Raw genomic sequence first — 115343 nt, forward strand, 5'->3', positions numbered from 1 at the left:
CGAAGTGTTTCGCCCTCCGCCGTGAAGTGAAGCTTTTCGATGCTCGGCGTCTCTATGCCGTACCAGGTGTAGTTCATCGTCCACCTATTCTCTGATTCTTTTTGCCGGTTCCCGAAGTCAGGGTCCGGCCAGCCAGCGCATGTGTGTGATCAAGCAGACGGGGAATGGATACCGTTGCCCTGTTGGCGGAGGGCCGGCCTGTGCTCATCGCAGGCCCGGGTTGCTGCGTTAGCCCTACCGCCAGGTGGGCCATAGGTTCAGCGGCGCCGTCGCACCAACGGTGGGGCGCGGGACACTTGGCCAGTCAAAAGCCACAGGTCCAGGTCCAGCGGCATATTGCTTTATCGGGATCATGAATATACGGGTCCTCCCGAGCCCGCGCCGCACGTTTCAGCCCGACGGTCCGCCGCCGCACGAAACAGCAGCACGATCCTGGCTCGGGCGACGTAGTCCACTGATTCGGAATCGCAAGCAGCCCCGGGGGAGCAGGAAGGGCGCGCCACATGCACAGAGCGCGCCCTTCACTCTTCCCATACCCCATGCCGATTCCCCTTCGGCTGGGATTATCATAAGACCGCCCAGCGGAGAACGGGCAAGCTTTTGGCATCTTCTTTGGCGGAAGCGACACCAAATCGCTGTGACTTCCGCTGCACCTTCGATAAGTGGGAGCCCTGATCACAGCCTGGGCCGCACCTCTTCCAGCCTGATCCACGAGGAAGCCTGCTCCCTGCACTGATCGTTGGATCCCGTCTTCGCGGGGGCCTGACGACTGGCGGGGTGTCCTTCACGTCTAACCGGCATGGTTCTGCGTCGGCGCCGACTGCCAGTCCTGGGGAAGCGAACAGAAGTCAGCCGAAAACTGAAGAAGGTGCCTCCGCACGTGTATCGAAAGAGTCGCCGTGATACTCGGGGGTATGGAGGGGACAGCCTGGTGGCCAGGTAAGGGGTCGTACGTTGGGGGGGCGGGCTACAGTCTGCGGTCAAGGAGCCAGGACGTGTCCATGTCGACGTCGGGGCGCCCTCGAAGCTTTCTGACCAGGAAGACGAAGGGCATCAGTAACAACTGCAGCAGGCCGCCTGCGATCAGCAGGGCTACGAGCAGGACGATTTCGGGGAGATAGAGCAGGAATATCGCCGTCAGGGTGGCCAGGTAGGCTGCGGCGTAACCAATGATCGTCCCGGGATCCATGATTGCTTCCTATAGTGGGGCCGTCGGATTCTCTGATGCCTTGTTCTGCGCCGGGGTATGGGGCTGTGGCCTGTTAGGGACGGAGCCCTTCGCCATGGCTTGTGTGGCCGGGTGCTGGTGGGATCCGGGGGTGGTGGAGCCGAAGCAACGACTGATGAGCCTTTTCTGCGGCGGCGCAGCGTCAGGAGAACGAGCAGGGTCAGGCCGATCCACGCGGAGGCAGCAACGAAAATCAGTGCCACCGTCTGGGCGGTACTCATGACTGGGATGCTTGGCGTGAGCCGGGAAGGCGTCCCCGGAATCCCGTGGGCACGCATGTACCCCCGTGGGGGGTCAGAACCACAGGTCCCACGGTGGGTGGCGAACTGGAAGTCCACGGTGGCCGCCTGCGTAGGAAGCCCGTGAGGGGAAGGCCGGAAAATCGAATCTGGTCGGTGGGGGTGGACATGATGTCCCGGCTTTCCGTGAAACTGCTGCGGCTGACTGCACAGCCTGATGAGTCAAGTTTCCGCCCAACAAAGCCGGGTAGCAAGACCGGGTACCTTGGGTCTTTCCCCCGGCAGCACCCCGGGGCACCTTCTGCAGCCGTATAACCGTTCCAGTCTGCTCGCCAGAATCGCGGGCTACATCTCCCTGCCCGGCATCGGCACAGCAGCAGAACCCGGCACTACCCGTGTAGACCCGAGGTTTACAAAACCCGTACCTAATACGGGCGATTTTGTTGCCCACTATTATGGGTGCCATGTGCGTCATACGTGGTTCCGTCGGTTGCCGTGCGGCAGGAGTTTCGCACTAAGCTCCCTTTGGGGTCCAGACCGGTCGGGAGCCTATCGGGTCAGCACATAGGAGTTGTTTGGGTTTGACGGGGCAAAGCCCGTGGCGGGGGAGGGGCGCCGCCGCTTCGCTGGCGGTGGTGGCCTGGTTATGCGCCGCCGTGCTCTTGTGCACCGGCGACGGAGTGTTCGCCTCTCCTGACTTCAGGGGCCGGCCGCAACCCGCCGCGACGATTAGCCGGCCCACTGCCTCGCTGGTGCTCCCGCCAGCCTTTCCACATGCGCATCAACCTGTCACAGTTCCAGGCAGCCAGCCGATGACCGTGACCGCTGTTGTCGGGGGACGGCAGATCAGGGCGTCCTGGACCTATATGGAAGGGCACCCAGGATTGAACGCGCATCTGGATGCTTGGCTGCTTGCCGCCCTGGACACAGCGGCTGCAGCGGCCGCCCCTTCCGCTGGCCGGTACCGTCCGGCGATGGCCTTGAATGCTGACCCGTCTCAGGTCCCTTCCCTCACCCTCTCGGCCGAGCCAGTGCTGGCCGGTGGAACCGTGATCATGTTCCGGGAGAAGGTGAGGGATACCGGCCCCGGCGGCAAATTTACTGTCAGTTCTGAAACTTTCACTGTTGATACGGTCTCGGGAGAACTGCGTCGTGCCGTTGAGCTGCTGCGGCCCGAGGCCCTGGACAGGATCCGGGCCCGCATCCGCCCGGTCCCGACCGGCATCGCCGCGCCCGCTGGGCAGCAGCCGGCACCGGCCGACGTGGTCCTGGGACCGTCCGGAGAGCTTGAAGTCACCACGGATCAGGGACCGTCCCGCCGGCCAGGAATGATAATTATCCCTGCCTCGGAGGCCGAGGCGATGCTCAGCGACGCAGGTCATAAAGTACTCGCCCAATTCAGGACCCCTGCGGTTGCCCCGCCTGCTGCCGCCCCGGCGCTCCGCCACGTCAATTGCGACCTCGTCCCGTGCGCGGCCCTGACCTATGACGACGGCCCGGACGCCAGGACCACGCCACAGCTGCTGACAATTCTGAAAGACAGAAACGCCCAGGCGACTTTCTTCATGACCGGGGCCAACGCTGCCGCCCACCCGGCAACCGCCAGGCAGGTTGCCGACGCTGGGCACGCCATCGGCAACCACACCTACAGCCACCCTTACTTGACCAAGCTGACCCCCGCGGCGGTCAAGAGCGAAATGGATCGCACCGATGCCGCGATCCGGACCGCAACCGGCTCCTCGTCTTCACTGATGCGCCCCCCGTACGGGGCCGCCGACGCCATGGTGCAGGCCGCCGTGGGCAAACCGCTGATCATCTGGGCGGTCGACTCCCTGGACTGGCAAACCAGGAACCCCGCAATGTTCGTCCCGAAAGTGCTAAAGGAAGTCACCCCGGGCGGGGTGGTACTCATGCATGACGTGGACCAGACAACCGTCGCAGGACAACAGGAGCTCATCACGAGCCTCCAGGAACAGGGCTACCAGCTCGTCACAGTGCCGCAACTCTTCGAGGGAACACCCCTGCTGCCCGGCCACGTCTACCGCGCACGGCCAGAACGCAAATAGCGAGCGGACGGGTCGGCCGTTGTCGATTTTTCACTCTCGGCGGCACCGTACACGCCGCCCAAGGCAGGCCGGCTACTTGGCTGCCGGTCCCGCGGTTGCCGCCGGAAGGCCAGGGCCCGCTTGACCGCCCGTTGCCTTCGCTGTGCTGCTTGGCCCAGCTGTTGGGGGCGCCTGGCTTGGAATGACCGACGGTTGCGGGGTGGCTTTACCGGTGGGGACTGTCTGTTTCGTAGTCGCATTGGGCGTGGGAGTATCCGCTTCCACGCTGTCCCCAGCGGGGGCGGTGGCCGTCGGCGTGGCGCCGGTGTCCGCGTCCCTGCCACCGGGCCGCTTGGTGGTCGGGGGGCTGATGGGTGTGTTTGAACCATTCGAAGCCACCTGGGAGATACCGGTTTGGAGGTCGGCCGTGCCTTTTGACAGGGACGTTCCAGTCGCTGCCTGGACACCGACAACCGAGCCCACCCCGATGGCGAAAATGGCGGCCGTTCCGCCAACAGCCATCCGAAACTTCCGTGGGGTGAATGGCGTGCCGCCTTCCTTGAGGGAGGCTTCGCCGGGCAGGGGGCTGGCGGATACCTTGCTTGAGCCCGCCCTGCTGGTACCCGACGTGTCCGTGGCCTTCGAGGGCGTGAAGGGAGCAATGTCCGTGCTCCTGCGGGGCACGACGCGCTTGATCTGCTGGTGGCTCTTTTCCAGCGACGCGCGGAACAATGGCACTGCAACAGCGGAAATAACGCTGAGGATAAAGGCCCCAACCACGGTCCCGCCAAGTCCGAGCTGTCCGCCGATGACAGAAGCCACGGCTGCGGCGGCCCCGCCGGCGATGACTTGGGTGGGGCTGAGATCAAGGCCCCTCTTGGGCGTAACGGTGTTCTCGGCTGGTTTTTCGGAATGGTCGTCGGTTTTGGTCATGGTTCCCGTTGCTGTCTCTGTTCACACTTCGCGTTGCCCGTCCCTGTACATGGCATGCGGGCCGGTGCATTTCATCGTTAAGGTTTCCACGCCTATCTGAGAGTTTCGGCCAGCACCCGGGTAACGTAATCAACGCCACAGCCCGTGAGCGCGTGCGTCGACGGGGAAAAGCCAGCTTTCCGGGTTACCGGTTCAGCTGGCTGCCCCGGTGGAATGGCCGGGTGCCTGAAAGTTTTCTCGTCAGGGCTGCGGAAACCGGCTTTTGCACCCGATCAAATGGAGCACCTCCCTCAAGCCGAGGGCGGTTGGCCGGGCGGTGTTTATTTACGAACAGGTGTCGAAGTGCTGCAGTTCCGCCCGAAGTTGTGTCCGGCCGCCTTCCGGAGGGCTGCTTGAAGGGCGGCCCGGGCCACGCGGAGCCCTACTGGGAGCGAATAAGGTCAAGCAGAGGTGGCAGCCTTGTGACGCCATCTTCTGCCATGAAGTGTCCTGCTCCCGGATAGACCTGGAGGCGTGCGTTTAGACGTCTGGCGAGGTCATCGGATGCTTTCGGCGGCACGAAGGGGTCCGTGTCCGAGCGAAGTACTGTTCGTTCCCGGATGCTCGGTGCCACCCGCTCAACGGCAACATCAGTTGCGAGGAAACCATCGAGTTCCGGCAATGCTGCCAGTGGTTCGGTGAACCCTGCGACCAACACGAGACCACCCAGCTCCCATGGTTCCGGCAGTGTTTCGAGCACCCGTAGGACAGTGACTACGCCGAGGGAATGTGCCACAACCACTGTTGTGGTATCCGGCACTCCTAGTGCCGTGCTGACTGCGTTCTCCCAGGCTGTCCTGACAGGATCTTGCGGGTCGGGGAGTGGAACGACCGTGACTTGTATGTCTTCAGCTTCGAGGGCGCTTTGAAGCCAGGGGAACCAGTTTGCATCCGGGGACGATTCGTATCCGTGGACGATGACCACGCGTTGGACGGGTCGTACCGGGACATCCCTGGCCGGGGTGTTCATTGGGGGAGACGCCAGAGAGTGCGGCCTGCGGCCCAGTTATGCTCCGATGTCACCCGGGCGCCCTTGACCTTTGATTGAGTTGTTTCTCCATTGGGACGCTGACGGTATACGTAACCCTTAACTCCTTTTGACATGGCGGGGGTATCCATGTTGGTGTCAGCGAGCATGGCTCCGGCCGTGATTGGTGATGAAAACCTGCACCGCCACGACATGGGCTTCTGTCAGGCCCTCCTCAGGCCCGGGCTTCTCCAGCAGGACGGGTTGGTGGTATTGGTGGGCCCAGTCATGCACGTCAGCCTCCAGCGCATCGTCGATCCACACAATGGCGTCCCAGTCAGCATTACCTTCGGCCTCCATTGTGTTTAGCCATCTGGATACTGACCCTAGCTTGGGCGTATGTCGATCCTCATCGTCTGGCTCCGTGATTTCCACGCGCAGCGGTTTCACCTCCAACTGCAGCTGCCTTTCGAGGCTGTCCACCAGATCCTCATTTGACGTCGAGACCCACGCGAGCCGTCCTTTGGTGGAGAGCCGATGCACTAGGGCAGCCTTCAAATCCGAGAGCTGTGCATTGTTCCCATCAGGCTTGTCACCCTGCTGAAGCTTAGGGTTCAGCACACCGTTGATGTCGAGGAGGATGATCGGCTTCATGACCGAGACCATAGCCGCTCCGTAGGCAGGAGGATAGTCTCCAGATCCTATTTGGCCGAGGTATCACCGACAACGGGGAGACGGCCGGGGGGTAGTAAGGGTGAGGCTATCGGCCGGTCACCCGTGCTTCGCCGCCCCGGGGCGACAGCGTAACTCCGGTTCTTGGCAGGGATAGGTACGCGGAAATGTAGTCCACCAGAGTTTGGCCTCGCGCTTTCCCGTGAGTTGAAGGCTGTGACGGAGCCCCGCCAGCCACTGTCGCTTGGCGGGCGGTTGTGAGAGAGGCTTTGCCCGGGGGGACGTTCACCGAAAGCCCCGAACTTGAAAGGTTAGTGAGGCCGATCTTGCTGACAGCTCGACCTTAGAGTGTTTCGGGGATGGCTCGGTCTGGAAACAGCGTCGCGAAATCCCGTCTTCGGGCCGAATCCAACGATGAGCGGCTGCTTCCGGTTCTCCGGTCTTGATAGCACGATTCTGGCCAAGGTCCCCGATTAGGGAGGAAAGGGGCCAAAAAAGAGAGGGGCCCCCTATCCACCAGTTGGGGCCGAGTACGGCACCGCTTACCGGTGTCTGGAGAAGCCAGTAAGACCCCGAGCCACCCCCCAAGGGCTCGGGGTCTTTTGCTTGTCAGATCCGCTGGCTAGGATGAGCGCCAGGAACTGCCCTGGCACTGGGTGTTTCTGCGCGGCAGAGCGACCTACTTGGGGGGCCTCCGCCGCTTTGGCGTGTCCGCTCGACAGCAGCCCAGGTCCCGTCTCTTTCCAGAATCCATCTGTTACCGGTGCCGGGCTGCGGCGAGTCTGCTGATCAGGCAAAGGGCAGAAGCAACAATTGAAGGATCCGCCGGCGCTGAGCTGGCCGCACAAGACGATGATCCGGGCCGTACAGGACGAAGATGCTCCGATCGCTGCGAAGTACCCGAAGGTGAACCCAAGTATCGTTCCGGGTCCAACCAACGCTCACCCCACCCTTAGTCGGTGATAGTTACGGAATTAGTCGCCGCTCCTATGCTGCCGGCCACAAGTCCGCGCATAACCCTTCTTGCTCATTGCTACCCCAGCCATGCAAGAGCACAGCGTGCAGCAGGCAGGATTTCGTCTTGCTTTCCTGTTGACGCACGAGGTAAATCCGCTGAAGGGGCGAAAAGCTGAGTACCCGCTGTGTGATCCAAGAGGTCATTTTTGGGTCCGTTCCCAAAAAACCAGTACAACTACGCGTTGTTTGCGTGCCCAGCGGCCGGAAGTATGGGCGTCATCGATCAGCCGGAAGCAAGATCCCCCGTGGTCCCTGAATGGCTGTGCGTCTCATCATCTGTCTTTAATCAGCCAAAGGAGTCATACGATGCGCAAAATGACTAAGAAGAACAAGGCCCTCGCAGCAGCCGGAGCACTCGCCCTGATCGCAGGTGGCGGCAGTGCGGCCTACGCTTACTGGACGACAACCGGCTCCGGGAGCGGTACCGCCACCAACTCAGCGGGCGGCGGCACAGTTGCCCTGCATGCGACGTTCGACGCCGGCCTTGCACCCGGCAATAGTGTCAAGGTCGCCTACACTGCCGACAACGGTACGACCAGCAGCACGAAGGTAGGGAAGCTATCTGCCAGTGTGACCACTAATGTCCCTGAGTGCCTTCCGGCCTGGTTCGACGTCACCGCGGACACCAGCAATGCCCTCGTTGCGGCTGGAGCAAAGGGAACTTCCGTGGGCGCCGGGACTCTGACCTTCAAGGACAGCGCGGACAACCAGGACGCCTGCAAAAACGCCGTAGTGACGATCAACGTCAGCAGCCTGTAAACGACCTCGCCGGCGGGGCGGGCGGCAAAACCTCCCCGCCGGCGACGTCCACTTCTTCCACTTCAACGAAGCTAGAAGGGCTTTCCGTGCAAAACGAGTCTGGGGCCGTCCGCGCTGCCGTGCGAAGAACCACCACCTCGGTGAGGGTGCTGCTGGTGGGGCTTTTAATCACGTTCGCTTCGGCGGGTACGATCTTCGCCGCAAGCCAAGGCGGAAGCCAAGGCAACAAGGCAGGGGTCACCATCCAAGTGAATCCCGCCAGCCGCACCGTCAACCAGGGGGACTCGGTCAGCTACACCGTTTCCTTGACGTCTGCCAACGGGTTCAACGGCAGCGTCACCCCCACTGTGTCCGGGCTCCCAGCCGGGACGACCGCGGCCTTCGCACCGTCTTCAGTAACGCTCACTTCCGGGAAGAGCGCCAGCGTCGCCTTGACCGTGGCAACACAGGCCACCACTGCGCTGGGCAAAGCAGACCTGACAATTGCCACCGCAGCCAACGCCAGCCAGACAACCGGCGTCCTGGTCCAGTTGATTGTCCAGGCCGCCACGAAGACCTTCACCATCTCGGGCAACCTTGATCCCCCGCTTACCCCAGGGGCATCGATGCCGTTGAATCTTTCCTTCATCAACCCCAATAACAAGGCCTTGGCACTGTCCAGCCTGTCGGTGTCCATCACTTCCATTACCCGGACCAAGGCGGCGGTCGCGGCGGGCCTTCCCTGCAGTACGGCGGATTACGTGGTAACCAACTACAGCGGCCAGTACCCGCTAACCGTTCCGGTGGGGACATCGAAGCTCGAAGCGCTCAGGCCCGTTAGGGGAGAGTGGCCCAGGATCGCCATGCTGGACACCACACAGAACCAGGACGGCTGCAAGGGCGCCACACTTCAACTCTCCTACACCGGAGCAGGGGAGGGGAACTGAAAATGACGACAACCAAAATAACCTTGCGCAAGCTCACTGCCACGTCAGCGGCAGCAACAATTGCCCTATGCCTGGCCACGGGAGCGGGCGGCGCCTATGCCTACTGGTCCACGATCGGAGCGGGAACGGGCTCGGCCACCAATGGCACGATGAAAGCAGTCACTGTTGACGCTCTGATTTCCGGCGACGGTACGCACAACTCCCTTGTCCCGGGCGGTACCGCCGATGTTGCCGTCCGGGCTACAAACCCCAACAACTTCGCGGTGCAGGTGTACGCCATCAGGGGCAACGGGGCCGCGACTGCGGATGCAAACCATCCCGGCTGCCTCACTACCGGGGTGACCTACACGGACCCGTCTGCCCCACTGGCGCCCGCAACCACCATTCCCCCGAACTCATCTGTGCTGATCACCCTCCCTGGTGCCGCCAGAATGTCCCTGGCATCGTCTTCCGGCTGCCAGGGCGCATCCTTCAGCCTGCCCGTCACTTTGGAGGCACGGAAATGAACCTCCGCAACCAGGGCCGGCAGGTCGTTGAACCGGCGCTCCGCAGCCAAGGCGGCCGCCGCAGGCTTTCCCGGGCCGCAGGAGTGCTCGCGGCCGCTGTTGTCATCTCATGGGCTGGCCCGGCCGCCAACGCCTTTTGGCAAACCCTCGGGAGTAACGCCGGGGTCGTCAAGGCCGACTCCATTCCCGCCATGGCCGCTCCCGCTGCGTCCGTTTCCGCCAGTTCCGCCTCGGTCGACTGGAAGCAGGGCACCACCGCTGCAGGCGTTCCGGTGGCCGGCTACGCCGTAGCCCGCTACTCCACAGCAACCGGCGGAATTGCAGTTGCCGCCACGGGCGGCTGCGCCGGTACGGTCACGGCCTTGGCATGCAGCGAGGCCCTACCGCCCGGAACTTGGTACTACACCGTCACGCCGATGCTCGGCGCCTGGGCGGGAGCGGAAAGTCCCCGCAGCGCAGGCGTCACCGCCGCCGACACCACGCCTCCCGCCGCCCCGAACATCACAGCTCCGGCCAGGATCACGAGCGCTCCTGCAACGGGTACCAGCGCCAACGTGGCGAGCGTTCCGGTCACGATCACAGCTGAAGCAGGTTCGTCGGTAACGGTGACCGCTACCGACACGCCCCCTCCCGGCACCACCGCACAAACTGTCTCACAGGTATTCACGGCAACTGGCTCCAGCCAGACCATCAACTTCAACCTCTCGACCCTCAGGGACGGAACCATCACTTACTCGGCAGTGGCCACCGACGCCGCCGGCAATACCAGCGCTGCAGGTACCGCCACATCGGCCAAAGACGCCACAGCCCCCGCAATTTCGGCCGTGACTCTAGTCAACGGCGGCGCGGGCAACGTCATCGACCAAGGAGACAAGGTGGTCCTCAAGTTCTCCGAGGCACTGGACGCCTCAACCATCTGCAGTAACTGGACAATAGGCGGCAACCAGAGCATCAACGGTTCAGAACAGGTAACGGTTAGAGTCAGCGCCGCGGACATCCTGACCGTCACCCTGGACGGCGCCCAGTGCCCTACCGCCAGAATCGGTTCTGTGTCGCTGGGCGGTGCCTATTCCGGCGGAACGGCCCTCAGTTTCCACGGCACAGGAAGCGGCGCTTCGAAAGCATCGTCCCTCGCCTGGGATGCCACCAAATTCGAACTGACCATCACGCTGGGCAGTCGTGATACCCCGGGCACAGCGGCAAACGTCAACGGAAACGTCAAACCCACATACACGCCATCGGCTGGACTGACCGACACGGTCGGCAACCCCTTGCCGTCCACACCGTTCACGGCGGCCCCCTCGAGGTTCTAATGCCCCTCCGACCCGGTGCCAGCCTCCCGGTCCCCTCCGAGGGGCTGGCACCCACGCCCGTGGCCGTTTCCGGTAGGCCAAGGTCAAGGCCCCATCCAGGGCGACAACCCCAGCCAGAGGTACCCGGCGGCCGCAGGACTGAGGAATCTTAGCGTACGTAAACAGCGCGGCCATGGGACCGGTCCCTCGCCACGAGCCCCCGGAAACAGCATCCTGCTCGGCGGTGGCGTCATTCACCGTCGTCCCCAAGGAAGCTACCGCAGCAGGATGTTGCCGTAAAGAAGCAGGATGTTGACGGACCGATCATGACGGCCCAGGGCAGGCCACCGCTGACGTCGCCGATGGCGAGGAAGATGTCGGTCAAGGCTTGAAGGATCATCTACGGCCAAAAGGCGACCGTCCGCAGCCTCAGGGCCGCGTAGCCAACACCGACAGTGAACGCACCGATGACCTGGGCCGCAGTCACCACGACGTCCGCCCCGAAGGCGTTATTCGCCAGGTGCGAAAGGCCGAAAAGTTCCGACACAGTCATCGCCGCCGGTACTGGGCTCCAGGCTTCAAGCGCGGACAGGGCAGGCCACGGAACCAGAGTTCCTTAAAGATCCCCGTCGCTGTCTCGCCGATCAGGACGGTGAGGACCGTCCATTCGACGGACTGCACGCCGGCGAGGCAGTACAGCCAGGGCCGCGGGAAGGACCAACAGCCTGCCGGACCGGACCTGGCCAAGCGGAAGCCGGTGATCACGGCCGTGGCCACCGCCATCACGGCGAGCACCAGGACCCCGGCCAGCCGGCGGTACCGGCTTACCCAGCCTGTGAAGGTATCAAGGGCCAGGGCGGGGGCGACATTCACAAGGGCGGCGGCCGCGACCAACGTCAAGGCAAACTGGAGGGGAGCAAACCGCGCCGGCAGGCGGCCCGCGTACGGTGGAGGAGTCTGCTGGCACTAGTGCTCCTAAGTCGTAGTGCCTGCTACGACGCAGGTGCGCCCACGCTAACCACCGAAGCCGTAGGCCGACAGGGCCCACTGCCCACCGACCCAGCACTGGCGAGTCGAATGCTTGAGGACGCACCTACCACTACGACTCCACTACCAGGGCGGGTGACTCTCAAGAAGGATTGCCAGGGCTGACGGTTCTGAACCATATCGGGCACCCACAACAGAGGCCCGCAGCAGATCCGCGCCGGCTTCTGTCGACAATGTTTCTGTGGTGCATTCCGGCAGTTACATGTCGCGGCTCCAAGAGCGGGCAAGTGGTCGGTACCCGACTTTTTACCCCTTGCTCCATTTCGTGGAGCAAGTAGCGGTTCCGTAAAACGGGTATTTGGAATCGTTGCCAGCGGCACCGGTGCCCGGAAACATTGGATGCTACAGGGCGGCCCGACCTCGCGGGAACCGCGGAGGATTCCGATACGCAGGCGGTTTTCGATGTCAGACAGACAGTGCAATACCAGGACCAATGATCGGGAACGAGGTGCCGTCGCTGTGATCTCCGCCCTGTTGCTGGTGGTGCTGTTGGGGTGCGCGGCGATCGCGGTGGACGTCGGAATGCTCTACAGTGAACGGGCCCAGCTGCAAAATGGGGCTGATGCCGGCGCGATGGCGATCGCGCAGGACTGCGCAGCGAACGGGACGGCGACCTGCCAGTCCCGGGGAGCCTCGTCCGCGCTGGCCCTGGCCAAACAAAACAACCTCCAGAACCTCGCCGCCACCAACACCCCCACCTTCGCCGGGTCGAACTCGGTTACCGTGGTGACGAAGGCGATGAACCATAGCGGTCCGGGGGCCGCGACCTTCTTCGCCAATGTGTTTGGTATTTCCACCGTCAACGTTGGTGCCACGGCCAGCGCCGGGTGGGGCAGCCCCTACGCCGGCACCGTTGCCCTGCCGCTGGCCTTCTCCGAATGCCAATTCGACCTCACGGCCGGGGTCCAGGTTCTGCAGATCCAGGGCGGGCCCTCCTGCGTCAGCTCCAACGGATCCGGCCATACCCTGCCCGGCGGATTCGGCTGGATCGACTCGGACCCGGGAGTGTGCGGGGCAACCATCACGCTCGCTCACCCCCAGGTTTCCTCCAAGTCCGGGGTCAGCGAACCTACCCTGTGTTCCTCCGTCTTTGACTCCCTGATCGACCAGACAGTGCTGCTTCCCGTCTACGACGACAAGGGTGGCAACGGAACCAACGGCTGGTTCCACATCAAAGGCTTCGCCGCCTTCAAACTTTCGGGCTTCAATTTCCCCGGGCACTCCGCGAACAACACGGGAACACCCGGCTGTTCCGGGAACTGCAAGGGAATCATCGGCTCGTTCGTCAAGTACGTAACCCTGGACTCAGGGTTCACCCTTGGCGGGCCCGACCTCGGTGGCCGGATCGTGGCACTCACCAACTGACGCCACGCACAGGGCGGGACGGCACGGCATCATCGTGGAGACGGGGGAAACCATCGTGAGTGAAGGTAACGGCCCCCCAGTTCCCCTGCTGGACGGCGGGGTACTGGACCGCCTGCTGGTCGAGCTCGACGGGGATGAAGGACTCTGGACCATCTTTGTCCGGGGCTACCTGAACCAGCTGCCTCGCAGAATCGAACGGATCCGCCTGACCCTCACCACCGGTGACATCAAGGGTGCGATGGACGCGGTGCTGAGCCTGAAAACCTCCAGCCAGATGATCGGAGCGGAGCGCCTGGCCGCTCACGCGCTGGCCCTTGAACAGTCCATCCGTGACCACGCCTCAGCCAAGGACCCCGCTATCGTCCTCGCCGACCTCGCCGCCATTTCCCTGCGCAAGATCCGGGCCTGCGCCGAACAGACGGCAACCCTCCTCAATGACCACCTCCGCGGCCCGGAATCCCCGTAATCCAAAACCCGAACGTCAGTCCGCAGCCAGTGCAGAGCGAACAGCTCAGGCGTGACGGGGCGGTGGGGGCAGCCGCCAGCGCTCACCGGACCAGCGGCCAGCACCGTGCGCGCCGACCCTTAGGATGGGAATAAAACCGCAGGCCAACAGGGGGTTCGCTATGCCTGACGCTACTCCACCCGCGCAGGGCGGCAGCCGGCGCGATGAGTTCGTAGACCGGTTCAAGTCCTGGGCCCTGCCCGTAGTGGTTGTCCTGCTGGCTGCCGGGTTCGGTACCGCCAGCCTAGTCAATGGCCTCACTGACCGGGACCGCAAAGCCGGGGAGGCTGCCGCGGGGGCCAGTGTTGCAGCGAACCCGGTGTGCGAAGTGACGGACCGGAAGGGCGTGGCCCCCTCCTCGGGGGCCCTGTTCGGGGTCAACCTGAACCTGGACGCGAAGCCGCTGTCGCAATACGCGGCCGATCTGGGGCACAAGCCCGCGGTGAGCGTATCCTTCGCTGACTTCCCCTACACGGACCAGGAGCGGGTGCACCTGCAGCAGGCCGCGGCCCAGATCCGCACGGACGGGCACATGATGCTGCTGACCCTCGAACCCAAGCAGGGCCTGGCCGCGATCACGCCCGACACCGTGACCGGCCTCGTGAAGGATCTGGCGGACATCAACGCCGGGGGCGTCCCGGTGATCGTCCGGCTCGCCCACGAAATGAACGGCTCCTGGTATCCCTGGTCCCAGCAGCCTCTCGAATACAAGGACGCCTTCGCCAAGGTGGCCACCGCGGTGCATGCCGGGGCGCCGGGGTCGGCAATGATGTGGGCGCCGAACTACGCCGGCGGGTACCCTTTCGCCGGCGGCCAGTACGAAGCCAAGCCTGGTACCCCGGACTTCGACGCCCTCGATACGAACCACGACGGTGCCCTGACGATGGCCGATGATTCCTACGCCCCCTACTACCCCGGTGATGACGCGGTGGACTGGGTGGGCATGTCCCTGTACCACTGGGGCGCCCGCTACCCATGGGGCGAGAACGAGATCCCCGAAGCCAACAAATTCGCTGACCAGTTGACCGGTACCTATGTCGGAGCCAACGGCGATGACAGCCTGCTCCCGGACTTCTACCAGGTCTACGGGCATGATCACGGCAAACCCGTCGCGATCCCCGAAACCGCGGCGCTCTACAACCCGGCCGCGGGCGGGGCGGCCGAAATCGACATCAAACGTCTGTGGTGGGAACAGGTCTTCAACCCCGACACGACCGCGAAATTCCCCAACCTGAAAATGATCAACTGGTTCGAATGGGACAAGAACGAAGTCGAAGTCAACGGCCGGATCGACTGGACCATCACCGACACCCCATCGATCCGGGACGCCTTCACCACCGCCCTGCCGGCCTGGCTGCACTACGGCACCGGAACCAACTGCCGCCCCACCGACGACTAAAGGATACGCCCGGCCGGCGCGGCCCTTAACCATCGGCCACATGCTTCCCCGCCGGTGACCCGGAGCCCTTTCCGCGGTGCATCCTGCCAACGGCACCCCCAGAAACGGAAGGCGCACGGCCTTAACCTTGGTATTAGCGCAAGTAAGACCCTTGTTGAGGCTGATTTCGCTGTCAGGACCGGATCCAGGAGGAGCATCGGGTTGACCGGACGATTAACGTCCGGGTTGCGGACTATTACGTCAGTACCGGCCCTTGATCATGAAGCAGGAGCCACGGATGCTGGCGAGTTGGGATTTCTGTCGGGCGAACTTGAAGCGTGTTTCCTGTTCCTCTGGCACTTCTATGCCATCCGAGAGTTTGAAGCCCATGGCACGTTTGTTTCCCTCTTCGAGGTCCGGGATTAGGCTTCGATGGGCAGGGACATATCCTGACCAACACCCACGTCGTGACCCTGGACGGGCAGAGCGTCCCCGAGGAGATCGAGGTCCGCACCAACGGCAGACCGTTTATCCGGCAACAGTGGTGGGAATAGATCCCTTGTCCGACCTGGCTGTGCTGCAGGTTGATGCGGCGGACCTGGTCCCGGCCCTCTTGGGAGACTCATCGAAGGTCAATGTCGGTGTGGAAGCGGGTAACGCTCCTGGCCGTATCCCTTTCAGTTGGTGTTCAGGATCGGTAGGGACAATCACTTGGTGAATGATGCGCGCGAACCCGAAACAACAGGCCGCAGAACGGCACCGGCTCTGGACGGCTCGATCCCTGCCGGTGCCCGGTACGTCCGGCGGGACTGGGTAAAGGTCCCGGAAATCGGCCTGTGGTTTTGGGTGGCAAAGGTCCTCAGTACGGGGATGGGTGAGACTGCTTCGGATTTTTCGGTGCACGTGATGGATCCGGCGGCTGCGCTGGCCTGCAGCGGGGCTGGTCTTGCAGCGTCCCTGGCCCTGCAGTTTGCGGTCAAACGCTACGTTCCCTGGATTTACTGGACGGCGGTGGCCATGGTCAGTGTTTTCGGTACGATGGCCGCCGACGCGGTGCACGTGGTGCTGGGAGTCCCCTATGCGGCGTCCGTGCTATTCTTCCTCGCAGCTCTGGCCGTGATCTTCGTTCTCTGGTACCGGGCTGAGAAGACGTTCTCGGTTCACAGCGTGGACACGGGGCGACGCGAAACCTTCTACTGGGCGACCGTGCTGGGGACCTTTGCCCTGGGGACCGCTGCCGGAGACTGGACTGCCTACAGCCTGGACCTGGGCTACCTCAGTTCCGCTGCCGCGTTCGCGGTCCTGATCGGCGTGGCTGGTCTCGTGTACTGGCGTGGCTGGCTGGCGGCCATCCCGGCTTTCTGGGTCGCTTACATCATTACCCGGCCCCTGGGGGCTTCCTTTGCCGACTGGACCGCGGTTTCCCCGGAGCGAGGCGGCCTCGGCTGGGGCACCGGTGTCGTCACTCTCGTCCTGGCCGCCTTCATTGGCCTGGTGGTCGCCTACCTGACCCGCTTGGGCAGGCCGGAACGACATGCCCCCGGACTAAACCGCCCCTGATCCAAGACGCTCCCGTGTGAGGACGAATTGTGTTGGCGGGGGCCGCTTAGTAAGTGCTGGCGTTGGCGAGCAGGTGTGGGGGCAGGGGCGCCTGCGTGAAGTCGAAGGCCTGGGTCAGGTCGCCCAGCAGTGGGTTGGTTTCCCTGACGTCCGGTCGGGGGTCAGGGCGGCCGTCGGTGGCGGGGTCGATCCGTTGTCCGTGGAGGAAGTCGTCTTCGATAAATTTGATGTAGGCGTCCTGGCTGAGCGTTTGGTGGTCGATGTACCCCTTTTTCGCGTAAGGGCTGATGATCAGGGAGGGGACCCGGAACCCGTAGCCGTTGCCGTCAGCGACCGGCGGTGCGACGTGGTCGTAGAAGCCGCCCCAGTCATCCCAGTTGAGGAAGATGGCGGTGCTGTTCCAGTCGGGGCCGCTCATGATCGCGTTGATGAGTCCGGCAACGTATTGCTGGCCGGTGCTGATTTTCGCGGGGGCATGCTCACTGACTTTGTCCGTGGGCGCGATCCAGGTGACTGCTGGAAGGGCTCCCCGCCGGGCCGCGTCGTAAAAGTTGGTTAGGGGTTGGATGTTGCCCAGTTCCCCGTCCTGTTTGACGGTGTCGAAATAGAGCAGGGGGTTCCACAGACCGGGAGTCTTGGCGTCTTGCTTAACCGGTGTGCAGGTCGCGGCGTCGTTGCGGCAGTCCGGTTCGGTGCCGTTGAAGACGTAGTAGTTCCACGAGACGTGCTGTTGGTGAAGGATGTAGGTCAGGTCGGTCCAGGCGTAATCGGGCAGGTGCAGGTGTTTGGCGGCCTCGGACAGCCGTTGTTTCAGCGCTGTGGGGACGTTGGCGGCGTCGACAGCGGACTGGCAGGCGTTGTAGGAGTCGGTGGGCTTGCAGCTGGCGTTGATGAGCTGGTCCACTGCGGCGGCCATGTCGGGGCTGATGCCGGCCGCGGCGAGGCCGTCCTTGCAGGGGGCAAGGTCAGCCGCGGCCTGGCATTTGCCGATCAGAGTGTTGCCGATGATCTCGGGGTCGGGTCCGGAGTCCGGGTTCTGAAGCGCATTGGTGCATGAGGCCGGGTCCCCGGCGGTGGTGCATTTAGCGGACCATTCCGAGACCAGGTACAGATGGGCGGGCAGGCTCCAGGCCGAGGCGGACGCGAACATGTGGTCCTGGAGGGTGAAGTTGCGTGCATATTCCCAGTAGTTGGGGAGGTCCGTGCCGTCGTGGTAGCCCATCACGTCCGTGGTCGTAGAGTTTCGGTAGGGGCAGTTCGCCTGGGTGGCAGTGCACCCGGCCAGACTCTTTTCCGCCTGGGCCACGAAGCCGTCCATGGCCCCGTTGTCCACGTCGGCCACTTCGTCGTTGTGGCTGTGCGGTGCGCCGACATTGCTGTCTGCCGGGTTATGAAAGGGTCTGGCGCACCCGCCGCGGGCCGGATCCGGCAAACACACCGCCGGTTGGCCGTTCACCATGGGGATTCCGTCGGCGCCGGGGTAAGTCCCAAAGTAACTATCGAAGGACCGGTTTTCCTGCGTGATGATCACCACATGCTTGATCTTGGCGATTCCGGCGCCGGCGCTGACCGGGCCCCCGGCTGCCCCGCTGCCGGCGAAGACCAGCAGCGCCCCCAGAACGAGCGCTACCCATCCCGAAGCCATCCGGGCAAAAGGACGCCGCGGCAGTATCCTGCACCGGGTGGGCCTACTTGGTCTGACAGACATTTTAGGCGTGGGCTTTGTACACGTCGGGCCCGAACACGGTGACACCCGGTTCGGCGGCACCTGCCAACCGGGGCAGGCCGAAGAAGTCCTCGATGCTGGCCAGCAGGCTGTAGTGGTTGTAGGGCTGGGAGGAAGAGCCGCCCTGGGCGCTGAAGGGAGAGAGGATCAAAGCCCCAACCTGGCCCCCCGCCGTGCCGCCGGCGACCCCGTCCGGTGGTCCTGTGCGGCCGTGGTCGGATTCATCGAGGGTGATGATCAGCATCCCGTCCTGTTTGAACGCCGGGGAGGCAAGAATCGCAGGGACCTCCCTCTTCAACCACGCGTCGGCTGCGGCCAGGCCCCCGGCGGTGCCGTCGGCGCAGGGGTTGTCATGGGCGTCATGGCAGAGGTTGGGGGTGATGTAGGACAGGTTCGGGGTCGTGCCCACCGTTTTGAGGTCGTTGGTCAGGGCCGAGTAGTTGACGACGTTCTTCGCGCAGTCCGGGGACTCGGTGATGGACCGGAAGTAGACAAACGGGTTGTGGTGAGTGGAGTACTGGTCCCCGGATGAGGCAGTACGGTGGTCGTCAGGGGCGCCCAGTGCTGGGTGCAGGCAGGGGCTTTGCATGTCTTCCATGTAGCCCTCCCACGTCTTCCCAGCCTGGGTCAGCTGGCCCGCGACGGTGGGCACGTCGGGTGGGTAGACGCATCCGTCACCGGTAGCCCGGCCCAGGCTGTCCGTCGACGCTGTCGTCAACGCGGTGAAAGTGTGGCAGTCCTTCTCGGTGCTGGCATTCGGGGGCTGGCCCGAAATTTGAGCGAGGTAGTTCGGCAGCGAATCGTGGGCGATGCCGTAGTAGTTGGTCAGCAGCACGCCCTTGGAGCGCAACTCCCCACTCAGGTACGGGGCCGGGGAGGAGGACCCAAAGACCCTGTCGTAACCCTGGTTTTCCAGGTTGATCACGAAGACGTGCCGCGGTGTCCCGGCACCGGCAGGCGCACGGACCACCGGTGCGGTCTGGCAGCCACCGGTTAAAACCGCGAAGACGGCCGCAAACGCCAACATGAGGCTCCGGCGGACGCAGGGGCGCCGAAGTCCACCCTGTGGCAGGGTCGCTGTGTCATTGCCCGTGCCCACCGTCGCGCTCCCCTGCCTCCAGCCGATGGAACTACTTTGACCGTTCATCCTTGGCCGCTACCGGCAATTCCCTGTGAACTCACCCCCAGTCTCTCCTCCGGCCACACTCACAGGCCGCGGCGCGTTCGGTGCAATGCAGGAGTCGCGGTTTTGCTCGCATATGGCTCACTTGTCTCCCAACCGCTTTCGTTGTTTCTGGGAACCGCCAGGGCAAGCGCCCGAGCGCTCCTTGGTGCCCTTGGCACCCAGATGCCGTCAGGGTCGCAAATCCGCGCCATTGCCGACTGAGCGTGGACCGAGACCGGCCCGTCTGCTGGGCGGGGCAATAGAAGAGGGGACGGCCCAGTCCGGCACGTTCAGGTCTTTTCCAGCACCAAGATTCAAAATGGTGTTTACGGAGACGGAACACCAGAGGTGCGAGCGGCATCGGAGTCAGGAGCAAAAAATTGGACAGGCGCATGTTGATTCCTGCGATGCGTTCGTGGTGGTGGTCTGCTGCCGGATTTTGGCTGTACGCGGCCACCCTTTGGGTCGGAAGCGCCCTGACCTTGCTGGGGCAGCGGAATCCGGAACAGACGATCGGTGTTGCTCTTGCCGGCAGTCGGGATGCGGGGCTCGTGGTTTTCAGTGAAGGCATCCACGTTGCGTTTGGACCCATTGGAGCGACAGCGCTGGTGGCTGTCATCTGCGCCTACCTTCTCTGGATCAGAAAGAAGCCGGCCCAGGCACTGGGTTTCGCACTCGTCGTCGCAGCGGGTTGGCTGGCGTCAACGCTTGCCAAAACGATCGTGGCCCGTCCGCGTCCGTCAGGGGCGGCACTTCATCCGGCTATCACCGAAACCGGATACAACAGTTATCCCTCCGGCCACACCGCTTTCGCCGCAGCGTTCGTCATGGCAGTCACGCTCGTTCTGGCCCGCAGCCGAAAGGCACAGGCGGCAAGCCTTAGCGTCGGGGCCGTGTTTGTCGCCGTAGTGGCCTTCTCCAGAGTGTACCTCGGGGTGCATTACGTCAGCGATGTCATCGCTTCCGTCTTTGTCGTCATTGCCGCCGTCATGGTTTGTGGCTCGGTATGGAACACATTCCTAGCACCCAGGCTCTCAACAGGCACGCGCACCGAAAGTGCCGTCCCGGTCAGTGAGGAGATGCCGCGTCCGGCTGACGGTCTCAAGTAGCCGCCCCATTCGCCTGTCCAGAGAACCTTGGACAGTTCCCGGCCGAAGGAGTCCCACGGCCCTGACGGGTTTCCGCGGGTCACCAGTCGGGATCTGCGCACCGGCACGTAGATCGGTGCCGTGGGCAAGGGCGAACAGTTGGAAGGGAAAAGCCTTCGTACCTCAGCCTCAGTTGGACGAACTGCAACGGGGTGTATGCTGTCGTGCGGCAGTCCCCCTCCTGCCTAAACGAGCCAATAATTGCTGTTTCGTCAACTGGGGGAGTGGCCCGCGTCCAGGACCTTGGTATGCGATGATTTCGCACCAATCGGGGTGATACTTCGCCCTGCCTTGGTGACGTAGACCTTACCCTCCTGAAGAATCGGGTATCCATCAACCCGCAGCTGGGTGGCTTTGATCAGTTTCAGTTCACCCAGACCGGCGGCTTCCCTGTAGGCCTTCCGGACATACTCAAGGTTTTTGGGCTTCGCCTTCATCCGCCGTTCACCCGCTTCCGGCTGTCAGTTTTACGTCGATCCCGCGGAGCCGGGCACAGTCCAGCTGAGGCGTTGACCGCTTGAGTACCGTTCCACCAGCTCGTCGGCGGACAGGCCTGGCGTCCGCTCTCCATACTCATCCCGGCGCACTTCCCGCGCCGAATGCGTGTGATTCAACTCCCCGTAGCTGCGTACTGTCAGGCGGAAACAGGCCTGTCCAGCATTTGCACTGCACCTGGCGCACGCCTTCAGGTCGACGTGTTGGTTGGTGCGGCCGGCAGGAACCGCCGTGGCAACCTCACCCCTGTTCCGACGGCGAAGAGTAATCCTCGGTCCATTTTTCATGCTGGGCATTCCCACGATTGAACCACGGCCGCACCGGCATTTTGCTCTGATTGCCGTCAAATCCGAGTCGAAGATAAAGAGCGATCATGGACGGTCTGTAAGTTGCCAGGAGTGGGCTGCCTTCGGAGAGTGTGGTGGTCGGCCTTGTTCTGGCTCTCTGCTGGCAGGGAAGGATCAGCTGCTGGCGCCAGAGGCGATGACTCCGGCGCCAAGGGCGGTGATTATTCCGCTGCTTGCCCCTTGGACACCGGCATTCACCCGGGGGCGGCGCAGCCATGCCATGGCCTTGTGCGCGACAACTGCCACGACAGCCAGATATATGAATCCGATGACCGCTTCGATACACCCGAGGATCATCGAGGTTGCCATGACGTCGCCACCGCGTGGGATGAACTGCGGGACGATGGCCAGATAGAAAAGCCCCACTTTGGGGTTGAGCAGGGTGGAGAGCACCCCAGCGCCAAAACCGGCGGCGGTGGTGTATGCCAGCACGTTTTCGTCTCCGCCGTTCAGGCTGTCTTTTGCCGCCTTCCGAGTTTTCAGGAACGAGGAAATGCCCAGGTAGAGCAGGTAAAGGCCGCCCGCAATCTTAAGCCAGCGAAACACTTCCGCTGACTGTTCCAGGACCGCGGCGAGCCCGGCAGTGACCAAAGCCGCCCAGACAAGGGAAGCACCTGCGGAGCCTGCAGCTGCGGCCAGTCCGGCACGTACCCTGCTCAGCCCGATCCGCAGTACCAGGAATGTGTCCGGGCCTGGCGTGAGGGACAGAACAAGGCAAAGTCCGGCAAAGGCTACGAGCGATGCAAAGGTCATCAAACTATTATTCCTTGTCCGCCTAGACCTCTAGTGAGCCCAAGGGCTTCCACCGGGCAACGCCCGCGGGGTTTCTGTCGACTCTGGCACCTGAAAAACTGTGCCGTAGTAGTGGATTCACCGGGAACTACATGATCTCCTGCAAGGAAGGGCGACCATTGTTCGCCCAGATGGAGACGGACATCTGGATGGATCGGACGGCGGACGGTGGGTGGATTACCAGCAAGGTAATGCGATCGGCGGCGCATGGTTTGAAGCTCATTACGGTTCTGAAGAAGGAATACCTCTGGTTTAGAGTGCCTGCCGCCAGGGTACAGGCACCCCCCTTGCCGCTTTTAGAAGGCCGATAATGCAGATTCTGTCAGCCTGGCGAGGCGGGTAACTGTCGCTCTTGGCGCTGCGATAAGAGCGTGGGTGAGCCGTGTCTGCCAGGAGTCCTAGACGGCTCTGGCCTGACGAAGGTACTGGTAGACCGTTTCTCTGCTGATGCCGTAGTCGTGGGCGAGGACGACTTTTGGAACGCCATTTTCAGCACGATGCACGAGCTCGGCTACCCGTTCCGGGGTCAAGGTCTTCTTCCGCCCCTTGTAGGCTCCGCGCTGCTTGGCCAGGGCAATTCCCTCGCGCTGCCGTTCCCTGATCAGTGAACGTTCGAATTCAGCGAAGGCGCCCATGACGGACAGCATGAGGTTGGCCATGGGGGAGTCCTCTCCAGTGAAGACAAGGCTTTCCTTTACGAATTCGACGCGCACGCTTTTGCGGGTGAGGCTTTGGACGAGAGCCCGGAGGTCATCAAGGTTCCGGGCGAGCCGGTCCATGCTGTGTACAACTACGGTGTCGCCATCGCGGGCAAAGCGCAGCAGTTCGGCGAGTTGGGGTCTGGCGGTGTCCTTGCCGGAGGCTTTGTCTGTAAACACCCGGTCGAGAATTTGGCCTTCGAGTTGGCGTTTCTCGTTCTGGTCCAGCGTGCTTACCCGCACGTACCCGATCCGCTGACCAACCATTTAGCCTCCCAACCCTCTACATGTCAGGTTGAGTTTCGGGCTCGCTCACGACGTAGTCAATAGGTCCGCGGGAATGTTGCCCTGGGGGACACGTCAGTGGAACGAGTTCAGGGCCTCGTGGGCGACCAGAAGCAGGTCATCGCGGTTGCTGAGCTGGATTGAATCTTCGCCGTACAACTCGATGGCTACGTCGACGGCGGCCTCTGCGGTCCTGATGTCCAGTGCCCGGCAGAGCACTGCGATATCGGGGATGTCCCGGTCCCTGCCGGCTGCGAGTTTCATGGCGAGTAGGAACCTTGGGGATGCGACGCGCAGCGTGAGGTTGTCAGCGATCGCCATCTCGGCTGCCTCTGAGTCTTCGCCGTCGGGTACGTAGGCGCGGGCGGCGTTGTTCAGCCACCGAGGATCCAAGCCGAGTTCGGCAGCCATGTGGGTGGCGATCTCCTGAACCGTCTGCTCCGGCTTGTACACCGCGTCGATGTCGGTTGTGGAGCGTCGGGAGTCGAACTCCACAGCGATGGCAGCGCCGCCGACAAGGTAGATATCAGCTGCGGCACCCCTTGCTTGGAGCCGATGGGAGAGCTCGATCAGAAGCTCCCGTATGTCATCCGATTCAAGGGACGCCCGTCGGGCCGATCTCATGCTGCGGCCAGGTTGGCCGGATCAAACGCGATGTTTGCTTCGGCGAATTCAACGGGGGTGCGTTCCACCATGCGCAGCTTCCATGCAGGGGAAACGTGCTTGCGGGGGGTGGCATACCATTTTGACTCCAGCGGCGGAGTGGTCGTCCAATCCGGCTCCTGCAGCCCGTACTGGTGGCACTTATACGCGAAGGTCCTGGCCAGCAGGGTATCCCAGCGTTTGCGACCGGTGGAGGTGGGCCGGGCACGAAGGAAGCGCCGGCGTCCGGCCGGATTCAGCTCGTCAAAGTAACTGGCTGCCATGGAAAGTATCCGCATCGCGAAGTCTGGATCGCCGTTGCGCAGCTCCCGCCTCATCTGTCGGGCTGCCGATTCAGCAGTCCAGTAGAGTTCCGGCTCTGCAGGCGTCCCCGTGATGCTGACTCCAGCGCCAAGTTGTGCAAGGACCTTCAGGGCAGTCCTGATGGAGACGTTTCTGCCCTGCTCAAGATCGATGATGGTGGACCGGCCGACTCCGATATTGCGGGCAAGGGTCTCCTGGGACAGCCTCGCATGGAGGCGGTGCCGTTTCACCTGCTCACCAAGTTCCCGGGCGTCCTGAATCGCCTTCATCTGTTACACCTCCTGTCGCTTATATCCATCATAGTGTGAAAGCTCGGGGATGGCGTGGGAGGGTGGCCCGCACCGGAACTGCGAGAAGGGTTCTGTTGCTGCTGTTCTATGAACGGATTCCTTGAATGGACCGTTCGGTAGCGTCTGCGCCGTCTTGAAGTGCCTGCGGCATGAGGTGCCCGTAGACCTGTTCCGTTGTTCGGACAGATGCATGACCCAGCCGACGTGAAATCGCGAAGAGAGACATGCCGCCATCCTGGACAAGCCATGAGGCATGAGTGTGTCGAAGGTCGTGAATTCGCGGCGTCTTGACCAATCCGCGGGCTTGGGCAGTTCGGACGGGCGGCACCCAGTGGTGTTGCCAGAATGGTTTGTGAGAGATCCGTCCGCCGTCGGTCGTCGTGAAGAGAAGATCGTTACCCGACCGGCTTGCCGCGATGGGAATCAACAACTCCACGAGGGCCGGGTTGAGTCCGATGGTTCGTTTGCCGGCCGCGGTCTTGGTTGGCCCGACGTAATAACGGGAATGCCGGTCGCGCTTCCATGCCTTGTTCACCCGGGCGGTGGCCGGTCGGGCACGCAGATCGATGTCGGCGATTCTGAGGGCGGTTGCTTCGCCGAACCTCGTTCCTGTCATGACCAGGAACTGAATGAACGTCCTGTAGTGCTCATCCATGCCCTCAAGGAGGAGACTGAACTCTTCGTGGGTGAGGAACCTGGCATTGGTCGTCTGCCCGCTCAATAGTCGGCAGCGGGACGCCGCGGCAGGGGTTGCGGGACACGTACCCGAGGAGCAAGGCGGTGTTCATCGCCGCCGAGAGCAACCCGTGCATGTTATGGATGCTTTTAGGTGCGGCACCTTTGGCGTTCAAGTGCTTGAGCCACTGCATGGTGTCGCGGTAACCAAACGCGTCGACAGGGATGGTGCCGATCGTCTCCCGAATGTGCAGGTCGAGTATCCGCTGGTAGGTTCCGATGGCGCCGAGCGAGGGGCGGACGAGCAGGTCGATATGTTCCTGAACCAAGTCCGCGACCGTGGGAACGCTAGGGTTCCCCGTCCTGGCGTCCGGCAGGGCATGCGCCGGGATCTGGCCGTTGTCGTTCAGGTAGCGCGCGAGGCTGCTGGTCTCCTTTTCCGAGCGCAGAGTGACCCGATGCTGTCGACGGGTCTTTGGGTCACGCCAACGCACCGAGAACGCTGTAGTTCCATCCCACCGCTGGCGAGGGACAATGCTGGCCACGACGACAGGCTACGCCCAATGTCACCCGGAGTCAGCCAATATGGCCCCGATATGATGGCGTATGCCCATCAAACGTCCCGGCCCTAGTGACGACCGCATCCCTTCAGGGCAAATTTCCGGCCGGGAGCAAGGTGATGCTGCAGACCCAAGCAGCCGATGTTCCAAAGTCCCGCGCCGTCAAGAGATTGAAGAGGGTCTCACTTTCGTCTTGGACCACGACGCTGAACTACTGAACCGCTTGGCGGATGATTGACCCTGCGGCGCCCGTCGAATGAACGCGGATAATAGCGATGTCCACCGAGATCTCCGGCTATCGGCCAGCCGTGGAATCACAAGGAAAAGGTCGTCGGGCTGCTCTCACTTGAGGCAGTAGCTGCCGCACTCGTGCTGGCTGACGTCAACGTATGGATAGGGTGAGAATCCCGCTTCACTTACAGCGACCCAGGATGTTCTCAGATTTCACCCTGACGGCCAGTGAAGGGTAGCCGGGCGGGGAAGTTTAGGAATCGTCGAAAATGTCTTGTGGACCGGCTCTGATGAGATCCACTGCGGTCAGTGGGTAGCCACTTCACATCCGTGACTGATCAAGGCGCCGGAGAACGATTTGAAGCTCGGCGCACTGGCCAAGTCCTCCCTTGTCAGACGGTCTACACGCCAGGTTGGGGTGTGGCTCACCCTGATTTGTCTGGTAGACGGTGGAGGCTCGCGCCCTGTCGCTAGTGTTCTTCTTTTACGACTTTGAGGTGAATCCATGTCTCGACGTGGATAACTTCAGGTATCGCCCGGACTTGGTCAACGGTGCGGAGTGCTGAGCTTGCGTCCGTTCCGTGAACGGTGGCGATGATGTCGTGTTGGCCGATGCTGGAGGCCAAGAAGGTAAAGCCCGGGATGGCCTCGAGTGATTTGACTAGCTCCGCAGCTGTCCCTTGGATGCGCAGTCCAAGCCCCATGCGGGTCACTCGTTCCTGAGAGGCGGGCCGCCAAGTGAGTCCGATTTTTACGATTCCGCTGTCCAAGAGACGCAGGACGCGGGTTCTTGCGGTTCCGGTTGATATTCCAAGGACAGTGGCCATGGTTGTGTAGCTAGTACGGCCGTCCTGGCGCAGAATCTCGATGAGAGCTAGATCAAGTTTGTCGAGGACGAGGTCCTTGATTTGAGCCGGATGCAGGATGTCAATGAGGAGATCGGTATAGATGCTGGTGCGCATGTGGGTCACTCCGGGAATGTTACGGATGTCCTCGATGCATGCCTGAAGTTCCTCATGGTTTTGGGCCCTGACTTCTGCTATCAGAGACATGATCCCGGCAGTGATGGAAACGAAGAGAACCCGGTGATCCTGCGCGATTCTTTCGGCAAGCCCCTGAACCGGGGTCGCAGCGTCAATCGAAACGTGGGCCATGACAGGCAGCCCCACGACGGCGGGGTGTGCCAGTCCGATCACTCTGACACCGGACTCAGTCAAGAGCGTGGTCATTCGACGAGAGGCCGAGATGCGGGTAAGGCCCACTTTGTCGGCAAGCTCTGTCACGGTGATGCGGCCGTTGGCGAGCAGTTCCTGCAGTATCTGCTCGTCGAGCTCATCCATATGTCATCCTTCGCGGATTCGTTACGAGAAATTTTCTGTGCCCTTAGGCCTACAGATCTATAAAAAAAGAGACCTCGTTCTAGCCGATTATCACCATCTTACGTAGTGAGCGTTTACATATCTGCTTTCTCACACCTAGAGGCTGACATTCCGAAATTTTTTGCGTCTTAGCATGTGAGGAGCGCCACACCCGTGGGCTGGTCGACGAGAAGGATTGTCATGAAGAAATTTGTCTTTGGTTCCGTAGCTGCTGCCGCAGTGGTGGCGCTGACCGCATGTTCAGGGGGAGCCGGCGCTTCCTCATCGGAAAGTGCCGGTGGCCCCAATGGTTTGCTGAAATCCGGTGAGCTCAGTGTATGTATGACGCCGCAGTACAAGCCCATGGAGTTCTATAAGGACGGCAACACGGGGACCCAGCCCATCGGTTTTGATGCCGACGCGGCGGTTGCACTAGCGGACTCGTGGGGTGTGAAGGCCCGCTTCTCTGACGTGGCTTTCGACGGGCTGATGCCGGCGCTTCAGGCTGGGCGCTGCGATGTGGTGTGGTCCGGCCTATATGTCAATGAAGCCCGCCAGCAGGTCGCCGACGCCGTGCCGTACCTGAAAACCGGATCGGTGATCATCGCCCCAAAGGACTCGAACATCAAGAGCGCTGAGGACTTGGCGGGAAAGACAGTAGCTGTACTTGCCGGAGGCGCGTATGAGTCCAATTTGAAGGAACTGTCAACGGCGCTGAAGAGCAAAGGCCTTCTTGATTTGATCCAGCAGTCATACCCGCAGAACACCCAGACCTCTGCGGCGGTGACGAACGGCAAGGCTGACGCCTTGATCGATACCGACGTCTCTGTTGGTGAGATCGTTGAGAAGACAGGCGGGAACTTGCAGCCGGTCCCTGGAATCTTCGAGGCCGACGCTGTATTCGGCGTTTACGTCAAGAAAGGTTCACCCCTGACCGCGGAGGTCCGTGACGGACTGAAGAAACTCGCCACCGAGGGAAAACTGGCCGAGATCGCCAAGAACTACGCGTTGGACGCCAGCCGGCTGACTGATTCGGCGAAGTAATGGATTTTGATCAGAGCATCTTCCTGCAGGCCCTGACTTCCAAAGAATTCCTATCGGGGGCGGTGCTTTCCCTTGAATTGGCTGCCGTTTCCCAAGTGGCCGCTACGCTGATAGGCCTCTTTGTTGCCCTGGCAGGCATATCGAAGAGCAAGACTCTTCGTAGCTTGGCCTGGGCTTATGTATGGTTCTTCCGTTCCGTGCCAACACTGCTGCTGCTCCTCATTGTCTGGAACGCAGCACCGCAGATAATTCCCGCGCTCCGGGACAACTGGTACTCACCCTTCCTTGCCGGGTTTGTTGGTCTCTCAGTCGTCGAAGGCGCTTTCATGGCAGAAATTCTCCGTTCAGCCCTGCTGAGCGTAGACAGCGGACAGAAACTCGCCGCCCGGGCCTTGGGGCTGACCCCCGCGCAAACCTTCCTTCGGGTCGAACTGCCACAAGCCATCAAGGTCGCCCTGCCTCCCACGGGCAACGAGTTCATCGGAATGATCAAATACACGTCGCTGGCCTCTGTGATCTCACTGCAAGAGCTGATGACAACAGCCCAGGTCCAGGTAGCGACCACCTTCCGATATGCCGAATTTTATACGGCCGCGCTCGTCTATTACCTGGTCATTGTTAGCGCCGTCATGGTGCTCCAGCACCAGGTCGAAAAGCGATACCGGTGGGTTTCCCTACCCGCCAAAACCCGGCCCCGCGTCGATCGCGTCCCCGCAACCCTGAAGGGACTCTGATGTCCGAGATCACCACAACTCCTCGTCAAACCGTAAAGACCGTGCTCGAAGTGAGGAACCTCCGCAAAACGTACGGGAATCAAGAAGTCCTAAAAGGTGTCGATTTCACCGTGGGCTCGGGTGAAGTCAAAGTAGTCCTTGGCCGGTCCGGATCAGGGAAATCAACGATGCTGCGTCTGATGGCCCTGCTGGAACCCCTCGACGCCGGAGAGGTTATTTTCAAGGGCCAAAGGATCGGCGTCGACGCCAACAACCGGCCCGTACGCGAACGTGCCCTGGCCCGCCAGCGTTCCGAGATTGGCATGGTCTTTCAGCGCTTCAACCTCTTCTCCCACCTCACCGTCCTGCAAAACGTCACCTTGGCCCAACGCCTGACCAGGAAAGCCGGCGCTGCCGAGGCCAAAGCCCGGGCAGCTGAAATGCTCGACCGCGTCGGGCTCGGTTCCCACCTTCACCACTTTCCCAGCGAGCTTTCCGGCGGCCAGCAACAACGGGTCGCCATCGCCCGGGCACTGGTCCTGAACCCCTCCGTGATGCTCTTCGATGAACCGACCTCCGCGTTGGACCCCGAGCTGGTCAACGACGTGCTGGCCGTCATGGAACAACTTGCGGCAGATGGCATGACGATGGTCGTGGTCACCCACGAAATGGGTTTCGCTCGGCGAGTCGGGACGGACGTCGCCCTTTTCGACCAGGGCGTGCTCGTTGAACAGGCACCGCCGGAGGAGTTCTTCACCAACCCCCAGCAGGAACGCACCCGCAACTTCCTGAGGCACATACATTGAGCGCGGCCTCCCCCCAACAAGCCGCACCCCGCACATCCCTGCAGTGGTATGCCATTGAACAAGTCCTGCCAGGACTGACAAAGATTACCGAATCTCATGTCCATCCGATGCTCCGATCGAACATCTGGTGGCTTCAGGGCCAGGACCGGGACGTGGTCATCGACGCGGGCCTCGGCATCGTCCCCTTGCACCGCGAGATTCCCCGAATGTTCGAACGGGATCCACTCCTGATCATCACCCACACCCACCTGGACCACGTCGGAGGAGCACATGAGTTTAAAGACATCGCAGTCCACGATGAGGAAGCCCACATCCTCATAACACCGGGACCTGTCTCGCTGGACACCCACACCTTGTACGGCATCCTCGGTATAGACGTTCCACCGAACGAAGAGCCCTCAATGCTCCGCCGCGTCCCGAACCCTGGATATGACCCAACCCAATACGGGCTGGCGCCGGCCACCCCAACACGACGACTCAAAGACGGAGATGAGATCACTACTTTGGGAACCCCCATGGAGGTCCTCGCAACCCCAGGACATTCCCCCGGAAGCATTTGTCTGTACGATCACCAGCGCCGATGGCTCTTCACCGGAGACACCATTTACCAGGGCCAACTCCTTGACACAATCCACGGAGCTGACCAAGCCGATTACCGGCGCACCATGAACCTTTTATCACGCCTCGAAGTAAGTGCGGTCTTCCCAGGACACGGACCCGGTCTGGGTCCCGGCTCGTTGAAAACCATCGCGGATAACTACCTCTCCCGCTCGTAGCAGTAAGGAAAACATGCTGCTGCTGACACTTCCCAATCCACACCCCTGGCCCTCACGTTACCGGATGGGTGGAGACCGTGTACACGGACGATGCCAGCGCTTTCACTTCGGCACAGTTCAGCCCGCACGACGGACGTTTATACCTCACGGACTTTGTTGGCGGTACCGTTCAAAGCATCACCGCTGAGGGGAAGGACCACCGCACGTTCTTCCAGGGAACATTGGACGGCGTTGCCATGAACCCCGACGATATCGCCTTTGACCACGAGGGAAACCTCTACGTCACGGATGCCGCCGGGTCACAGGATCCTTACTGGAAACCTACCGGCCGCCTGGTCAGGATCGACAGGGACACCGCCGAAGGGATCGTTCTTGCCGGAGACTTGCCGGCGCCGAACGGTATTGCCTTCACCACCGCTTATGACGGGCTATGGGTGAGCCACAATACCGGCAATCAGATTGACTACCTGAGCCTCAGCGCTGACGGCCGAAAGGTGCAGACAGCTCATCCTGCCGTACATGTAAGCGCAGGCGTCGGCCAAGTGGATTCCTTGGCCGTCGACGCAGCAGGGAACACGTACGTCGGGCTGCACAACCGGGCGACTGTCCTCGTCTATCGGCCCGATGGCGAACCGACTGCCACCATCGCCGCACCTGGGAAGGACGGCGTTTCATCAGCAACCAACATCGCCATCAGGCCAGGTACCACGGAAGGTTATATGACCGTCAGTGGCAAGGATGGAGGATTCATATACGGCTTCACGGCCCTCGCCGATGGAGTGCGGCAATCCAACGGTGGATAGAAGGCCCGATGGAGCGTAAGGGCACCAGGATCTCATCTTGTTCCGGCATCGGCTGCGGCAGGCAAGAGCAGCTGAGCCATGTCGTCGCACTCCGCGTCCGTTAAAGGCTTGGGATGCGTTTGCGTCCACATAACGGCGCCAAAGAAAGCGAGCTGGGCTATGAGGTCACGCTGCTCCGGTTCGATCTCGGCCCGCTCGACTGCGCGAGTGAGCACGGCGTGGAAGGGGGCGAGGGCTCTGTGCAGCGCCGCTGACATCAAATCCTGCAGCTCGGCGGACGTGGACCTTGACGCCTCCGTGAAGGCCTGACCCTCGGGCAGCTCTGCATTGTCGCGCACAGTTTGTAACAGCACGGACAAATCATGACAGCTCGAGCCGGTGTCAGGAACAACGTCATAGCGGGCCAGGAGTGGCTCCAGGACGGCAGCCAGCAAGGCCGCCCGCGTCGGCCATCGCCGGTATACCGTCGTGCGGTTTACGCCTGCAGCCTTGGCTACGGCCTCAATCGTGAGGCCGGCATAACCTCCCCGTGACAGTTCCGCGGTGGTGGCACTTAGAACGGCTTTAACTACCTGCGAACTGCGCGCACCTTTCTGGACTCCCAGTGTTCTGCGCATTGAATCGGCCATGGAACAGCATTCTATTGACCTTTCGAAAAGGCAACAGTATGTTGCCTTTAGGCAATGGAGCCCCGTCGTCCGGGAGCCCGGCGCCCTCCATAACAACGAGGAGCATGATGAGCACACATAACGTTGATTTCGCCGAGACGATGGGCTTCGACCGACTGCCGACGCACATTGTCGAAAAGCGGGTCACCGACCTGATGGATCTCACGGGAAAAAAGGCAGTAGTCACCGGAGCAGGGGGAGGCGGTCTGGGCCAGGCCATCGCCAACCGGCTTGCCGGCCTGGGGGCCGATGTCGCTGTCATTGATTTGAATAAGGACGGCGCCGTCGCTAACGCAGAGACCATCGAACGCCGATGGGGCACGCGAGCCATCCCGTTCCAGGCAGACCTGTCCGATTGGGATCAGGTGCATTCTGTGGTCTCAGAAAGCAAGCAGGCTCTCGGGGGCCTGGACATCATGATCAATAACCCCGTTCAGGTGGTCTCCGACAGGTTCGAAAACCACACCAAGGCGGACATCGACTACACCGTCCACGGGAGCCTGACGATGCTGATTTACGGCGCACATGCCGCGGTCGAGCACTTCCTGCCCCAGGGCCACGGCCGCATCATTAACATCGCGTCTGTTGGTGGACGGATACAGCACCGCGGACTTACCGTCTACAACGCAGCAAAGTCAGGTGTTATTGGCTTCACACGCAATCTTGCCCATGAGTTCGCCTCACGGGAGATCAATGTCCTGGGGGTAGCTCCCGGGCTCATGATCAACCCCCTCCTGAGGGACATCCTGGCCAATGCCTCCGACGAGCAGGCTCTGGCCGCGAAAGGTTCGATGCTGGAAGCCGTTGACCGCTATATCCAGCTCGGGCGGGTATCCATCCCGGAAGAGGTTGCGAACATGGTCGCCTACCTCAGCACAGAGGCCGCTGACTATATGTGCGGCCAGACAATCGATGTAGCGGGCGGGCAGTGGATGGGGTAAGGCCCCCAGGCCCACTTCATAGGGGGCGCGAGGTCGGCAGGAGGTCACCATCCTCCTTGCTGACCTCACGGTTCAGGGAGCAGGGCAGGCGCCCGCTTCCTCTAGAAAGCACAACTCAATTCCCGGAACCTTCTCAATGATGCGCCTGTACTGAGCACCGTCCTGCATGAGCCACAGGATCTTTCCGTCGGCAGTTATCGCCTCGACCTGGCCACGGTCAACCTGCACACCGTTTCGATATATTGCGACGTGCCGTCCTGCGGCCGCCGTCCAATCGTCGACTGCGGACGGCACCTTCCGATCAGAAAAGCCTGCGGCGTGAATGCTCATATGAAGGCCTTTACGAAACCGGGGGGTAGGTGGCAGGAGAGTGCGGCGGGTGGAGCATGCGTGCCCCGAGCTGCACGTTTCAACACAGGGCCGATAGCGCCGTGGCGAGGTTAGCGTCTTCGCGCCTACGAGGGCCGCCTTCCGGGGCTGCCCGAAGGCGCAAGTCCTGTTCCAGCACGATCCCGCGCTGGACGTCACTGGAGAATTGGACGGTGAACGTCCTGTGGTCGTGGCGGGTCACCAGGATCCCGTCCCGGGCGTTCGAGTTTTGCCTGGACATGAGTTCGGCGACGGCGGAGTCCAGCGCCTCCTCCAGCTGCCTGCGGCTGTCTATGGTCAGCCGCAGGCGGCCAATTCCATTGCTAGGTACTTCCATGTCAACTTTTCCTTTTAGCGGTTGGGCAAATGCAGGGGCACCGCGTTGATAGCAGGACGGCCACGGCGTCCTTGCGTGGGAACTTGTTATTCCAAGGGCAGGGGAGCTCGGGGCTACGGGCTTCAGAGTGTGGCGGCTTCCCGGCTTGGGCCAGCGGTGCGGAGGCCACGCTTGGCATTCGCCGTGCCTCAACAATTGGTCTCACATTTCGAGAACTTGCAGGCTGGTAAGGCCTCAGGGACTCAGGTAGAGTCTGTGAGACCTCTCTTTTCGGGATTTTTTCCCGGCGTGGTAAAAAAGATATGCGGGGATACCCGTAAGGTCAAGTCACTGCTCCAGGCCGGCCCTTCGCGAGCAGAAGTGGACTAAGGCGAGTGCGGTCGGACGCGAAAAGGAGTGGCTATGACAAGCGTGGAGAGCGTGAAGCCACGCCGGGGCCGGCCGCGGCGGGTTGATCGCGAACGAATCATCGAGGCCGCCAAGGTACTTGACCCAGCAACTTTGACAATGCAGGCCCTCGCTGAGGAGATTGGCGTGGACCGGAAGACTCTGCATTACCACGTTGACAACCGCGACTCGCTGCTGCGGATGGTTGCTGCCGATGCATTCCGTGAGGCAGTTGCGGCCCACGATTTCACTCCCGAGAAGGACTGGAGGAAGGCCATACGCGCATTTGCCCATATCACCAGGGATGCCGTCATGGCTGCCGGCGCATGGGCAAGTTATGTCGGCTACGAAACCGAGGCCGATCTTGAGGCTATCCGACCGGCCGAGGCGGCTGCGGAGGCGCTCGTTGCCGCGGGTCTGGCCGAAGCTGAAGCCGGACGGGTGATCGCAATGCTGGCGGGCCTTGCCTTCACGTCCGCCACGGACCGCTCCATTCCAAAAACCGCTGGCCGACACCCTCAGGAACCCGTCCTTGAACACCTGCTTGAGAAGGCCCCGCAAGAGGAGTTCACACTTCTCCGCAAGCTGGTTGGAGGCCGGTCAACGGAACTCGGCACCGAAGAGCAGTTTGCCTTTAATCTCGACATTGTGACTCTTGGCGTGGAGCGCCTGCTCGAACGGCCGTGAGGCGGGGCTTCGTCACGATTTGCACCATGAGGGTCAACGGCGCACCACTTAGGCGCCTCCCTCGGGTGACAGGCCGGGAGGGACTGCCACAGCTGCATGCCGGTTGACTGCTGGTCCACGCGTGACTTTTGTCGACCTCCGCCTTCTCCTGACTGCGCCAGCGCTGCGGGGTTCTCCAAGGTCAAGTCCGTTTCCTGCCCACGCTCCCTCCGGTCACCCCATCGAGCATCACTGGACAGGTCGGCCCATGCTCTGACCCAAACCGCTGTTTCTCGCTGCCCGGCCTAACTGCCAGGACAAGCTCCCGCCACTCAATGTCGCACGCCCGCTTTGGCGTGCGACTTGACTCACACTGCTGGGCCATCTAGGGTTTTTCCCACCCCGGGAAAAAACGGGCGCCGCGGTGGGAACACCAGCGGCTTGCTTCAACGGTGAAGGACAACCGTGGCGAGGACAGCCTGCAGACCCGCTTTGTTCCGGCGTCGTCGGGCACACCAGTAAAGCGTTGAGGGAATGACCCCCCTCTTGCCACGCCCGCGGTGTCGCGGGCTGGCGGAATAGGAGACCCAGTGAAAAACCAAGTACTGTCAACCCCTGATGTGGCGGTTCCCGTCGCAGACCAGGTCGAAGACCTCATCTCGCGCATGACCCTGGAGCAGAAGGTCGCCCAGCTCCAGTGCACCATCCCCATCACAGGCCACCTCGACGCAGGTCTGGCTAAGTTCCCCCACGGTCTGGGCGCTTCGGGAAGCATCAGCACCGGGGTATCCATCGAGGCCGACGCCGACCACTACGACCAGGTCCAGGACGCCGTGGTGGCCAAAACCGACCTGTCAGTGCCGCCGTTGCTCCATGGCGAGGCTGTCTCAGGCTGGACGGGACTTGGAGGGACAGTATTTCCCTCGGCGATCGGGCTGGGGGCCACGTGGCAACCGGACACGGTCGAAGGCATGACCGACATCGTCCGTGAGCAGATGCTCTCCGTTGGGGTGCGCCAGGCGCTGTCCCCCATCATGGACGTCGCCCGGGATCCCCGCTGGGGCCGCGTGGGCGAGACCTACGGCGAGGACCCCACGTTGTGCGCTGCCATGAGCGTTGCCTTCGTGAAGGGCCTGCAGGGGCAGAACCTTGCCGACGGCGTGGCCGCCACCGGAAAGCACTTCCTCGGCTTCGGCCTCGGGGAGGGCGGTCTGAACATGACATCCAACCCGATTTCCCCGCGCGAGCTCCGCGAGGTCTACGCCAAGCCGTTTCAGGCTGCCATCACCGAGGCCAACCTCGCTGGCATTATGAATTCCTACGGCACCATCGATGGCGAACTCATCATTGCCTCAAAGCACATCCTCGATGATCTGCTGCGCGAAGAAATGGGCTTCGAAGGCCTGGTCGTTTCCGACTACATGTCCATCAACCTCGCCGTCGACCTGAACGTCGGAGCAGACCCCACCGACGGTGGCATTAAGGCACTCAAAGCCGGGCTCGATGTTGAATTGCCCACGCCCTACGGCTTCACTGACGGCTTGGTCGAGGCAGTCAGGCGCGGCGAGCTCGAAGAGCGTTTCATCGACCGCGCGGTACGCCGCATGCTGACCCTTAAAGCTAACCTCGGCCTCCTTGAAGACAACGCAGCACGCAAAGAAATGATCGCAGCCGCCTACGAGCCGGAATCCACCAAGGCACACAGCCTGAAGGCGGCGCGCGAATCGATCGTTCTGCTGAAAAATGAAGGGCTTCTTCCGCTGAACAAGGCTACGAAGAAGATCGCCGTTATCGGCCCTCACGCCAACTCTTTGCGCCTGTTCTTCGGCTGCTACACCTACCCGGCTTCAATCGATCTGGCAATGAGCGGGACCATGTCGGAAATGGCGGGAATGCTCGACCTTCCTGAATTGACTGCCTCATATGAACAGCCCCCGCTGGCGCCGCTCTTTGAGGGCAGCGACGTCCGCTCGGAGCCCGCAGCGGTGGAGCAGGCGCTTCAAGGTGCGCTGGGGCACAAAACACCAACTATTGTCGCTTCTATCCAGGACAAGTGCCCCGAAGCCGAAGTGGTGTACGAAAAGGGCTGCGACATTGCCGGCACCAATCGCACGGGTTTCGATGCTGCTGTTGCCGCCGCCCAGGACGCGGACGTTGTCATTCTGACCCTCGGCGGTAAGTACGGCTGGGGCAGTTCCTGCACCTCCGGGGAAGGCATCGACACGGCCAACGTCGGCCTTCCCGGGATCCAGGAAGAACTTGCCCAGCGCATCTTCGAGACCGGCACACCCGCTGTCATGGTGCACATGGACGCCAAGCCGCTCTCCAGCGTCTACGTCGCCGAACACTTCCCGGCCATCATCGAAAACTGGTTCCCGGGTGAAACCGGAGGCCAGGCACTGGCTGACGTACTTTTCGGCGACTACAACCCTGCGGGACGTCTGCCGATGACGGCGGTCAGGGACGCCGGCCAGATCCCCCTTTACGCAGCCCACCGCCGCAGCAACAGCTTCAGCAGCGCCGGGACCATGATCATGAACCGGTACGTGGACGGTTCCAAGGTCCCCCTGTTCCACTTCGGGGAGGGAAAGAGCTACACCACCTTTGAGTACTCCAACCTCAACCTGACCCCGACGGTTACAGCCGACGGCGCGGTGCAGCTGTCCTGCGATATCACCAACACCGGGCAGCAGGACGGCGAAGAGGTCGTCCAGGTGTACATCCGTGACGAGCTGTCCAGCATGGTCCGTCCGGTGCAGGAACTGGCAGGCTTCAACCGGGTGTTGGTCAAAGCCGGGGAAACAAAAACCGTTCACTTTTCGATGCGGGCTGACCAGTTCGCCTTCCTTGACGTCGACATGCGGTGGGTTGTTGAAGCCGGCCAGATGACCGTCAACGTCGGGGCTTCCTCAGCTGATATCCGCTTGACGGGATCGTTCGACATCGAGAACTCCGCCGTCATTGATGGAAAAAACCGCGGCTTCTACGCCACAACCACCGTCTCCTGACACCACACTGTGCGGGACACGCCGGGCAGGACGCCCGAGTGTCCCGCACTCGTCCGCCCGCCACCACAAGACCGGGGGCAGATAAGAAACCCAAGGACTAAACATGCCAACACCAGCAACCCAAACGGAAACATTCAATGAGGCCGCCGCACGCGTCCGCAACGGCGGCCACCTGTCGGAAGAGGCTGACCAGCTTCTGGGACAACTGACGCAGGACGAGAAACTATGGCTCCTCGACGGCGACGCCGAGTTCTGGTCCGGCATGGCAGAGATGAGCGCGGGATATAACCGCAGGCCCATTGTCATGGGCGAAATCGCCCGGCTCGGAATCCCCGGGCTGCGGTTCAGCGATGGCCCCCGTGGCGTCGTGATGGGCGAGTCCACCGCTTTTCCCGTTTCCATGGCCCGCGGAGCGACCTGGGACCCGGAGCTGGAGGAGGAAATCGGCACCGCCATCGGCCGGGAAATGCGCGCACAGGGCGCCAACTTCTTCGGCGGGGTTTGCATCAACCTTCCCCGCCACCCAGCCTGGGGCCGGGCCCAGGAAACCTATGGTGAAGACCCTTACCTGTTGGGTGAATTCGGCGCCGCCCTCGTCCGGGGTATCCACCCGAACGCGATGGCCATTGCCAAGCACTATGCCCTGAACTCGATGGAGAACGCCCGTTTCAAGGTCGATGTCAAGGCCGATGACGCGACACTGCACGAGGTCTTCCTTCCGCACTTCCGCCGGGTCGTCGAAGAAGGCGTCGACGGCATTATGACCTCCTACAACTCCGTGAACGGCGAATGGGCCGGCCAAAACGAAACCCTCATGGAGGACATCCTCCGGCGCCAGTGGGGCTTCGAAGGCGTGACCCTGTCCGACTTCGTCTTCGGGCTCCGCGACGCCGCACTGTCGCTGCAGGCCGGCCTGGACGTCGAGGCGCCCATGCGTCAACAACGCGCCCACCGGCTGCCCGCAGACCTGGAATCCGGCCGCGTCACCTGGGACCAGGTGGACCGGGCAGCGCGACGCATCCTCCGTACCCAGCTCGCCCATTACGCGGCCAGGAACACCGAGGAACCTGGCCTCGACGTCATACTCAGCGAGGAACACCGCGCCTTGGCCCGAAAAGTTGCCGCCACATCGATGGTGCTACTAAAGAACGAGCCCGTCGACGGAACACCCCTGCTGCCCCTGAAGGCAGACGAGATTGCGTCCGTGGCCCTGATCGGGCGGCTCACCAACCTTCCCAACACCGGGGACCAAGGATCCTCAAACGTCCGCTCGCCCGAGGTTGTGACTGCCCTGGACGGCATCAGAACTGCGCTCCCGGCAGCCAGCATCCTATCCGTTCTGGACGATGATGCCGACGCAGCCGCAGCAGCTGCAGCCCAAGCTGATATCGCCGTCGTTGTCGTCGGCTACACGGCTCAGGACGAAGGCGAGTTCATCGGTTCGGAAGGCATGTCTGACCCCGCCATCCTCGCCGTGTTCCCCCCCTGCCCGAGGGTGTAGATCCGTCAGACCTGTCAGGAGCAGCTGGGGCCATGGGCACCGCCGAGGGCGGCGACCGCGCAAGCCTTCGGCTTCGCCCCATCGACGAGGCCATCATCAAGGCGACGGCACAGGCTAATCCGCGCACCATCGTCGTAGTCGTCACTGCCGGCGCTGTCATCACCGAGGACTGGCGCTCACAGGTACCCACCCTGCTGATCGGCTGGTACAGCGGCGTGGAGGGAGGACACGCCCTGGCCGACGTACTGACCGGCACAGTGGATGCCAGCGGCCGGCTGCCTTACTCGATCCCCACCACAGAGGAGCACCTGCCGTACTTCGACCGTGATGCCAGCAGCATCACGTATGACCGCTGGTTCGGTCAGCGGCTGCTGGACCGCGACGGGCACCCCGCCGCTTTCCCCCTCGGCTACGGACTCTCCTACACAAGCTTCGAGACCACTGAACTGTCCGTGACTGGTGTATCCGGGGAGTCTTTGGCAGCCTCCGTCCGCGTTACCAACACCGGCAGCCGCGACGGCCGTCATGTCGTCCAGCTCTACGCCACGACCACGGCGGAAGATTTCCCCACAAGGGTTCTGATCGGTTTCACGCCGGTCCACCTGGAACCAGGCCAAACCGCCACCGTCACGCTGGAAGGTTCCCTGCGCCCCCTGCAGCGCTGGGCAGACGGGGGTTTCTCCTGGGCCGCTGCCGAAGCGACCCTGGAAGCCGGCGCCTTCTCCGGCGACCCGAACGCTTCGACTGCTGCACTTCACCTGCCCTGACCAACCCGTCAACGACCGACGGAACAACGACACGCAAGGAAAACAACGATGCAGAAAACATCCTTTAATCACGGCTGGGGTGTCCGCCGCCAAACCAGCCCTTTCCTCGAGATCATGGGCCAGGCACAGGCGCCGGTTCCTGTCACGCTGCCCCACGACTGGCTGATTTCCCAGCCCCGCTCCGCCGACAACCAGCCGGGGGGCCTCACCGGATACTACGGCGAAGACGTCATCGAATACGTCAAGACCTTCCACGCGCCGGAGGGCTACCGGGAAGGGCGCGTCGAGATCCAGTTCGACGGCGTCTACCGTGGGGCGATGATTTTCGTAAACGACGCCTTCGTCGGCCAGCGTCCGTACGGATACATCCCCTTCTCGGTCCGGATCGACCCCTACCTGCACGACGGCGACAACGAAATCCGGGTGGAGTGCCGCAACCACTTCGACGCCCGCTGGTACTCCGGCCTGGGAATTTACCGGGACACTCACCTGCTTGTCGGCCCGCCCCTGCACGTGGCACGGAACGGCGTCAAAATCCGCACCATCAGCGCCGACGCAGAAACAGCGGTCGTCGGGGTCATCACCGAGCTCCAAAACGACTCCAAAGAACTGCACACCGTCAAGGTCGTCACCGAACTCGTGGACAAGACCGGCACGGTCGTTGCGGCCGAATCGGCTTCCCTTGCGGTACGCCCGGCTGAGTCCTCGCGGCTGCGCCAGCAGTTCACTGTAGATGCCCCGGAGCGTTGGAGCGTCGACTCCCCGTCGCTGTACACCTGCCGGACCCGTTTGGAACCCAGCAACAGCGCTGGCGAAACCGTTGAAACCAGCTTCGGTATCAGAACGCTGGAGTGGGACGTGCGGCACGGCATGCGAATCAACGGTGAAACAGTGAAATTGCGCGGCGGCTGCATCCACCACGACAATGGCTTGATTGGCGCTGCCACCATCGCCCGCGCGGAAGAACGCCGCGTTGAACTCCTCAAAGAGGCGGGCTACAACGCCATCCGCTCCGCCCACAACCCCATCAGCGCTGCAATGCTCGATGCCTGCGACAGGCTTGGCATGCTGGTCCTCGACGAGTTCACCGACGGCTGGACCTCCTCCGGACTCGGTTTCGGCTACGGCGTAGACATGAATGAATGGTGGCGCCGCGACCTCACAGAAATGCTGGAGCGGGACTACAACCACCCAAGCGTCATCATGTATTCCATCGGCAACGAGGTCTCCGATACCGGCAACACCTGGGGCGCCATCCACGGTCGGGACATGGTCGACTTCATCAAGACCCTCGATGACACCCGCCCCGTCACCAACGCCATCAACCCCATGATGACCGTCCTCCACGACCTCAAAGCCCAGGTTGGCCAGCAGGCCGACGATGCCGGCGGAGTCAACTCCTTCATGCGCGACTTCGGAGAACTGACAAAAGACCTGGTCGCATCCGACCTCGCCACAGCGCGGCTTGAAGAAGCGATGTCCCAGGTGGACATCCCCGGCTACAACTACGCCTACGGCAGGTACGAGCTGGACATGAAACAGCACCCTCAGCGGCTGCTGGTCGGCACGGAAGGCCTGCCCAACAAACTCGATGAAGTATGGGACTACGTCAAACGCCACCCGCAGGTCATCGGAGAATTCAGCTGGACTGCCTGGGAATACATCGGCGAAGCCGGCCTCGGGGCGGACAAGCCCGCCGAAGAAGCCTTCTTCGGGAACTACCCCTGGCGCCTGTCCATGACCGCCGACCACGGCGTCACCGGCCAGCGCCGTACGCTCTCCTACTGGCGTGAAGTGGTCTGGGGGTTGCGGACCACCCCGTACATCGCAGTCCACCGCCCCGACATCACCGACAAGGAAAGCCTCAAAGCCTCCCTCTACACCTGGAGTGACAGCGTCAGCAGCTGGACCTGGGGAGGCTACGAAGGCACCCCGATGACCATCGAGGTGTACTCCGACGCCGAGGAAATCGAACTGCTCCTCAACGGTCACTCCATTGGCCGCGCCCCGGCCGGGGAGACAAACCGGTTCATGGCAGTTTTCGAGGTGGACTATCAGCCCGGTGAGCTCGTCGCTGTCGCCTACCGCAACGGTCAGGAGACAGCCCGCGAAGTTCTGCGGTCCGCTGCGGCCACTACCGGGCTAACAGCAGCCCCGGACCGGACCGAAATCCGCGCCGACGACAACGACCTCGCTTTCGTGACCATCAGTATTGCCGACAATGCCGGCATCATTGATGTTCTGAACAATACGGCAGTGACAGTGACAGTCAGCGGCAACGGCGTCCTCCAGGGTCTTGGCAGTGCCGATCCAAAATCAGAAGACGACTACGCGTCATCGGTCTGCACAACCTTCCTCGGTCAGGCGCTTGCCGTCATCCGCCCGACCGGTCCCGGAGAGATCAAGGTCAGCATCGAGTCTGAAAAATTCGCGACGGTGGAAACAGTTATCAAGGCCATCTAAGCTGCAGCGGGCGGCATTGCCTGGGCCAGGGAAACAGGACTAGGCAGCGCCGCTAGCGTTGACGCACGGGAAGATCCGGGACCTTATGCCCTGGACTCCGCCACCCGCCTGCCAGGACCAGGGGTTTCTGACCCAAAGCCTCAAACAAAAGGGCCTGGGATCCGGTATAGCCGGATCCCAGGCCCCTTGCACAATCAATATCTTCCTATTGGCTGCAGGGTTCTCCTCAGGCGCCGGCGGCTACAAGCTGGTCGTGCGTTTGGGGGTGGTGGCTCAAAAGCCCGCCATCGACAGAAATGATCTGGCCGGTGATGTAGGCAGCGGCGGGGGAGGCAAGGAATGTGACAACCTCGGCCAAGTGCTCCGGTGTGCCCAGATACGGGGTCAGGGTATGCCGGCCCAGAATCTCGAGTGCGTTGTCGGTAATACCACCCTTGGCTGATGCGCTCAGTGTAAAGCCCGGACACACGGCATTGCATCGGATTCCCTGCCGGCCGTACTGGGTTGCGGTGTAAATGGTGAGTGCATTGATTGCCGCTTTGCAGGCGCCGTAGGCCACCCGGGTGATGTCACCGCCAAGGGCGGACACGGAGGAAGTGTTGACAATCGCCCCTCCTCCGTTCTGCAGCATGAGCTTCACGGCGTGCTGGGAGGCAAGGGCATAACCCCGGACATTGATGTCGAACATTGCATCCCACACGTCGATCTCCAGATCGATAAGGGTGGTGTCTTTCGCCAGAACGGCGGCGGCATTGTTGTGCAGGATATCGACCGTACCGTAGGCAGAAACCGCACGCTCAAACAAAGCCTTGATACTGCCCGGATCACTAAGGTCCAGACGCTGTGCGATCGCTTCGCCTCCTGCGGCGCCAATCTCTTCCGCCAACGCCTGCGCAGCATCTTCTTCGAGGTCCGCGACAACCACCTTTGCCCCCCTCCCGGCCATCATGCGCGCGGTGGCTCCACCAATGCCTACCCCAAGCTGCCGCAACGTCGCACCCGTAACGACGGCGACCTTGCCAGCAAGGTCCAAACCGGTGGTTGCTGCTGTATTCATCCAAAGCTCCTTTTAAAGTAGTTATGGACCCGGCCGACCCTTTCAGCGGACCCGCCACCGCCCGTTCGAGCCGTTATCAACCGATCAGTGCCTTGACCCGGTCAGCGACCATGTCAATGGTCCGGGTTGGGGAAAGACGTCCGAGGCGGTCAACACCGCGGGCGTCGGCACCTATGAGCACACGGAACGATTCGGACGCCACTGCGTCGACGATCTGCCGTCCGGCATCCTGGGGTGACGTAGTTTTCGGTGGTTTCCCATTCGGCAGCGTCAGTTTTGAGGTGTCGAGGGTGACTCCTGAGTTCCCCAGAATGTCCGTTCCGACACCGCCGGGAAAGACAACGGTGACGTTGATGTTGGTATCTCGCAGTTCCGCGTAGAGCGTCTCGGTGAACAACTTCACGGCAGCCTTACTTGCCCCATAGGCGCCTTGGCCCGGGGAGGGAACAAGTCCTCCCATGCTGGAGACGTCAACAAGACTCGCAGCCGGGCGTTCGAGCAACGCGGGGAGGAACGCCTTGACCATGTACACGGTGCCCCAGAAGTTGACGGACATGACCCGCTCAATCTCCTCGATCGAGAGTTCCATGAGGGGAACAAACCGGTGGATGATCCCGGCGACGTTGATCAGGCCATCTATCTGGTTGTGCTCCTTGAGAATGTCTTCCGGGAGTGTCTGCACAGCTGCTCGGTCCGTGATGTTCAGGGTGTGCAACGACAGTGCGCCGACGGGTGCGCCGGCACGCGAGGCAGTTTCCGTCAAAGCGGACTGATTGAGATCCACAGCCGCGACGCGCGCTCCCCGCCGCAGCAGCTCGAGAACGACTTCGCGCCCGATGCCGTTGCCGCCACCGGTAACCGCGAAAACCTTGTTCTTTAGTTCCATGGATCAAATCCCCTTTGAAGATTCCCGGGCATGTCTCTTCGACCGGGTGGTCGCTTCTGAGTCGCGTAGCGCCCGGTTTCGAGAACGCTGCCAGGACGATTGTGCTGAGCCTTCCGCAGCCTGGCCGCTGCCGGTTTGGCTGGAAGTTGCCGAGATCGCGCCTACCTTTTTGAAAGCAGTGGGTGCAGCGCCAGGAAGGAACGCGGATATTTCCCGGACTGGGGAAAATTTAGCCGTGCTGACCGTGCAAGTCAACCCCCGACGCAGTGAACCGACGGGGCGCCGCGGAGCCCACGTCACCCGCCGGGGCTGCTGGGCATTGACGAAACCAGGGAGGCGGGTCTACTGTTTTTCCCGCATGGGAAAAACTTGCCGGCGATTCCCAGAATGTAATTACCAACTGGGCGTGAGGATCTCAGAGCGACTGGGATGCGCCTGGAGCCAATGCGCCCCTTGATGGCTCCGCCTCCGTGACCGGGCCGGCGTGGGGAACTGGTTCCCAAGGCGGCGCGACATAGCCGCGGGGTCGGTCGGACACTCTGCGGGTGAACCTCCATCAACGAAGGTCACTCATATAGGGACCACACGACCGAGGCCGACCCGTGTTGCGGATTGTCCGGCATTACTGAAGCGCTAACACCTGCCTCTACTCAAACCCCCAAAGGAGCGGACATGACGACAGAGTCGCGGAATGCATCGCAGGACCCGATCCGCGTCGGTGTGCTGGGAGCGGCCACCATCGTGAAGGAGGCACTCCTCCGCCCAAGTTCACGGGTCGACGGGATCCAGGTAACTGCCATAGCGGCGCGGGTCCCGGAACGGGCGGTCCGTTACGCGGCCAAACACCACATTGCCAGGGTGCATTCGTCATATGCGCAACTGTTGGATGATCCGGACATCGATGCCGTATATATCCCACTTCCCTCCGCTCTGCACGCTCAGTGGATCGTAGAAGCCCTAAATGCGGGAAAACATGTGCTCTGCGAGAAGCCGTTTACAAGCAACGCAACGGCTGCGGAGGAAGTGGCATCAGTTGCTGCCACTTCCTCCTTCGTCCTGATGGAGGCTTACCACTCGCACTACCACCCGCTGCGGAAAAGACTGCACGAGATTCTTGAATCAGGCGAGTTGGGGGAAATTTGGGGTGCAAATGCCTACGCCTGTGCCCCCATTCCGCCTGGGAGGGACATACGGTGGAACTTCGCTTTAGGCGGTGGCGGTTTGCTCGACCTCGGCTACTACCCGTTGAGACTGCTTCGCGACTTGTTTGGCGAGGCCGGCGAGGTACAGGCCACTGCAAGAACGCGGGGAGCCATCGACGCCCGGTTGGAAGCGCAGCTGACCCATGTCGGGGGAGTCACGTCGACGTTGATGTCCTCGCTCTGGTCCAGGACCCTGCTGGCCTCGCGACTCGAGGTTCAAGGCTCTAAGGGCCGTATGCGTGTCGGCACCCCCACCCACCCGCAATTGGGCGGAAAAATTCGTATAGAAGGTATTTGCGGCTCGCGTACGGAACGTCCGGACCGGCGTTCCACATACGACTACCAGTTGGAAGCCTTTAGAGATGCAATACGGGGCGGGGCGGTCCAGACGGGCGCCCGCGAAGCTGTTGCCCAGCTGCGGGCAATCGACGCCCTTTACGAGGCAGCGGGACTTCCAGTAAGACCGTCCAGCCCTGTCAGAGCACTCAAGTAGCCCCCCATGGCTGCCCGAAGCACCCTTAGCCCACAGCAGGAGGCCACCGTGGACACGCCAGCTGATCGCGCAAAGCCTTGCGGCAAGGGACAGTTTGCAGGCAAGACCATCATCGTCACTGGCGCTGCAGCGGGGACCGGTCAGGCAACGGCACTGCATATAGCCAGCCAGGGGGGACGCGTCATAGCCGTGGATATCAACGAGGAACGTCTCGACTACCTGGTGGCGCAGAATCCCGGCCTGGACCTGGTGCCCGTCCCGGGCGATGTTGCCAGCACTGAAACCGTCTCTGCGGCCGTTGCTAGTGCCGGGCAGGTGGACGGGCTGGCGAACATCGCCGGTGCTGTCGATAACTTCGCCCCCATTCACGCCATCGACGATGAGCTGTGGGAACGTGTCTTTCATGTGAACGTCACAGCTCCGATGCATCTCACCCGTGCAGTTCTGCCGATGATGCTCGCTCGTGGCCGGGGGTCTGTCGTAAACCTCGCTTCCGAGGCAGGATCGATCGAATCCGCGGCGGGGGCTGCCTACACCGCCTCGAAATACGCTGTGCTCGGGTTGACCAAGAACTCGGCCTTGGCTTTTGGCGCCCAGGGCTTGCGCTTCAACGCAGTAGTGCCCAGCCCTTCCCTTCCAGGAGATTCAAAGTGGCGGTCACCTGGCCTTCTGGAAGGACTTGGCGCATCAAGGACGGCGACTCCGTCGATGGCTCCGACCGCTGTGCAGGTTGCCGAGTGCATCAGCTTCCTGCTCAGCGACGAAAGCTGTGAGGTGAATGGAGCCCTCGTCCGCACCGATGGCGCCTGGAGAACGATTTAGAGGAGGCGCTGGTGCGCGGAAACCAGCGGCCCCGGACGGGGTAGGCCCGGGGCCGCTGGAATGCCTGGTCGGCACCTAAACGTGGCTTACCGCGCAGCCGGGGGCTGAGGAGCATTACTCGCTCAGTCATAGGGCGAAAATACTGCAGCTGAGCCGATGTTCCTCCCCAGCCAAGAGGCGGATGAGGTCCTTTCCGCTGTTGAAGGCATCCGGGGGGCAGCTCATTGGTTCCACAGCGAGACCCAACCTGGTGGGCAGGGGTGGCGTGCGGTCGGCCGTGTGCAATTGAAGCCAAGGGCAGCTGCGGTCCCAGGACATTCCTACCCCAACACCGGTAGGGTCCCAGAGCGTCAGCCCGGCTCGGCCGGAATCGTCGAAGGCAAGTCCTGTAAACGCGTGGTCCATGGCCGTCGAACCGATGGGCCGCGGATCCCTATAATCAAAGGCATGGCCGTGCACGTCGCACTCCCCGGTCGGAAGTAACCGGTCTGCGGTAACGGCGAGGAACCGCTCGGCACCGAGCTGAAGGATCCACTGGTCCAAGGGAGACGGGCCGGCCACCAGGTATGGGTGGGGGCATGCGCCGTAGGGAGCTGCCGATGTACCCGTGTTCCTGGCGGCCAGGGTGATGCTCAGGCCCTCCGGTGTCAGCCGGTACTCGGCAGTCAACTGCAGGCTGAACGGATATCCCTTAGAGGCTGAGACAGTCGTCTCGAGTATCACCGTCGTGTCCTCGTGGAGCACCGGTTCCCACGCCTTGTCGAACACCAGGCCATGCAGTGCGTTGCCGCGGGCCTGCTCGTTGCGCGGCAGCTCCAGGGCGTTGCCCTCGAAGGTGTAGTGCCCGTCCGCGATGCGGTTTGGCCAGGGCGCTGCGATGATTCCCCTGTAGTCCGGAGTGGGATGTCCCGTGCGGGACGGAAGGACCAAATCCCTTTCACCGAACTGCAAGTTCAGCAGGGTAGCTCCTGTTGCACTGACGGTGGCAGTGTAGCTGCCGGACCTGATCGCGTACTCGCTCACCGGTGCGTCCAACGCATCCATCAGGCGTAAAGGCCTGCATAGCTGCGGTACCTGGAGAGCACCTGCGCAGTGTCTGCAGCCGCGGGACGTTCCACGGCGTTCAGTGGCCAGTCAGGAAAGCTCCCCGTCAGGGCAGCGGCTGCCTGGCGGGCGGCCCCGTCCGCGACGTATTCGCCGGGTTGGGGGACGGTGATGTCGATGCCCAGGAGTTGAACTGCCACGTCCTGAACAGCAGGTGACTGGGCGCCACCGCCTACGAGGATTATTCTTCGAGCCTTGACGCCCTGGGCCTGCAGGGCGGCCAATCCGTCCGCGAGTGAGCACACGACTCCTTCGACGGCGGCGCGGGCCAGGTTCTCGGGGGTGTAATTGGCTCGGGTGATGCCATGCAAGGCGCCTGTTGCGTCCGGCAGGTTTGGGGTGCGTTCGCCGTCGAAATAGGGGACTAGGGTCAAACCGCCTGAACCGGAGGCCGCAGAGAGCGCCAGGGTATTAAATTCCTGCAGGGTGACTCCCAACAGCGCCGCGGTGGCGTCGAAAACACGGGTGGCATTCAAAGTGCATACGAGGGGGAGGTAATGGCCGGTTGCGTCGGCAAATCCGGCCACCAGGCCGGAGGGGTCGGCGGATGGTGTTTCAGAGACTGCGAAGACCGTGCCGGAGGTGCCCAGTGACATGACGACGTCCCCCAGCCGGGCGCCGGCTCCCAGGGCGGCGGCGGCGTTGTCTCCAGCTCCTGCAGCCAGGAGGACCCCGTCCGGGGTTTTTCCCGCCGTTTCAAGGGGACCAAGGACTTTCGGCAAGACGGGCAGGTGGCCGACCGAACCCGAGATGACTGCGGGAAGATACTGACCGGCAGCAGTCGAATAGTAGCCGGTGCCTGACGCGTCGGAACGGTCTGTCACGAGGGCTTGAAGACCTTCGGCGCCGGAATCTGGACCGTAACCAGCCAGCCTCCACGTCAGCCAGTCGTGCGGCAAACACACAGCGGCAACTTTCGCAGCGTTCTCCGGTTCGTTCTGGGTCAGCCAGTGCAGTTTGGTGAGTGTGAGGGATGCGACGGGGACCGTCCCGGTGGCACCGGCCCAGTATCCCGCTCCGGCAATCGGGTCACCTCCACCGGCGGCCTTGATCAGTTCCGTGGCGGCGCCGGCGCTGCGGGTGTCATTCCACAGCAGCGCGGGCCGGACCACGGCACCATCGGCGTCGAGGCAGACCATGCCGTGCTGTTGCCCGGCGACTGAGACGGCGGCGACGTCGTCGAGGCCGCCCGCCTGCGCGATGGCCTCCTGGAGGGCATTCCACCAGTGGTCCGGGTGGACTTCGGTGCCTTCGGGGTGGGTGGCGCGGCCCTGGCGGACGAGTTCTCCGGTGTCCGCGTCGCGGATGACTACTTTGCAGGACTGGGTGGAGCTGTCGACTCCGGCTACGAGCGGCATGGCTGTTCTTTTCTTTGTGCAGGAATGGAAACGCTGCGGGGCCTGGATTATCTCCAAGGCCCCGCAGCGGGTACTAAGTGGCTAGCGGGATCCCAGCAGGTGTTCGATGGCGAGCTGGTTGAGCCGGACGAAGGCAAAGGAGCGTTCGGCGGCCTTGTCGGCGTCGAAGTCCTCGAACGAGGCGGCATCCGCGAGCAGGTCGGCGGTGGTCTCGCCCGCGGTGAGGGTGGGCTCACCGAGTTCGAAGACGCCGGATGCCTTGAGTGCTTCCTGGACCTCGGGGTCTGCGCGGAAGGCCAGTGCGCGTTCCTTGAGGAGCAGGTACATCGCCATGTTGGCCTTGGCGGATTCCCAGACACCGTCGTAGCCGTCGGTGCGGGAGGGCTTGTAGTCGAAGTGGCGCGGGCCGTCGTACTTCGGGCCACCGCCCGGGAAGCCGTTTTCGAGCAGGTCCACAGTGAAGAAGGCGCTGGTCAGATCGCCATGGCCGAAGACCAGGTCCTGGTCGTACTTGATGCCGCGCTGGCCGTTGAGGTCGATGTGGAAGAGCTTGCCCGCCCAGAGGGCCTGGGCGATGCCGTGGGTGAAGTTCAGTCCTGCCATCTGCTCGTGCCCGGTTTCCGGGTTGAGGCCCACGATGTCGCCGTGCTCGAGCTGGGCGATGAAGGCCAGGCCATGGCCCACGGTGGGCAGGAAGATGTCGCCGCGGGGCTCGTTCGGCTTGGGCTCGAGGGCAATGCGCAGGTTGTAGCCCTTGTCCTTGATGTAGCCCGCCGCTGTGTCCACGCCTTCCTTCATCCGGTCCAGGGCAGCGGCGAGGTCCTTTGACCCGTCGTACTCGCTGCCTTCCCGGCCGCCCCACATGACGAACGTTTCGGCGCCGAGCTCGGCGGCAAGGTCGATGTTCCGCAGGACCTTGGACAGGGCGAAACGGCGGATGGAGCGGTCGTTGGACGTGAAGCCGCCGTCCTTGAAGACAGGGTGGCTGAACAGGTTGGTGGTGACCATCGGTACCTTCAGCCCGGTTTCCGCCAGCGCCGAGCGGAAGTTCTTCAGGATCAGCTCCCGCTCGGAGGCGGAGGCGTCGAACGGGACCAGGTCGTTGTCGTGGAAGGTGATGCCGTACGCGCCCAGTTCGCTGAGCTTGTGCACGGCTTCGACAGGGTCAAGGGCCTTGCGGGTGGCCACACCGAACGGGTCGGCGCCGGTCCAGCCGACCGTCCAGAGGCCAAACGTGAACTTGTCGGCGGGGGTGGGGGAGAGAGTCATGATGCGTCCTTGCAGTAAAGGGGCTGCTTCGGCAGCCAAATAGTTTATGCTCTGAACTATAAGGATGACCCCGATGCGGGTCAACATCAGTCCGGGCAAAAGCCCCGTGACGTGAAGGAGTAGACGTCGTGATGATGGCCGCGCCTCCCTACATCCAAGGTGTCCCCGGGGCTGGACATATGGAGGCTGTACGGAGGGGGAACTTGGCGCTGGTGCTGGGCAGAATCGCTGAAACCTCACCTGCCGGTCGTCGCAGCCGGGCTCAGATTTCCGCACTGACCGGGCTGACAAAGGCGTCGGTATCAAGCCTTGTGCTCGAGCTCATCTCGAGCGGCCTGGTCACCGAGGTGGGGCTGAACCAACAGTCGAGGGGCCGACCGGGAGTGGAGCTGGAGTTGAACCCCAACAAAGCGGTCCTCGGCGCGGAAATCAACGTCGACTACCTTGCCGTTGGTGTGGTCAGTCTGGCCGGGACCCTGCTCATGCACGAGGTTCGGGAGCGCGACAACCGCTCCGATGGGGTGGAACGAGTGATAGCCGCCCTGAGTCAGCAGTGTGCTGTGACAGCCGTGGCGGCGGAGAAGGAGGGCATCGACGTTCTTGGGGGTGGCCTTGCGGTGCCGGGACTGATCGATGCTGCCGGCCAGGTTGTGGTGAGCGCCCCTAACTTGGGCTGGAAAAATGCCAGGCCGGACCTACGCGTACTGCTTCCGGGCTCTCCGCTAGGTGTAGTCCTTTGCAACGAGGCCAACGCCGCAGCCTTGGCCGAAATGGACCATCAATCCGACACCGATTTCATGTTTGTTTCAGGTGAGGTGGGTGTCGGCGGTGGGCTCGTTGTCGGCCGTGAACTTTTCACTGGCGCTGATGGTCATGCGGGGGAGGTGGGCCACGTCGTGGTTGATCCTTACGGTTCTGACTGCTTGTGCGGTGGGAGGGGCTGCCTGGAAACGGTGGCCGGCCAGGACGCGATCGCCGACGCCGCCGGGCTCGCAGGACATCCAGCCCGAAGCAGCCGCTCACTAACGTTGTCCGTGCTGCTGGGGTTGTTGAAGGAAGGCGACGCACGGGCCCTGTCGGCGGTTGAGCGCGCAGGTTTCTGTCTTGGCTTGGCCCTGGCGTCCTCGGCGCGGATCGTACCTTTTACGTTGGTGGTCCTTGGCGGGCACCTTGCCGTTCTTGATCCGTGGCTGAGAATTTCGCTTATGGATAGCCTCCAGAGGTATTCCGCGGGAAAATTCCCTTCCGGAAACGTGCTGGTATCGGCTTTGGGGAGTACAGGGGCTTTGTTGGGTGCGGCGGGCCTCGCGCTTAGGTCAGTGCTGGAGGCACCGCATACACTGCGGCGGTGATCCCCAGGCCTCTTTCGTGTAAATGATCAAGACGGTGACGCCTGATTTTCGTGGCGCCACCGTCTTTGGAGTGATTCGGTCAGGAGCTGGCGCCGGGGTGCGTTAGCTGTTCCACCAGGGCTTTCGCTACTGCTGCATGGCCGGCTTCGTTCGGGTGCATCATGACAAAACCGCGGGAAAAGTCATACCCAGTGACCCACGGATCAGCTGAGCAGGCATCGTGGCCCTGGCTGTCCTTGGACGCGGTGACGAGTTCGGCTCCCGTTTGCTGGGCGGCGTGCTTGGTGGCAAGGCTCATCCCGCGGGCAACGTCAAGAAGAAACTTCTGACGCTGCTGCGGGATGGGAACCGATGCACAGGGCTTGCCATTGTCCGGCAGGACTGACAGGTAATCAACCAGGACCACCCGCGCGTGCGGAGCCTTCTCCTGGACAGCGTTCACGGTTGCTGCTAAGGCATCCTGGATGCCGGCGAGGCGGGCCTGCACGACCGAGTCCGGCACAGGAGTGCACAACCCGTACAGCTTCAGCTGGTTGCTGATCACGCTCAGCGGGTTTGCCGCAAGGTCTCCTCGACAGGCTTCGGCCATGAGGTTGCCGACATAGTTGACGTCATTGCCGCCAATGGTGATGGTTACCAGATCCGTGTCCGCGGTGACGGCGTTGATCTGCAGCTCGCCGGTCTGGCTGGAGCCATCCCAGCTCCAGATCTGCTGGGGCGTCGTCGCGATGTTGGGGATCGAGGCGCCGCCGCATGTCGCGTTCGTCAGGTTCAAACGAAGCTGACTGGCCACAAGGTATGGATAGGCAATGGTGGTCCGCCCGCATCGGCCGCCGGAGTCCGCTGGATCCGCGGGTCCGAGACCACCTCCGGCGGCGTAGGAGCTGCCAAGGGCAACGTAGTGGGCACCAGGCCCGGGTGCAGGAAGAGGCGCGGCGCTGGCGGGCAGAGCTGTGCAAAAGGCTGTAAGGGCGGTGACGGCGCAAGCTGCCGCCACCTTGCGGACAGCACCGAGGCATGCGGGCATAGATCAATCTCCTTGGGGGTTTTGCCGGGCTCCAGTCGCTACTTCGCGATCCGGATTATTCCCGGGTGGGGAAAATTTAGCGTTCGCTTGCGGGTTCGTCAAGAGCCGGCCGCTCCGGTGGCCATGGGAGTCGAACCCAACGGCCGCTGGCGCGGGCAGAACTTCGTTTGAGGAAGCATTTGAACATTTATTGGTCGGGCTATTGCTATTTTTCCCGGTGCGGGAATATTGTTTTGCGAATGCTTCCGCGGGTGGATGCCTGCGGCGATCAACGAAGGAGTTGTACATGGGATCTGTTGATGCAGCCCAGGGAGCGGCCGGTGCTCCGCCGGTGGAGCCCCGGCCGGCGAAGGATGATTTGTCCCCCGTCTATGAACCGAAAACGCGGCCCTATCGCCGCTATGTCAGCACGTACGCGCTGGCAAGCGTGGCCTTTTCCCTGCTGTGGGGTGCAGTGCTCACGGTCCTGCTCCCGCTGCAGGTTCAAAACCTGGAGTTTGCCCGGATCTTCGGGCCCGACAGTGGTGTTGACCTGACCGCACTGAATAATTTGAGCGGCCAGGTTGCTTCCGGCGCCGTGACGCCGTCTGCAGAGCAGCAGCAGCAGCTCGATCTTTTGGCGCAGTTCAACTCTTCACGTGCTGCCGGCCTGTCGTTGGTGACGTCGGTAGGCGTGGTCGTGGGCATGGTCCTGTCCCCGATCATCGGGACGCTTTCAGATCTGACCCGGACAAAGTGGGGCCGGCGCACCCCTTATATCGCTGCCGGCGCTGTCGTAGGAGCAGCCGGCATCACGCTGATGCCGCTGGCGCCGAACCTGTTTTTCCTGGTTCTTGCCTGGTCTGTCATCCAGGTCGCCGGAAATGCCCAGGGCCCCCTCGTGGCCACGGTAGCGGACCGGGTGCCCAAAGAGCGCCTGGGGTCGGTATCGGCGGTCACCGGAGTTGTGGTGTACTTCGCGGCCATCCTCGGCGCAGTGGTGGCCGGAGCGCTTTTTGCTGCCATCGGCCTTGCCAGCTACTACCCGTTCGCCGTGACGCTTCTGCTGCTCACCGTACCGTTGCTTTTCCTTGCCCGGGACCGGTCATCCAAGCACCTGCCCCGCGGAAAAATCCGGATTGGCACCATCTTTGCTTCGTTCATCGTCGCCCTGCGCGACCGGGACTACCGGTGGGCCTGGATCTCGAAGGTCTTGCTCTGGACCGGATTCGGCATCGGCACCACCTACAGCATCTACATGCTCCAGAGCTACATCACCCCAGCCCTCAGCGCGGCAGAAGCAGCCCAGATGAGCCCCCTCCTGCAGGTCGTCGCACTACCTGCCACAATGCTCGGAATGGCCGGTTCGGGAAAGCTTTCCGACAAACTGCACCGTCGGAAGCCTTTCGTGATCGCAGCTGCCGTGATCATCGCACTGGGCTTCATCGTTCCCTGGGTTTGGCCGTCTCTTCCTGCCATGTTCATCCAGGCAGCCATGGGCGGACTCGGCCTTGGCGTGTTCCTCGTCGTTGACCAGGCCCTGTTCATCGACCTGCTCCCCGACCCCGAAGCAGCAGGCCGCGACCTCGGAATGTCCTCAGTCGGACAAAACCTCGGCAACGCCATCGCCCCCGTCACCGCCGGCACCGCAGTCGCCCTCGTCGGCGGCTCCTACGGCATCGTCTGGCCAATCGCCTTCATCATCGTCATCATCTCAGGCCTCCTGGTCCTGCCAATCCGCCGCGCCCGCTAAACACTACCCACCGCTCCGGCCGTCACCCCAACCCTGACGGCCGGAGCACAAGCACGATCTCGCATCTCATCTAGTGGGAGGTCGTGCCTCGGCGTGGCTATCGCGCCAGCGTCTCTGGCTAGTTCCCGCTCGAGCCCGGCAGCACACCGTCTCGCGGAACCATCACCGTTACATCCACTTTTTCCTAAACAAAGGAGTTTTGTGAACGCTACATTCCTACAATCCAGGCCGCGACGAGGGCAGAGAGTCGCCATCGCTGTGCTCTCGTTCCTGCTCACGGCGGTGATTCTCATCTATTTCGCCCTTATGGCGGGTCTCGGTGACGGTACTAAGCAACTTGCATCAGGAACGCAGAAGCTGAGCGGAGGGGCAAAGGAATTTGATAACGGCCTCGCTCAATATGCGGACGGCGTGAAGAAATTCAGTGACGGTCAGGGGCAGGCGGCGGACGGATCCGCTAAGTTGGCCCAAGGTATACACCAAACCGCGGATGGCACCGCGCAGTACGTCGACGGCGTACATCAAACCGCGGACGGCACCGCCCAGTACGTCGACGGCGTACACCAAACCGCCGACGGCACCGCCCAGTACGTCGACGGCGTACACCAAACCGCGCACGGTGTTGGGCAATATGTGGACGGGGTGGCGCAAGTGGCAACCGGGGCAAATGCCCTTGCTGACGGTGTGGGAAAGACAGCAGACGGAGCAAAGGCCCTCAGCGCCGGAACCGCGCAGCTTAGCACCGGCATGAATCAACTGGCCTCCGGGGGACAGTCAACGGCCAGCGGCGTCGAGGCGGTTGCTGGCGGTATCGACCACGTAGCGACGGGAGCAACAGAGTTGGCTCAGGGCGCATCCGGCCTTTCGAAAGGGGCAGCCGGCATACGCGACGGGATTAGCGGGGTCGGCACAGGCCTGCGCAGCACTGGCAAGGATCTTGCAACGCTATCCGCAAACGTCGGCGCCACCGCCAAGGAGCAGGCAGGAGCAGCGGCGATGCTGACCACCGCCCAGTCGTCTGCCGCCGGCGCAACGAATACCCTCGACAGCCTGAAGGTTCTCGTAGCACACCTCGCAGCAGGAGACAGCCTGACTTCGGCGCAAGTCGAACAGCTCAGGACCCTCACCACGACAGCAAGCGCCGACGTCAGCGCCGTCAGCGACGGCCTTTCAACAGCGGTGTCTTCCGTCGACTCAGCCAGGTCGCACCTCTCTGACGTGGACAACGGTGCAGGAAGCATCCAGTCAACCGTCAACGCTCTGGCCGAGGGCATCGAGACACAATTGGCGCCGGGAGCCGGAGCCATCGCGGATGGCACTTCTGGCATTGCCGCAGGAGCCGCCGGGCTTGCTGATGGAACGAAACAACTGGCCACCGGGGCCAACGGTCTCGCGACCGGATCACGTGAGCTTGCCAATGGCATGTCGCAGATGGCACAAGGCACGTCCGGCCTCAGTGACGGGACAGCTCAGCTGGCCAACGGACTGGACCAGCTTCATTCGGGTACCTCCCAACTTGCCGGGGGTCTTGGCCAGCTCAGCGAAGGCGGCGCGCAGCTGGGAACCGGGGTCAACCAACTGGCCGCCGGCGGTGACCAGCTCTCGTCCGGGGTCAACCAGCTGGCCGCCGGCGGTGACCAGCTCTCGTCCGGCGTAAACCAGCTCGCCACCGGCGGCGACCAGCTCGCCGGGGGAGACCGTCAGCTGGCTGACGGCAGTCAGGCCCTGGCCGTTGGTGCGAACCAGCTCAGCACGGGAATGAGGCAGCTGAGCGACGGAAGCGCACAGCTGTCCGACGGAACCCTCCAACTCGCGAGCGGAATCAGCAGCCTAGGGCCCGATACGCTCGGACTGCCGGTTGCCGCGGTCTTCGCAGTGCTCATGGTGGTGCTGACAACGACCGCCCTTATCCGGCGCGCTGCCCGCCGCCGGCACGTCCTTCCCTAAGGCCGTCGGGTCCGCGCGACATCTGCGCGGACCCGACGTACTCCCCGAGCAACCGGCCACGCCGCTGACGCTCCTAAAGGAATACCTTGCCTTATATAAGCTATTTCCTTTCCCCGTCTTTCGCTGATGCTTGCCCGGTCAACGAAATCACCACTCGATCGCATTCGACCGTTACATCCGTGTCGGAAACAGCCATTGAAGACCGACGAAGCCGGGACAAGGGATTAAGCGAAGCAGTTAACCAGCTGATTCCGGCAGCATTGGAACGCATGCAAGGCCTACTCATCACCCAAAGGGGCGACGGCAGGTACACGGTCGAGGTTGATCCGGCCGTACCCTGCGGGACCATTCAGTTGTCGCGCTGGTGAGGACAATCCAGAAGTGACCGCCCGCCTGCGCCCGCAGTCAGCCCAATTTAGACCTAGGCTGTTGTACTTTGCGATGTACATGCAGGTCGTCAACGTGGACGCGGCCCCGATCACAACACAAAAATCCGACAAACCCTTCTCACCATCGTGCGGGCGACTCGGCCTGTACGCAAACGGATGAGGGTAAACCTCCTCGTCGTCCGACCGGCCCCCCACCTGGGATGCCTGTCGGACTTGAATGTGACGTCTCCGTTGATGTTGTGCAGCCCACCGACGTCTCTACATTCGGCTCTAAAGGCGCGCTCTATATGAGCCTGAAATGCGATCAGCGACTCCTGACCACCCCCCCCGGGGGGGGGGGGGGAGGGGGAGCGCGCCGCAGATGATGGCGCTGTCCTGGCTTTGAACCGGCCCGACCTTCACCCTGCCAGGTCGAGACAGGCGCCGCTGATCCGGAAATCCGTCAACCGGAAAACGCACGACGCGGAAGGGAGCACCACCAGGACGGCACTCGAAACATCGGGGCGACTGCTGCCACGCGCCAGGCCAATGCAGGCGCAGTGTCGGGGTATCAACGCCCCGGAATATCTCTTTTCCAGCATCGACTATTGCTTTTTTCCCGGTGCGGGAATATTGTTTTGCGAATGCTTCCGCGGGTGGATGCCTGCGGCGATCAACGAAGGAGTTGTACATGGGATCTGTTGATGCAGCCCAGGGAGCGGCCGGTGCTCCGCCGGTGGAGCCCCGGCCGGCGAAGGATGATTTGTCCCCCGTCTATGAACCGAAAACGCGGCCCTATCGCCGCTATGTCAGCACGTACGCGCTGGCAAGCGTGGCCTTTTCCCTGCTGTGGGGTGCAGTGCTCACGGTCCTGCTCCCGCTGCAGGTTCAAAACCTGGAGTTTGCCCGGATCTTCGGGCCCGACAGTGGTGTTGACCTGACCGCACTGAATAATTTGAGCGGCCAGGTTGCTTCCGGCGCCGTGACGCCGTCTGCAGAGCAGCAGCAGCAGCTCGATCTTTTGGCGCAGTTCAACTCTTCACGTGCTGCCGGCCTGTCGTTGGTGTCGTCGGTAGGCGTGGTCGTGGGCATGGTCTTGTCCCCGATCATCGGGACGCTTTCAGATCTGACCCGGACAAAGTGGGGCCGGCGCACCCCTTATATCGCTGCCGGCGCTGTCGTAGGAGCAGCCGGCATCACGCTGATGCCGCTGGCGCCGAACCTGTTTTTCCTGGTTCTTGCCTGGTCTGTCATCCAGGTCGCCGGAAATGCCCAGGGCCCCCTCGTGGCCACGGTAGCGGACCGGGTGCCCAAAGAGCGCCTGGGGTCGGTATCGGCGGTCACCGGAGTTGTGGTGTACTTCGCGGCCATCCTCGGCGCAGTGGTGGCCGGAGCGCTTTTTGCTGCCATCGGCCTTGCCAGCTACTACCCGTTCGCCGTGACGCTTCTGCTGCTCACCGTACCGTTGCTTTTCCTTGCCCGGGACCGGTCATCCAAGCACCTGCCCCGCGGAAAAATCCGGATTGGCACCATCTTTGCTTCGTTCATCGTCGCCCTGCGCGACCGGGACTACCGGTGGGCCTGGATCTCGAAGGTCTTGCTCTGGACCGGATTCGGCATCGGCACCACCTACAGCATCTACATGCTCCAGAGCTACATCACCCCAGCCCTCAGCGCGGCAGAAGCAGCCCAGATGAGCCCCCTCCTGCAGGTCGTCGCACTACCTGCCACAATGCTCGGAATGGCCGGTTCGGGAAAGCTTTCCGACAAACTGCACCGTCGGAAGCCTTTCGTGATCGCAGCTGCCGTGATCATCGCACTGGGCTTCATCGTTCCCTGGGTTTGGCCGTCTCTTCCTGCCATGTTCATCCAGGCAGCCATGGGCGGACTCGGCCTTGGCGTGTTCCTCGTCGTTGACCAGGCCCTGTTCATCGACCTGCTCCCCGACCCCGAAGCAGCAGGCCGCGACCTCGGAATGTCCTCAGTCGGACAAAACCTCGGCAACGCCATCGCCCCCGTCACCGCCGGCACCGCAGTCGCCCTCGTCGGCGGCTCCTACGGCATCGTCTGGCCAATCGCCTTCATCATCGTCATCATCTCAGGCCTCCTGGTCCTGCCAATCCGCCGCGCCCGCTAAACACCACCCACCGCTCCGGCCGTCACCCCCAACCCTGACGGCCGGAGCACAAGCACTTTTGCCCAATTACGTGTCCGCTACGTACCCCTCCCACCCGTAGAACGCCCACCCGGCTCTCCTTCGGACGGAGGCATGTCATCTCCCATCATCACCAGAAAGACCAGCATCATGCCGACCAGCCAGACCGATAGCTTCCACGAAACAACCAGTAGCTTCTACGAAGCGGTCAACATCATTCGGCAAGGAGCTGACCTGGACGCGGCCACAGAGCAGCTTCTTGGCCAGCTCACACAGGATGAAAAGCTGTGGCTGCTCGATGGTGACTCGGATTTTTGGGTCGGGATCGCAGAGATGAGCGCCGGGTACAACCTGAAACCCATCGTGATGGGCGAGATCAAGCGACTTGGGATTCCCGGCCTCCGTTTCAGTGATGGTCCCCGTGGAGTAGTGATGGGCGCGTCCACGGCGTTTCCAGTGTCCATGGCGCGTGGCGCGACGTGGGATGTTGAGATGGAAGAGCGCATCGGCGTCGCCATTGGCCGTGAACTGAGAGCCCAGGGAGGGAACTTCTTCGGTGGCGTATGCATCAATCTTCCAAGGCACCCCGCATGGGGCCGGGCACAGGAAACCTACGGCGAAGACCCCATTCTCCTGGGCGAGTTCGGCGCAGCGCTCGTTCGTGGCGTCCAACGCAACGCCATGGCCGTCGCAAAGCACTACGCCCTTAACTCCATGGAAAATGCACGCTTCAAAGTCGACGTGCTGGCCGACGAACAGACGCTCCACGAGGCCTTCCTCCCGCACTTCCGCCGGGTCGTCGAGGAAGGTGTGGACGGCATCATGACGTCCTATAACTCCGTCAACGGCGAATGGGCCGGCCAGAACGAAACCCTCCTGGAAGGCACCCTCCGCAGTGAATGGGGTTTCGAGGGCGTCACCATCACTGATTTCGTGTCCGGTTTCCGGGACGCCGGCCTGTCGCTGCGCGCAGGTCTCGACGTTGAAGCGCCCATGCGTCAGCAGCGCGCCCAGCAACTACCCGAAGACCTTGAATCCGGCCGGGTCTCTTGGGAGCACGTCGACCGGGCAGCAAAGCGGGTCCTGCGCACCCAGCTTCGACACTATGCCTCCGCACGTGAGGAAGAGCCCGCAAAGGAAGTTATTTTCTGCAGCGAACACCGGAAATTGGCGCGGGAAGCAGCGGCCACGTCCATGGTCCTGCTGAAAAACGATGCAGTTGACGGCACACCGGTACTGCCACTCGGTCCGGAGAAGACGAATTCGGTCGCGCTGATCGGCAGGCTGGCCAATCTACCCAATACGGGTGACCACGGATCGTCATCAGTCCGCTCCCCGGAGGTAGTTACTGCACTCGAAGGACTCCGGAACAACGTTCCAGAAGCACAGCTCTTCACCTCATTCGAAGACGACCCCAAAGCAGCCGCCGCCACAGCGAAAAAGGCGGAGGTAGCCATCGTCGTCGTTGGCTACACCGCAGAAGATGAAGGCGAATACATCGGCGGGGACAGCATGCTGGACCCGGACATTCTTGCCCTGTTCCCTCCTTTCCCCGAAGGCATGGACCCAAGCAACCTCATGGGAGCCGCAGGCGCCATGGGCAGCACCGTTGGCGGCGACCGGGCCAGCCTGCGGTTAAGGCCTGTCGACGAGGAAATCATCCGGGCAACCGCGGCTGCCAACCCCAAAACCGTGGTCGTCGTGGTCACCGCAGGAGCCGTCATTACAGAATCCTGGCGCGACACCGTCCCGGCGATGCTCGTGGGATGGTATTCAGGATCCGAGGGGGGAAATGCCCTCACAGACGTCCTTTATGGGAAAGCCGATGCCAGCGGGCGGCTTCCCTACTCCATCCCAACAACAGAGGAACACTTACCCTACTTCGACCGGGACGCCACCAGCATCACGTACGACCGCTGGTTTGGGCAGCGCCTCTTGGACCGCGACGGCCACAACCCTGCCTTCCCACTCGGATACGGCCTCTCCTACACCACCTTCGACATCAGCGACCTGACTGTCACGCAGATCGCCGCAGATAGGGTGACGGTGACAACACAAGTCACCAACACAGGAGAACGCGCTGGCCGTCACGTCGTACAGCTTTACGGTTCGATCGAGGCAGAGGACTTTCCCCGACGGGTTTTGTTGGGTTTCAAGCCCGTGAACCTGGCGCCAGGGGAGACCAAGACGATGGAGGTGGCCGGTTCTCTTCGCCCACTGCAGCGCCGCGCCAACGGGCGGTTCGAGTGGGCTGCGGCGGACGTGGTCTTGGAAGCGGGCGCCTACTCCGGTGATCCAAAAGCGTCAGAAACAAGCCTTCGCTTGCTTTAGAACCGGAACGGACCACCGCATGCACTCGTGATTCTCGAATGACAAGCATGTGAGAAGCTCCTCTCGCTCCGCTCGAACTCGTACACGCCGAGAACCAATAGAAGCACAGAGCCGGAACAACGACGTGCTCGCCCAAATATAGAAGCCAGCCTTGCCTTTTTCCCCAGACGGGAATAATCTTTGGCGAACGCTTCAGTTCAAGGGCCCAGGTCATCGGGCCCGGGATTAAGTAAGCGGCAAGGTGAGGAATAGTGACCATCCTTGAGGCTGCGCGTCTCAATATTGTTAGCGCTAACCAAGTTCATCTGAAGCCTAGGGCATCCTTTGGTTGTCCCCTCACATGTCGAAAAATTATCTGGCCTGAGCCAGCAAGAGAAGGATTGTTGTGAATCTTCCCGGCACGTCATCTGTAGCCGATGCCATATGTTCCGGACGCGCTCGTCTGGGGATTGAACTAGGCTCAACCCGCATCAAGGCGTGCCTTATCGGGGATGATCCCCGGCACGTGCTCGCATTGGGGAGCTTTAGCTGGGAAAGCAGCTTTCAGAACGCGGTGTGGACCTACTCGCTGACAGACGTCTGGACCGGTATTCAGGCAGCCTATGCAGATCTTGTTGCGAACTGCGATGAGCGCTATGGGGTGCAACCACGCATTCTTCAAGCGATTGGTGTTTCCGCCATGATGCACGGCTATCTGGTCTTCGATTGCGATGACCAACAACTCGTGCCATTCAGGACCTGGCGGAACACCACTACGGGCGCGGCGTCTGCCGAGCTTACAAAGGCATTCGACCTCAACATCCCCCTCCGCTGGTCGATTGCCCACCTACACCAGGCTGTGAGCGACGGCGAAGACCACGTTCCACGCATTGATTTCATGACCACCCTTGCCGGTTATGTTCATTGGCGTCTCACTGGAAGGAAAGTAATTGGAATCGGTGATGCTTCCGGCATGTTCCCGATCGATTCTGCGAGCCACACTTACGACTCGGACCTTTTGGCACGTTACAAAGCACTTGTTGCTCATGCCGCTCCCGCGCTCGACCTCAGCCAGGTGCTCCCCGAGGTGCTGGTGGCGGGTGAGTACGCCGGCACACTCACGGATGCTGGCGCAGCGTTGCTTGACCCGTCAGGTGCCCTGCAGCCCGGGGCAGTTTTCTGCCCGCCTGAAGGTGACGCCGGTACTGGAATGGTCGCCACATGCTCCATAGCCCCCCGGACGGGCAACGTCAGTGTCGGCACGAGCATCTTCGCCATGGTCGTCCTTGAAAGGCCGCTGGCTCAGGTCCGCCACGAGCTCGATCTCGTAACGACTCCGGCGGGCGCTCCGGTAGCAATGGTCCACTGCAATAACGGTGCAAGTGAACTTGCAGCCTGGGTACAGGTCTTTACCCAATTCGCGCGTAAATCAGACTGCACCATCGACCAGGACGCCGTGTTCACCGCCCTCCTTCAGGAAGCGCTCGAAGGCGACCCAGATGCCGGCGGAGTAATCGCGTACAACTACGTCGCCGGTGAACCTCTTGCTGGCGTGCGCGATGGCCGGCCACTCCTTGTACGAGCACCCGACAGCACGTTCACCCTTGCAAACTTTGTGCGCTCCCAGGTGTATGGCGTGTTCGCAACGCTGGTACTTGGCATGCGCGTCCTTGCCGACGAAGGGGTTGCGGTCGACCGGATGTTCGCGCACGGCGGCATGTTTCGGACCGCTGGAATCGCTCAACGCTTTCTTGCCGGCGCTCTAAACGCGCCCGTTTCCGTCGCGGAATCGGCTTCCGAAGGTGGGGCTTGGGGGATCGCCGTGCTTGCGGCCTTCGCCACCCACCCCTCAGGAGACCTCAATGAGTTTCTTCGCAACAGCGTCTTTGGGGGCGCGGCCTTTGAAACGACTAATCCTGACCCTGCCGACGTAACGGGGTTCTCGACGTACTTGGACCGATACGCCGCTGGGCTTGCCGTCCAGCGCGCAGCCGTTGACGCAATCTCTCCGAAAGGAAGCCAACCATGAGCTCTAGCACGACCAGCCAGCCATCAAGCCAAGTGTCTACCGAGATAGCCGAGGCTATTCGAACAGTCCGAAGCGACGTCGCCAAGCTGCATGCGGAACTTGTGCGCTACAACCTTGTTGTGTGGACCGGCGGTAATGTATCGGGCCGCGTTCCTGGAACTGATTACTTCGTGATCAAACCCAGCGGCGTGCTGTACGACGAACTGACCGCGGACAATATGATTCTCTGCACCCTCGACGGCCAGGTCGTCCCCGACTCGCCCGGTTCAGAAAGGGCACCTTCAAGCGACACGGCGGCACACGCATACGTTTACCGCCACATGCCCGAGGTCGGGGGAGTGGTCCACACCCATTCCCCGTACGCCGTAGCCTGGGCCGCGCACGGCGAACCCATACCCTGCGTAACAACGGCGATGGCAGACGAGTTCGGCGGCGAGATTCCTATCGGCCCCTTCGCAATCATCGGCGATGATTCCATTGGGCGTGGAATCGTCGATACCCTCAGTGGCCACCGCTCCCGTGCCGTACTGATGAAGAATCACGGCCCGTTCACCATCGGCAAAGATGCCCGTGACGCTGTCAAGGCAGCCGTCATGGTTGAAGATGTAGCCAGATCAGTGCTGTTCTCGCGACAGTTAGGAGAACCGCACCCAATTGCACCAGCAGCGGTTGATGCCCTGTTCAACCGCTATCAAAACGTTTACGGGCAAGAACCCACAGGGGCCATAAATTGAGGGAGCCCGTCCGCCACGGGCGTGACGGCGAGTCAAACATGCGGCCGGTATCCATACACGACACAGCGGCTCGGTGAACCATGGACAGGACCACTGATGGCAAGGCACCAAGGCTGAAGGACGTCGCTGCCGTCGCCGGTGTTTCACATCAGACGGTGTCAAGGGTCGTCAACGGTCACCCGAACGTCCGCACCGGCACAAGAGAAAAGGTCAAGGCTGCGATCGCCGAGCTCGGGTACCGGCCCAACACTGCAGCCAGGAGCTTGGTCACCCGCCGTTCGCGGAGGATCGGGGTACTGGCGAGCGAGTTGTCCCAGTACGGTCCAGCCAACACGCTGATGGGCATAGAACAGGCAGCCAGGGACGCTGGCTATTCCGTCAGCATCGCTGCGCTGCGTGAAGTGAACAGGGCGAGCATATGCGAGGCCATCAACCATTTTATGGACCAGTCCGTTGACGGCATTGCCGTGGTAGTACCCCACGAGGAAGCTCTTGCAGCTTTGGATGACATGAAGCTGTCCGTTCCTGTTGTAACTGTCGGATCGCCAACCAACAGCAATGTCAGCGGGACAATAGTGGACCAGGGACAGGGCGCACGTGCCGCAGTACAACATCTTCTCCAGCAGGGCCACCGCGCGATAGCTCACCTTTCGGGTCCGCCGGGGTGGCCCGACAGCTCCGAACGTAAAGCGGGCTGGCGGGAAGCTCTGCGCGGAGCCGGCCTCCCCGATGAACACCTGTTTATAGGTGACTGGGGCGCCGGCAGCGGATACACCATCGGCAGGAAAATTGCCCAGGACCCTCGGATAACAGCTGTGTTTGCCGCCAACGACCAAATGGCCTTGGGAGTCCTGAGAGCCCTTGCTGAAGCACAGGTACGGGTACCGGAAGACGTCAGCGTTGTCGGCTTCGACGATCAGCCGGAGAGCGCCTACTTCACCCCGCCACTGACAACAGTGCGACAGGACTTCGAAGAACTGGGGCGCAAATCCGTGGACTTGATGCTGCGCGAACTCGACGTCGGAATGCCCCCACCCACCGCGGTAGTCACCCCAGCACTTCACATTCGTGCAAGCACGGCGCCCCACCAGCCGGTGTCGCCCTTATCGAGGCCGCACTCCCCGAACCCGGGACCGCGGCGTTCCTTCAAAAACACGTAGCGCAACGATCATCCTTTAGTAATTCCTTCGCGGCCCCCCGCTTGGCCAATATCCACTATCGAATCTCAATTGGAGAACCCATGACCGCAGCAAACACCTCCCTCGACGGCTACGAGGTCTGGTTCCTCACCGGCAGCCAGCACCTCTACGGCGAGGAAGTCCTCAAGCAGGTGGCCGCCCAGTCGCAGGAGATCGCCAACCAGCTGAACGCCTCCTCCGCCGTGCCCGTGCGGATCGTGTGGAAGCCGGTCCTGACCGACTCGGACGCCATCCGCCGCACCGCGCTGGAGGCCAACGCGGATGACTCGGTCATCGGCGTCACCGCCTGGATGCACACCTTCAGCCCGGCCAAGATGTGGATCTCCGGCCTGGACCTGCTGCGCAAGCCCCTGCTGCACCTGCATACGCAGGCCAACCGCGACCTGCCGTGGGCGGACATCGACTTCGACTTCATGAACCTGAACCAGGCCGCCCACGGCGACCGCGAGTTCGGCTACATCCAGTCCCGCCTGGGCATCGCCCGGAAAACCGTCGTCGGGCACGTCTCCAACCCCGAGGTGGCCCGCCAGGTGGGCTCCTGGCAGCGCGCCGCCGCCGGCTGGGCCGCCGTCCGGAGCCTGAAGCTCACCCGCTTCGGCGACAACATGCGCAACGTCGCCGTCACCGAAGGCGACAAAACCGAGGCCGAGCTGCGCTTCGGCGTCGCGGTCAACACCTGGTCCGTCAACGAGCTCGCCGACGCCGTCCACGGTGCTGCAGAGTCCGACGTCGACGCCCTGGTGGCCGAGTATGAGGACCTTTACGACGTGGTGCCGGAGCTCCGCGCAGGCGCGGCCCGGCACGAATCGCTGCGCTACGGCGCCCGGATCGAACTGGGCCTGCGCAGCTTCCTCGAAGGCAACGGCTCCGCCGCCTTCACCACGTCCTTCGAGGACCTCGGAGCCCTCCGCCAGCTGCCGGGCCTCGCCGTGCAGCGGCTCATGGCCGCCGGGTACGGGTTCGGCGCCGAAGGCGACTGGAAGACCGCCATCCTGGTCCGGGCCGCCAAGGTGATGGGCGCCGGCCTGCCCGGCGGCGCGTCCCTCATGGAGGACTACACCTACCACCTGGAACCCGGCTCCGAAAAGATCCTGGGCGCCCACATGCTCGAGGTCTGCCCCTCCCTGACCGCCGCCAAGCCCCGGCTGGAAATCCACCCCCTGGGCATCGGCGGCAAGGAAGACCCCGTCCGGTTGGTGTTCGACGCCGACGCCTCCCCGGGCGTCGTCGTCGCCCTGTCCGACATGCGCGACCGTTTCCGCCTGGTGGCCAACGCCGTCGACGTCGTCCCCCTGGACCAGCCCCTGCCCAACCTCCCCGTGGCCCGCGCCCTGTGGGAACCGAAACCGGACTTCGCCACCTCCGCCGCCGCCTGGCTCACCGCCGGCGCCGCCCACCACACCGTGCTCTCCACCCAGGTGGGCATGGACGTCTTCGAGGACTTCGCCGAAATCGCCAAAACCGAACTGCTCACCATCGACGAAGACACCACCATCCGCCAGTTCAAGAAAGACCTGAACTGGAACGCCGCCTACTACAAACTCGCCGGCGGCATCTGACGGTTCCCTTCAGCCGGCCGGACGCAGGGCTGCGCCATGGGCCCGGCCGGCTTCCGCCTACCTTTACCCAGCACTTAGATCACATGCATAAGAACGGAAAATTCAATGTCCACGGACACGCAACTCTGCCCCCGGGTCCATATAGCCACTGACCACGCCGGGCTTGACCTTAGCGCTGATCTCGTAAGGCGCCTGGCAGCAAAAGGGTATGAAGTTGTTGACCACGGGCCAAAGACGTACGACCCGCAAGACGACTACCCCGCTTTTTGCATTCGTGCAGCCCAGGCTGTTATCACCGACCAACAGTCGGGGAGGCATGCGTTGGGCATTGTTCTTGGCGGTTCCGGCAACGGTGAACAAATCACGGCAAACAAAGTGAAGGGCATCCGTGCGGCACTAGTGTGGAACCACTCAACGGCCGTTCTCGCCAGGGAACATAACAACGCCAACGTTGTTGCCTTGGGAGCAAGGCAACACTCAGCTCAGGAAACGTTCGACCTCGTGGAAGCCTTTCTTCAGACTCCTTTCAGCAATGACGAAAGGCACGCCCGACGTATCGGCCAAATTGCCCACTTCGAGAACGCCGGCAGCGCTATGGAGTAGCAGCGGTTGGCAATACCGCCCATGGCGGCGTTGGTTTTAGTCGGTGCCGCTGAAACCGCCACTTAGTTGCAAGACCATCAGCTCGCATCCAAACGGCGCTCACTCAGTTCCGGCTGCTTTCTGTCAGTTCAATCACCATAACGAGGGATTATGAAACGCACACCGTTCAATACAGACTGGCTTGTTTCCGGCATTGCCGGGTCCGCGAAGCCCACGGCTGTGACACTCCCGCACGATGCCATGCTCTACGAAAAACGCGACCCGGCAACGGCAAATGGCTACCACACAGGCTTCTACCCAGGTGGCGTGTACAGATACAGCAAGACCTTCGTTGCGCCCGAAGCGTGGCGCGGGCAACACGTTGTCATTGAGTTTGAAGGTGTCTATATGCGCTCGGAGGTTTACCTCAACGGCGTACTCATCGGGGGACGCCCCTCGGGCTACGCAGAGTTCCGAGTAGTGCTTGATGACCACCTGAAGTACGGGGAAGATAACCTCCTTGAGGTAGTTGCCAATAACCCGTCAGGCCCAAATTCGCGGTGGTACTCAGGAAGCGGAATCTATCGCCCGGTCAGCCTCCTGATCGGTCCTCTTCTGCATATCGATCCGACCGGCCTGCAGTTGCGGACAATTAGCCTGGAGGGCACCAACGCTACGGTTCATGCCCGTGCCACTGTCACTAACGACGACATCAAAGCCCGCACCTCCACGTTGAGAGTCACACTTACGGGGCCGGACGGCAAAGAGATTTCGGCAACCTCCCAAGAGGTAGTGACCCCGCCGGGAACAAACTCCGTCCATGCCGTCGAATTTACTATCGACGGCGCACACCTTTGGTCGCCGGAGCATCCGCACCTGTATAGCGTCTACGCAGAGCTCGCCGACAAGAACGACGGCCTCGACACAGTCGAGGATACGTTTGGGATCCGGCTTGTTACTGTCAACGCGCACCAAGGCCTCCAAATCAACGGCGCCACAACTAAATTGCGCGGGGGCTGCATCCACCACGACAACGGAATCATCGGCGCCCACACACTGGAGGCTGCCGAAGAACGCCGGATCCGCATCCTCCGTGATGCCGGCTACAACGCGATCCGAAGCGCTCACAACGCCCTCTCACGGGCGACTCTTCGAGCATGCGACAAACTCGGGATGCTCGTCATGGATGAACTCGGCGATGAATGGTGGAGGCCCAAGTCCCGCGATGGGTTCTCTCGGCACTTCCTGGAGTGGTGGCAACGTGACCTCGACGCGCTGATCGCCAAGGACTACAGCCACCCTTCAGTGATCATGTATTCGATCGGCAATGAGATTGGCGAGATCTCCACTGACCAAGGCAAGGCGCTCGGCTACGACATAGCCGCTCACGCCCGATCAGCGGACCCCGACCGCTTCATCACCAATGGGGTGAACGTCTTCCTGAGCTTCATTGCCCCTAAGGACGACCCCAAAGTGGAGTCCGAAAAGGTCGAGAACAAAGAGAAGGCGGGCAATCCTGAAAAGACGATCGCGATGCTCAACTTTTTGATGGGCGCCTTCGAGAAGCTCACTCCGCTGCTGCTCAGGCTCCCCCAAGCCGAGAATAGGACGAGGGAAGCACAGTTCGCCCTCGATGTTGCGGGTTACAACTACGGGCATGACCGGTGGGTCAGGGACACCAAGCGGTATCCGGACCGCGTTATCGTTGGTACGGAAACGACCCCCAGCACAACCGCTACACTATGGCGGCTGATCAACGCCATGCCCAACGTCATCGGCGAATTCGTGTGGACAGCCTGGGACTACGTAGGGGAAGCCGGCATCGCCACTCAGCAGTATGACAGTCCCCGCAAACTGTTCCAGCCCTACCCGGCACTCCTGGCAGGGGCACCGATCATCGATATCACCGGTTACCGGCAACCCTGGTCGTACTACAACGAGATTGTGTGGGGCCGAACACGAGGCCCGTTCTTGTCCGTGCGCCCCTTGAACCATGCCGGTCAAAAACGCACCAAGAACAATTGGCGGCCGACCGACACCGTTCACAGTTGGAGCTGGAGCGGATACGAAGGCGTCAAAGCCGAAGTGGAAGTATACGCTGACGCTCACCGTGTTGACCTGCACCTGAACGATAAGCTCATCGCTTCCCGAAAAGTCAGGGAGAAGAAACAATATCGCACTGTTTTCAGCATGCCATATGCGCCGGGGAAACTCACTGCCACGGCATACGACAAATCCGGCAACGTCGTCGGTTCAGAGACCCTAGCCTCGGCCGGCCCCGAGACGGTACTTCGAGCCACTGCTGAACGCAGCGAGGCGACGGCAGACGGCGCTGACCTGGTCTTCATCGATGTCGAGCTCACTGACAACACAGGCGTGCTCAAACCACTCGATGATAGGCCCGTGACAGTCAATGTAGAAGGCGAAGGAACGCTACTAGGCTTCGGAAGCGCCAACCCTGCGACCGCTGAACAACTGAGCTCTCCAACCCACAGCACCTACCAGGGACGGGCCCAAGCAATTATTCGCACTACAACACGTCCCGGCGAGATCACGTTCACGGCCAGCGCAGACGGCTTGACCCAAGCAACCGTCAAGATTACGACCAGCGACAACTCCGGCAAATCAGCAAGGGGACTCCGTGGGATCTTGCAAGCTTGAAAGATGCCTTTTCGAGAACGCCGTTAGCAAATCAGGCATAGGCCCATGGGCCTCACCAGCCATCGATTGCCACCGCCGCTCCCTTCACACAGATACCTACACTGCCGGCGCCGACCCGCGATCGTCGAGGAGAAATAAGTGAACAGCAGTTCCGCAGAGGTTCCCGGCCAGACGAGACCCGGAATCGCCCACCTAACTTCTCTAGGCAGTTCCTTTGCCGCTGGTCCAGGCATCCGGCCTATAGAGAGCCGACGCGCTCAACGATCCGCCCTCAACTACCCGCACCTTCTCGCTGAGAAGCTAGGTTGCCGGCTCACAGACCTATCCATATCGGGCGCAACCACGGAAACAATACTTACCCGTCCACAGCGGGTCGGCCTCCTAAAATTCCAGCCCCAAATCCGGGGCCTGTCCCACGACAGCGATCTGGTCACCCTGACAGCGGGTGGCAATGACGTCGGATACATCGGTTCGATGTACGCAGCCGCATTGAAGGGCTGGTTGTCAACGCAGCCTGTCCTTTCGCGAATCAAACTCCCACAGATAAGCGAGAAGCCGGGAATAGTAATTGACCGTGCCACTGCGGGACTAGTGAGCGTCGCGGAGGAAATTCACCGTCGGGCCCCAAAGGCACGCGTCGTCTTTGTCGACTACCTCACGATAATCGGGCATCGAACAACACCCGGGCCCTCAGCACCCTTTGACAGTGAAACCATGTCCACACTGCGGGTAATTGGCGAGCAGGTTGCACAAATGTTCCAACACGCTGCAGATCGTTCCGGATCTGAGCTAATTAAACTCTCGCAGTTCAGCGAGAACCATGCCCTTGGATGCCCAGAACCTTGGGTCAACGGTTTCCGGCCCAAGCCCGGAAACGGAGTTTCGTTCCACCCTAACCGAGAAGGAATGCGGGCTGCCGCCGGGCTAATCAGCGATCATTTAGCATCCTAATTCGGACCACTTAGGGTGCCGCCCTTGGTTTTTCCCCGGACCGGGAATAAACTATGGATCGTGCCTGCATTTCGTAAAGAATCAATGAATCCCATCACTCGTTTGATCCTTCGTTTCGTTTCGCGGAGCATCACCATGCGCCGTTCCCAGTTTGAAGAGCTTCCCCTCCCGCCTCAAAGAGTCCTGTTCCTAGGAGACAGCATTACCGAAGGCGGGCAGTGGGACGAATGGTTCCCCGAGCTGCCAACCCTCAACCGCGGCATCGGTGGCGACGACGTACAGGGAGTCCTCACCAGACTGGACACTGCGATCCATGACCCCGTGGCTATATCTCTGTTGATCGGGACGAATGACCTGGGCGGGGCAAAACGAAAAGCAGAAGACATCGCAGCGTCTATCCAAGAACTCGTCAAGGAGATCAGGAAACGCGCTCCCAAAGCTCCTTTCCTGATTAACAGTGTTATGCCGCGCCACCGCAAGTACCGCGAAAATATCACGTTCTTGAATTCACTACTCCGCAATATTGCTGCTCGGGAAAACGCGGTTTTCGTAGACTTGTGGCCTGCACTGGCCGATAACAACGGCGCACTGCGGGAGGAATTCACCGCTGACGCCCTACACCTTAACGGTCTGGGCTACGCCGCGTGGGCCAAGGTCCTCCGGAGCGAATTTTCAACACTAGGCCTCGTGCCAGCGACGAACCCACAACTGGAACCCGCAGGCCCGGCAAAGCAAAAGAAATCCTCTCCTGCAATCTGACCAGGATGGACTGCTAAACCATCCCGAACAGCGACCCGCGTACTATTCAGTGGACGGTTCTCCACTAACCACTGAATGAACGCCGATAATGGAGATTCTGTAAGTCCGTACTCTGCACATCTGATTGGATGAGTCGATTTGTCCCGATCGCTTAGGCAAAACCATTCTCAGAAAACCCGGGACTCTGCGGGTCTTCGGGAGTACCCGGATCCACTCCTCACTTTAGAGTGCGCCCGGCCCGCTGAGGACGGTGTTGTGTACGGGTCCCCGGATGACTAGTCTCTTGGGAAGGCTAAGCCGTCGGCCATAGAACTTTTTGGAGCACCTATGGACCGCACATTAGACGCAATCGCTAATTTTGATACATCCGCCGACGTCGTCCGGATCGACATCCGCGGCAGCCTGCACCTTCGTTCCCGCCACGAGCTGACCCACGTAATCCGGCGTGTACGGTGGACGGGCCTTCGCTGCCATATCTGCATTGACCTCTCGCATGCGGCCCTGGTGGAGTCATCTGCCCTGGCAGGACTGCGGAGCGACCTCAACGCTCTGGACGCCGCCCTGCAGGGCGGATGCGGTGCGGGGGTTTCCCTCCAACTAACGTCCGATGCCCACAGCTCCTCGATGAACACTGACCTCATTGAGTTGCCACTGCCCAGGGACGACGACATTCGCGAGCTGTTCCCTGGAGGCCGGTTCGCCGGAGAATCCCCCGATCTTCCCGTCATGTGGATCGAGGCTCTGTACGGCCGCCCGCTCACGGAATTCTCCAATGAAGAACTGCGTACGGCCAGTGACGACCTCTTCGCGTTGCTCGACTGCCCATACCTTCAGAACAGCTCGGATCTGCTGGGTCGGTATAACGACATCGGCCTGGAAATCTCTCGCCGCCCGCACGACTTCCCGGACCCAGGCAATGCCGAGAAGGGCCACGCCCCCAGCTAGAGCTAGCCGTGCGCTATTCGATCAGCAGGGTGTTGTAATGCACTGTGAGAAATCCCAATAGGACACACTCATAGCCCGGCATGAGGGGACGAGTAACAGTTTCCCGGGCATGCCCACTCAGCTGCCTGCATTCGTGTGGGCGATTGGGCGCCACTAGCACCCCCGGGCCCGGCACGGGGCCTTGACCCAACGATCGGGCGATGTCCTCTGGGTTGGCCTCTCGCAACTCGATGCGGAGCGGGGCATACTCGGAGGATGACCTCGTTATAGCGCCAGGGTGTTTCAGAGTTCCCGGTGTTCAACTTCTTTAGAGATGGGCAAAGGATGGCAGCGGAATCGGTCCGTCAATCGACGGAAATTCTCGTTGATCATCTGCAGGACCTCGTCCTCAGAACCGAGGATGTGAAGGAGATGCTGGATGAACTTGCCGAGCTCTCCGCGACGACGTTATCCGACCCGGGTGACGCCATCTGCAGCATCATGCTGATCCGACAGAAGAAGCAGGTGACGATAGCCCGTAGCGATGAAGGCGCGGCGCGCTTGGACGACAGCCAATTCAGTGCCGGTGACGGGCCGTGTCTTACTGCCATCCGCCAAGGGGTGATCGTGCACCTTCCGGACATCGCTGAGGATCGCCGCTGGCCGGAATTCCGGGGGGCCGCCCGCCAAGCCTCGGTGAGGTCTTGCCTGTCAGTGCCACTAATCCTTGAAGGCCAAGCGACGGCCGGACTGAACCTATACTCCACGCAATCCCGGGCGTTTACTGCCAACGACATCGCCATGGTGGAAACCTACTCCTACCACGCCTCCAAAGCCCTTCGACTGGCTGTCCGGATCAGTCAATTGACCGAGGCTAAGGCCAACCTGATGGCCGCATTGGAATCCCGGACGATCATTGACCTGGCGGCCGGCGCCATCATGGCGCAGAATCGCTGTAACCAGGACACGGCAATGAAGATCCTCAGCATCGCCTCCAACACCCGCAACGTAAAACTCCGGGACATCGCCGCGTCCGTCGTCGCATCAGTTGCACACGACCCCAGCGTTCGCACGCACTTCGACGCCTAGGCCAACCCCCTAAGAGACCCAACCGCCGCGGGCGTCCCCAGCCCCTGGCGACGGGCGCGCTGGCCACCACGAACCCACTGGGGAAAAGCTGCAGGGTCCGATAGAACTCGCGGCTGGTCAGAGACTTTGATGTCGCGGACGTAAGTGCCACTGCTGTTATGGGCAACTGGGGGCGGCTTTCGACAGGTTCCCATGGCAACACCTGTGAGCACCCAGCACCATCCTGGGCACTAACAGGGGAGCGGACGGCACGAGGCCAATCACGTGCCCCAGGAGTCGCCTGCACAGGTCCCGCCAAAGATCACCCCGGCCGTACCGGCCGCGCAGAATGGAGCGGTTATCAGACCAGCAGGCGCTCGGACTGCAACTGCTCCGCGGCTAATAGGAGTGCGGTGCTTCGAGAGGGCACGCTCGCAGCCACGCTTCCGCGTCCGAGGTATTGGTGAAGTACCGGATGGGCGAGGGCCCTGAGTCCAATGCGATGAAGTAGTTGGCGATGATTTCATCAACCGGAGTTGCACCGATCACGGCTACTTTCCGGGTCAGCTTCTCTTGGGCGAAGACTGTGCGGGCGCCACGGTCCAGTCCAGCGACGCCCGTGAGATCGACCAGCATCAAAACTCTGTTGCATTCACCCATGCTCGTCACGGCAGCCAGGCAGTCCATCGCGGCTTGCCGGCTAACGCGGACACCTGGAAACCACCGCACCCGAACGATGTCACCCGCCAGCGACACCGTGCACTCCGGAGAATTCACGACTTGGATCATCCCGCCTGCCTTTCAGTGTCACGAGCACCCAGGAAGAGACAGCGGGAAGCGGTCGGGACCAGCCTGCTGTTCACAGGCAAAAGCCGACCACGGAAGCACCCGACGTGGAAGCCCGGATATCCCCGCCTGTGGTTATTGCCAACAGGCGGGGAAGTTCCGGCAATGCCATGGTCCCTTCGCGGCCGGAGCAGCGCCGCCGGCCGCGCGCAAACCGTCGCGCTCTGCTGCACGACCCCAAGAGTATTCCCTGTCATCCATCACTTTTGACTCAAGATTTCCGCAGCATCACCACAATTCCGTTGTTGCCACTCTGGGTGGGCAACGTAGATTTGTGATGACCTGCTGGGCCGCAGGACGGAAAACCTTATGGTTGCCGCCCGATGGTGCGTCGCATCGAGCCGCAGGGCGGGTGAAAGCACACATCCAGGGACTGCTACTGTTGTGCCGTCCACCGGTGTCGGTCGTTTCCCAAAGGGGTCCGGGACCGGTGGGCATATATCCGTCCTGCTGCCGTGAGCTTGTCCCTTGCCGACCAGTCTGGATGGATAGCGCCTAGAGCCGTTCCTTTTTGGGGGCGGCTCTAGGCGTTCTAAAGATGCGGTCAGAGGTCCTGCTTGGTTGGGCAGCCGGGGCGCTGACCTTGGTTCCTAGTCCGGTTCTCATACGATCCTCTCTTGCTCCCGTGCACGTCACCATGCCGCTAGGAGTCAGCACGCCGTGTGGCTAGTCTGTTCATGCTCCGCGCCTTCGCCATCCGTGCGCTGGTGTGTAAATTGCCCAGAATCGAACCCGTATCGGCGATTGGAATCGGGTCACGGGAGCAGAGCAACATCGCACTTGTCGGTGACGGTCGAAAAGTGAGCCATTGTGACGGTTGAAAACTGAGCTACCCGTTCCAAACGATTGGGTGGGTGATCACAGTGGAGGATTGGGCGCTTATTCGGCGGTTGCATCTGGCCGAGGGTGAGTCGATGAGGTCGATAGCGGCGCGGTTGGGGATCTCCAGGAACACGGTGGCGAAGGCGGTCAGCTCTGACAGTCCGCCTACGTACGTTCGGGCGCCTCAGGACTCCGGGATCAAGGCTGTGGAACCGGCGATTCGTGCGCTGCTGGTGGAGAACCCGCGGATGCCGGCGACGGTGTTGGCTGAACGGGTGGGCTGGTCCGGGTCTCCGGCGTGGTTTCGGGAAAACGTGGCCAGGATCCGGCTGGAGTATGCCCCGGCTGATCCTGCAGACCGGATCTCTTACGATCCCGGGGATCAGGCGCAGTGCGATCTGTGGTTCCCGGAGGTGCGGATACCCGTCAGTGCCGGCAAGGCGAGGGTGTTGCCGGTGCTGGTGATGGTGTCCTCGCATTCTCGGTTCATCATGGCCCGGATGATCCCGTCACGGATGACCGGGGACCTGCTCGCCGGCATGTGGGAGCTGCTCGGATCCCTGGGTGCGGTTCCACGCAGGCTGATCTGGGACAACGAAACCGGCATCGGCCGGCGGAACAGCTACGCCGCAGGGGTGGCCGCGTTCGCCGGGGTCTTGGCCACCAGGATCGTGCAGGTCAAACCCTACGACCCGGAGAGCAAGGGCGTGGTAGAGCGGGCCAACCAATTCCTGGAGACGTCCTTCCTGCCGGGCCGGGTCTTCGCCTCTCCGGAGGACTTCAACACCCAGCTCGGGCAGTGGCTGCCGAAGGCCAACGCCCGGCTGGTCAGGCGGACCGGGGCCCGCCCGTCGGACCTGCTCGCTGCGGACAAAGCGGCCATGATGGCGTTGCCACCGGTTCCACCGGTCACGGGATTCACCTTTAGGGTCCGGCTGCCGAGGGACTACTACGTCCGGATGGGATCCAACGACTACTCCGTCCACCCGCAGGCCATTGGCCGGTTCGTTGACGTCACCGCCGACCTCGAATCCGTCACGATCAGCCTGGACGGCAGATCCGTCGGGACCCACCGTCGGTCGTGGGGCGCCGGCCTGACCATCACCGACCCGGGCCACGTCGAGGCGGCAAGGGCACTGCGGAAGGCCTTCCAAACCCCTCATCCGGTCGGCGAAACAACGGGGGTGCGGGACTTGGCGGACTACGACCGGGCATTCGGTGTGGTCCTCGATGACGGGCAGGTCGCCTGATGCCCGAAGCCAAAGAAACGACTGGCCAGATCGAGTACTACTCCCGGGCGATGAAAGCACCCCGGATCCGTGAAGCAGCAACCCGGCTCGCGGACCAGGCCCGTGAAGGTGGCTGGACGCACGAGGAGTACCTCGCCGCTGTCCTGTCCCGGGAAGTCGCAGCCAGGGAAGCCTCCGGCGCCGAGATCAGGGCCCGGGCCGCCGGGTTCCCGGCCCGGAAATCACTCGAAGACTTCAACTTCGATCACCAGCCCGGCCTCAAACGCGACACCATCGCGCACCTTGCCACCGGCGCGTTTCTCACCGAAGCGTCCAACATCGTCCTCCTCGGACCGCCCGGCACCGGCAAAACACACCTCGCCACCGGTCTGGGTTTACGGGCCACCCTGCTCGGACACCGGGTCCTGTTCGCCACCGCAATCGACTGGGTCGCCCGGCTCCAGGCAGCCCACCAGAACGGCCGGCTGCCCCAGGAACTGGTCAGGCTGCGCCGCTACGGACTGATCATCGTGGACGAAGTCGGCTACATCCCGTTCGAGCAGGACGCCGCGAACCTGTTCTTCCAACTGGTCTCATCGCGCTACGAACACGCCTCCCTGATCCTGACCTCGAACCTGCCCTTCGCCCGCTGGGGCGACGTCTTCGGCGATCAGGTCGTCGCGTCGGCCATGATCGACCGCATCGTCCACCACGCCGAAGTCATCACCCTCAAAGGCTCCAGCTACCGCCTCAAACACACTCAGGTCGACTCGCTGCCCTCGACAAGACCGGAAAATACGGCAGAATAGCCAGCGTCAAAGTGGCTCACTTTTCAACCCACGAAATGGCTCACTTTTCGACCATCGCTGACAGCACTGATACGGGGCAGGCCGCTCAAAGCTTCCGCGGCCTTTGCTACCGCCTGGCACACATCAGCGCCTTCGACCCTAAACTGTCCCGCGCTCGAGGCCGTCCGGTATTCGATCACGTAAGGCATGCCCCAGCATGTCAGCAGCAGACCAGGGATACGGCCGGAAGACCCGATCAGAAGTCCCGGCCTCTGCCACCATGGAGTGGTACACGACCTCCTGTCCCCACACGAGGTGCGAGGTCCCGACCCGCCCGCATTTTGCGGGGCGCTGAATAGGCGGCATGGAGGAGGCCAGTGTGCCCGGGACCTGCGCGCCGGCGACCTAGCTGATCATGATGGGGATCTGCCAGGAGTTGCTCGGCTTCTGCCTCGGCGCAGTGGAAGGGACAGTCGGACAGCGGGCAGGTGGTAGCCGCTGCTGCTTGTGTTTAGTCGTCCTCAGGTTCCGGCGCCTTCGCATTCTTTCTGCCCCACCCCTCGATATTTACCATCCACGACACCCCGAATTTATCCATGCACATGCCGAATGCATCGCCCCACGGAGCAACGTCCAGCGCCATCGTCACAGTCCCGCCCTCGGACAGCTGCAGCCAGCAGCGCTGTAGTTCATCCATGTCATCACCACTAAGAGAAATGCTGAAGGTGTTGCCTGGGCGGTAATCAGTCCGCTCCGGGGAGTCCGCTCCCATCAGGGTTAAGCCCGACGGTGTCACTAGGAGTGCATGCATGACCAGGTGGTCCTCGTCCGGGTTCTGGCTCGCCTCCAGGTCCCCGAAGGTGGTGATGGCCAAGTCGCCACCAAAAACCTCGTGGTAAAAGTTCATCGCCTCGCGGGCATTGGTGCGGAAGCTCAGATAAGGGTTGAGACGGATTGGCATGATAGTTCCTCCTTCTTATCCAAATACATCGACTGGTGGGTTCACTTGTGGACTGCTGAAGCAGGCTCAGTTCCCAAATGAACCAGTCTGGGTAACTTGCACGGCTCAGAGTTTCGGGGGATGAGGTTCGCAGACGCACTGCTGCATGCATAGATTGATCGGGAGGTATGGGAAGAGGCCAGTGCCTGTGGAAGGCCTGGCCTCTAGGAAGGGCGCTGGCGGGGGAGGGAGGGTGTCATGCGCTGGTGGAGTCCCCGTAGCCATCGTTCCACTGTCCCTTGCGCGGCAGTGGTGGCGTTAACGCCTTGTTGCCAAGTATCCGATGTCACGGAAGGCTTGTATAGACCTTGTTGGATATTAGCTGGACCTCGAGCGGGACGGGCAGCAGACCGCTGGTCCAACGAATCATCAGCTATCTGAGTAATTCCCTCATGGGGCCACGCCATAAGCACCGGTTGAGGTGGAAGACGGAACCCTAGGGCGAAGCTCAGGCAGAAATAACGTCCGCTGCAGCGGCTTCGGTGAGTCAATTGAACTCTGGTCCTCTACGGGTGGAAGCAGGGGAGCAGAAGCATGGATTACTTACTGATGACCTGCGGCTTACAGCGAGGGCTTGCTTTCGCCGCAAATAAGGGCTGATCGTATGCGTGATGCGCCCTGAAGACGACGGATGCTTAGCCTGTGGCTCCCAGCACTACAGAAACAGGTCAACGGGTCCTTTGTTCATCATCTGGACAAGGTAGTGAACCGCTTAGCAACTCCGGGTAGAGCAGGTTTCCATGAATCGCGCACCTTCCCTCTTTGGGAAGAGGCAACCATCAGTGAGTCCCGGACTCCGATAACTTGCAGCACGATTCTCACCATCTACGACATGGCGAAACAGAGCGCGCATGGCTTTGTTGCCCATGGCGTGGCAGGGCGCATAGGCAGCCCTGCCACTGCCCGGTGGCAGGTTTATTCGGGCATTTCCATCTGGAAACCGCACGAGCAGCGCAGGACCCGAGTGGCTAGATAGACGTCCAAAACGTCCTCTGATGACTGATCGGTGAATCTGGGTGCACTGAGCCGATGCAGCTCGGAACCGGACTTCTGCATGGGCTGGCCGCAGTGGATGTAGTGGGGTCCGAACACCAAAACACCCGTTAAGCTGCTGGTCCTGTTCACGATGGTGGCAACGGCCCCGACGTCAGCGGAATGGAGGAAGTGCCGACGGCAGCTGATGCAGGAGTACCCCACCTCGACCTCCCCCGACGAGCGCGGATTCAGCGCTTCAATCGAATACACAGTGATCCCGCGATCGGTACCGCAACCGGCACACATCAGCGGACGTTCACCAGAGGGTATCCCTGGCACGTGCTGGCCATGGCCATAAGAATTTACGGTCATGTCACGCAGCCGCCGGGTACGTGGCGAGGATATAGTCGGCGGCCGCCGGACCTGTCATCCGAAGCCGACTGTCGTGGACATCAATGTCGCGTCGGTGCATCGCCGCCCGGAACGTAAAGTCCGCCTCCGCCCGGAGGCCTTTGAGGCTGCACCAGCTGACATACAGGCCGTAAAGGCAATCCGCCGACAGGGGACAATCAGTATCAAACTCACGAACAGTGGCTTCTTCAAGGAACGCGGTGAAATGTGATGCATCCATGGCGGGGCTTCTCTTCCGCTGCGTGCATTCATCCGCCGTCAGGCTACAGCGGGACTCCTCAAGGCCTGCACGGAGCCCGAAGAGAGCACCTCCACAAATGTGACCTGTGCCATATCGAATGTACGCATTCCCACTCCCTCTGTCCAGCAGCCCAGCAGTCCCAGGATGAGAGCGTTGTGTCCCCGGAATCGGTACTCTCCGATAAGGGATGCGTTGGGCCGCCTATCGTTTTGCAGGTCCAGGTCTTGCGGGCGGCAAAGGACCTTCCGTCCCCCACCTGCGGTCAATAGACTTAATCCGGGCGTAGTGTCCAGCAGTGCGGCGCTGCGTTCACCGTAGATCCCCTGCCTGCTTCAGACGGCCGATATTGAAGATTCTGTAAAGCTAAACCAAGAAGCGTGCGTGCCCCATGCGGCAGGACTGCGCCGAGCTACTCGTGACCGGGTTCGTGTGGTTCCACGTGCAAAAGGAAACAGATTGGCGGATCAACAGCAGCACCAGTTCCGCTACAGCCTTCAAAAACGCCCTGCAGGCCCGGCGTACCTCCTTACAGCCGGTTGCGGCCGCCAACGCCCTGCCCGGGCCGGGTTCCAGCCTGGGCCGGCGCGGCCGGCTTCAGGGCTTGACCTTGCTTCCCTTGCGCAGCAGCGACAGCAGGGCCACGCCGATGAGCATGACGCCCAGGGCGGTGAGGAGGGAGGAACCGACGTTCAGGCCGGTGTAGGCCAGGGCTGCGGCTCCGGTGGCGGGGGCGCCGGTAGTCATTCCATACATGGTTCTAGATGTCCTCTGCGGTGTATTGGGCTTCCCAGCGGTCGATGCGCCGCCGGGTGATCTTAGTGGTCAGGACCGCGCACCAGGAGGCAAGGAACCACCCCGAGCGCAGCCACATGAACAGTTCCTGGGGGAAGAACGTGGCGGCCAAAAGGACGTCTTTCCAGTCCCGGTGGGGGATCCGCAGCGCGCGTTTGATGTCCAGCGCGACGAACAGGACGGGAACCAGCCACCAGAACAGGATGATCTTGAAAACGTGCAAGGCCAGGGCCAGGACAATGACGGCGATCCACAGGACCTTCAGGAATACTCCCAGCAGTCCCATGGCCTGCTGTCCCCAGTCACGCAGGGTCAGGCGGTTGATCCCCAGGTTTAGGAGGTCCTCGACCGTGCCGACCTGCCATTTCATCCGCTGGCCCCACAACGCCTTGATGGTCTTCATCGAGTCGGTGTAGGCACGGACGTCGGGGGAGACCTGGCAGATATACCCCAGTTCCCGGATCCGGTACGTCAGCTCGAAGTCTTCAACCTGCGAGGTGTACACCCAGGGGCCTTCCCGGTCGTCCCGGGATGCGATCTGCCGCAGGACAGCGTTGTTGATCGCACACCCGGTTCCGGCAAGGACGCTGGTCTGCCGGCGCCGGAGCGCGGTGTCGGTCCACGTCGCGAACTCTGCCTTCTGCAGCCTGGACAGGAACCCAGGGTCCTGCATGGTGAACTTCGACGATGAGCCGCCCAACCGGGCGGCCCGCCGGCCGATGAACTCGCACTCCCAGGCGGCCAGGGCGTTGGGCGGAAGGACGGTGTCCGCATCGAGGCAAACCACTACGTCGGCGTCGTACGCGTACTGTTGCCAGGCCCGGTTGAGGGCCTCGGACTTGCGGTGCTCCAGCCGTGGCAGCTCCATCACGGTGACCGGGTACTTCCGGGCTTCCCACGCGGTGGTGTCCGTGCAGCCGTTGGGAATCACCACCACCAGGTCCGCTGGCCGTGACTGGAGCATCAGGCCCTCGAGGGTCGCCCCGATAGAGCCCGCCTCGTTGTAGGCCGGAACCAGGACCACCACCCGTAAAGGATGCCCGGCACGTGGGCTGGAGGGGTGTGCGGTGTCGGCACCACGGGGAGAGGGCGTCGTGGTCGACAGGTCCCGGTGCGTACAGGAGGGTGCGGACAACGTGGCCAGGGCGGTAGGCATGGAGGGCTCCTAAGTTTTTGTGTTTTGGCTCTCCATCGGGCCGCCTCCATTCTTGGAGCACCAACTCAAATTTCGCCCCTTCGTACCCTCAAGGTTTCAGAAAGTTCACCTGCTAAAGGCGGCCTTTGATCGTTCTGACCTGCGTAAACACTTAGTTTCGGGTGCTCCGAGGCGTCGCTTAGGGCCATCGGTCCGTGCCCGGGACAGCTGCGGACCGGAGGTACCAGCCTGGCAATGGGCCCGAAGGGCCTCGACCGCCTGCTGTCACAGGTTGGATCAAGGAAGGTGCCAGGAGGACAACGCAGAAGGCTGGCAGGGGGCGTGCAGTAAGTTCAAGAGGGCTGGTAGTCAGGGAGATTTGGCGTAGGGATCGACCATTGCGGAGCGATCCAATCCGCAAATTTTTTCTTATTGTTGCTCCTGCGTTCGGCTGCGGCGATCCGTGTGAACTCAACTTTCTTGATTTATGCCCGGATGTGGGTAGGGATCTACAAACGGTACTGGGGTGCAGGTGGATTGCTGGCCGGGCTTTGAGCCCGGGAGATGATTTGGACTTGCCGCAGGGGAGCGAGTAGAGGAGCGACAAGGATGGCTAGTTTCACCACAGAGGCCACTGATGAAAGCCAGGAGCAGGAGCGGGTGGCGGCGCTTCACTCCCTGAACTTGATGGGAACGGATCCGGAAGAACGCTTTGACCGGATTACGCGCATTGCCCGGGAACTGTTCCACGTGCCCGTGGCGGCCGTAAACCTTCTCGACGACAAAGAGCTGTTCATCAAGTCCCCCACAGTTCCCGGGGCACGGACGATGGACCGGGCTGATACGTTCTGCGACGTCACCATTTCCGGGCCTGACCTGCTGGTGGTTGAAGACGCCGCCGCTGACCCCCGCTTCGCGTCGAAGCCCGATGTCGCAGGGGGGCGCGGCGTACGTTTCTATGCAGGGCGACCGTTGACCATTAGCGGTGAACACCGCGTGGGAACGTTGTGTTTATTCGACAGCAAGAGCCGGGTATTGAGTGAGGCGGACCGGCGGGTGCTCGATGAGCTCGGCTCCTGGGCGGAAAGGGAGCTGTATGACTCCATGGACCTGGACCGCGCCCACGACGTACAGCAGGCACTCCTGCCCTCTTCCAGCCCCGGCGCTCCCTCCTACGAACTGGCAGGGATGAGCTTGCCCGCCCACAGGGTCGGAGGTGACTTCTACACCTGGAACGAAGCAGACGGCTGTCTCGACGTGACACTTGCAGACGTCATGGGTAAAGGAACAGCAGCGGCGTTGATGGCAGCCACCGTCCGGGCAGCCACCAACGCCGCCGGAACCGCGGAACCCTCCGCCGCATTCAACCACGCCTCCCAGAGCCTGGCCGAGGACCTGGACGCTACCGGCGTTTTCGCTACCGGATTCCGGTGCCGGCTGAATCTCAAAACCGGTGAACTTCGGTACGCAGACGCCGGGCACGGGCTTTCCCTCATCGTGAGCCCCGACGGCGAGTACCGGCAACTGCGCAGCCCCGGCCTGCCATTGGGTCTGGGCGGCCCCGGCAGTTGGCAAGCCAACGAGACGAAACTGCAGCCGGGCCAGGTGTTGGTGTCGTTCACCGACGGGGTCCTCGACCTCTACGACGGCACCCTCGCGGCCCTGGATGAAGTTGCCGAACTCGTCAGGCAACACCCCCATCCGTCCACTCTGATCGAAGCTCTTCGGAGACTGGCCCCAGTAAAAAACGCGATGACGACATCACCGTGATCGCCCTCCGGAGAGTGAACTGACCGGCTGCTCCACCTACGGCAGCTTCAGTGATGAATGAGTGCCGGCGAGCTCCACGTGGGCAAGGCGAGGGTTGGACGCAGCGAAGGACACCCTGTGCCACTGGGAGGCACCGGTGACAAGCCATTGCCCGGAGAATGGGCTCAAATCCGAATGAGAATCGCTCGCCACGCCTGATCAGATACAAAGTCCGTTCCCTGCGGGTACGCAGGCCGGCCGGCAAGCGAGGAGCTGTAAGAATCAGCACTCACGGGAAACCCATCAGGCTCGGGACCGGCCCGCTCCCAGTGCAGAGGCGGGCATTCCTGTTCAATGGCGCTGGACATAGCCGCTCAGGCTCTGGGCCGACTAAGGTGCTAAGGCGGTAGGCGGTGGCCTTGCCGCAGTGCTTGATCGGTGTCGGGAAGTTACTGCCAACTCGGGCAGGATTGCCATCTCGTCAGAGCGGGTAAATGCGTGCGCAGACTGGCTTCAAGTTCCGCAGCGAGGCCGTCGGCGCCGACCTTTGGCTCGAGGTCTTCAGGCTCCGTGCCGCGTCCAGCGCCCCCTACGAATCCCTGCCGTGATCGAGGAACGTCGTGTCCTCTGTGAAGCAGTAGCCAGTACTCAATGATGCAGCTCTAGCCGGTTTTAGTTATGGCAGGTGTGAAACGGCGAAGCTCCTGTGAGAGGTAGAGCGGGATTGCGGCCTGGGAAGAGAAGAAACACGACTTGCCTAGTGGCATTTCTGGCCCAGAGCCGTTCGACCTATATCTGGTTCCCAGATCGTCGTCCCTCTGCTCGAACGAATTCCTGGTCATCACAGGTAAGGATCATCTGCCCATGCCCGTCAACGTCGATCGACCTCGCTAAATCCTTCTGAATCGCGGCCGTAATCGCTTGTGGAACGAGCACCCGGCCAGGATTACCGAGAAGCCAGGCCCGTGCCTCCGAACTAAGGCTGTCCCACTCGTCTCTTAGTGCCATCGTTCATGCTCCTGCTGTTCTAACGGCGCGCAAAATCGGTTACGTCCGGATTCCCTAGGTATGGAAAGTTTAGGCTTGCAGCGCTACCGGTCCTACCTAAACGACGCGGATATTTGGCACCGAGGCACAAGAAGCCCGAGGCAATGGCAGTACGACTTGCCCGTTGTTTGTCGCCAAGGTGAAATTTGCTGATGCGACCCTTAACAGATCAATCGAGCCAACAACTCCAGTCCTGGGGTTTAGAACGGGTACATAAACGGCTGTGAACAAGGTGGTGAGCAGGGCCACTATTCGCCAGCCCGAGCCTCAATGTCAGGATCAGGGCTCCGTGCGGGCCCAGCTTCTGGCTGGTGCGACGTAAGACTGAGCCAACCCTCGTCCGGCCCTGGTGGGCGAGGTCCGCCACCGACAAACCCGTCATCGCTCAGCTCGCCTGACGGTCCCTTTCCGCTGGCTCGATTAGTTTGATCGGTCATGAGCCGAAGGCAACGTCGAAGTGCCCGGCGACCCCTACCAGGTAGAGGATGAGGACGACGAGGGAGTCGGTGCCGATGCCGAGGCGTTTCTTGTTGGGTCTGAAAAGGATGCCGAGGAGGTAGGCCAGGGTCAGCAGGATGGCCAGTGCAGTGAGGTAGATGTAGGTGGCCTTGGTCGGCCTGGGGCAGGACGGGCTTGCCGGAGATCAGCACGGCGACCATGAACAGGACGGGCAGGAAGGCGTTGCCTATGCACGTTGCCGAAGGGGGATACTCAGCGGTAACCTGAATGTGGCGAGTACGGCACCGGTTACCGGTGTCTGGAGAAGCCAGCAAGACCCCGAGCCACCCCCCCAAGGACTCGGGGTCTTCTGCTTCTCCGATCCATTCGCTAGCATGAGCGCCAGGAACTGCCCTTGCACTGGGTGTTTCTGCGCGGCAGAGGGACCTATTGGGGGGCCTCTGCCGCTTTAGTGCCTCCGTTCCACGGCGGCCCAGCTCCCGTCGCTTTGCCGAACCCACAAGGTAGTCGCGCTGCTGCCGTGGCGCTTGTCGAAGTCATCAGCGAGGGACACGGCCTCCACGGTCTCGGCTGAATCAAAGATCGTGATGTCAGCGCCGTTCGTGTATGCGAGCCGATAGGTCTCCATGCGTCAAGAATAGAGCGGCTGGCTACTCCTTGTGGTCCCGCAACCTGAAGGCGCCGTATGGGAACGGCCCGTGGTGATAAGGGCAGGTGGGGTTGCTGCAGCGGTGCGGGACCTCCACGAGTTCGAGCCCGTCATCCAAAGTGTGCTTCTCCAGAGTCCTGGTGATGACCGGCGCGCCGCACTCAGGGCAGTGAACCTCTGTCACGACAAGTGCCCCCCACACGCGGCGGGAAGGTCGACCAATATGGGATGCACAATTCCAAAGTCCACTCGGCACGGCGCTTCCCGTTAGGGCCGAAGGACCCGAATGTTACTCCTCAGTACGAACAGACCGCACGTTGCTATCGGGCAGGCCACGATCACCAGCCCGGGGCAGTCACATTCAACCGAGGAGCCCGCTCCTTGCAGGTCGCGGACCTCCGGCTTGACGGCGGATGAAGGCTGGAGAATCCGCGAGTGCCCGGGAGGCCGATAAGCGGCCGAAAGTCGCTCGCGGCGGAGACTCACGGGCAGCACGGAACGCCGCGAAGTGGCACCGCCCCGGCCGCTTCCAAGAGCCGATAGTGGTGATTCCGTCAACCTGGGGGAGCGGCGCGTTTGCCCAGATTTCCCCGGGAATGGAGCGCTTGGGAATCCGTGCGGTCCTGTGCGCGGTCAGTCGTCCAGGACGGCGCGCGCGGCCGCCGTGTCGTGAAGGTCCGGCAGGTACTTTTCCTGCTCTTCGATCTTGCGGCGGTAGAAGTCATGGGCAGCTTGTTTCGTGATTCCCAGCGCTTCGCCGATCTGGGCCCAAGTAGCGCCAGCTTCGCGGGCGGATTTCACGACATGCCAGCGCCTGGCCGTGAGCAGTTCGACGGCCTTGGCGTTGGCACGCAGCGCCTCCAGCGCTGCGACTTCTGATACCTCCGAGAGGAAATGAGCTGCCGCCTCCCGCGCCTGATCGCTGCCGGTTACGGACACTTCACGCCAGGTCTCGCCACGGTTGAAGTCTTCCCAGACTCTGAGCAGCTCGTGGACGTCACCGCCGTTGAGAGCTTGCTCGACAGACCCAGCCTCGTTGTCCATGGGGTCAAGCTAGCTTGACCCCGAGGCGCCGTCAAGAGAAGCCGGGGCCACGAAGAGAACGATCGTGGGCAGGTGAAATTGGGCTCCTTTTCGGCCTCTCCCCCTGCACAATTCGAAAGCCGATAATGGATCTTTCGTAAAGCTGCCGGAAAGGTTCGGATGCCAGCAGACAGTGACCTAGCCGGTTCGGGATTGTTGCCCATCGCAGGTTGGTCCACTGAATAAGGATTAGTCGAAGCGGAGTGACTTATAGGCGGTGTCTTTGTTCATGTTCCATCCGGCGACGAGGCCTGAACCAACCATCTGATCACTGAGGCGTGCGAGGCGGTAAGCGGGGTCGGTGTCCAGGGCGAGTTGGAGGAACTGGTGTGCTTTGCTTCCTCTGCCTTCCCACCAATTGATGTAGCCGATGGTGGTGAGGACGGGGGCTGCGTGCTCTGGGCTGGTGCGGGTGTAGGCGTGGAGGAGCAGTTGTTGTGCCCATTCAATGCGTGACCATTTCGGGGCGGCCTCGGTTTGGGCGAACAGGATGTCTTGCATGGGTTCATCCAGGCCGGGGATGTCTGCGATGAGGCGGTCGCGAATGCCGGGAAATTGCAGGTGCGCGACCAGGGCGTGGCAGTCGTCATCGCTTGGAAATGAGGTGGAGTCGAGCATGTCGGCCCAGAGTTTCCGCCCGTTCCGGACTGCTTCGCGGTCTTGCTGGTTCCTGATACTTTCCATGTGCTGTTCGACGGCCATGGCTTTGGCTGTCTCGTGCCTTGTGGTGGGGAGGGTGATTTCGTCGGTGGGTTGGATGGCGCTGCCACGGTAGCTGAATTCGGCGTTGAGGGCGCTGGTTTGGGTGTCGCTGACAGGCAGGGCGAGTTCGTGGCCCGGTTCGGCGTCGTAGGGGGAGAAGGTGTCGTCTCCGACGAAGAGGCCGTCGCGGATGGTGATGCCCTGTTCGGCGAGGACGCCGGTGAGGGCGGCGATGGTGCCGGCATGGGGTCTGGGTTGACCGGGCTGGGTGGGTTCGCTGGTGTAGACGGCAAAGAGGAGTGACGTGGCGGTCGTGTCGGACGTAAGGTAGTGGGCGACGGTTCGGGCGTAAGGGAGTTCCTGGCCGGGCTGGCGGGGCAAGTCGATGCGCAGTGTCGCGCCGACGCTGTTCTCGTTCAGGGTGATGCAGACCAGGCTTTCCTTCGGCCAGAAGCCGAGTGTGTGCCCGATGAAGCTGAGCACATCCGGTGGTGTCTTGATGGTGAGCTTTTCCATGATCCCGTTTCTTTCACCCTTGTGTTGCATGGTTGTTCTGCGGTTGTTGGTGGTGGGCGTCGTTCTGGTAGGGGACCACCCGCTGGGGTTAGGGGTCGGAGTGCAACTTGGGGTACCGGGACCGGGTTCGAAAACTTCATCCCCAGGAACTGTTTCTACTGTGAGTGTGGAGAAGTTTTCGGTTTCGGGGCCGGCGCGGTAGCGCCCTGGTTGCGCGGAGGACCCGCCCAGCGATCATGGGACCTATCAGAATGACAAGCAGCGATGGAACTTCCACTTGTCTATCGAAGCGAAGGAACGAAGCGGCATGACTTCGGCATCAGCAATGATCCGTTTGCAAGGCGCCTCGTTCGTGTTTCCGCTCGGTCAGTCCCGTCCGGCCACAGAGTTCGCACGTGTCTCGGCCGAGGGCTGTTAGCTCCCTGTCGGCTCGGGGCGCTGCCCGACGGTGGCCGTTTCCAGGAGAAGGGTGGAAGGGTGGATGCCTCCGTGAATTTCACGCCTGCCCTTTAGCACGGCAGGTATTTCTACTGCGACAGCGACAGGATTCGAATCCGAAGCCGCCACTACCAATGGTGTTGGCGTCATAGGAGCCGACCTACCGCAGCGGCAGTGCAACGGGGTAGGGTGCGCCCTAGACGACGAAGGAGTCACGAATGAGCTACAAATATCGAACTGTTCGGGTTCGCGGTACCGAGCTGGTTGGAACAATTGCCAGGAAGCATGGGGGTGCGCCTGAAATCTATGAAACGTCTAAAGACCTGAGCACATCAGTAGTTCCGGTGTTCTTCGAGGCAACGGGTGAAATCCGTTTCTTCGACAGGTCAGTGCTGGAGGATGTTGTAGCACCAGCACCCTAACCCTACCTAGGCGTACCGGGCCGGCCACGCCGGCTGAGCGCCTGGGACCCATTTCAGCGGCCAATGATGGTGTGGACAATGTCCACACCCTCGCCGTCGAAGTGGGTCGGACATCGGTTGGACTGCCCCGGATCCCGCATGTTTTCGGGGTTTCCCAAGGATTGCAAGGCCGGGCATGCAGTTCGAGTCCCACATCGGGCACAGTGTTTCCGCAGGTCAAAGGCGATTTAGCTTTGACGTGTGTACAAAGCTTGCGCTTGGGCGCCTCTGACGCTGGGGGTGCTGGCTTTAGCCTAGCTGTCGGGGAGCCTATGCAGGTGTGTGGGGTGGCGGGTTCAGTGTCCTGGCTGGTGGGCGCTCCGCCTGCTGAAATGGGCGTTAGGCTATTCCGCCTTCCGGTTCTGTCGGGTAGACCCGAGCTGGCCTACACCTATTCATGTGCCGGGAGATCGAAGACGACATGACCGCGACGATTTTCTGTGCAGGCAATTCTTCGATGCGATCGCGCCGGCCCCTGCTAGTCCCATTCCAGCCGTAGTCCTGTCAAAGATGGTGTTGACAGTGTCAACATTTACGTCTGCAGTTTTCGGCGCTTTTTGCGCTGTCCGTCGCAGCAATAAACGGCCGTCTTTTCGCGCAGCGCTAATGCCACCCTCGATCGCTAGGCCGATCCTTCAGATGCTAAAGCACGCACCACTCGAGGCACACACTCACGGCATGCGCCGGTCGACTGTCTCGAAACGCTAGGGATTCGAGCCGTATAGGTTATGAGACAAGTCAAGCCCGAATGGGAGAAGGGCATCGGCGGCCTGCCAGGGTGCGCCTGCTTCCTGCCCGGCGCTGGCTCCCTCTCGTGCGGTGATACTCACTGGCATGATTATCAACCCGGACAGGATGGCTGCCGGGAAAGCTGTTTAGCCCCCTACCGGCGGGAGGGGGTTCGGGATTAGCGCTGCCGTGCCGCTGACCATGATTCCGCCGGTGGGGGGAATGGTGACGGTCAGGAGTCCGGGCCTGCCGACGTGGCGGCCTTGCTGGATGAAAATTTTGGCCGGTGGTTCTACGAGGCCCAGGATGCGAAGGTAGCCGCCGACCGCCGCGGCGGCCGATCCTGTGGCGGGGTCCTCGGCCATCACACCGACAGGGAAGAGGTTTCTCGCTTCGAATTCCTGCTCGGCGAGCCTTTGCAGGACCGACACCGTCGTCCAGTTGTTGACGTTCATGAGCTGGCGGACGGCGTCCGGGTCGAAGTCCAAGGAATCGAAGACTTGGCGATGGGCGATGAACAACACCGGATGCCAGTTGCCTGAGTATGCGATGCGTGGTGGGAAGGCGGGATCGAGATCTTCCTCAGCGATTCTCAGCAGTCCCAGGAGCTCTGCAAGGACTCCAGCGCTGAATGTATTGATTCGGGGTTCAATGGCAGTGAACGAGGCTTTGGTCTGCACGCCCTCGCCTTCGGTCTCGATGACGACAGGACCGACGGGGGTGTCGAATGCGACGGTTCCGGCACCGATGCGTGTGCTGAGCGCAACGGCCAGTGCGATGGTGGCATGGCCGCAGAACGGTACCTCCGCGATGGGTGAGAAGTACCGGACGCGGCTGCGCCGGGGGTCGCCCCCGACAGCTGGATCAGTCACGAACGCTGTCTCCGCATATCCGACAGCGCCAGCAATGGCCTGCATAGCCGCATCGTCTAAATGCCGGGCATCCAGGACCAAACCTGCGGGATTGCCCCCCTCCGGGGTATCTGCAAAGGCGGCATATCGCAGTACTTCAGTGCTGTTCTCCATGTTGTAATCCTTCCCTGCCTCTGGGATATAGTCGACCGCCGCCAGGTCCATTGAACCCAGTCACACCCTCGTCATCTGCAAACTAGCGACACTTACCGATCAAAAAATGCCGCTACATGACGGCAAACTTAACAGCGGTGCCCTAAACGCTTCACATCAATCGGTCTCGAAACCCTAGGGATTCGAGGCATCTGGGTTATGAGACAGTGGCCGGAGTTCAGGGATTGGCAGTGTTTCGCGGGGCGGCGTCCGGCGCGGGTCGACGGCGGCCGTTATCCGGCCATGGACACCGGTGTTCGGGTTTCCTGGGGCTTCGTGGATTTGGATTGTTCGTGGGCTGGTGGCGTCTGCGGGTCGGTGGAGAGCAAGCGGGTGAGCCGGTGTGCTGTTTGAACGACGGCGGCGACGAGCTCTTCGGCTGGGATGCCGGCGATACGGTGGTTGGGAACGGTAGCCGTAACTGATCCCCTGACCATCCCGTTTATGAAAAAGGGGGCTGCTATACCGTGCGCGTCGGGGACTCTTTCGCTGTCGGTGGCGGCCCATCCTTGTGCACTTATGTGCTCCAGCTCTTCTGCTTGTATACCGGCTTTGGTCAAGGCGCTGACGGTCTGGGGCAGGTAGGCGAGGATTGCCTTGCCTGCTGCCCCAGCTGTGAGTGGTATTTCGGATCCTTCATCCAGGACGTAGCGGACGTTGCGGGCGCCGACGTGGGACCTTGCGATGTGGGCGCTTTCTTCGTCGGCGTCATAGAGGGCGAGAGTGATGGTTTCGCCGGTCTGTTCGCTGAGGGACTGGAGGTCCTCGTCAATGATTTCGGACAGCTCGTGATTGATGCCAAGTGCTGCGGACCACCGCAGCAGTGTGGGCCCAATGGTCCAGGTGCGTTCATTGGACTTTGTCATCAGCCCTACGTCGGAAGCCGATTCGGCGAGACGCCGTGTGGCCACTGACCGCGTCCCCCACAGAGTGGAAAGGTCAGGCAGTGTCAGTTCGGCCAACGGCTGGCCGCAAAACGTCGTGATAATCGCGACGATCCGGTCAATGAGGGCGGAGGATTCTGCCGGGCGCAGTGCTGGGGTTTGTACCGACGCGTGGCTGGAGCGGAGTATGCTCTCCAGTTCTTTCGCGGCTTCGCGCAGCGTTTTAGCGCCAGGAGCGATCGAAGATTCCTCGAACTCGTTGCGGGGCCTGGACAGGGAGAGTGAGCCGATGAGGTGGTCGCTGACGGTGAAGGGGACCGCGATGCCCGCGGCGTCGGGGATGTGCTGTCCGATGCTGACCACCGCGCCCACGGAAGCGTAGCTCTCCAGCGCTTTTTCGATCCGTCCGCGGCTGTCCATGGAGGCTTCGGTGTATTTCTTCAGTTCAGGGGGCAGCCCGGTCGTTCCCCGGCGGGACAGGACAGCCAAGCCTAGAGCACCGGCATGGGTTGGGACGATTGAGCCGGGGGTGAGTGTATACCGGACGGGGACGTCGGGTTCCAGCGTCGCCAGCACGAAGCACTCTTCCGGTTTCCCGGTTTCGACCGCCATCAGTGCTGTTGCCCCCGATGACTGGCTCAAGCGGGAGAGGATGCGGGAGCCCTCCGTGAACAGGGGGTGGCCCTTCTGAAGTGCTCGGGAGAGGACTTTCAGGCGTGGTCCAAGAATGTAAGCGCCAGAGGCGTCACGAGAGACAAAGCGTTCGTCCACGAGTCGGCTCAGGATGCGGTTGATTGTACTCCTGCTGGCGCTGAGTTCCTCGGCGAGCTCCCGGACGCCCCAGCCGTAGCCGGTTCGGCCGATGACGGCCTCAAGGACGGCGACGACTTCTTTTGAGCCGTCCCGCTGCGCTGCTTGCGGGTCCCGTTCCTCCATTAGGCAAGTATTTCACGACAGACGGCGCGCACCCGGAACGCGCGAGGACGGAACAGGGCCCGCTTGACAGTGGCTTGGAGCACATGCATTCTTTAATCAACCCCGAAATGAGACAGCGTCCCATTTTTCTCAATCTCGTAGACAGAGAGGTCTTCGAATGACTACCCCCACATTGGCCGCGCCGGACCTGGCACGGCGGAAAAAAGCCAAGAAGGCGACCGGCGTTGCCGCCTTCGGCACCTTCATCGAGTACTACGACTTCAGCGTCTACGGCTATGTTGCCGCGACCCTGGCGACCGTGTTCTTCCCCAGCAAGGACCCGCTCATGTCGCTGCTAGACACGTTGCTGGTCTTCGGCTCAGCGTTCGTCGTCCGCCCGCTGGGCGCCGTATTCTTCGGCCGCCTTGGCGACAAAAAAGGACGCCGCTACAGCCTGATCGCCAGCATCACCTGCATGGGCGCTGCAGCCACGCTGACCGGGCTCCTTCCGGGCTTCACGCAGATCGGCGCTTTGGCCCCCATCCTGCTGGTGATCCTGCGCATGCTGCAGGGCTTCTCCACGGGCGGTGAAATCGGCGGCGCCGCAGCGTACATCCGCGAGTGGGCCGAACCAAACAAGCGATCGCTGTACGTCTCGATGATCCCGGGCATCGCCCAGTTCGGTAAGGGCCTTGCCGCTGGTCTTGCAGCCTTGGCGGCCGCGACCATGCCGGCAGCAGCCATGAGCGACTGGGGATGGCGAATCCCATTCTTGCTCGCCCTGCCGCTGGGCATCCTTTGCCTCATCCTGCGGCTGAAGATTGAAGACAGCCCCGAATTCACAGCCATCAAGGACAAGGACACCACGGCCGAGAAGCCGTTCCGGGAAGTCCTGACCAAGTACCCGAAGGCCCTGGCCAAGGTCACCACCATCTCACTCGTCCAGAACCTCGGTACCTACATCGGCACGGTCTTCGTTGCCGTCTACTTCAGCGAAGTCCTTGGCTTCAAGAAGAGCGAAGCAGCCACCATTGTGCTGCTCGCCGTGATCTTCGCTGCGGTCCTGATCCCCTTCGCCGGACAGTTGGGCGACCACATCGGAGGCCGAAAGGTCCTGCTGTGGTCCTACATCGCCTACGCCGTCATCTCGATTCCGTCCTTTGCGCTGATGAACCAGCATTCCTTCGCGCTGGCGCTGCTCGGCCTCGGGCTTGGAATCATTCCCTACGCTCTCTGCCAGGCCGGCACCTACGGTTCCATGCTCGAGTTCTACCCGACCCGCATCCGGCACACCGGCGTTGCCTTCGGCCACAGCGTCGGGGCTGTCATCGGCGGCGGAGCGGGCCCCTACTTCGCCACCTGGCTCATCGACCAAACCGGGAACACCTTCGTCCCTGCCTTCGTCCTCGTTGCGGCCGGCCTGCTCGGACTCCTCGTCGTCGGACTCCTGGTCAAGAAGAACGACGCCACCTCAGAACACCTCTACCGATAGGCCACCCCGTTGACCAACATCTACGTCTCGGACCCCATCCACCCGGACGTCCTCACCGACATCCAAGCCACCGCCAACGTCCATCTCGGCTACGGACCGGGCAAAGTCGACTACCTCAGCGTCAGTGAAAGGATCGACGGCGTCATCCTCCGGGCCGAAAACTTCACCCGCGAGATCATCGAGGCCTCGCCCCGGCTCAAGATCATCGCCCGCCATGGTGTCGGCACGAACAACGTTGACATTCAGGCAGCAACCGAACTCGGCGTCTGGGTGACCACCACACCCGGGGCCAACAGCAACGCCGTCGCCGAGCACGTCTTCGCGCTCCTGCTCACCGAAGCCAGGAAGGTATGGGCCGCCGCGGACCGTGTCCAGGCCGGTAACTGGTCCGAAAACAAGGCCGACCTGATCGGGTTTGAACTTTCAGGACGCACGGTCGGCATCATCGGTTTCGGTGCCATCGGCAAGCGCGTCGCCGCGATCGCCAAGGGCTTCGGCATGCGGATCCTTGTTTCCGACCCGGTCACGACCACTGAGGATGCCGCAGCCGCAGGAGCGGACCTTGTCGAACTGGACACCCTTTACGACGGTTCGGACGTCATCACCCTGCACGCGCCGCTGCTACCGGGCACCCGGCATATGATCGGCGCCCGCGAGCTGAGCCTGATGAAAAACACGGCAGTGCTGATCAACACTTCACGAGGTGGTCTGATCGATGAGGACGCTCTCGTGGATGCCCTCACAGAGGGACAGATTGCTGGCGCAGCGCTGGATGTCCTCGAAGCCGAAAGCAAAGACATGAAGGACCCGCTGGCCCACACCCGCGTTCCCCTAGGAGAAGTACCAAACCTCGTCGTTACCCCGCACATAGCCGGCCAAACCCAGGAGGCGTTCCTCGAAGCCGGAACCAAATCCTGGGCCGAGGTCAAGGCGGTGCTGGCCGGCAACACACCAACCTTTCCAGTCAACGCCGACGACCTGCAAAAGCTCGCCGTCTAACCCGATCAAGGAACCACGTGTACATCAACGCCCCGGCAGACAACATCGCCGTCTACCCCGAATGGCCCCGACCCTCCCGAGACATCGTTCAGTCCCTCGCCGCTTACCCGCCGGCATTGATCGGGGACGTGCGCAAACGCATGGACATGATGTCCGCCGACATCCGCTGCCTCACACCCGGCACCCGCCTTGCCGGCACGGTCCTGCCCATCCAGACGTGGGAAGGCGACAACCTCGCCATCCACCGCGGCCTGGACGAAGCAAAACCCGGCGACGTGCTGGTCATCTCCGGTAACGGCGTCACCAACCGGTCCGTCTTCGGCGGAATCCTCGCAGAGATCTGCCTGCACAAAGGCGTCCGCGGTGTGATCATTGACGGCGCGGTCAGGGACGTCGAAGAAATGAACGACATGGGAATCGCCGTGTTCGCCCGTGCCGTTGTCCCCGCCGGTCCCTCCAAGAACGGACCGGGCTACGTCGGCAAACCAATCGCCTGCGGAAACGTTGTCTGCAACCCCGGAGACGTCGTCATCGGCGATCAGGACGGCATCGTCGTCATTCCGCAATCCGAACTCACCGAAACTCTTCAGGCCCTCCCGGGCCAGGAGAACCTCGAACGACAGATCCGCTCCCGCATAACAGAATCTGCCCCCTAGAAACACCCGTCCGACTCAAGCAGTGGCGGCGGCCCGGGCCGAACCGGACTGCCGCCATTGCTGCCTTCTGCCTCTGGAAAGCAATGACACTGAAGCCGACAACCGCCCGTAAGCACACCGAATGGTCACTCTTGGTCAACGCCCTGGTAGAAATCCGCTACAACGGCCAAGTGCTCAGAACCGGCTTCGTTGAAGACGCCATGCCGGACTCTTCCGCACTCTGGATCGCCGCCGATAGCAAGAACTCACGCTGAATGTTCGAGGCGGCTGAAGGCCACGAAGTATGGGTTACGCCCCAGGAGCTCAGCGGTGACCTCAACTACCGCATGACCGTTAGCCAAATCTTCAAAGCGGCACCACCCGATCGCACCTGTTAAACCAAGCACACGGCACCCTGCTGACCTCTACATAAATAGGACTCGTCTGCATTCTTGTGATCGCTCCGCGCCGCAGACTCAACTGTGAGGCTGTCTTGTATCCCTTGCGTTTTGAGGCAATGGGGGTTTCGAGACACCCTAGGTGCACGTAGCTACGGGCTTTGGTTTTGGAAGCACTTTCCTTCCCGCTTTGTAGTTGTGCCGTAGCCAATCGGCCGTGGCTTACGAAAGGGCCACTGTCGTCGTTGGAGCGAGACGAATAGCCCATGTCAGCGATGGACGCTTTCTGTCCGCGGTCGGATGTCTATTCCAGGCCGACAATGGATGGGGGCGGCATAGGCTCAAGCTGTTTTGCGAAGCAGATTGAAGTCGGGATGGCGTGCTCGTAGGGAGGGTAGGTTGGTATCCGCTGGTATCCAAGTTTCCGGTAAAGGGCTTCAGCTTCGGGCTGCTTGCCTCCGGTTTGGAGGATAACGCGGCGGGCGCCGGCGCGGGCGGCAATCCTCTCAAGTTCAGCCATGAGTACGGTGGCTGCGCCAGTACCTCTGGCTGCAGGGTCTGTAATGACCCTCTTGACCTCCCACTGGCCGTTCAACTGGCGAAGAGCACCGTGCGCTATGGGTTCACCGACGGCGTTGAGTACCAGCACGTTGGCAATGAAATCCTGTGGTGGCATGGACAAGGCTTCCCTGGCAGCTTCGGAAAGCTGTGGCTCTTTTTCGGTAGCGTAGCGGGCGAGAAGCTCGTTGGTTAGCAGATCCCGCAGGCGGACTGCTCTTGGGTCTTCATAGTCAACTATTTCGAGTGTCACTGCCGCTGGATTACCGGACATCTAACTCCTCTTGATGTGCGTCATGTCAACATTCGATGGTTCGTGCGGATGCAGGGGACGACCTAGGCGTGTTCAGTTTTTCGAATTTTCCTCTACTAATCCACGGGGGTCACGTCGGCCGCTGACACGAGCGGCCCCAGCATTAGGCTGCCCACTTTAAATTCCTCGCCGCATTCCGCGCAGGTCAGCACCGGTTTCAAGTTGGCCCCGCAACTGTGCCGGTAGGAGGCGCGTGGTGTCTCGTCGCGCATCCAGGTGCTGCTCCACGCTGCGAGTGATACGAGGATGGGAGCCACCTCGGCCCCTGACTTTGTGAGGTGGTACTCATGGCGCGGGGGGCGCTCAGAATATTGGATGCGCTCGATAATGCCGTGGTCTTCCAAGGTCCGTAGCCGGCTTGTCAGGATGTCACGCGAAGCACCGGTATTGAGGGCTATCTGGTCGAAACGATGGACCCCCAAGGACATTTCCCGAAGGGCCAGTAGTGCCCACCGCTCACCCAGAACCTCAAGTCCTGCTGCGATGAAGCACGCCCTAGGCCGCGACTTCGCTATATCGGTCGGATTCATGAATTCCCTGCTTTCAGTGCTTTATCCAAGCATACAAGTAAGTTGGAATTTCCAACCTACTCCACTAATCTGACTTTCGAGGGCCGCAGCATCCGCGTCGCCGCCCTGATTGAGACCAGGAGAATTCATGCCACTGCTGTCTGGCGCCGTTGCCCGCGCGCTCCTTGCATTTCCCCATCAACCGAATGCGTTGGCACGATGACGCAAAGTGCCAGCACTATTGCCGTGGCGCCGGCCACTCAGGACCCTCTCCAGTCGCCAGCGGCTAAGCCAGGAGTGCATGCTCTGAGCCGTTTTGGCATTCCATTGGGGCTGGCAGGACTGGGCGGCGGCTGGTCCGCCGCGAGGAGCTACCTCGGAGCCCCCTCTGGCCGGAGGAAATTCTCTACGCAACAGCCACAGCCATGTGGTTGGTCCTGACCGCTACGTACGTGTTCCGGGGCCTGCGGCGGAAAGGAACATTCCGTTCTGATCTCAAGCACGAGGTGGCAGGGCCTTTCGCCTCCTTCGTTCCATTGGTCGGGATCCTGCTTTCCTCCCACTACAGCCAATACCTGCCGCCTTGGGGTTCATGGGTGTGTGGCGCGTTCATCGCCGCGCTGGCCATCGTCGCAGCCCAACTCCTCGCCCACTGGGTCACTGCCGGAGTATCCATGCAGTCCATCCATCCCGGCTACCTGCTACCCGCCGTAGCCGGATCCTTTGTCGCCAGCATCGGATTCTCCATCATCCACGCCCATGATGCCGCCATAGCCACGTTTGGTGTTGGCATGTTCTTTTGGCTTCTCGTTGGAACGGTCGTCACCGTCCGGCTCATGACCGGTGGCGAACTGACACCCGCAGCCAAGCCCGGACTCACCGCATACCTGGCTGCCCCTGCAGCAGCGAATATCGCGTGGATGGTCTCACACCCCGGCCCCATGGGCGCCGTGCAGCTCGGCCTCACCGGCGTTCTGGCAATCATGACGCTCCTGCAGGTCATGCTCCTCGCCGAGTACCGCAAGCTCCGGTTCACGCCAGCTTTCTGGGTGTTTACCTTCCCCGTGGGTGCAACCACCAACTATGCCATCCGCTGGCTCGCGGCGACCAGCCTCCCGGGCCGGGAAGTTTATGCTTGGACCATTCTGGGTCTCGCAACAGCCTTCACCCTCGCCATTGCCGCCCGCACCGCAGCATCTAGAGGTAGCCGCACACAGCGAGACAAGTCCCACACTGTAAACGAAGGCGGCTGACCCTGTTTTAGGGTCGCATGGCGCGAATCGACCAGGCCCGAAGCGAGTGTAATGAACTCACCCTCCCGTCTCGTATCTCTTGGGAAACGAGACGTCGCAACGGGCGAACAGCCTCATGACCTGCACCGAACCGAAACTTGGCGCGGATCTCGGACACGCTATGGCAAGCGCGATTCTCATAACTACGTTTCATAACCTTCTGGCGAAAATCGGGTACTCATCCTTAGTTATGAGACAGGTGGGCGGGTCGCCCGGAGCCGGGAACGGGTCTCGAGTTTGAAAGAGCGTAGCCACCCAAGCGCTCGTACCGACTTGGTACCATAAAGGCATGGCTATGAATCTCCGCGTTCCTGAAGACCTCGATCGGCGGCTGGAGAAGTTGGCTGCCGAAGAACACACGTCTAAGTCCGCGCTTCTGTTGCAGGGGGCGGAGTTGGTTTTGCAGCGCCACGCGCGCCGGCGTGAAATCAGCGAGGGCCTTGATTTTGTTATGAGTCATGATGCTGAGTTGCTGAAGCGCCTTGAGGACGCGTGACCGCGTACCTGGACATTGAGGATGCGCTTCAAGTAGTCGATCGGTACGGGTTTCATATCCGTGATGTCGGCTTGTTGGCCTCGGCATTGGCCAGGCCGGCGACAACTGTCATGGGCGCGGAGGCTTATCCGGAACTAGCAGTGAAAGCGGCCGCGTTGTTGGAGTCGGTTGCCCGGTTCCATCCACTCATTGATGGAAACAAGCGGACGGCGTGGACGCTCATGGTGCTGTTGCTCTGGATCAATGGTTACCGGCACAGCTTCACCACGGGTGAGGGCTTCGACCTCGTCGTCGGAGTCGCCGCGGGCACCATCGACTTGCTGGACTCCGCCGCCCAGATTTCTGGGCATCTGGTGGCCCGGTAGTACTTCAGTGCCCCCGAAAGGGGTGTGGACAATGATGCTCCTATTGTTGTCAATGGTCGCTTGGCCACGTGCCGTGGAGGTTACCGTGGGCCGCCATTCCGGCCTCAAGGGTCGCTGCTGCGATCGCTGCGCGACGGCCTGCGGCCGGCCCTTGACCCCGGATCCTTGGCGTCCACGGTCAGGCGGGCAGCACGCGGGCCAGCAGACGGTTTGGTGTCTGGACGATTGGCCGGGGATTGGTAGTTGAGCCAGGTTTCGTAGCGTTTGTGGAGGTCGTTGTCGTGGCGGAGTCCGCGTTCCAGTCGCGACAAGGTGGTGGGCCAGGCGTGTAGGGCGTCGGCGGCTTGCTGAAGGGTCAGGTGCTTGGTAATCCGAACCGTCCGCAGTGATCCGCGGTTCGGGGCGGGTTGTGGGTGGAGGAGTTGTTCATAGATTTCCCGGGCTACGTAGCGTTTGAGGCAGCGCATGATTTCCTTGGTGCTTTTTCCTTCCTGACGTCTCCTGGCAACGTAGCTGCGGGTCCGGCTGTCGTAGCGCATCCTTACGAGGACCACGCGGTGGATGGCTTTGTTGGCCTGCCGGTCGCCTCCGCGGCTGAGCCGGTGGCGGGTCGTCTTTCCCGATGAGGCGGGGATCGGCGCGACGCCGACGAGGGCGGCGAACTTCGCTTCGGTGGTGACGCGTTCGGGGTTATCGCCCACGGTGACCAGAAGCTGGCTGGCGACGTCGGTGCCTACGCCTGGAAGGTCGCGCAGCATCGGTGCGTGGAGGGTAAGGATGGCGTCGAGTTCGGCGTCGATCAGTGCCAGTTCCTGGTGCAGGTGCCGGTAGCGGTTGGCCAGTCGTTTGAGCACCGTCGCGGTGCTGGTCAGGGGCCCGGACGGTGCCCCAGCGGGCCGTGTTTTCTCGAGTGCGGCCATCAGGGCCGGGCTCGTCATTTCCCGGTACTTGGCGCGAATGGTTTCGGGTGCGGTTATTAGGAGGGTCTTGACCTGGGCCATTACGGCCACCCGGGCACGCATGGCGGTGGCACGCTCTGCGCGCAGTACGCGCAGGGATTCCACGGCACCGTCGCGGGATTTGGGGATGGTGGCGGCGCGGCCGGCGTGCCGATTCGGCGGCCTGGAAGGCATCGAGCGGGTCGGATTTTCCCTGCAGCCGGCGTGCCTGCCGGTTGGGGCGCATGACTTCGACAACGTGAATGCCCTTACGGGTAAGCACGCGGGAAAGTTCGGCGCCATAGCTGCCCGTTCCCTCCACGCCTGCGGCGAGGACGGGACCGAAACCGGTGATGAAGTCGATGATCCCTTGGTAGCCGGCTCCCGCGGCGGGGAATTCCTTTGCGGCCAGATGCTGCCCGGTGTCGGTGATGACACCGACGTGGTGGGTATCGGCGTGAGTGTCGATCCCGGCGATGACTTTCAGATGTTCCTTTGCCATGATGAAACTGCCCTGACCTTTGCGTGTGATGAGAAAAGGGCACGCCGGCCGGGTGGGCAGACAAGACAGTAATGGGACTCTTCGGAACAGGCTCCTATTAGGTCATGTCCACCTGACCGCCGCGTTGACTGCAGCTGTGTTTCGGTGGACAGATCATTGTCAAGACAAACCCTCACAAGGGGCGCCAGCCACACTTCGAGCCACACCGCAACACAGCCAATTTCATCATTACTGTCCACACTTTTTGTCTCGGACTGGGCAGTAGACCTCCCGGACTGCTCCGGATGCCCCATGTTTTCGCCAGCTCCCAGTGTTTGCAAGGGCTGGAATGCAGTTCGAGTCCCACCTCGGGCACAGTGTTTCCGCAGGTCAAGCGGCACTTACCACTTTGTGTGTTGACAAAAACCCCCAAAGTGTTGACAGCGGCGTACCGTTTTTGATGTGGCAAGCATCCGTAAACGCACCAAAAAGGACGGAACATCGTCCTACATGGTGTTGTGGCGGGACCCGAAGAGCCGCGAGCAGCAGGGCCTGACAGTGTCCACGATCGTCGAAGCCGAGACCCTGAAGAGGCTTCTTGACGCCAACGGCCAGTCCTTCGAGATCGCGCAGCATGCGATTCTGTCGAATGAGAAACGCACGCCTACTGTGGCCGAAGTCATCCAGGAGCACATTGATCTGTTGATCCGCCCCTCAAGCGGAACCACCAAGACGTACCAGACCATGGTGGACCTTCATATCCGGAACGTTATCGGCCATGTGCCGGTGGACAAGCTGGATTACCGTCTGATCGCGCATTGGGTGAAGTCGATGATGGCCAAGGGGAAGGCGCCGAAGACCATCCATAACGTGCACGGCCTGATTTCGGCCGCCATGAATACGGCGGAGATGCTCGGTTACATCACGCGGAACCCATGCCGCGGCGTGCAGCTTCCCGGAATCGAGAAAGCCGAGGATGAGGCCATGTTCCTCACCCACGCCGAGTTCAGCCTCATCATGGAGGGCATGGGGGAGCGGTACAAGGCTTTCACCAACTTCTTGGTCATGACTGGCACCCGCTTTGGCGACGCCACCGCGTTAACCGTGGCAGACGTGGACCTTCTCTCCCAACCGCCTACCGCCCGAATCAACAAGGCGTGGAAGCGGTACGGCCAAAACCAGTTCTACATCGGGGCGACGAAGACAGGCGCCGGTAAGCGCACCATAGGACTCAACCCGGCCTTGGTGTAGCTGCTGATACCGCTGGTCGCGCGCCGGCCTGGAAAGGAACTTGTGTTCACTACGCCCAAGGGTGAGCGCATCATCCACAAGCTGTACTGGCATCACTACTGGGTCCCAGCCGTTCGAACGGCCCGAGGTAACGGCCTGACTAAGGACCTTCGGATCCACGACCTCCGCCACACTCACGCATCATGGCTAATTCAGGACGGCGTGCCCTTGTTTACCACCTCGCGCCGCATTATCCGCGTGCCCGCCTGCCTCGGTATCCCATCCCAGTAGCCGACACGCGTTGTCGCCCATGATTGCCTGGGCAAGTTCTTCTCCCGCAAGGCTTTCAGCCCAGGTGAGGATGTCTGAATACGTGTTGTCTTCGAAGCGGGTGAAAGGCCAATCGCTGCCGAAAACAAGCCGTTCGGTCGACCCTTGGTTCCGCAGACGGTTGAAGATCCGCTCCGCGTCCTCAGCTGACGACCGGTAGGGGGCGGAGAACTTCACCCACACGTGCTCCTTCGCCGCCAGCTCAACAACACTGTCCACGCCTTCCATTTGGGTTGGATCCGGGAGCCCGAAATGGTCGATGACGAGCTTTGAAGGCCATTCATCAACTACGGGATTGAGGTCCCGCCACTGCCGGGGCGTTGCCTGGATCTCAACATGCCATCCATGCCGGGCCAATGTTGTTGCTGCTTGCTGCCATGTCTTGGTGCCGAGGTCAGGGATCTGCTGACCGATGAGATTCAGGCGTATGCCGCGGACGCCGCCCCGGGTGAGTGCATCAACCTTGACCTCCGCGAGCTCGACTTCCGGCCGCTTGCCCGGAACGACTATCACGCCGCGCAGTCTATCGGGGGCCGCTGCGAGGGCAGCCAGCAGATAACTGTTATCTGTTCCAAGAAAGCTTGGTTGTACCAGGACGCCGCGATCCATGCCGTTGGCGGTAAGAGTCTTTAGGTACTCATCCAAACGGGCTGGGTAGGACGGAACATATCTCGCCGACCTGATCGTGGGCAGTCCTGGCTCGAAGATGTGCGCGTGCGTATCGATACGCGGGAAACCTCTCATGATCCAACTCTAACCCAGACCTGTAAACCTTTAAAGGAGTAGACATATATAGGAATTTTGGATAACGTGTGAGGCATGGCACATCCTTCTGACTTCACCACCCGGGGCGACCAGCGCCTGCCGCTGCATGTTCGTGTAAAAGACGACCTCGTGCGGCGGGTACGTGCCAACGAGTGGTCCTCGGACGCGCCTCTACCGCCTGAATCGGCATTGGCGGAACAATATGGCATCTCCGTCGGAACTCTTCGCCGCGTCCTGTCGGAATTGTCAGCTGAAGGGCTCCTGGAACGCCATCAAGGCCGGGGAACGTTCGTCCGCCGCGCTACCTTTCAGCATTCCCTGTTCCGCTTCTTCCGCATGCAGGGAAGCAGCGGACAAACCCCGGGCAGCCGCATCCTCGCCAGCGACACCATCGAGGCTCCCGCTGACATCGCCCAGGTCCTCCATGTCGGGAGCCGGTCCAAAGCCCTTCACATGGAACGACTCCGCCTTTGGGACGACACACCATTCCTCCTCGAAGACATCTGGCTCCCACTCCCGTGGTTCCAGGCCGTGGCAGATGCCGACCCACAAACTCTCGGCAACCTGCTCTACCCCGAATACGAAACCAGGGTTGGCGTCATCATCGGCGCAGCCACCGAAGAATTGTCCGTCACGCAAGCAACCTCCCACCAAGCCAACCTTTTGAACTGCGCCATTGCTGAACCGCTGGTCAAAATCATCCGGATTGCCCGCACCCATACAGGCGACGTCGCCGAGTACCGCGAGTCCTACGGCTTGGCCTCCTCATTTCGCTATCAAGTGGAGATCAACTGATCATGCAAGAAATCGTGGCCGTTTCAGGCCTTATTCTCATCTTTGCCCTCGCCATGTGGCGCAACATCAACATGGGCGCCGTCGCCCTGGTTGCCGCCTTCCTGCTCGGCTCTCTCTACTTCGGTCAAAGCGCCGCAGACATCGCCAGCGGCTTTCCCGGAAGCCTGCTGATCACCCTCCTTGGCGTGACCTACCTCTTCGGAATGGCCCGGGCCAACGGAACTATCGACCAAATCGTCGGAGCAGCCGTAGGGGCCGTGCGGGGCCGGGTCGCTCTGGTTCCCTGGGTCTTCTTCGTCCTTGCCGCAATCATCACCGGCTCCGGCGCGCTCACAGCCGCGACCAACGCGATCCTTATTCCCGTGGCCCTGGCATTCGCCCAGCGATACAGAATCAATCCCCTGCTCGTCGGTTTGTCCATCATCAATGGCACCAACGCCGGCGGCTTCTCGCCGATCGCCGTCTACTTCAACATCGTCAACGGTGTGCTTGCTAAGTCTGGCATCACGATTGACGCCGGCCAGCTCTTCCTGTGGACCTTCGTCGCCAACGTCCTGATCAACATCGTGGCATTTCTTCTGCTCGGAGGCCCCGAGCTGGTGCGCCGCGGAAACCGGGAAGAAACCGCCGACACCACCACGTCGTTCCTCAGCGGGGGGACGGCCACCATCGTCAAAACCCATACCTGGACAACCCAAAAAGTCGTCACCGTTGTCCTGATGGTCGGCATCCTCGTCGGTGCACTCGGGTTCCAGCTGGACGTAGGGTTCCTCGCGTTGGCTGCCGCTGTTGTTCTGTCTTCCCTTTACCCGAAGAACTCCAAAGAGGCGCTCAGCCACATCGGGTGGAACGTGATCCTGCTCATCGGCGGAATCGTCACCTACATCACCATGCTGGAGAAGGCCGGAGTCATCAAGCAACTGGCGAACTCCGTTTCCGGTGTGGGTACCCCGCTGATCGCAGCCCTGATGATCCTGCTCGTCGCCGGAGTGGTATCCGCCTTCGCCTCCACCAACGCAATGTTCGTTGTTCTCGTTCCGCTGGCCGCGCCCCTCATGACAACCGGAGCCATTGGGGTCATGGGCTTTGTCATCGCACTGTGCATAGCGGCCTCCGCAGTCGATTCAAGCCCCTTCTCCACCGGCGGAGCCCTCGTCGTGGCCAACACAGAAGAAGAAAAGAGGGACCGGACCTTCAAAGGCATGATGGTTTGGGGAATGAGCATGATCCTCGTCGCCCCGCTGCTTGCCTGGGCCACTTTCGTCCTCATCTAGCTACAGATGCAGATGGCCTCCACGGATAATCCTGGAGGCCATCTGCACGTTAACGGCCGAGCCGCGATCCGCGGACCACCAGACGGTACGGCCGGGCACGGAACAACCTGCTGACATCAGCCGGCTACGACGTCGCCAGGACGTTGGCGTAGGACTGACGTTTCGTTCCCAATACAAAGGGATGCGGCAAGAGATATCCGGGCTAATGTCTGCGAGATCACCACACCAGCGAGGAAGGGGCCGGTCGAGGTCAATACCGCAGCGTAATCGGCATCGCGTAACTCGAGATCGGACCTCATCCTCAGAGATCCAACACGTCAGGTTGGGGTGTAGCCCAGGCGGGCCGTTCTCGATCAAGGGACCCCTCGCCTTTGTCCTCCAGCTGCGGTGCCTGGCCGCTTAGTTCGGCGGCGCTACGTAGCGGTCGGTGAAGCGGCCCTCGTCGTTGAGCAGATGCCCCTGTCTTTTGGACGTGCGCAGTATGATTTGCCGTCTGATTTTGGCGCCGGTCTGCGACAGCGAGTCGATCTTCGCCTCCAGCACGTGCAGCACGCCCAAATTTCGCAGCCACACGTCGAAGGTGAGGTTGGCTAGTCCCGCGGCTGTTCCGACATACCGGACCTCCGGGTGGGTGGTCAGCGCGGACGCCACTGCGCTGAGCTGGCGAGGTGGGACGTCCATGAAGTACCAGATGTGCACCGGCCAGCCGGACCAGACGTTGACCACATCGGTACGCAACGTGAACTGCTGGCTGTGCAGCAGCACTGCAACGGCGTCGTGGATCTTCTGCTCGCTGACCCCTAGGTCGCGCGCCAGCACGGCGGCAGGTGTGCGGGCGTTCTGTCCAAGCGCGGCCATGAGGGCGACGCGAAACTGGGGGTCCAGCGCCCGTGCGGCTCTGGCGCGGGGCGGTTGCGGGCCGCCGATCCGCGCGGCCTCCTCCGGATCCAGTGCCCGGAGGTTCCATCGTTCTCCGGACTTCAGCGCCGATGTAGCCATGTGCGCCCGTACGTCCCGGACGCCGGGCAGCGATGGCAGGGTTTCGAGCAGCAGTGTCGCTAGTGCGGATTCGCTGGGTGCGAGGAGTGTTGCGATAAGGCAGGTGCCCGAGGCTGTGGCATCCAGGGTCAGCGCCATGGGGAGTTCGGATAGGACGGCCGTGGCCATGGCGAGTGAGCCCGGCTCGAGATCGATCTCGGCGAAGGCCAGGTTGCGGCTGGTGCTGATCCACGAGGGGTGGCCGATGGTTCTGACCAGCCCGGCGTCGTGCAGCCGTGCGTAACGCCGGGCGAGGGCTGCTGGGCTGACAGACAATGCCCGTGACAATTCGCTCCACGGCGCCCGGGGAGAAATCTGAAGTGCGTGAATCAGTCGCGCGTCCATATCAGAGATCGAGTTGTCCTTCATTAGGAAACCAATTTTCACAGATTCTGCCTCATTTACCTACCGGAAACGGCTTGTTGCGAAAGTCACTTCACGAATCCATCCGCTAAGGAACGGGTTCCATCCAGTCCACTTTTAGACATCTCACTTCGTTGGGTGTTCCTCACACTTTGCAAGGGAGCAAACATGGCTGTTGCAGCTGTCGATCCCAATTCCACAGATATAACCCCCCTCATCCACCACCCGGTCCTTTGGGCCGCAGCCGCGGGTGTCTTCGCGGTAGTTATCCTCCAGTCGGTCATCTACTTCAAGGCCATCCGGAAAGCGGCACCGGCGGTGGGGCTGACCCCCGCCCAGGTCAGCAGTTCGGTTCGCTCCGGGGCGGTGGCGGCCATCGGACCCTCACTCGCCGTCGCGCTGATAGCCGTTTCCTTATTGCCGCTGTTCGGTACCCCGGCGGTGCTCGCCCGAATCGGACTGGTTGGCTCGGCCGCCTTCGACGTTGCCGCTGCGGGGATCTCTGCCGGTACGCAGGGCGCCCAGTTGGGCGGACCCACCTACACCCAGAAGATTTTCGCTCTCGCCTTCGCCGCCATGACCATCGGCGGCCTCGCCTGGATGCTGTCTGCATTGATCCTTACACCCATTCTGAGCAAGGGGGACGCGAAACTTCGCAAAGTTAACCCAGCGGTCATGGCCATTGTCCCCACGGCGGCGCTACTGGGCGCTTTCTTCACGCTCGCCTTCACGGAAGTGATCAAGTCTCCTGCCCACCTTGTGACCATGCTCGCCTCGGCGGCGGCCATGGGTGCTTGCCTCTTGCTGGCACACAGGCTTGGGCTCCCATGGCTGCGCGAATGGGGCCTGGGGCTCTCGATCGTCGTGGCACTCGCAACCGCCTACTTCATGACTACAGCCTGAAACCCACGAAAGGAGCCACACCAATGTCCACAAAGACTTCAGCCGACACACCGCCAGGACTTGCCGCATTTGATCGCACCACTTCCATCTGGGGGCCCATCACTCTGGCGCTCGGGCTGGTCATTTCCCTGGCTGCATCCCTGTATGCTGCTTTCGGCTCGGGAATAGGCATCACGGGGGCGGAGTTAGTGACCGCCGTCGTGGCCGTACTAGCGACCTTTGGCATCATCGCCGTTATCGAGCCGGTCTCCTATTTCCCGATCCTGGGGCGCTCTGCCATGTACCAGGCATTCCTGATCGGCAACATCGCCAACAAGCTACTCCCGGCAGCCGTCATGGCCCAAGCCAACCTTGGCGAACGGCCGGGCACCCGCCGGGCCGAACTCATTGCCGGGAGTGCCATCATCGGCGCCGTGTTAGTCCACATCACCACCCTGATCCTCTTTGTAGGCGTCTTGGGAACCTGGCTTGTGGGGATGCTTCCCGCACCCCTTGTTGCCACGGCCCGCGGCTATATCCTGCCCGCAGTCTTCGGTGCCGTGGTTCTGCAAAGCGTGATGGCCTTGAAGAGCCGCCGCACCACTATCGTGGCCGTGATCACCGCCGCCCTCATCGTCTTTGTGGTGGTTCCGCTTGTTCCGGCGCTGACTTACTACGCCACTGCACTTGCCGTGATTATCACCATCGCCGTCTCTTGGTTTGCCCGGGCAAAAATGCCGCCGGCTCCCGCTGCAAGCCCCGGTGAAGCGGTCCCGCCCATGCAGATCTCTGAACCCACCCGCTGAAAGGAAAGTAATGACCATCCACAGCACCATGCCTCACGGCGTCCTGGACACCGATCACCTGCGCGCCCTCACCGAACGGACGGTGGCCTCCGCCCCTGAATTCACGGCGATGGCCGACGCGATCTGGGACGACCCGGAAATGCGCTGGGAGGAATTCCGCGCCCAGGAAAAGCACCAGGCTGCCGCCCGTGCGCACGGATTCGCGGTCACCGAGAAGGTGGCTGGCATTCCGACGGCGTTCAGCGCAGAACGCGGAACAGGCGGGCCCGTCATCGCGTTCCTTGGTGAATACGACGCTCTGGCTGACATCAGCCAGGAGTCTGGGAACCCCGAGCGCACCCCGGATCCGGCGAACACTTCCGGCAATGGGCACGGCTGCCACCACCACCTGCTCGGGTCAGGTGCACTGCTTGCCGCGGTTGTCACAGCCGAGTACTTCGAGGCTGCAGGCATCCAGGCCCGGGTCCGCTACTACGGCTGCCCGGCCGAGGAAGCGGCCGCCGGCAAGACGTTCATGGTCAAGTCGGGGGCGTTCAATGACGTCGATGCGGCCGTAACCTGGCATCCGATGACCCTTACAAGAAGCCGCCAGTCCCTGACTCTGTCGTACTCGCAGGTCTACTTCCACTTCACGGGCCTCGCGGCTCACGCGGGGGCGATGCCCCATCTCGGGCGGTCTGCGCTCGACGCCGTTGAACTGATGAATGTCGGCGTGAACTTCCTGCGGGAGCATATGCCCGACTCCGCACGCGTGCACTATGCGATCACCGATGCCGGCGGCCGTTCCCCCAACGTTGTCCAGCCTCACGCCAGCGTCTATTACGTGATCCGGGCTGAGGACACCCGCCAGATGCGGGACCTCCAGGAACGGGTGGTGAAGATCGCCCGCGGCGCCGCGCTGATGACGGAGACGGAGTTGGAGATCGAGTTCGACGGCGCCTGCGCCGAGGTGCTGCCGAACGAGGTGCTCGAGCGCACCCTCGAGGGAGTGCTGCAGCAGCTCGGCCCGGTGCCGTTCGACACAGCCGACCAGCTTGCCGCCTCGGAATTCGCTGCTGGGCTTGATGCCCGGGAGATCGCCGCGTCGAAGCGGCTCGCAGGCTGGGACGTGCGCGATGAGCGCGCCCTGCACGACGAGATAGCCCCGTACCTTCCGGAACAGCCGCGCCCCCAGATGACCGGCTCCACGGACGTGGGCGACGTGAGTTGGGTGGTGCCCACGGTACAGATCTCGTCCGCTACCGCTGCGCTGGGCACTCCGTTCCACGCATGGCAAACCGTGGCGCAGGGCAAAATGCCGGCCGCGCACAAGGGCATGATTCACGCAGCCACCTCGATGGCTGCCATGGCTACTGCCATCGTCACCGACCCCGGAGTCTTGACAGCGGCACAGCGGGAGCACTCGGATATCCTGGCGCTAACGCCGTACCTCGAGCCGATTCCCGACGGCGTCGTGGCCCCGCCCCTGCGCACCGACGGCCGCTCGACAAAGCACTAGCCCTTTCCTCAGCAGAGCTAACCACCGGGCCGTGTCGGGGTGAATGGTCAGAGGCCTCGCGCTTTCCGATGACCACCTCGACACGGTTGCTTTGACTACCGGCCTGCCGGCGCCGTTCGGTCCTTGAGGGAGGCAGAAGACGCTCCCAGTAGTCGATGATCTGGAGCAAATACAGGATGAATGGCTACTGAAGAACGTCCTTGCCAGCGACGAGACCATGCGGTGCGCTGCAAGCTATTGGAACTCCAATCAGCCCGAAGTCCAAGATGCCAGCACAGTAACCCTGGAGCCATGGCTTTGAAAGCAGTGAGCGCAGACCTGTGGAAGCCAGGCGGCCCTGTCTGGCTTTATTATTGGCCGGCCCCGGGGGCCTTAATAGGGTCCCTTCCGAAACCCGCCTTTAATTTGGCGCCGAGAACCATGTGGTCGTCGACCGGATATGAATGGCCCGGGGGATTTCCCGCCTAGTGAAGCGGGCGGCCACCGGGGTCGAAAATCGGATGTATCCGTCCGTTGAGGTCCGGAACCATGAGATCGACTTCGGTGCCACCCTGAGCCCGATCGCGCTGCGGAACCTCTACGACCACTCTGCCGTGCACCTGAACGCGGAATGGCCCGACCTGCCCGCCGACTCCTGGCACTACAAGGTCCAGACCGTCCAGGGCCGCGTGGTTCCGGCCGAGGAAACTGTGTGGATGCGGACCCGCGAAGTCCGGGTCCACGCCGTCGACCTCGACAAGGGTGCCTCCTTTGACGACATTCCCGCCCCCGGTCCTCGAGCGCCTACTCATGGACATCACTGGAGCGTGGTCCTCCCGCGGAAGCGACAAAACCTTGACCGGCAGAGTAGATGGCCATCCCGAGCTCACTTTCGGGGACTTTGAGGCCGCCTGCCCTTGGATCACTGGCTCTTTATCGAATGTGACCCGGTGGGCTGCGGGCAGGAGAGCGTCTGGAGTCGTCGCGTACCGTGAGGGCGAAAGAGATTCGGCGGTGCCTCATGCTCCCGTTTGGATGTGACCCTAACCCGCCAGTGACACAAATGCTCCCAGGGAAAACTGCCTGAACTCAGGCTTTCCCTTGGGAGCATTGCTGTCTGAAGGGGGCGGCCTCGACTTATGAGGTTTTCTCAAAGGCAAACTGTGCAACTGTGTAACTATGTGACAGAATGAAGGAAATCCTCTGCCGAAAGGAACTCAGGGTGAGTACAGCGTTAAGCTTGGAAACTGTGTCGGCCGTAGACGCTGCCGAGTCGTACCTCAGCCGGGAAATCTTTCGCGGGACCTTCAAAGTGGGGGAGAGGATCAGGGAATCTCCCCTCGCCAGTGAGCTCGGTATTTCGCGGCATACTCTCCGCGCGGCGTTTTCTCGCCTGGAGTCGGTGGGACTCGTCAGTTACCGAGAGAACCGCGGATGGTCTGTCCCGGTTCTTGACCGCACCCAGTACGAGGACATCCTCCTGTTGCGCCAAAGCCTGGAGTCAACTGCCTACGGCATAGTCTTTGAACGCTCAATCAAACCCGATAAACATGTGAAGGAGGCCCTGCAGCGCATCCTCGATGTCACAGACGCTGTTAGCTGGCCCGAGCGGCTGGAAGCCGACTGCGCGCTGCACCAGGCCCTCGTGGATCTGGCCGGCAGTCAGAGGCTCAGCCAGGCATTCGCCTGCATGATGACGGAATTCCGCCTGTGCCGCCTCCAATCACTCGACTGGCTGGACCAGTTGGGGTTGGACCAGTGGAAACAGCGCCACGTCGACCTCGTTGAAGACATGACGAGAGGTGACGCTGCCGCATTGCAAGATGCCATGTCACACTATGTATCCAATCCCTGGATCACACGACGCAGAATTTCGGCACATACTAAGGCAGTTGCAGATGACTGAACAGCAGCGGGACTGGTCCAGCCGCGATCTGGTGTGGGGAGTCAAGGACACCTTCATTGAGTACGTTTCGTCCCTATCTGACGGCGTTATCGCCCCGTTCGGGGGTGCGGAGGAGTTCCCTCAAGCCGGCCACAATGAATGGGTGTTTCCCTTCACCCGGCAGGAGGCGGATGACAGCACCCTTCGGGTCGAATTCGGGGGAGAACTGCGCTTCCGTGGCCATCACGGAATGTTGCTTGTCATTTTGATGACACCCTGGCTGACATTTTCCGGGGATGAGGCAACGTTGAGTGTGGTGGATGTTGCGGCATGGCCTGATATGACCCGGCGCCAGGTGATTGCCCGCGGCCACGTGAGCTGGGGATCCGACACGACGGGAAATACCGATGTTTCGGTCACCCTTTCTTTGACGGAGGATGCTGTGGAACTTTTCAATGGGGTCTACGCTCCCGGCACTGCCCTAGCCCCGGCCCGCCTCGTAGCGCGCTAGGTTAGCCGCAATCAACCCTAAGCCCCCTAAACGTGTCCCGCGGCCCCCGGCTGGACCCATCGGAAGTTGCCGGCAGGTGGTGCTGTCATCGCCGAAGTATGGAGTCAGGGAAGCGGTGTGCAGTGTCCGGCAGCCGCCTCTTGATGGGATGCTACGGACTACACCGCGTGGCGAAGACTGGTCCGGTCAGCTCGAAACAGTGACCTTATTTCTTCAACAAGTAGTTCAGGTTCCTCCATGGCGTTGAAGTGGCCACCCCGGGGCATGTCTTGGTAATGCTCGACCTGGAACGACCGTTCAGCCCATTCACGGGGTGGCAGGCTGATGTCTGCGGGAAACACTGACAGGCCTGTTCGCACTTCGATACGTTCGTCCTTGCCGAGGGCCAGCGGGTTCGTACGGTTCTCGTAGTAGAAGCGATTTGCTGATCCAATGCTGCGGGTGAACCAGTAGAGGCTGATGTTGGTGAGCAGTTCGTCTTTGGTGAATCGTGACTCGATATCTCCATGGCAGTCGCTCCATGCCCGGAACTTTTCGACGATCCAGGCTGCCAGGCCTACCGGCGAGTCGGTCAGCCCAAAGGACAGTGTTTGCGGCTTGGTGCTCTGAAGCATGTAGTAGGCGCCTTCTGAAGACATCCAGTTTCGACGGCCCTCGAGGTAGGCGGACTCCGCCGGACTTAGCGGCGGTGCGCTCTCATCCAGCCACGGGGTGACCAGTGCCGCGGAAGTTACATGCACTCCGATGACGTGGTCGGCGTGCCGCAGTCCGAGAGCTGCTGTCACACCGGAGCCGATATCTCCGCCCTGCGCTGCATACCGCTGGTAGCCCAAGGCAGTCATGAGTTCATCACTGATGTCTGCCATCCGGGCCAGATGCATTCCGCCCTCCGGAGAAGTCTCGGAGAAAATGAATCCAGGGAGAGAGGGCACGACCACGTCAAAAGCATCGTCTGCATGACCGCCGTGCCCCGCAGGGTCGGTCAGCAACGGAATGATTTTCTGCATTTCGGCGAACGAGCTGGGCCAACCATGCGAGATGATGAGGGGAACGGGATTCGGTCCGTGTCCCTTCTGGTGGATGAAATGTATTCCCAGTCCCTGGACGTCGGCAATGAAATGGCTGAAGGAATTGAGCCGGGATTCTACGGCTCTCCAGTCGAATTCGTGCCGCCAGTAATGGGCCAGTTCCTTCAGGTACGGTCTGCTTGTGCCGTGGGTCCATCCCGCCCCTGTGCCCTCATCCGGCCAAATGGTGGCATCCAACCGGCGGTAAAGGTCCCGAAGGGCGTCGTCAGGGACTTTGATTTGAAATGGTCGCGGAGCCATTTTTTCCTTAGCTTTCGGACTGGGCGGATGGAGCAAGGGGCTGCACTTCCCGGGACGTGCTGTAGGAAGCGCAGCCTCTTCTTACGGTCAGGCCAGGCGGACGCGAACGGGTACTGATTCCCAGCCCCGGAGGGTGTTGTTCAGCCGTCGTTCGACCGGGCCGGCGATCTCAATGGTTTCGACGCGCTTGGCCAGGGCGGTCAGCACCGCGGACGCTTCAAGGCGGGCAATGTGCTGGCCTACGCATTGGTGGATGCCCATTCCAAAGCCCACGTGCCCGGACGGGTCCCGCTTCAGATCGAACGAGTCGGGTTCGTCCCATCGGCGAGGATCCCTGTTGGCTGATGCAAGCACGAGCAGTACCTTGCTCCCCTCCGGGATGAACGTGCCTTCTACTTCGATGTCCTGCGTGGTGGTTCGGAAGATCATTTGCACCGGGGAATCGAGCCGCACTGCTTCGTCAAACGCTGTTCGCATCAGGGCAGGGTCCTGACGCATGTGAGCCCACTGCTCCGGGTTCTGCGCGAAAAGGGTCAACAGTGCCCCGAGGCCAATGACTGTTGTATCTACACCTGCGGTAATCAGAGACCTGATCAGCAGGGGAGCATGGTCCTGGGTGATGTCGCCGCGGTCCGCCGCTGCATACAGTTGCGCCCCGAATCCATCCTCGGTAACGACTTCCCGCCGGCACTGCGCGGCAACCCAGGCGGCAATTTCGGGCATCCGCGGGGCCGCCTGGGTTACCAGATCGTTTGGAGGACCGAAACTGTTGAACGCGTGTTCACTATAGGGCAGCAGGTTTTCACGCCCTTCCTGCGGCAGCCCGATAGCGTCCGGGAAGATCCGCAGGGGAAAGACCCGGGCAAGGTCTTTCATCAGATCGAAGTCTGTCGTGCGGCCTAGGAGGTCCTCGACCAGTTCATCTGCGTCGGCCACCCAGTCCTTGGCCAGCTTACCCAGTGCCCGTGGGGCCAGGATCTTCATGATTGCGTCCCGGGTTGAGTCATGGTGGGGCGGGTCGGCTTCTGCTACGACGCTGGGAGGACGCCACGGCTTTTCGGTCCGCCAATTGCTCAGTCCGACACCGGCACCTGACTCGAAGGCCTGCCAATTGGTGAGGGCAGCATGGACCTGTTCATAACGTCCCATGGCAAAAATCCCGTATTTATCGAGCTGCACCACAGGGCCCGCTTCACGCAGTCCATGCTGGAACTCAAGGGGATCGCGAAGAACCGCG

102 protein-coding genes and 3 pseudogenes (2 of these 105 cut by a window edge) are annotated in these 115343 nt (G+C 61.8%); 60 read left to right on the top strand and 45 right to left on the bottom strand.

Annotation, left to right across the window (positions count from 1 at the left end; translation table 11 throughout):
- Both AB0280_RS00775 and AB0280_RS00780 read right to left on the bottom strand, forming a co-directional pair.
- Nucleotides 1-77, bottom strand: the 5' portion of a protein-coding gene (locus AB0280_RS00775) for a putative glycolipid-binding domain-containing protein (RefSeq protein ID WP_307489419.1). 475 nt of this gene lie to the left of the window's left edge; only the first 77 of its 552 coding nucleotides appear in the window; the start codon lies at nucleotides 75-77; the stop codon falls past the left edge of the window.
- An 890-nt stretch (nucleotides 78-967) separates the two neighbouring features.
- Nucleotides 968-1189, bottom strand: coding sequence for a hypothetical protein (locus AB0280_RS00780; RefSeq protein ID WP_307489417.1), 222 nt, complete (start codon nucleotides 1187-1189; stop codon nucleotides 968-970).
- A 1252-nt stretch (nucleotides 1190-2441) separates the two neighbouring features.
- Between AB0280_RS00780 and AB0280_RS00785 the strand changes: the two genes are divergently transcribed.
- Nucleotides 2442-3533 (top strand): polysaccharide deacetylase family protein, encoded by a 1092-nt coding sequence (locus AB0280_RS00785; RefSeq protein WP_307489415.1) that lies wholly within the window; start codon nucleotides 2442-2444, stop codon nucleotides 3531-3533.
- Nucleotides 3534-3605: 72 nt separating this feature from the next.
- On the opposite strand, the gene AB0280_RS00790 is transcribed toward AB0280_RS00785, so the two are convergent.
- From AB0280_RS00790 to AB0280_RS00800, 3 genes are all read right to left on the bottom strand, one after another.
- Nucleotides 3606-4445: a hypothetical protein gene (locus AB0280_RS00790; RefSeq protein ID WP_307489412.1), complete on the bottom strand. Its 840-nt coding sequence runs from the start codon at nucleotides 4443-4445 to the stop codon at nucleotides 3606-3608.
- Nucleotides 4446-4866: 421 nt separating this feature from the next.
- Nucleotides 4867-5409 carry an RBBP9/YdeN family alpha/beta hydrolase gene (locus AB0280_RS00795; RefSeq protein ID WP_366366023.1) on the bottom strand — a complete coding sequence of 181 codons (543 nt, stop codon included), beginning with the start codon at nucleotides 5407-5409 and terminating at the stop codon, nucleotides 4867-4869.
- A 201-nt stretch (nucleotides 5410-5610) separates the two neighbouring features.
- Entirely contained in the window at nucleotides 5611-6105 is a 495-nt protein-coding gene (locus AB0280_RS00800; protein WP_307489410.1) for an HAD domain-containing protein, read from the bottom strand.
- A gap of 1341 nt (nucleotides 6106-7446) precedes the next feature.
- Here AB0280_RS00800 and AB0280_RS00805 point away from each other — a divergent pair.
- From AB0280_RS00805 to AB0280_RS00820, 4 genes are all read left to right on the top strand, one after another.
- A complete protein-coding gene (locus AB0280_RS00805; protein ID WP_307489408.1) occupies nucleotides 7447-7899 on the top strand; it encodes a hypothetical protein in 453 nt (150 codons plus the stop codon).
- Nucleotides 7900-7985: 86 nt separating this feature from the next.
- Entirely contained in the window at nucleotides 7986-8825 is an 840-nt protein-coding gene (locus tag AB0280_RS00810) for a hypothetical protein (protein WP_307489406.1), read from the top strand.
- 2 nt (nucleotides 8826-8827) lie between these two features.
- Entirely contained in the window at nucleotides 8828-9331 is a 504-nt protein-coding gene (locus AB0280_RS00815) for a hypothetical protein (protein WP_307489404.1), read from the top strand.
- Nucleotides 9328-10644, top strand: coding sequence for a hypothetical protein (locus tag AB0280_RS00820; RefSeq protein WP_307489402.1), 1317 nt, complete (start codon nucleotides 9328-9330; stop codon nucleotides 10642-10644). Before AB0280_RS00815 ends, AB0280_RS00820 begins: the two co-directional genes overlap by 4 nt.
- Before the next feature lie 229 nt (nucleotides 10645-10873).
- Here the strand turns inward: AB0280_RS00820 and AB0280_RS00825 are convergent, their stop codons facing one another.
- The 3 genes from AB0280_RS00825 to AB0280_RS00835 are packed head-to-tail and all read right to left on the bottom strand — an operon-like array spanning nucleotide 10874 to nucleotide 11523.
- Nucleotides 10874-11008, bottom strand: a complete 135-nt coding sequence (locus AB0280_RS00825) for a hypothetical protein (RefSeq protein ID WP_307489400.1) — start codon at nucleotides 11006-11008, stop codon at nucleotides 10874-10876.
- Nucleotides 11009-11023: 15 nt separating this feature from the next.
- On the bottom strand, nucleotides 11024-11176 hold the full coding sequence (locus AB0280_RS00830) for a hypothetical protein (protein WP_307489398.1): 153 nt from the start codon (nucleotides 11174-11176) through the stop codon (nucleotides 11024-11026).
- Nucleotides 11173-11523, bottom strand: coding sequence for a hypothetical protein (locus AB0280_RS00835; protein ID WP_307489396.1), 351 nt, complete (start codon nucleotides 11521-11523; stop codon nucleotides 11173-11175). Before AB0280_RS00835 ends, AB0280_RS00830 begins: the two co-directional genes overlap by 4 nt.
- Before the next feature lie 549 nt (nucleotides 11524-12072).
- Between AB0280_RS00835 and AB0280_RS00840 the strand changes: the two genes are divergently transcribed.
- The 3 genes from AB0280_RS00840 to AB0280_RS00850 all read left to right on the top strand — a co-directional run bounded on the left by AB0280_RS00840 (nucleotide 12073) and on the right by AB0280_RS00850 (nucleotide 14939).
- Nucleotides 12073-13035 carry a pilus assembly protein TadG-related protein gene (locus AB0280_RS00840; protein ID WP_307489393.1) on the top strand — a complete coding sequence of 321 codons (963 nt, stop codon included), beginning with the start codon at nucleotides 12073-12075 and terminating at the stop codon, nucleotides 13033-13035.
- A 55-nt stretch (nucleotides 13036-13090) separates the two neighbouring features.
- Nucleotides 13091-13501 carry an Hpt domain-containing protein gene (locus AB0280_RS00845; protein WP_307489392.1) on the top strand — a complete coding sequence of 137 codons (411 nt, stop codon included), beginning with the start codon at nucleotides 13091-13093 and terminating at the stop codon, nucleotides 13499-13501.
- 160 nt (nucleotides 13502-13661) lie between these two features.
- The gene (locus tag AB0280_RS00850) at nucleotides 13662-14939 is read left to right on the top strand and encodes a glycoside hydrolase family 26 protein (RefSeq protein ID WP_307489390.1); all 1278 of its coding nucleotides are present in this window, start codon (nucleotides 13662-13664) and stop codon (nucleotides 14937-14939) included.
- A gap of 240 nt (nucleotides 14940-15179) precedes the next feature.
- Here the strand turns inward: AB0280_RS00850 and AB0280_RS21510 are convergent.
- A pseudogene (locus tag AB0280_RS21510) lies at nucleotides 15180-15332 on the bottom strand (phage tail protein); the annotation flags it as partial.
- A 300-nt stretch (nucleotides 15333-15632) separates the two neighbouring features.
- Between AB0280_RS21510 and AB0280_RS00860 the strand changes: the two are divergent.
- Nucleotides 15633-16478, top strand: coding sequence for a hypothetical protein (locus AB0280_RS00860; RefSeq protein WP_307489388.1), 846 nt, complete (start codon nucleotides 15633-15635; stop codon nucleotides 16476-16478).
- A gap of 46 nt (nucleotides 16479-16524) precedes the next feature.
- On the opposite strand, the gene AB0280_RS00865 is transcribed toward AB0280_RS00860, so the two are convergent.
- Together AB0280_RS00865 and AB0280_RS00870 are read right to left on the bottom strand one after the other, a co-directional pair.
- Nucleotides 16525-18123 carry an alkaline phosphatase family protein gene (locus AB0280_RS00865; RefSeq protein ID WP_307489385.1) on the bottom strand — a complete coding sequence of 533 codons (1599 nt, stop codon included), beginning with the start codon at nucleotides 18121-18123 and terminating at the stop codon, nucleotides 16525-16527.
- A 64-nt stretch (nucleotides 18124-18187) separates the two neighbouring features.
- The gene (locus AB0280_RS00870) at nucleotides 18188-19231 is read right to left on the bottom strand and encodes an alkaline phosphatase family protein (protein WP_366366024.1); all 1044 of its coding nucleotides are present in this window, start codon (nucleotides 19229-19231) and stop codon (nucleotides 18188-18190) included.
- Between the two features lie 530 nt (nucleotides 19232-19761).
- Here AB0280_RS00870 and AB0280_RS00875 point away from each other — a divergent pair.
- Nucleotides 19762-20478 (top strand): phosphatase PAP2 family protein, encoded by a 717-nt coding sequence (locus AB0280_RS00875; protein ID WP_307489380.1) that lies wholly within the window; start codon nucleotides 19762-19764, stop codon nucleotides 20476-20478.
- 995 nt (nucleotides 20479-21473) lie between these two features.
- Here AB0280_RS00875 and AB0280_RS00880 read toward each other — a convergent pair.
- The 7 genes from AB0280_RS00880 to AB0280_RS00910 all read right to left on the bottom strand — a co-directional run bounded on the left by AB0280_RS00880 (nucleotide 21474) and on the right by AB0280_RS00910 (nucleotide 27196).
- Nucleotides 21474-22112 (bottom strand): LysE family translocator, encoded by a 639-nt coding sequence (locus AB0280_RS00880; protein WP_307489378.1) that lies wholly within the window; start codon nucleotides 22110-22112, stop codon nucleotides 21474-21476.
- A gap of 437 nt (nucleotides 22113-22549) precedes the next feature.
- Entirely contained in the window at nucleotides 22550-23116 is a 567-nt protein-coding gene (locus AB0280_RS00885) for a recombinase family protein (protein WP_307489376.1), read from the bottom strand.
- A 93-nt stretch (nucleotides 23117-23209) separates the two neighbouring features.
- Nucleotides 23210-23758 (bottom strand): DUF6036 family nucleotidyltransferase, encoded by a 549-nt coding sequence (locus AB0280_RS00890; RefSeq protein WP_307489374.1) that lies wholly within the window; start codon nucleotides 23756-23758, stop codon nucleotides 23210-23212.
- A complete protein-coding gene (locus AB0280_RS00895) occupies nucleotides 23755-24369 on the bottom strand; it encodes a helix-turn-helix transcriptional regulator (RefSeq protein WP_307489372.1) in 615 nt (204 codons plus the stop codon). Before AB0280_RS00895 ends, AB0280_RS00890 begins: the two co-directional genes overlap by 4 nt.
- A gap of 106 nt (nucleotides 24370-24475) precedes the next feature.
- The gene (locus AB0280_RS00900; RefSeq protein WP_307489370.1) at nucleotides 24476-25045 is read right to left on the bottom strand and encodes a site-specific integrase; all 570 of its coding nucleotides are present in this window, start codon (nucleotides 25043-25045) and stop codon (nucleotides 24476-24478) included.
- Between the two features lie 4 nt (nucleotides 25046-25049).
- On the bottom strand, nucleotides 25050-25610 hold the full coding sequence (locus AB0280_RS00905) for a hypothetical protein (protein WP_307489368.1): 561 nt from the start codon (nucleotides 25608-25610) through the stop codon (nucleotides 25050-25052).
- Between the two features lie 716 nt (nucleotides 25611-26326).
- Nucleotides 26327-27196 carry an Lrp/AsnC family transcriptional regulator gene (locus AB0280_RS00910; protein WP_307489366.1) on the bottom strand — a complete coding sequence of 290 codons (870 nt, stop codon included), beginning with the start codon at nucleotides 27194-27196 and terminating at the stop codon, nucleotides 26327-26329.
- A gap of 219 nt (nucleotides 27197-27415) precedes the next feature.
- On the opposite strand from AB0280_RS00910, the gene AB0280_RS00915 reads away from it, so the two are divergent.
- The 5 genes from AB0280_RS00915 (at nucleotide 27416) to AB0280_RS00935 (ending at nucleotide 31356) form a co-directional block, all read left to right on the top strand.
- Nucleotides 27416-28258, top strand: coding sequence for a transporter substrate-binding domain-containing protein (locus tag AB0280_RS00915; RefSeq protein WP_307489364.1), 843 nt, complete (start codon nucleotides 27416-27418; stop codon nucleotides 28256-28258).
- The gene (locus tag AB0280_RS00920; protein WP_307489362.1) at nucleotides 28258-28992 is read left to right on the top strand and encodes an amino acid ABC transporter permease; all 735 of its coding nucleotides are present in this window, start codon (nucleotides 28258-28260) and stop codon (nucleotides 28990-28992) included. Before AB0280_RS00915 ends, AB0280_RS00920 begins: the two co-directional genes overlap by 1 nt.
- The gene (locus AB0280_RS00925) at nucleotides 28992-29777 is read left to right on the top strand and encodes an amino acid ABC transporter ATP-binding protein (RefSeq protein ID WP_307489360.1); all 786 of its coding nucleotides are present in this window, start codon (nucleotides 28992-28994) and stop codon (nucleotides 29775-29777) included. Before AB0280_RS00920 ends, AB0280_RS00925 begins: the two co-directional genes overlap by 1 nt.
- A 107-nt stretch (nucleotides 29778-29884) precedes the next feature.
- Complete coding sequence (locus AB0280_RS00930) at nucleotides 29885-30553, top strand: MBL fold metallo-hydrolase (protein WP_307489358.1); 669 nt, start codon at nucleotides 29885-29887, stop codon at nucleotides 30551-30553.
- A 77-nt stretch (nucleotides 30554-30630) separates the two neighbouring features.
- Nucleotides 30631-31356 (top strand): SMP-30/gluconolactonase/LRE family protein, encoded by a 726-nt coding sequence (locus tag AB0280_RS00935; RefSeq protein ID WP_307489356.1) that lies wholly within the window; start codon nucleotides 30631-30633, stop codon nucleotides 31354-31356.
- A gap of 32 nt (nucleotides 31357-31388) precedes the next feature.
- Here AB0280_RS00935 and AB0280_RS00940 read toward each other — a convergent pair whose 3' ends face one another.
- On the bottom strand, nucleotides 31389-31985 hold the full coding sequence (locus AB0280_RS00940) for a TetR/AcrR family transcriptional regulator (protein WP_307489355.1): 597 nt from the start codon (nucleotides 31983-31985) through the stop codon (nucleotides 31389-31391).
- Nucleotides 31986-32092: 107 nt separating this feature from the next.
- Here AB0280_RS00940 and AB0280_RS00945 point away from each other — a divergent pair, with 107 nt between their 5' ends.
- Entirely contained in the window at nucleotides 32093-32965 is an 873-nt protein-coding gene (locus AB0280_RS00945; RefSeq protein WP_366366025.1) for an SDR family NAD(P)-dependent oxidoreductase, read from the top strand.
- A 72-nt stretch (nucleotides 32966-33037) separates the two neighbouring features.
- Here the strand turns inward: AB0280_RS00945 and AB0280_RS00950 are convergent, their stop codons facing one another.
- Together AB0280_RS00950 and AB0280_RS00955 are read right to left on the bottom strand one after the other, a co-directional pair.
- A complete protein-coding gene (locus tag AB0280_RS00950) occupies nucleotides 33038-33295 on the bottom strand; it encodes a hypothetical protein (protein WP_366366026.1) in 258 nt (85 codons plus the stop codon).
- A gap of 79 nt (nucleotides 33296-33374) precedes the next feature.
- On the bottom strand, nucleotides 33375-33671 hold the full coding sequence (locus AB0280_RS00955; protein WP_307489351.1) for a hypothetical protein: 297 nt from the start codon (nucleotides 33669-33671) through the stop codon (nucleotides 33375-33377).
- Between the two features lie 402 nt (nucleotides 33672-34073).
- On the opposite strand from AB0280_RS00955, the gene AB0280_RS00960 reads away from it, so the two are divergent.
- From AB0280_RS00960 to AB0280_RS00980, 5 genes are all read left to right on the top strand, one after another.
- Nucleotides 34074-34745, top strand: coding sequence for a TetR/AcrR family transcriptional regulator (locus AB0280_RS00960; RefSeq protein ID WP_285320362.1), 672 nt, complete (start codon nucleotides 34074-34076; stop codon nucleotides 34743-34745).
- Nucleotides 34746-35314: 569 nt separating this feature from the next.
- Nucleotides 35315-37732, top strand: a complete 2418-nt coding sequence (locus AB0280_RS00965; RefSeq protein ID WP_366366027.1) for a glycoside hydrolase family 3 N-terminal domain-containing protein — start codon at nucleotides 35315-35317, stop codon at nucleotides 37730-37732.
- A gap of 103 nt (nucleotides 37733-37835) precedes the next feature.
- The gene (locus AB0280_RS00970; RefSeq protein ID WP_366366028.1) at nucleotides 37836-39233 is read left to right on the top strand and encodes a glycoside hydrolase family 3 protein; all 1398 of its coding nucleotides are present in this window, start codon (nucleotides 37836-37838) and stop codon (nucleotides 39231-39233) included.
- A gap of 32 nt (nucleotides 39234-39265) precedes the next feature.
- Nucleotides 39266-40000 carry a glycoside hydrolase family 3 C-terminal domain-containing protein gene (locus AB0280_RS00975; protein WP_366366029.1) on the top strand — a complete coding sequence of 245 codons (735 nt, stop codon included), beginning with the start codon at nucleotides 39266-39268 and terminating at the stop codon, nucleotides 39998-40000.
- Between the two features lie 48 nt (nucleotides 40001-40048).
- Entirely contained in the window at nucleotides 40049-42463 is a 2415-nt protein-coding gene (locus AB0280_RS00980; RefSeq protein WP_307489345.1) for a glycoside hydrolase family 2 TIM barrel-domain containing protein, read from the top strand.
- Nucleotides 42464-42689: 226 nt separating this feature from the next.
- On the opposite strand, the gene AB0280_RS00985 is transcribed toward AB0280_RS00980, so the two are convergent.
- Together AB0280_RS00985 and AB0280_RS00990 are read right to left on the bottom strand one after the other, a co-directional pair.
- Nucleotides 42690-43520 carry an SDR family NAD(P)-dependent oxidoreductase gene (locus AB0280_RS00985; protein ID WP_285320358.1) on the bottom strand — a complete coding sequence of 277 codons (831 nt, stop codon included), beginning with the start codon at nucleotides 43518-43520 and terminating at the stop codon, nucleotides 42690-42692.
- Nucleotides 43521-43596: 76 nt separating this feature from the next.
- The gene (locus tag AB0280_RS00990; protein ID WP_307489343.1) at nucleotides 43597-44406 is read right to left on the bottom strand and encodes an SDR family NAD(P)-dependent oxidoreductase; all 810 of its coding nucleotides are present in this window, start codon (nucleotides 44404-44406) and stop codon (nucleotides 43597-43599) included.
- 672 nt (nucleotides 44407-45078) lie between these two features.
- Here AB0280_RS00990 and AB0280_RS00995 point away from each other — a divergent pair.
- On the top strand, nucleotides 45079-46101 hold the full coding sequence (locus AB0280_RS00995) for a Gfo/Idh/MocA family protein (protein ID WP_307489340.1): 1023 nt from the start codon (nucleotides 45079-45081) through the stop codon (nucleotides 46099-46101).
- Nucleotides 46102-46149: 48 nt separating this feature from the next.
- The gene (locus tag AB0280_RS01000; protein ID WP_366366030.1) at nucleotides 46150-46923 is read left to right on the top strand and encodes an SDR family NAD(P)-dependent oxidoreductase; all 774 of its coding nucleotides are present in this window, start codon (nucleotides 46150-46152) and stop codon (nucleotides 46921-46923) included.
- Nucleotides 46924-47049: 126 nt separating this feature from the next.
- On the opposite strand, the gene AB0280_RS01005 is transcribed toward AB0280_RS01000, so the two are convergent.
- The 3 genes from AB0280_RS01005 to xylA form a co-directional block, all read right to left on the bottom strand.
- Complete coding sequence (locus AB0280_RS01005) at nucleotides 47050-47967, bottom strand: aldose 1-epimerase family protein (protein WP_307489335.1); 918 nt, start codon at nucleotides 47965-47967, stop codon at nucleotides 47050-47052.
- Nucleotides 47967-49385, bottom strand: coding sequence for a xylulokinase (gene xylB, locus AB0280_RS01010; protein ID WP_307489333.1), 1419 nt, complete (start codon nucleotides 49383-49385; stop codon nucleotides 47967-47969). Before xylB ends, AB0280_RS01005 begins: the two co-directional genes overlap by 1 nt.
- Nucleotides 49386-49466: 81 nt before the next feature.
- Nucleotides 49467-50654, bottom strand: coding sequence for a xylose isomerase (gene xylA, locus AB0280_RS01015; protein ID WP_307489331.1), 1188 nt, complete (start codon nucleotides 50652-50654; stop codon nucleotides 49467-49469).
- 131 nt (nucleotides 50655-50785) lie between these two features.
- Here xylA and AB0280_RS01020 point away from each other — a divergent pair, with 131 nt between their 5' ends.
- Complete coding sequence (locus AB0280_RS01020; RefSeq protein ID WP_370871766.1) at nucleotides 50786-52006, top strand: ROK family protein; 1221 nt, start codon at nucleotides 50786-50788, stop codon at nucleotides 52004-52006.
- A gap of 79 nt (nucleotides 52007-52085) precedes the next feature.
- Here the strand turns inward: AB0280_RS01020 and AB0280_RS01025 are convergent, their stop codons facing one another.
- Entirely contained in the window at nucleotides 52086-53033 is a 948-nt protein-coding gene (locus AB0280_RS01025) for an SGNH/GDSL hydrolase family protein (protein ID WP_307489329.1), read from the bottom strand.
- A 286-nt stretch (nucleotides 53034-53319) separates the two neighbouring features.
- Between AB0280_RS01025 and AB0280_RS01030 the strand changes: the two genes are divergently transcribed.
- From AB0280_RS01030 to AB0280_RS01095, 14 genes are all read left to right on the top strand, one after another.
- On the top strand, nucleotides 53320-54765 hold the full coding sequence (locus tag AB0280_RS01030) for an MFS transporter (protein WP_366366031.1): 1446 nt from the start codon (nucleotides 53320-53322) through the stop codon (nucleotides 54763-54765).
- A gap of 258 nt (nucleotides 54766-55023) precedes the next feature.
- Complete coding sequence (locus AB0280_RS01035; RefSeq protein ID WP_366366032.1) at nucleotides 55024-56712, top strand: hypothetical protein; 1689 nt, start codon at nucleotides 55024-55026, stop codon at nucleotides 56710-56712.
- 1059 nt (nucleotides 56713-57771) lie between these two features.
- Nucleotides 57772-59217 carry an MFS transporter gene (locus AB0280_RS01040; RefSeq protein WP_366366033.1) on the top strand — a complete coding sequence of 482 codons (1446 nt, stop codon included), beginning with the start codon at nucleotides 57772-57774 and terminating at the stop codon, nucleotides 59215-59217.
- A 132-nt stretch (nucleotides 59218-59349) separates the two neighbouring features.
- Nucleotides 59350-61566 (top strand): beta-glucosidase family protein, encoded by a 2217-nt coding sequence (locus AB0280_RS01045; RefSeq protein ID WP_366366034.1) that lies wholly within the window; start codon nucleotides 59350-59352, stop codon nucleotides 61564-61566.
- A 385-nt stretch (nucleotides 61567-61951) separates the two neighbouring features.
- The gene (locus AB0280_RS01050; RefSeq protein WP_307489324.1) at nucleotides 61952-63574 is read left to right on the top strand and encodes a xylulokinase; all 1623 of its coding nucleotides are present in this window, start codon (nucleotides 61952-61954) and stop codon (nucleotides 63572-63574) included.
- The gene (locus AB0280_RS01055) at nucleotides 63571-64308 is read left to right on the top strand and encodes an L-ribulose-5-phosphate 4-epimerase (protein WP_307489323.1); all 738 of its coding nucleotides are present in this window, start codon (nucleotides 63571-63573) and stop codon (nucleotides 64306-64308) included. The genes AB0280_RS01050 and AB0280_RS01055 overlap by 4 nt, the downstream gene beginning before the upstream one ends.
- Nucleotides 64309-64388: 80 nt before the next feature.
- Nucleotides 64389-65468 (top strand): LacI family DNA-binding transcriptional regulator, encoded by a 1080-nt coding sequence (locus AB0280_RS01060; protein WP_307489322.1) that lies wholly within the window; start codon nucleotides 64389-64391, stop codon nucleotides 65466-65468.
- 80 nt (nucleotides 65469-65548) lie between these two features.
- Nucleotides 65549-67066 carry an L-arabinose isomerase gene (gene araA, locus AB0280_RS01065; protein WP_307489321.1) on the top strand — a complete coding sequence of 506 codons (1518 nt, stop codon included), beginning with the start codon at nucleotides 65549-65551 and terminating at the stop codon, nucleotides 67064-67066.
- 105 nt (nucleotides 67067-67171) lie between these two features.
- Nucleotides 67172-67669, top strand: a complete 498-nt coding sequence (locus AB0280_RS01070; protein WP_307489319.1) for a ribose-5-phosphate isomerase — start codon at nucleotides 67172-67174, stop codon at nucleotides 67667-67669.
- Between the two features lie 150 nt (nucleotides 67670-67819).
- Nucleotides 67820-70309: a DUF4982 domain-containing protein gene (locus AB0280_RS01075; protein WP_307489318.1), complete on the top strand. Its 2490-nt coding sequence runs from the start codon at nucleotides 67820-67822 to the stop codon at nucleotides 70307-70309.
- A 138-nt stretch (nucleotides 70310-70447) separates the two neighbouring features.
- Nucleotides 70448-71260 carry an SGNH/GDSL hydrolase family protein gene (locus AB0280_RS01080; protein ID WP_366366035.1) on the top strand — a complete coding sequence of 271 codons (813 nt, stop codon included), beginning with the start codon at nucleotides 70448-70450 and terminating at the stop codon, nucleotides 71258-71260.
- Nucleotides 71261-71320: 60 nt separating this feature from the next.
- On the top strand, nucleotides 71321-72019 hold the full coding sequence (locus AB0280_RS01085; RefSeq protein ID WP_366366036.1) for a GDSL-type esterase/lipase family protein: 699 nt from the start codon (nucleotides 71321-71323) through the stop codon (nucleotides 72017-72019).
- A gap of 327 nt (nucleotides 72020-72346) precedes the next feature.
- The gene (locus AB0280_RS01090; protein ID WP_307489315.1) at nucleotides 72347-72964 is read left to right on the top strand and encodes a hypothetical protein; all 618 of its coding nucleotides are present in this window, start codon (nucleotides 72347-72349) and stop codon (nucleotides 72962-72964) included.
- Nucleotides 72965-73288: 324 nt separating this feature from the next.
- Nucleotides 73289-74032: a GAF and ANTAR domain-containing protein gene (locus AB0280_RS01095; RefSeq protein ID WP_307489313.1), complete on the top strand. Its 744-nt coding sequence runs from the start codon at nucleotides 73289-73291 to the stop codon at nucleotides 74030-74032.
- Nucleotides 74033-74410: 378 nt separating this feature from the next.
- Here AB0280_RS01095 and AB0280_RS01100 read toward each other — a convergent pair whose 3' ends face one another.
- A complete protein-coding gene (locus AB0280_RS01100; protein WP_307489311.1) occupies nucleotides 74411-74647 on the bottom strand; it encodes an STAS/SEC14 domain-containing protein in 237 nt (78 codons plus the stop codon).
- Nucleotides 74648-75711: 1064 nt separating this feature from the next.
- Here AB0280_RS01100 and istA point away from each other — a divergent pair.
- Both istA and istB read left to right on the top strand, forming a co-directional pair.
- Nucleotides 75712-76929, top strand: coding sequence for an IS21 family transposase (gene istA / locus AB0280_RS01105; RefSeq protein WP_307493482.1), 1218 nt, complete (start codon nucleotides 75712-75714; stop codon nucleotides 76927-76929).
- Nucleotides 76929-77717, top strand: coding sequence for an IS21-like element helper ATPase IstB (gene istB, locus AB0280_RS01110; protein WP_307493483.1), 789 nt, complete (start codon nucleotides 76929-76931; stop codon nucleotides 77715-77717). Before istA ends, istB begins: the two co-directional genes overlap by 1 nt.
- A gap of 490 nt (nucleotides 77718-78207) precedes the next feature.
- Here istB and AB0280_RS01115 read toward each other — a convergent pair whose 3' ends face one another.
- Together AB0280_RS01115 and AB0280_RS01120 are read right to left on the bottom strand one after the other, a co-directional pair.
- Nucleotides 78208-78657 carry a VOC family protein gene (locus tag AB0280_RS01115; protein WP_307493418.1) on the bottom strand — a complete coding sequence of 150 codons (450 nt, stop codon included), beginning with the start codon at nucleotides 78655-78657 and terminating at the stop codon, nucleotides 78208-78210.
- Nucleotides 78658-80044: 1387 nt separating this feature from the next.
- Complete coding sequence (locus AB0280_RS01120) at nucleotides 80045-80302, bottom strand: hypothetical protein (RefSeq protein ID WP_307493420.1); 258 nt, start codon at nucleotides 80300-80302, stop codon at nucleotides 80045-80047.
- Between the two features lie 436 nt (nucleotides 80303-80738).
- Here AB0280_RS01120 and AB0280_RS21515 point away from each other — a divergent pair.
- Nucleotides 80739-80846 (top strand): annotated as a pseudogene (locus tag AB0280_RS21515) (beta-mannanase); the annotation flags it as partial.
- Nucleotides 80847-80917: 71 nt separating this feature from the next.
- Here the strand turns inward: AB0280_RS21515 and AB0280_RS01125 are convergent.
- Together AB0280_RS01125 and AB0280_RS01130 are read right to left on the bottom strand one after the other, a co-directional pair.
- Nucleotides 80918-81067, bottom strand: coding sequence for a hypothetical protein (locus tag AB0280_RS01125; RefSeq protein WP_307493454.1), 150 nt, complete (start codon nucleotides 81065-81067; stop codon nucleotides 80918-80920).
- 13 nt (nucleotides 81068-81080) lie between these two features.
- A complete protein-coding gene (locus tag AB0280_RS01130; RefSeq protein WP_307493422.1) occupies nucleotides 81081-82271 on the bottom strand; it encodes a glycosyltransferase in 1191 nt (396 codons plus the stop codon).
- A gap of 588 nt (nucleotides 82272-82859) precedes the next feature.
- Here AB0280_RS01130 and AB0280_RS01135 point away from each other — a divergent pair.
- A complete protein-coding gene (locus AB0280_RS01135; protein WP_366366037.1) occupies nucleotides 82860-84020 on the top strand; it encodes a PP2C family protein-serine/threonine phosphatase in 1161 nt (386 codons plus the stop codon).
- Nucleotides 84021-85953: 1933 nt separating this feature from the next.
- Here AB0280_RS01135 and AB0280_RS01140 read toward each other — a convergent pair.
- The 3 genes from AB0280_RS01140 to AB0280_RS01150 form a co-directional block, all read right to left on the bottom strand.
- A complete protein-coding gene (locus AB0280_RS01140; RefSeq protein WP_307493426.1) occupies nucleotides 85954-86133 on the bottom strand; it encodes a hypothetical protein in 180 nt (59 codons plus the stop codon).
- Nucleotides 86134-86787: 654 nt separating this feature from the next.
- Nucleotides 86788-87198 carry a hypothetical protein gene (locus AB0280_RS01145; protein ID WP_307493427.1) on the bottom strand — a complete coding sequence of 137 codons (411 nt, stop codon included), beginning with the start codon at nucleotides 87196-87198 and terminating at the stop codon, nucleotides 86788-86790.
- A gap of 228 nt (nucleotides 87199-87426) precedes the next feature.
- Nucleotides 87427-88455 carry a DUF4192 domain-containing protein gene (locus AB0280_RS01150; protein ID WP_366366038.1) on the bottom strand — a complete coding sequence of 343 codons (1029 nt, stop codon included), beginning with the start codon at nucleotides 88453-88455 and terminating at the stop codon, nucleotides 87427-87429.
- 656 nt (nucleotides 88456-89111) lie between these two features.
- Here AB0280_RS01150 and AB0280_RS01155 point away from each other — a divergent pair.
- Complete coding sequence (locus AB0280_RS01155; RefSeq protein ID WP_307493431.1) at nucleotides 89112-89315, top strand: hypothetical protein; 204 nt, start codon at nucleotides 89112-89114, stop codon at nucleotides 89313-89315.
- Between the two features lie 914 nt (nucleotides 89316-90229).
- Here the strand turns inward: AB0280_RS01155 and AB0280_RS01160 are convergent.
- Both AB0280_RS01160 and AB0280_RS01165 read right to left on the bottom strand, forming a co-directional pair.
- Nucleotides 90230-91159, bottom strand: a complete 930-nt coding sequence (locus AB0280_RS01160) for a PhzF family phenazine biosynthesis protein (protein ID WP_307493433.1) — start codon at nucleotides 91157-91159, stop codon at nucleotides 90230-90232.
- A 221-nt stretch (nucleotides 91160-91380) separates the two neighbouring features.
- Entirely contained in the window at nucleotides 91381-92967 is a 1587-nt protein-coding gene (locus AB0280_RS01165; protein WP_307493435.1) for an IclR family transcriptional regulator, read from the bottom strand.
- Between the two features lie 157 nt (nucleotides 92968-93124).
- On the opposite strand from AB0280_RS01165, the gene AB0280_RS01170 reads away from it, so the two are divergent.
- From AB0280_RS01170 to AB0280_RS01185, 4 genes are all read left to right on the top strand, one after another.
- On the top strand, nucleotides 93125-94438 hold the full coding sequence (locus tag AB0280_RS01170) for an MFS transporter (protein ID WP_307493437.1): 1314 nt from the start codon (nucleotides 93125-93127) through the stop codon (nucleotides 94436-94438).
- A gap of 9 nt (nucleotides 94439-94447) precedes the next feature.
- Complete coding sequence (locus tag AB0280_RS01175) at nucleotides 94448-95437, top strand: hydroxyacid dehydrogenase (protein WP_307493439.1); 990 nt, start codon at nucleotides 94448-94450, stop codon at nucleotides 95435-95437.
- A 17-nt stretch (nucleotides 95438-95454) separates the two neighbouring features.
- Complete coding sequence (locus AB0280_RS01180) at nucleotides 95455-96093, top strand: RraA family protein (protein ID WP_307493441.1); 639 nt, start codon at nucleotides 95455-95457, stop codon at nucleotides 96091-96093.
- An 83-nt stretch (nucleotides 96094-96176) separates the two neighbouring features.
- The gene (locus AB0280_RS01185) at nucleotides 96177-96347 is read left to right on the top strand and encodes a hypothetical protein (protein WP_307493443.1); all 171 of its coding nucleotides are present in this window, start codon (nucleotides 96177-96179) and stop codon (nucleotides 96345-96347) included.
- Between the two features lie 427 nt (nucleotides 96348-96774).
- Here the strand turns inward: AB0280_RS01185 and AB0280_RS01190 are convergent, their stop codons facing one another.
- Both AB0280_RS01190 and AB0280_RS01195 read right to left on the bottom strand, forming a co-directional pair.
- Nucleotides 96775-97281, bottom strand: a complete 507-nt coding sequence (locus AB0280_RS01190; RefSeq protein ID WP_307493445.1) for a GNAT family N-acetyltransferase — start codon at nucleotides 97279-97281, stop codon at nucleotides 96775-96777.
- Nucleotides 97282-97397: 116 nt separating this feature from the next.
- On the bottom strand, nucleotides 97398-97871 hold the full coding sequence (locus tag AB0280_RS01195) for a winged helix-turn-helix transcriptional regulator (protein WP_307493447.1): 474 nt from the start codon (nucleotides 97869-97871) through the stop codon (nucleotides 97398-97400).
- Nucleotides 97872-98275: 404 nt separating this feature from the next.
- On the opposite strand from AB0280_RS01195, the gene AB0280_RS01200 reads away from it, so the two are divergent.
- From AB0280_RS01200 to AB0280_RS01210, 3 genes are all read left to right on the top strand, one after another.
- Entirely contained in the window at nucleotides 98276-99103 is an 828-nt protein-coding gene (locus AB0280_RS01200) for a TDT family transporter (RefSeq protein ID WP_366366039.1), read from the top strand.
- A gap of 328 nt (nucleotides 99104-99431) precedes the next feature.
- Nucleotides 99432-99638 (top strand): ribbon-helix-helix protein, CopG family, encoded by a 207-nt coding sequence (locus AB0280_RS01205; protein WP_240685144.1) that lies wholly within the window; start codon nucleotides 99432-99434, stop codon nucleotides 99636-99638.
- Nucleotides 99635-100003, top strand: coding sequence for a type II toxin-antitoxin system death-on-curing family toxin (locus AB0280_RS01210; protein WP_307493453.1), 369 nt, complete (start codon nucleotides 99635-99637; stop codon nucleotides 100001-100003). Before AB0280_RS01205 ends, AB0280_RS01210 begins: the two co-directional genes overlap by 4 nt.
- Before the next feature lie 104 nt (nucleotides 100004-100107).
- Here the strand turns inward: AB0280_RS01210 and AB0280_RS01215 are convergent, their stop codons facing one another.
- Nucleotides 100108-101067 carry a transposase gene (locus AB0280_RS01215; protein WP_366366040.1) on the bottom strand — a complete coding sequence of 320 codons (960 nt, stop codon included), beginning with the start codon at nucleotides 101065-101067 and terminating at the stop codon, nucleotides 100108-100110.
- A gap of 79 nt (nucleotides 101068-101146) precedes the next feature.
- A pseudogene (locus AB0280_RS01220) lies at nucleotides 101147-101443 on the bottom strand (IS110 family transposase); the annotation flags it as partial.
- A gap of 441 nt (nucleotides 101444-101884) precedes the next feature.
- Between AB0280_RS01220 and AB0280_RS01225 the strand changes: the two are divergent.
- Nucleotides 101885-102673, top strand: coding sequence for a tyrosine-type recombinase/integrase (locus tag AB0280_RS01225; RefSeq protein WP_366366041.1), 789 nt, complete (start codon nucleotides 101885-101887; stop codon nucleotides 102671-102673).
- A gap of 42 nt (nucleotides 102674-102715) precedes the next feature.
- A complete protein-coding gene (locus AB0280_RS01230; protein WP_366366042.1) occupies nucleotides 102716-102943 on the top strand; it encodes a hypothetical protein in 228 nt (75 codons plus the stop codon).
- On the opposite strand, the gene AB0280_RS01235 is transcribed toward AB0280_RS01230, so the two are convergent.
- The gene (locus AB0280_RS01235; protein WP_307493136.1) at nucleotides 102860-103726 is read right to left on the bottom strand and encodes an amidohydrolase family protein; all 867 of its coding nucleotides are present in this window, start codon (nucleotides 103724-103726) and stop codon (nucleotides 102860-102862) included. The two genes, AB0280_RS01230 and AB0280_RS01235, sit on opposite strands and share 84 nt — an antisense overlap.
- 75 nt (nucleotides 103727-103801) lie before the next feature.
- On the opposite strand from AB0280_RS01235, the gene AB0280_RS01240 reads away from it, so the two are divergent.
- Complete coding sequence (locus tag AB0280_RS01240; protein ID WP_307493134.1) at nucleotides 103802-104542, top strand: GntR family transcriptional regulator; 741 nt, start codon at nucleotides 103802-103804, stop codon at nucleotides 104540-104542.
- Nucleotides 104543-104544: 2 nt separating this feature from the next.
- A complete protein-coding gene (locus AB0280_RS01245; protein ID WP_307493132.1) occupies nucleotides 104545-105816 on the top strand; it encodes an SLC13 family permease in 1272 nt (423 codons plus the stop codon).
- Nucleotides 105817-106215: 399 nt separating this feature from the next.
- Here AB0280_RS01245 and AB0280_RS01250 read toward each other — a convergent pair whose 3' ends face one another.
- Nucleotides 106216-107223, bottom strand: a complete 1008-nt coding sequence (locus AB0280_RS01250) for an Lrp/AsnC family transcriptional regulator (RefSeq protein ID WP_366366043.1) — start codon at nucleotides 107221-107223, stop codon at nucleotides 106216-106218.
- 162 nt (nucleotides 107224-107385) lie between these two features.
- Here AB0280_RS01250 and AB0280_RS01255 point away from each other — a divergent pair, with 162 nt between their 5' ends.
- The 6 genes from AB0280_RS01255 to AB0280_RS01280 all read left to right on the top strand — a co-directional run bounded on the left by AB0280_RS01255 (nucleotide 107386) and on the right by AB0280_RS01280 (nucleotide 112778).
- Nucleotides 107386-108120, top strand: a complete 735-nt coding sequence (locus AB0280_RS01255) for a DUF5058 family protein (protein ID WP_366366044.1) — start codon at nucleotides 107386-107388, stop codon at nucleotides 108118-108120.
- Nucleotides 108121-108143: 23 nt separating this feature from the next.
- Nucleotides 108144-108905, top strand: a complete 762-nt coding sequence (locus AB0280_RS01260; RefSeq protein WP_366366045.1) for a hypothetical protein — start codon at nucleotides 108144-108146, stop codon at nucleotides 108903-108905.
- Between the two features lie 10 nt (nucleotides 108906-108915).
- On the top strand, nucleotides 108916-110403 hold the full coding sequence (locus AB0280_RS01265; protein ID WP_366366046.1) for an amidohydrolase: 1488 nt from the start codon (nucleotides 108916-108918) through the stop codon (nucleotides 110401-110403).
- 500 nt (nucleotides 110404-110903) lie between these two features.
- Nucleotides 110904-111287 carry a maleylpyruvate isomerase N-terminal domain-containing protein gene (locus AB0280_RS01270; protein ID WP_425328570.1) on the top strand — a complete coding sequence of 128 codons (384 nt, stop codon included), beginning with the start codon at nucleotides 110904-110906 and terminating at the stop codon, nucleotides 111285-111287.
- A 317-nt stretch (nucleotides 111288-111604) separates the two neighbouring features.
- Nucleotides 111605-112288: a GntR family transcriptional regulator gene (locus tag AB0280_RS01275; RefSeq protein ID WP_307493122.1), complete on the top strand. Its 684-nt coding sequence runs from the start codon at nucleotides 111605-111607 to the stop codon at nucleotides 112286-112288.
- On the top strand, nucleotides 112281-112778 hold the full coding sequence (locus AB0280_RS01280; RefSeq protein WP_307493121.1) for an HtaA domain-containing protein: 498 nt from the start codon (nucleotides 112281-112283) through the stop codon (nucleotides 112776-112778). Before AB0280_RS01275 ends, AB0280_RS01280 begins: the two co-directional genes overlap by 8 nt.
- 158 nt (nucleotides 112779-112936) lie before the next feature.
- Here AB0280_RS01280 and AB0280_RS01285 read toward each other — a convergent pair whose 3' ends face one another.
- Both AB0280_RS01285 and AB0280_RS01290 read right to left on the bottom strand, forming a co-directional pair.
- A complete protein-coding gene (locus AB0280_RS01285; RefSeq protein ID WP_366366047.1) occupies nucleotides 112937-114106 on the bottom strand; it encodes an epoxide hydrolase family protein in 1170 nt (389 codons plus the stop codon).
- Between the two features lie 87 nt (nucleotides 114107-114193).
- Nucleotides 114194-115343, bottom strand: the 3' portion of a protein-coding gene (locus AB0280_RS01290; protein ID WP_366366048.1) for a cytochrome P450. 59 nt of this gene lie beyond the right edge of the window; only the last 1150 of its 1209 coding nucleotides appear in the window; its start codon lies beyond the right edge, outside the window — the gene reads right to left on this strand; it ends in the stop codon at nucleotides 114194-114196.

Source organism: Pseudarthrobacter sp. 902506025 (genome assembly GCF_040702325.1).
GTDB lineage: Bacteria > Actinomycetota > Actinomycetes > Actinomycetales > Micrococcaceae > Arthrobacter.

Bases quoted from the DNA above. Each gene is read 5' to 3' on its own strand.
- AB0280_RS00820 (WP_307489402.1), top strand. From the start codon at position 9,328: ATGAACCTCCGCAACCAGGGCCGGCAGGTCGTTGAACCGGCGCTCCGC.
- AB0280_RS01185 (WP_307493443.1), top strand. From the start codon at position 96,177: ATGACACTGAAGCCGACAACCGCCCGTAAGCACACCGAATGGTCACTC.
- AB0280_RS01245 (WP_307493132.1), top strand. From the start codon at position 104,545: ATGCAAGAAATCGTGGCCGTTTCAGGCCTTATTCTCATCTTTGCCCTC.
- AB0280_RS01165 (WP_307493435.1), bottom strand. From the start codon at position 92,967: ATGGAGGAACGGGACCCGCAAGCAGCGCAGCGGGACGGCTCAAAAGAA.
- AB0280_RS01090 (WP_307489315.1), top strand. From the start codon at position 72,347: ATGGACCGCACATTAGACGCAATCGCTAATTTTGATACATCCGCCGAC.
- AB0280_RS01150 (WP_366366038.1), bottom strand. From the start codon at position 88,455: ATGGAAAAGCTCACCATCAAGACACCACCGGATGTGCTCAGCTTCATC.
- AB0280_RS00980 (WP_307489345.1), top strand. From the start codon at position 40,049: ATGCAGAAAACATCCTTTAATCACGGCTGGGGTGTCCGCCGCCAAACC.
- AB0280_RS00805 (WP_307489408.1), top strand. From the start codon at position 7,447: ATGCGCAAAATGACTAAGAAGAACAAGGCCCTCGCAGCAGCCGGAGCA.
- AB0280_RS01195 (WP_307493447.1), bottom strand. From the start codon at position 97,871: ATGAATCCGACCGATATAGCGAAGTCGCGGCCTAGGGCGTGCTTCATC.
- AB0280_RS00985 (WP_285320358.1), bottom strand. From the start codon at position 43,520: ATGAATACAGCAGCAACCACCGGTTTGGACCTTGCTGGCAAGGTCGCC.
- AB0280_RS01155 (WP_307493431.1), top strand. From the start codon at position 89,112: ATGAGCTACAAATATCGAACTGTTCGGGTTCGCGGTACCGAGCTGGTT.
- AB0280_RS01060 (WP_307489322.1), top strand. From the start codon at position 64,389: ATGGACAGGACCACTGATGGCAAGGCACCAAGGCTGAAGGACGTCGCT.
- AB0280_RS01235 (WP_307493136.1), bottom strand. From the start codon at position 103,726: ATGAGAGGTTTCCCGCGTATCGATACGCACGCGCACATCTTCGAGCCA.
- AB0280_RS00925 (WP_307489360.1), top strand. From the start codon at position 28,992: ATGTCCGAGATCACCACAACTCCTCGTCAAACCGTAAAGACCGTGCTC.
- AB0280_RS00955 (WP_307489351.1), bottom strand. From the start codon at position 33,671: ATGGAAGTACCTAGCAATGGAATTGGCCGCCTGCGGCTGACCATAGAC.
- AB0280_RS01140 (WP_307493426.1), bottom strand. From the start codon at position 86,133: ATGGAGACCTATCGGCTCGCATACACGAACGGCGCTGACATCACGATC.
- AB0280_RS00995 (WP_307489340.1), top strand. From the start codon at position 45,079: ATGACGACAGAGTCGCGGAATGCATCGCAGGACCCGATCCGCGTCGGT.
- AB0280_RS01045 (WP_366366034.1), top strand. From the start codon at position 59,350: ATGTCATCTCCCATCATCACCAGAAAGACCAGCATCATGCCGACCAGC.
- AB0280_RS00885 (WP_307489376.1), bottom strand. From the start codon at position 23,116: ATGGTTGGTCAGCGGATCGGGTACGTGCGGGTAAGCACGCTGGACCAG.
- xylA (WP_307489331.1), bottom strand. From the start codon at position 50,654: ATGACTCTCTCCCCCACCCCCGCCGACAAGTTCACGTTTGGCCTCTGG.
- AB0280_RS01135 (WP_366366037.1), top strand. From the start codon at position 82,860: ATGGCTAGTTTCACCACAGAGGCCACTGATGAAAGCCAGGAGCAGGAG.
- AB0280_RS00790 (WP_307489412.1), bottom strand. From the start codon at position 4,445: ATGACCAAAACCGACGACCATTCCGAAAAACCAGCCGAGAACACCGTT.
- AB0280_RS00865 (WP_307489385.1), bottom strand. From the start codon at position 18,123: ATGGCTTCGGGATGGGTAGCGCTCGTTCTGGGGGCGCTGCTGGTCTTC.
- AB0280_RS01100 (WP_307489311.1), bottom strand. From the start codon at position 74,647: ATGCTGGTCGATCTCACGGGCGTCGCTGGACTGGACCGTGGCGCCCGC.
- AB0280_RS01200 (WP_366366039.1), top strand. From the start codon at position 98,276: ATGTGGTTGGTCCTGACCGCTACGTACGTGTTCCGGGGCCTGCGGCGG.
- AB0280_RS01125 (WP_307493454.1), bottom strand. From the start codon at position 81,067: ATGACTACCGGCGCCCCCGCCACCGGAGCCGCAGCCCTGGCCTACACC.
- AB0280_RS01285 (WP_366366047.1), bottom strand. From the start codon at position 114,106: ATGGCTCCGCGACCATTTCAAATCAAAGTCCCTGACGACGCCCTTCGG.
- AB0280_RS01115 (WP_307493418.1), bottom strand. From the start codon at position 78,657: ATGCCAATCCGTCTCAACCCTTATCTGAGCTTCCGCACCAATGCCCGC.
- AB0280_RS00940 (WP_307489355.1), bottom strand. From the start codon at position 31,985: ATGGCCGATTCAATGCGCAGAACACTGGGAGTCCAGAAAGGTGCGCGC.
- AB0280_RS00840 (WP_307489393.1), top strand. From the start codon at position 12,073: ATGTCAGACAGACAGTGCAATACCAGGACCAATGATCGGGAACGAGGT.
- AB0280_RS00800 (WP_307489410.1), bottom strand. From the start codon at position 6,105: ATGAAGCCGATCATCCTCCTCGACATCAACGGTGTGCTGAACCCTAAG.
- AB0280_RS00890 (WP_307489374.1), bottom strand. From the start codon at position 23,758: ATGAGATCGGCCCGACGGGCGTCCCTTGAATCGGATGACATACGGGAG.
- araA (WP_307489321.1), top strand. From the start codon at position 65,549: ATGACCGCAGCAAACACCTCCCTCGACGGCTACGAGGTCTGGTTCCTC.
- istB (WP_307493483.1), top strand. From the start codon at position 76,929: ATGCCCGAAGCCAAAGAAACGACTGGCCAGATCGAGTACTACTCCCGG.
- AB0280_RS00875 (WP_307489380.1), top strand. From the start codon at position 19,762: ATGTTGATTCCTGCGATGCGTTCGTGGTGGTGGTCTGCTGCCGGATTT.
- AB0280_RS00780 (WP_307489417.1), bottom strand. From the start codon at position 1,189: ATGGATCCCGGGACGATCATTGGTTACGCCGCAGCCTACCTGGCCACC.
- AB0280_RS00950 (WP_366366026.1), bottom strand. From the start codon at position 33,295: ATGAGCATTCACGCCGCAGGCTTTTCTGATCGGAAGGTGCCGTCCGCA.
- AB0280_RS01070 (WP_307489319.1), top strand. From the start codon at position 67,172: ATGTCCACGGACACGCAACTCTGCCCCCGGGTCCATATAGCCACTGAC.
- AB0280_RS00990 (WP_307489343.1), bottom strand. From the start codon at position 44,406: ATGGAACTAAAGAACAAGGTTTTCGCGGTTACCGGTGGCGGCAACGGC.
- AB0280_RS01145 (WP_307493427.1), bottom strand. From the start codon at position 87,198: ATGGACAACGAGGCTGGGTCTGTCGAGCAAGCTCTCAACGGCGGTGAC.
- AB0280_RS00870 (WP_366366024.1), bottom strand. From the start codon at position 19,231: ATGTTGGCGTTTGCGGCCGTCTTCGCGGTTTTAACCGGTGGCTGCCAG.
- AB0280_RS01120 (WP_307493420.1), bottom strand. From the start codon at position 80,302: ATGGATGCATCACATTTCACCGCGTTCCTTGAAGAAGCCACTGTTCGT.
- AB0280_RS00930 (WP_307489358.1), top strand. From the start codon at position 29,885: ATGCTCCGATCGAACATCTGGTGGCTTCAGGGCCAGGACCGGGACGTG.
- AB0280_RS00915 (WP_307489364.1), top strand. From the start codon at position 27,416: ATGAAGAAATTTGTCTTTGGTTCCGTAGCTGCTGCCGCAGTGGTGGCG.
- AB0280_RS01075 (WP_307489318.1), top strand. From the start codon at position 67,820: ATGAAACGCACACCGTTCAATACAGACTGGCTTGTTTCCGGCATTGCC.
- AB0280_RS01055 (WP_307489323.1), top strand. From the start codon at position 63,571: ATGAGCTCTAGCACGACCAGCCAGCCATCAAGCCAAGTGTCTACCGAG.
- AB0280_RS00785 (WP_307489415.1), top strand. From the start codon at position 2,442: ATGGCCTTGAATGCTGACCCGTCTCAGGTCCCTTCCCTCACCCTCTCG.
- AB0280_RS00900 (WP_307489370.1), bottom strand. From the start codon at position 25,045: ATGGATGAGCACTACAGGACGTTCATTCAGTTCCTGGTCATGACAGGA.
- AB0280_RS00975 (WP_366366029.1), top strand. From the start codon at position 39,266: ATGGGCACCGCCGAGGGCGGCGACCGCGCAAGCCTTCGGCTTCGCCCC.
- AB0280_RS01240 (WP_307493134.1), top strand. From the start codon at position 103,802: ATGGCACATCCTTCTGACTTCACCACCCGGGGCGACCAGCGCCTGCCG.
- AB0280_RS01130 (WP_307493422.1), bottom strand. From the start codon at position 82,271: ATGCCTACCGCCCTGGCCACGTTGTCCGCACCCTCCTGTACGCACCGG.
- AB0280_RS01160 (WP_307493433.1), bottom strand. From the start codon at position 91,159: ATGGACCTGGCGGCGGTCGACTATATCCCAGAGGCAGGGAAGGATTAC.
- AB0280_RS00920 (WP_307489362.1), top strand. From the start codon at position 28,258: ATGGATTTTGATCAGAGCATCTTCCTGCAGGCCCTGACTTCCAAAGAA.
- AB0280_RS01265 (WP_366366046.1), top strand. From the start codon at position 108,916: ATGACCATCCACAGCACCATGCCTCACGGCGTCCTGGACACCGATCAC.
- xylB (WP_307489333.1), bottom strand. From the start codon at position 49,385: ATGCCGCTCGTAGCCGGAGTCGACAGCTCCACCCAGTCCTGCAAAGTA.
- AB0280_RS01280 (WP_307493121.1), top strand. From the start codon at position 112,281: ATGACTGAACAGCAGCGGGACTGGTCCAGCCGCGATCTGGTGTGGGGA.
- AB0280_RS01020 (WP_370871766.1), top strand. From the start codon at position 50,786: ATGATGGCCGCGCCTCCCTACATCCAAGGTGTCCCCGGGGCTGGACAT.
- AB0280_RS01025 (WP_307489329.1), bottom strand. From the start codon at position 53,033: ATGCCCGCATGCCTCGGTGCTGTCCGCAAGGTGGCGGCAGCTTGCGCC.
- AB0280_RS00880 (WP_307489378.1), bottom strand. From the start codon at position 22,112: ATGACCTTTGCATCGCTCGTAGCCTTTGCCGGACTTTGCCTTGTTCTG.
- AB0280_RS00895 (WP_307489372.1), bottom strand. From the start codon at position 24,369: ATGAAGGCGATTCAGGACGCCCGGGAACTTGGTGAGCAGGTGAAACGG.
- AB0280_RS01260 (WP_366366045.1), top strand. From the start codon at position 108,144: ATGTCCACAAAGACTTCAGCCGACACACCGCCAGGACTTGCCGCATTT.
- AB0280_RS00830 (WP_307489398.1), bottom strand. From the start codon at position 11,176: ATGACTGTGTCGGAACTTTTCGGCCTTTCGCACCTGGCGAATAACGCC.
- AB0280_RS01005 (WP_307489335.1), bottom strand. From the start codon at position 47,967: ATGGATGCGTTGGACGCACCGGTGAGCGAGTACGCGATCAGGTCCGGC.
- AB0280_RS01030 (WP_366366031.1), top strand. From the start codon at position 53,320: ATGGGATCTGTTGATGCAGCCCAGGGAGCGGCCGGTGCTCCGCCGGTG.
- AB0280_RS01255 (WP_366366044.1), top strand. From the start codon at position 107,386: ATGGCTGTTGCAGCTGTCGATCCCAATTCCACAGATATAACCCCCCTC.
- AB0280_RS00815 (WP_307489404.1), top strand. From the start codon at position 8,828: ATGACGACAACCAAAATAACCTTGCGCAAGCTCACTGCCACGTCAGCG.
- AB0280_RS01250 (WP_366366043.1), bottom strand. From the start codon at position 107,223: ATGAAGGACAACTCGATCTCTGATATGGACGCGCGACTGATTCACGCA.
- AB0280_RS01095 (WP_307489313.1), top strand. From the start codon at position 73,289: ATGGCAGCGGAATCGGTCCGTCAATCGACGGAAATTCTCGTTGATCAT.
- AB0280_RS00850 (WP_307489390.1), top strand. From the start codon at position 13,662: ATGCCTGACGCTACTCCACCCGCGCAGGGCGGCAGCCGGCGCGATGAG.
- AB0280_RS01205 (WP_240685144.1), top strand. From the start codon at position 99,432: ATGGCTATGAATCTCCGCGTTCCTGAAGACCTCGATCGGCGGCTGGAG.
- AB0280_RS01270 (WP_425328570.1), top strand. From the start codon at position 110,904: ATGTATCCGTCCGTTGAGGTCCGGAACCATGAGATCGACTTCGGTGCC.
- AB0280_RS01040 (WP_366366033.1), top strand. From the start codon at position 57,772: ATGGGATCTGTTGATGCAGCCCAGGGAGCGGCCGGTGCTCCGCCGGTG.
- AB0280_RS00910 (WP_307489366.1), bottom strand. From the start codon at position 27,196: ATGGATGAGCTCGACGAGCAGATACTGCAGGAACTGCTCGCCAACGGC.
- AB0280_RS00945 (WP_366366025.1), top strand. From the start codon at position 32,093: ATGAGCACACATAACGTTGATTTCGCCGAGACGATGGGCTTCGACCGA.
- AB0280_RS01170 (WP_307493437.1), top strand. From the start codon at position 93,125: ATGACTACCCCCACATTGGCCGCGCCGGACCTGGCACGGCGGAAAAAA.
- AB0280_RS00970 (WP_366366028.1), top strand. From the start codon at position 37,836: ATGCCAACACCAGCAACCCAAACGGAAACATTCAATGAGGCCGCCGCA.
- AB0280_RS00960 (WP_285320362.1), top strand. From the start codon at position 34,074: ATGACAAGCGTGGAGAGCGTGAAGCCACGCCGGGGCCGGCCGCGGCGG.